The sequence below is a fragment of the Embleya sp. NPDC050154 genome, assembly GCF_044460165.1.
GTDB lineage: Bacteria > Actinomycetota > Actinomycetes > Streptomycetales > Streptomycetaceae > Embleya.
Map to the genome: position 1 here is coordinate 167,845 of NZ_JBITJP010000010.1, position 112,579 is coordinate 280,423.

A 112,579-nucleotide genomic window follows, 5' to 3' on the forward strand; every position below is an offset into this window, starting at 1 on the left:
AGACGGTAAGGTGGCCCTACCGAAGACATGTCGTACGTCGGCCTGCGCGCCGACGCCGTCCTCGGTGGGCGAGGACGTCGGCCATTGCGGCCGGATCCGCAGGACTGGTGAACCGGGTTTCCGGCGACCGCGGTTCGCCCGCCGACCGAGCGCACAGCGCCATCGCGACTCTCGCGTCGCCATCCACCGCAGGCGGTCACGCCCGCGTCGAGCCCCGGCACGCCGGTATTTCCCGGCCCGTTCCCGGCAGGTTCGACGTCGCGCGCCGGCCGCGTCCACGGGTGGCTTCAGCGCCGAACTTCCGCCGCCCCGCCGGGGCGTGTCGTCCGAAGACGGTGCGCGCACGGTCCGACCCGCGACCGGTCCCCACCGGCCGCGGTCCCCCATGACCCGAACCACCGGCGACCCGGGTGCGAACCCCGGATCCGGACGACTGGAAACCAGGTGCCCACGATGACCGCCATACCCCACCATCGCCCCGTCGGTCCGCTCACCGTCGCGCAGGCCATGCGGCCGGCCGAGCTGCGGATCGACGTGAACACCATGGTCGACAAGGCCGTCGACATCATCCGGGTGGCCGACGCCGACCACGTGATCCTGCACGCCGAGGACGGCCGCTGCCTCGGCGTCGTGCGCCGGGCGCAGCTCGCGCCGTACCAGAACCGCTCGTGGTACACCGCGCGCACGCCGATCGGGAACATCACGCACGACGGCGGCCCGTTCGCCCGGCCGGAGATGCCCGCCGGCGAGGCGCTGGCCACCATGCGTGCCCGGGGCATGCGGGTGTGGGCGGTGACCGACGAGGCTGGTCGCGCCGTCGGCCTGCTCACCCCGGACGTGCTGCGCACCGTGCTCACCGGCGAGCGCGGCCCGCTCGACGCTGCTGCCTGAAGCCCGGACGCCTAACCGGCCGCGCCCGAGGCCGCCGGGTAGTCCACGTAGCCGCGCGCGCCCCCGCCGTACACGTCCGCCACCGGCGGCGGGGCCAACGGCAGCCCCTCGGCGATCCGCGCGGGCAGGTCCGGATTGCTGATGAACAGCCGGCCGAAGGCCACCACGTCGGCCAGTTCGGCGGCCAGCAACCGCTCGGCCGTCGCCGGGTCGACCGGCGTCGGGCCGTTGTGGTTCGCGATCAGCGTGCCGGTCCAGCGCGGGCGCAGATCCGCGAGGGCGGCGTAGTCGCCACGCTCCAGCACGTGCAGGTAGGCCAGGCCGAGCGGGTCGAGCGCGTCGACCAGGGCCCGGTAGGTCCCGCGCGCGTCCGCCTCGCGGATCTGGTTCTCCGGGTTGTCCGGCGAGATGCGCAGGCCCACCCGGTCCGCGCCGATCTCGGCGGTGACCGCGGCCACCACCTCCAGTACGAAGCGCAGCCGGTTCTCCCGCGACCCGCCGTAGCGGTCGGTGCGCAGGTTGGTGTTCTCGGCCAGGAATTGCTGGAACAGATAGCCGTTGGCGCCGTGGATCTCGATGCCGTCGAACCCGGCCTCGATCGCCCGCCGCGCACCGCGCGCGAACGCCGCGATCACCTCCTCGATCTCGGCAAGGGTCAGTGCGCGCGGGGTCACGTGCGGCAGCAGGCCGTCCCGAGTGAAGATCGGCGCCTCGGTGATCGGCACCGCCGAGGGCGCGGTCGGCGTCGTGCCGTCCAGGGTCACCGGGTGCGTCATCCGGCCCACGTGCCACAGCTGGGCGAAGATCCGGCCGCCCGCGTCGTGCACGGCGGTGGTGATCTCGCGCCAGCGCGCGACCTGTTCGTCGGTGCGCAGTCCCGGGATGCCGGGGCCGGACTTGCCGAGCGGGTGGATCGAGATGCCCTCGGTGATCAGCAGCCCGGCGCCGGCGCGCTGGGTGTAGTAGGCGGCGGCGTGCTCGCTCGGCACACCGGTGGTGTCGTCGGCGCGGCCCCGGGTCATCGGGGCCATCGCGATCCGGTTGGGCAGGTCCAGGAGGCCGCGCCGGTGCGGGGTCAGCAGCGGGTTCGCGGTGGCGGTGGGAGAGGTCAACGCGTCATCCGTTTCATCGGGTCGATCGGTTTCGGTGGGATCGGGGCCGGCGGTCGAGCACGGTGACCTCGATCTGCGTACATCAGGAAGGTGTATGCTCATACATTGTTTGCTTGTGCATGCATAATCTGGCACTGCATGTAACCTGCTGTCAACAGCGGTCGTACGCTCCGCCGGACCGGCCGCCGGGACTCCACCGAACCGGCGACCCGCCCGCACGGGCGACTCGCCCACACGGCGAAAGGGGACGGGCCATGGACGCGAAACTCTGGGAACAGGTCGTCGTACTGCACGCGCGCGTCGAGTACGACCTCGGCAGGACGCTGCAACGGCGGCACGGAATCGGCCTGTCCGAGTACCGCGCGCTCTCCCGGCTCTCGGTCGCGCCCGACGGCGAGCTGCGCATGCAGGAACTCGCCGATTCGATCGGTCTGAACCAGAGTTCGGTCAGCCGCCTCGCGGTCCGCCTGGAAACCGACGGACTCACCCGACGCGACCTGTGTCCCAAGGACCGCCGAGGCGTATACACGGTGATCACCGACGACGGGCGCACCCGGCTGGCCCAGGCCGACGCCACCTACGCGGAGGCGCTGACCGCCGCACTGGCCAAGGCCGCCGCCGATCCGCACCTGGCGGAGGTGACGACGGCCCTGGGCGCGATCCCGGTCGCCCTCTGACCCGGAGCGGTGCTCAGCGCCCGGCCAGGAAGCGTCGCTGGTCGCCGAGGTACCCGGCGGCGAACAGGTCACGCGGCGCGAAGACCGCCGTGAACCAGGTGTCGACCCGCGAGTCCTCGATGTCCTTCTCCACCATCGAGTGCGCCGCGCCCGGGTAGTGCCGGACCGTCAACTCGGCCCGCCCGCCCAGCAGTCGGCGATACTCCGCCTCGGTCTCCGCGACGTCCACGTTCACGTCGTGCCCGGCGAGCATCAACAACACCGGCACCCGCACCCCGGCCAGGTCCGCGCTCGCGTCGGCGGCGAAGTTCCTGCGCGCGAACGCCCACCGGTCGGCCGGCATGTCCGCGGCGTCCCCCAGGGCCGCGCGGTACCGCTCGTGGCTCGCCCCCTCCTGGAGCAGCCGTCGGGTCTCGTCGCTGCGCCGCACCTCGGTCTCGATCCGCTCCGCCGAGGCGTGCTCGGCGCGCAGTTCGGCGAGCAGGTTGTAGCGGCCCTGACGCAACCAGTTGATCGCGGGCGAGACGGCGATCAGGAACCGTACGTCCGGCGTGCGCGCGGCCACCTTCGGCAACACCCAACCCGCCTGACTGGCACCCCACAGGCCCACCCGCGCGTGGTCCACGTCCGGCCGGGAGCGACTCCACGCGATCGCCGCCTCGGTCTCCCGGGCGCGGTCCTCCATGCTCTGGTCGAGCCAGTTCCCCGGCGCGCCGTCCACTCCGGGCTTGGTCCAGGACAACGTCGCGTAGCCCGCCCGCGCGTACGCCTCCATCTGCGGCCGGTAGAACCCGTCGTTGGTGGCGTTCTTCGGCCCGTCGCCGTGCACCAACACGACCAGCCCGTACGGACCGCGCCCGCGCGTGGGCTTGGCCAGCACACCGTCCAGCCGTTGCGCGCCGTCCCGGAAGGAGATCCGCTCCTCGTCGAGGTCGTAGGTGTTCGCACGGTCCGCGTACACCACCGCGCCCAGGCCGACCAACAGGAGCAGCGCGACGATCGCGGCGCCGATCGTGAGCCCGCGATGGCGTCGAACAACCGATCCGAGCTTCATGCCTTCGTCTCCTTCATCCGGCTGCGTATCGCACCCTCATCCGCAATAACTATCGAATTGCAAACGCTCGTCTGTCAAACGAACGTTTCAAGTATGCTGTCTCCGGATGCCCGGCATGATCGACCACGACGCCGAGGACGACCCACCACCCGGAGGCAGCGATGGACCAGGCGAGCGAGCCGAACGATCGACGCGGTTCGGATCACCGGCACCCGGGCGCGCTGCTGATCCGCCGCGGCCTGCCGCCCGACGCGCGCCGGCGGGCGGCCGAGCTGTACTGGGAGGCGTTCGGGCGCAAGCTGGGCACCGCGCTGGGCCCGGCCGAGGCCGGGACGGCGTTCATCGCCGAGCACCTGCACGCGGACCGCGCGATCGCCGCGACCCGGGACGGCGTACTGGTCGGCCTGGCCGGCTACACGCACGGTGGCCATGGCCTCACCGGCGGCACGGCGCGCGATGTGCTGCGCGCGTACGGCCGACTCGGCGGCCTGCACCGCGTCGCCATCCTGGCCCTGCTCGAACGCAGGCCCGGGTCGTCGGAGTTGGTGATGGACGGGATCGCCGTCGACCCGTCGCAGCGCGGCACGGGCATCGGCAGCCTGCTGCTGGACGAGGTGGCCGTGCTCGCCCGCGAACTCGGCTGCCGACGGATCCGGCTCGACGTGATCGACGTGAACCCGCGTGCCCGCGCGCTCTACGAACGACACGGCTTCGTCGCGACCAGGACCGAGCACACGCCCTACCTGCGCCCATTGCTGGGCTTCGGGGCCGTGACCACCATGATCCGCAGGATCGGGCCCGCCTCGACGCCCGCGCGCGGGTGAGCGGGATGGGCCGCCCCGCGCGCTCGTATGCTCGGGCCATGCCAGGAACGCCAGGAGTCGACCCGGTCGAGATCCCGACCCGCACCCTCGTGTACGCGCTGGTGCGGCCGGACGGCAGCGTGGACGCGGGCGAGCTGTACACCGTCGCGGGCGAGCTCGGGATGACCGACCAGCAGGTGCGGCTGTGCGTCAAACGCCTGATCGCCGAGGGGCGGTTCACCCATCACGGTCGTGGTCGCAAGGCGGTGCTGAGCGCGTCCGAGGACACCCTGCGCACCATCGAACCCAACGTCGAGTTCGTCCGCTACGCGTTCCGCCAGGATCGCGGCCTGGAACCGTGGGACGGCACGTGGCGACTGGTCGCGTTCGCGATCCCGGAGTCCGCGCGATCCGCGCGCGACGCGCTGCGCGACGCGATCCTGCGACTGGGCGGCGCGGCGCTGCACGGCGGCCTGTACGTGTCCGCGAACGAGTGGACCGACCTGGTCTCGGCCGAGGCGGGCCGCCTGGGCGTATCGGACGCGGTAACCCTGCTCACCAGCCGGGACCTGCGCATCGGCCCGCTCGATCGCCCGACGGAACTGGCCGCCCACCTGTGGCCGCTCACCGAATTGGCCGAGCGCTACGAGCGCCTGATCGAGACCACCCGCCCCAGACTGGCCCGCCTGGAATCGAACGCCGACATCGACGACGTCGAACTACTCACCATCGGCGTCGAGTTGACCGTCGAATTCAGCCGAGCAATGGAACCCGACCCCCTGCTCCCCCCGGAACTCCTCCCCACCCCCTGGCCCGGCCACCAGGCCCGCAACCTCCTCTCCCGAGCCTGGAACGCGGTAACGGCCCGAGACCACACCCACACAACCCGCCGCCTATACCGCCTATACGAACCCGACCCCCACCCCCTCTGACCAACCCGAAACTCGCCCCCACCCCCGCTCGAAGTCACCCCAAAACCCCAGCACACGCCCCAAGCCGACCCAAACTCAACCCGCCCGGCACTTGAGGGCACCCGAAAACCGCAGCGCATCCATGAAGCTCACCCAACCCCTCCGGCCCGTCCGGCGCTTGAGGACACCCAGGACACCCCAAAAGTCCAGCAAACTCACCAAGCCCATCCACAATCAGCCCGTCCGGCGTTTGAGGACAAAAGGAACCCACGCGCCGCGAAGCTAGGTCGACAACACCGCGATCACCTACGACACCTGGCAGCGCGCGACCGACGCGGACCTGGACGTGGTGGCCGAGGCCGGCGAGACCAACCTGTACGGGCCCTGGCGCACGGTGCAGGCGTTCCTGCCGCTGCCGCGCCGCTCGGCCCATCCCAGGGTGGTTCAACGTGAGCAGCGAGGCCGCGTCGCTGACCAACATGGGCGGCGGCACGCCCACGTACACGATCTCCAAGGTCGGTCTCAACGCGCCCACCCGGATGCTCGCGGCCGAACCGCGCCCGGACCGCGTCCTGGTCAACGCGATCTGCCCGGGCTGGGTGGCCACCGAGATGGGCGGCCCGGGCGGGCGCCCGGTCGCGGCGGGCGCCCGGTCGCGGCGGGCATCGTCTGGGCGGCGACCCTTCCCGACAACGGCCCCACCGGCGGCTTCTTCCGGGACACCCACCCGCTGCCGTGGTAGCGGGCGGCGTGCCGAGCCCGCGCGACCCCATATCGTCGAGCCATCCGAGGGAACGTGGGTCGAGGGAGTGGTCGTGGAGGTCGAGCAGTTCGCGGTCGTGGTCGCCGAGCGCATGGGGCGCCCCCGGCGCAACGAGCGCCGCTCGCGCGGCGAGCGGCTGTTCGACGCGCTGCGCGAGTTGGTGGAGGGCGGCGACCTGCTCGCCGAGACCCGGCTGCCGTCCGAGCGCGCGCTCGCCGAGGCGCTCGGGCTCAGTCGCGGCACGGTCGCCTCGGCCTACCTCTCGCTGAACCGGATCGGCCTGGTCGAACGGCGCCACGGCAGCGGCTCGTACGTGCGTCCCGGCGGTCGGCCGACCTTCTCCCGCTGGCTGCGCGAGGGCGCCATCGTGGTCGACCTGGCCAAGGCGGTCGTACCCGACGCCTCGCTGCTGCCGGACACCGCGCTGCGCGTGGAGGACCTGCTCGACGCCCGACCACAGGACGGGTACGCGCCGGCCGGCGACCCGCGACTGCGCGCGCTGGTCGCGGCGCACGCGTTGCCCGCGGGGTTCGGCGCGGAGGACATCGTGGTGACCTCGGGCGCGCAGCAGGCGATCCACCTGGTCGCCGACGCGCTGCTCGCGCCCGGCGACCGGATCCTGGTCGAGCCGACCACCTATCCCGGGATGCTCGCCGCGGCGTACCGCTTCGGCGCCGAGGCGATCCCGGTGCCGGGCGATCGGCACGGCTTCGATCCGGACGAGTTGCGGGCGGCGATCCGCCGGCATCGACCCGCGTACGCGTTCTCGCTGCCCGTGCACAACCCGACCGGAGCCATGGTCTCGGCCCGGCGGGCGAAGGCGGTCGCCCGGGTGGCCGCCGAGGAGGGCGCGCTGCTGGTGGAGGACCGCACCCTCGCCGAGCTCGCCGACGGGCCGGTCGCCTCGGCGGCCGAACACCTGCCCGAGCGCACGGTGTGCCTGGGTTCGCTGTCCAAGACCACGTGGGGCGGTCTGCGGCTGGGTTGGGTGGCTGCGCCGACCTCCGTGCGGACCCTGCTGATCGAGGCCAAGCAGCGTACCGACCTGGCCTGTTCCACGCTGGACCAGCAACTCGCGATCCACCTGCTGCGCGACCCCGACCGGCCGAGGCGGGTCCGCGCTTGGGCCGACACGCTCGCCGCCCGCCGGGACCACTTCGCCGCCGAACTCACCCGGCACCTGCCCGAGTGGGAGTGGACCCTGCCAAGCGGCGGCCTGTCCCTGTGGGCCCGGTTGCCCGGCGTGGACGGCGAGGACTTCGTCGCCGGCGCCCTTCGCCACGGCGTCGCGGTCTCCCCCGGCGCCGTCTTCGCGCCGGACCCGGACAGCGCCGCCGAGCACATCCGCCTGAGCTTCGCGTGGCCCGAACCGGTGCTGTCCCAGGCCGTCGAACTCCTGTCCGCGGCCTGGCGCGAGGCCCGTCGGGTCCGCTAGTGCCGCACCAGGGCGGGCCCGGGTCCGTTCCGGGCGGTGATGAACTCCCTTGTCCGGTAAGCCGCCCGCCCGCACCCCGGCCCGCACCCCCGGCCCGCGCCGAGGGGCGGCTCGGGCGTGTCCGGATGGCGGATCGGCACTAGTGGACCAATAGCGATCGGGCTAATGTGCCACTCATCAAGTGGCCCATCGAAGTGTCTCTCGGTGATCCACTTGTCGAGCACGCCCGACGGCGGCGCCGCACGGCGCCCGCGGCCGAAGGCGACCACGCACGAGCGCACGAGGGCGGGAGCAGCAATGGCACTGACCGAAGCGGACCGGATCTGGATGGGCGGCACGCTCGTGCCGTGGGCGGACGCGAAGGTGCACGTCCTCAGTCACGGACTGCACTACGGCACCGGCGTACTGGAGGGCACCCGGGCCCACCTCACCCCGCGCGGCCCCGCGGTGTTCCGGCTCGACGACCACCTGCGGCGGTTCCGCGAGAGCGCCCACATCGTGGGCTTCGAACTGCCCTACGACCTGCCCACACTGCGCGCCGCGACGCTGGAACTGATCGCGGCCAACGGGCACTCCGAGTGCTACCTGCGCCATCTCGCGCACATCGGCTACGGCGAGATGGGTCCGGCCCTGCGGCCCGAGATGGCGGTCGAGGTGAGCATCGCCGGGTGGGAGTGGCACGCCTACCTCGGCGACGCGCCGGCCGAGCGCGGCATCCGCCTGGCCACCAGTTCGTGGCGGCGCAACGACCCCAACGCGCTGCCGCCCGCGGCCAAGGCCACCGCGGGCTACCTCAACGCGGCGCTGGCCAAGACCGCGGCGCTGCGGGCGGGCTACGACGAGGCGCTGCTGCTCAACGCGGACGGCTACGTCAGCGAGTGCAGCGCGGCCAACGTCTTCGCGGTGCGCGACGGCGTGCTGTTCACCCCGCCGCCGAGCGCCGGCGCGCTGCGCGGGATCACCCAGGACACCGTGCTCACCCTGGCCGCGGATCTGGGTCTGGCGGTCCGTACCGAGAACCTGCTCCGCTCGGATCTGTACACCGCCGAGGAGATCATGGTCTGCGGCACGGCCGCGGGCGTGGTCGCGGTGGCCTCGCTGGACGACCGCGAGGTGGCCACCGGGCCGATCACCCGGAAGATCCAGGACGCCTACACCGCGGCGATCACCGGCACGGACGAGCGGTACGCGCACTGGCTCACCCTCGTGCACCAGTGACGACGGGCCGAACGGGTCGTAACGAGCGCACGACACGCCCCTAATGGGCGAACTTACCCATATTGCTGTGATTTTGTGGATATCAGGATTTACGTCCCGCTCACCCACATTTCATGGGAGATGACAATGCGCCTCCGTACCTCGCTGATCGCCGTTGCCGGCGCCGCGCTCTTCGCCTTCGCCGGTGCCGGCACCGCTCAGGCGGGCGGCCACGACGACGGCCTCGTGGTCGGTCACCACACCAGCTCCGGCGTGAAGTTCTCGGACGGCTGCGGCCACCACGGCGGCGACTTCGCCGTGTGGCACTCCACGAACTCGTTCGTCGCGATCGACTGACGTTTCGCGACTCGCACCGAAACGGCCCGTCCACCCCTCGGGGTGGACGGGCCGTTTCGCTGTGTACGGTTCCGAAGGGTCGTCGACGGCCCGAGGGCATCGACACGTCCGGATCGTCGACCTTGACCTCAAGTCAACTTGAAATTCTAGGGTGTTCTTACGCCGCCCGAACCACCGCCGACGGGCCGTGTTCGCCACCTTGGATCGCACTCGGGGAGAACCACCATGCACACCTCTTCGATCGCAGCCGCCGACTCGGCGCGGCATCGACCGACCGGTCGGCACAATCCGATCGACCACCCCATCGATGGGCACTACGGTCGAGGACGGAATCCGCCTCGGCGCCGCGCCCTCGACCCGCACCCGGGTCCGGTGCCCCGCACGGGGCCCACCCCGCGCCCGTGTACGGCTCGTGCCCCAGGTCGGCTGTACTCCTCCGACCCGAAGAGGACCTCGTGCTGATCCGCCTGCTGCGCGCGCACCTGCGCCCGTACGCCAAACCGATCGCCCTGGTGGTGCTGCTGCAACTCGTGCAGACGCTCGCCACCCTGTATCTGCCCACCCTCAACGCCGACGTCATCAACAACGGCGTGGTCAAGGGCGACACCGGCTACATCCTGCGGGTCGGCGCCGCGATGATCGGGGTGACCCTGGTCCAGATCGTCTGCGCGGCGATCGCGGTGTACTTCGGCGCGCGGATCGCGATGGGCGTGGGGCGCGACATCCGCGCGGCGGTGTTCAACCGGGTGCAGACCTTCTCCGCGCGCGAGGTCGGCGAGTTCGGCGCGCCATCCTTGATCACCCGCACCACCAACGACGTGCAGCAGGTCCAGATGTTGGCCCTGCTCGCGCTGACCCTGATGGTGTCCGCGCCGATCATGTGCTTCGGCGGCATCCTGATGGCGGTCAACCAGGACGTCCCGATGTCCTTGTTGTTCCTGATCATCGTGCCCGCGCTGGTCCTGGCCGTGGGCTGGATCGTGCGTGCGATGCCGCCGCTGTTCCGCGTCCTGCAGGGCCGGATCGACAACGTGAACCGGATCATGCGCGAGCAGATCACCGGGATCCGGGTGATCCGCGCGTTCGGCCGGGACGGCCACGAACAGGCCAGGTACGCGGACGCCAACGCCGAGATCCGCGACGTGTCGCTCTCGCTCGGCCGGCTGATGGCCTTCATGTACCCGTCGGTCCTGCTGGTGTGGGAGACCTCGGCGATCGTGATCGTGTGGATCGGCGGCCACCGGATCGGCGCCGACTCGATGGACATCGGCGCGCTGGTCGCCTTCCTCAGCTACCTCGCGCAAATCCTGATGTCGGTGATGATGGCCACCTTCATGACCATGATGATCCCGCGCGCGTCGGTCTGCGCGGACCGGATCGCCGAGGTGCTGGACACCGAGACCAGCCTGACCGTGGCCGAGGCGCCGGTGACCGCGCTGCACGCGCACGGCCGGCTCGAACTGCGCGACGTGAGCTTTTGCTACCCCGGCGCCGAGGAGCCGGTACTGCGTGGCATCGACCTGATCGCCCGTCCCGGTGAGACCACCGCGGTGATCGGCAGCACCGGAGCCGGCAAGACCACGCTGCTGAGCCTGATCCCGCGCCTGCTCGACGTGACCGGCGGCGCGGTCCTGGTCGGCGGCGTGGACACCCGCGAGTTGGACCCCGCGCTGTTGTCCCGCACGGTGGGGCTGGTGCCGCAGAAGCCGTACCTGTTCTCCGGCACCATCGCCTCCAACCTGCGCTACGGGAACCCGGACGCCACCGACGAGGACCTGTGGCGGGCCCTGGAGATCGCACAGGCCCGCGCGTTCGTCGAGGCACTGCCCGAGCAACTGGACGCGCCGATCGCCCAGGGCGGCGGCAACGTCTCCGGCGGCCAGCGACAACGCCTGGCCATCGCCCGGCTGTTGGTGGTCAAGCCGGAGATCTACCTGTTCGACGACTCGTTCTCCGCACTCGACTACTCCACCGACGCGGCGTTGCGCGCGGCGTTGGTCGAGGAGACCGCCGAGGCCACCGTGGTGATCGTCGCGCAGCGCGTGGCCACCATCCGGCACGCGGACCGGATCGTGGTACTCGACGAGGGCCGCGTGGTCGGCACCGGCACGCACCGCGAGTTGATGGCCGGCAACGACACCTACCGCGAGATCGTGCTGTCCCAGCTCACCGAGGAGGAGGCGGCGTGACCACCACCGAGGAGACCACCGAATCCGGCGACTCGACCGAGGCCGCCGTCCCGCAACGCCGCCCCGGTCCGCCGCCCGGCGGCGGACCGGCCGCGCGGATGATGGGCGGCGCGCCGACCGAGAAGTCGATGCACTTCAAGGCGTCCGGTCGCCGCCTGCTGGGCATGATGGCCCCCGAGCGCGCCCGGCTGTACGCCCTGCTCATGTGCGGCATAGCGGGCGTCGGCCTCGCCGTGCTCACCCCGCGGCTGCTCGGCAAGGCCACCGACGCGATCTTCACCGGCGTCGCCGGCGACGGCATCGACTTCGGGCACGTGCGGACCATCCTGCTGGCCACCTTCGCGGTCGTGGTCGGCTCGGTGCTGTTCGCCTTCGTGCAGGGCCGGCTGACCGCGACGATCGTCCAGCGCACCACCTACCGGCTGCGCGAGGAAGCCGAGACCAAACTGTCCCGGCTGCCGCTGAACTACTTCGACAAGCAGCCGCGCGGCGAGGTGCTCTCGCGCACCACCAACGACATCGACAACATCGCGCAGACCCTCCAGCAGGCGATGGGCCAGATCGTGCGCTCGGTGCTGACCATCGTCGGTGTGCTGGTGATGATGTTCTGGATCTCGCCGCTGCTCGCGCTCGTCGCGCTGATCAGCGTGCCCACCTCGATCCTGGTCACGATGCTGATCGGCAAGCGCGCACAGCCGCAGTTCGTCAAGCAGTGGTCCAGTACCGGCAAGCTCAACGCGCACATCGAGGAGATGTACACCGGACACGCGCTGGTGAAGGTGTTCGGTCGGCAGAAGGAGTCCGCCGAGGTCTTCGACAAGCACAACGAGGCGCTGTACGCGGCCGGTTTCAAGGCGCAGTTCATCTCCGGCCTGATCCAGCCCGCGATGGCCTTCGTCGGCAACCTCAACTACGTGCTGATCGCGGTGATCGGCGGCCTGCGAGTGTCCTCCGGCGCGATGACGCTCGGCGACATCCAGGCGTTCATCCAGTACTCGTACGAGTTCAACGGTCCGGTCACGCAGGTCGCCTCGATGGCCAACCTGCTCCAGTCCGGCGTCGCCTCGGCCGAGCGGGTGTTCGCGCTGCTCGACGCCAAGGAGCAGTCCCCCGACCCGGAGCCGCCCGCCCGGATCGAGAAGGTGACCGGGCACGTCGCCTTCGAGGGCGTCTCGTTCCGGTACGACCCGGCCAAGCCGCTGATCGAGGACCTGGACCTGGAGGTGCACCCGGGCCAGACAGTGGCCATCGTCGGTCCCACCGGCGCGGGCAAGACCACCCTGGTCAACCTGCTGATGCGGTTCTACGAGGTGACCGGCGGTCGGATCACCGTGGACGGCGTGGACATCGCCACGATGGCCCGCGAGGATCTGCGCGCCCCGATCGGCATGGTGCTCCAGGACACCTGGCTGATCGGCGGCACGATCGCGGACAACATCGCGTACGGCGTCGGCGACGTCTCGCGCGAGCAGGTGGTCGCGGCGGCCCGGGCCACCCACGCCGACCGCTTCGTGCGCACCCTGCCGGACGGGTACGACACCGTGCTCGACGACGAGGCCGGCAACCTCAGCGCGGGCGAGAAGCAACTGCTCACCATCGCACGGGCGTTCCTGACCGAACCGCAGATCCTGGTGCTGGACGAGGCGACCAGTTCGGTGGACACCCGCACCGAGGTGCTGATCCAGAAGGCGATGAACTCGCTGCGCCGGGGCCGGACCAGCTTCGTGATCGCCCACCGGTTGTCCACGATCCGGGACGCGGACGTGATCCTGGTGATGGAGTCCGGCTCGATCGTCGAACAGGGCACGCACGAGACGCTGTTGGCGGCCGAGGGGGCGTACGCGCGGCTGTACGCCTCGCAGTTCGCCCAGCCGGCGGCGGAGATCCTCTAGATCGGCCGAACCCGCCACGCGGGTGCCCGAGGTCGCGTACCTCGGGCATCCGCGCGCTTCCTGCGGTTCCGCGGTCAGCCGGCGGATCGGGCGGATCGTGGCGCCGGTTCGGGCGCGGCGTGCGCGCCGCGGTTGCCGGACAGGACCAGGCCGACCAGGAGTTGGCCGACGGCGGTGACCACGAGTGCGGCCATCGGCACCGTCCAGCCGCCGGTGGCGCCGTGCATCAGGCCCAGTGCGAACGGGCCGGTCGCGGCGACCGCGTAGCCCAGGGACTGGGCCAGCGTGGACAGCGCGGTCGTCTCGGCGGCGCCGGTGCCGCTGCCGCCGATCACGGAAAGCACCAGCGGGAACGAGCAAAAGCCCAGGCCGACCGCCGCCGCCCAGACCGCGGGCAGCGCGACGGGGGCCACGAGCAGGCCGACGAAGCCGATCAGCATGCTCACCGACACCACCACGAACGCGGGCCGCAGCCGCCCGGTGGCCCGCACGAACGCGAGCAGCGCGAAGGTCGCCGGGATGCCCGCCCCCTGGGTGATCGCGAGCATCGCGCCCGCCTTGCCGCTGCTCATCCCCTCGTCCGAGAGCAGCGTCGGCAACCAGCCGACCAGGGCATAGCAGTTCAGCGCCTGGAGCGCGAAGTAGGCCGTGACCAGTCGGCCCAGCCGGGTGCGCGCCATCGTCCACGGCGACACGTACGCTGCGGGGCCGGCCTTGGCAGTGAGCGCGTGCGGCGCCCGGACCAGCGACCACACCAGCAGCGCGGCCACGGCCGGCAGCGCCCACACCGCGAGCCCCAGCGACGGCGAGTCCAGGCCGTCCGCCACCGGCACCGCGATCGCGGCGGCCAGCGTCGCGCCCAGCGCCATCACCGTGGTGTACACCCCGGTCAGCACCGACACGCGGTGCGGGTAGTGCGCGCGCAGCAACGCGGGCAGCAACACGTTGCCCACGGCCAGGCCGGACATGCCCAGTACGGTTCCGGTCAGCAGCGCCCAGGTGGTCGGCACGACCCGGATGCCCAGCCCGGCGGCCAGCGCGAACAGCGCCACCAGGACCGCTCGTTCGGTGCCGAACCGGCGGGCCAGCGGTGCCGCGGTCAGCCCGGCGGCGGCGAAGCACAATGTCGGCAGGGTCGGCAGCAGCGACGCGGTCACCGAGCCGAAGCCGAGCGTGTCGCGCAGCGCCTCCAGGAGCGCGGCGGCGCTGCTGATGCCCAGCCGCAGGTTGAACGCGATCAGCACGATGCCCACGCCGGCCAGCCACGCGGCACGGGTACGACCGGCCGGATCGGTGGTCGAAGCCAGGGGTGCGCCGGCGGCTACGGAGGCTGCGGAAGTCATGGATCAAAGGTAAGACGTCTGATGAATCCTGTCCAGGCGACGGAGAGTTGACATCGAGTGACGTCCGATCATCGGATGTATCCTGGTCCTGTTTCGGTTCGACGTCGCAGGTCGCGTCGACGTCCCAGGTCAGGAGCCCGCCCGATGAGCAGCCTCGAATCGGTGCGCCGACCGGCGCTGTCCGCCGAGGTGATCGCCCGGCTGCGGGAGCGCATCACCTCCGGCGACTGGCCGGTGGGCAGCCGCATCCCGCCCGAGCCGGAGTTGATGACCCAACTCCAGGTGGCCCGGGGCACGGTCCGCGAGGCGGTCCGCGCACTCGCGCACGCGGGCCTGCTCGACGTGCGCCAGGGCGACGGCACCTACGTGCGCGCGGTCAGCGAGCTTTCCGGCGCCGTCGAGCGGCTGTACGGCGGCAGCGACATCGGGCAGGTCCTGGAGGTGCGCCAGGCGCTCGACCTCCAGGCCGCCCGACTCGCCGCGATCCGCGCCGAGGAGGCCGACCTGACCGTGCTCGAGGGCGCGCTGCGCCGGCGCCGGGCCGCGTGGGACGAGCGCGACTTCGAGGCGTGGCTGGCCGCCGACTGGGAGTTCCATCTCGGTGTTGCCGACGCGGCGCACAATCCCCTGCTGGCCGAGCTGTACCGGAACCTGTCCGGGCCGGTGCGCGAGTCGGTGGCCGGTTCCTGGACCGACCCCGACTACCAGGGCGCGAATCCGGGCGGCCACGAGGACCTGTTGCGGGCGCTGCGCGAGCGCGACCCGGTCGAGGCCGCCCGGCAGGCGGACGCCAACCTGACCGACACCCACGACTGGCACGCGGTGCGGTCACCGAAGGGAACCGGCTCGTAGGCTCGATGGGCACCTGCCGATCCGCGCGGGGTGGGTCGCGCGTGCGGGGCGACCCGGTGGGGCCTGGGACGTGGATGCCCCGCACGCGCTCGGGGTCGGAATCGGGATCGGGATCGGGATCGGGATCGGGATCGGGATCGGGATCAGGCCACCGCGGCAACGGCGTTGGCGGCGGCGGTGATCCGTCGCAGGTCGGCGTCCGAGGTGATGTACGGCGGCATCGTGTAGACGAGATCGCGGAACGGCCGGAGCCAGACGCCGTGTTCGACCGCCACCCGGGTAGCCGTCGCCATGTCGACCTCATGGTCGAGCTGGACGACGCCGATGGCACCCAGGACCCGCACGTCCGCGACCCTCGGGAGCGCGCGGGCCGGGGCCAGGCCCTCGGCGAGGCCGGCTTCGATGCGGCCGACGTTCGCCCGCCAGTCCTGGTCGAGCAGCAGGCCCAGCGCGGCGTTCGCGGCCGCGGCGGCCAGCGGGTTGCCCATGAAGGTGGGCCCGTGGGCCAGGACCGGGGACTCGCCGGCGGCGATGCCGGCCGCCACCTCCTCCGTACACAACGTCGCGGCCATGCTCAGGTAGCCGCCGGTCAACGCCTTGCCGAGGCACATCACATCGGGGCTGACGCCGGCGTGGTCGGCGGCGAACAGCTCGCCCGTGCGGCCGAATCCGGTGGCGATCTCGTCGAAGATCAGCAGCACGTCGTGGGCGGTGCACAGGTCGCGCAGCGCGCGCGGGTACTCCGGGGGATGGAAGCGCATGCCACCCGCGTTCTGCACGATCGGCTCGACGATCACCGCCGCGACCTCGTCCCGGTGACGGGTCAGCAGCGCGTCCAGGTGCTCGACGTAGGCCGGGTCGAACCCGCTCGGCGGGGCGTCGGCGAACACCTGCTCGGCCAACCTCCCCTGCCACAACCGGTGCATCCCGCCCTCCGGGTCGCACACCGACATCGGATGCCACGTGTCGCCGTGGTACCCGCCGCGCCACGTGAGCAGGCGCCGCTTGTCGCCGCGACCTCGGGCCCGCCAGTACTGGAGGCACATCTTCATCGCGACCTCCACCGAGATGGATCCGGAGTCGGCCAGGAAGACATGCCGCAGCGGCTCCGGGGTGATCTCGACCAGGGTGCGTGCCAGTCGAATCGCGGGCTCGTGGGTGAGTCCGCCGAACATGACGTGACTCATGCGCCCCATCTGCTCGCGGATCGCCGCGTCGATCACCGGATGCGCGTAGCCGTGCACGGCCGCCCACCACGACGACATGCCGTCCACCAACTCGCCGACGCCACCCACCGGTTCGGCCAACCGCAGGCGAACTCCCGCAGCCGACTCGACGAGCAGCGGGCGTCCGGTGCCGGGCATCGGCGCGTACGGATGCCACACGTGTTCACGGTCGAGGTCGAGCAGTTCGCCGGGGGTCAGGTCCGCCCGCCCGGCTCGGTTCGGCGCCGGGTCCGGGTACTCGGTCCCCGATACGGCCTGCCCACCGACGCCCGCCATCGCGTCCGGGCCGCCCCCGCTGTCGGCCCTCACGCGTTCGGCGGAAGGTCGCTGCCCGCGCCCCGGCGGCGGATCGCCACCAGGTCGTGCCGGGCGTCCGGCAGGGTCTGCTCGTCGGCACCTTCGATCACGAAGCCCGCGTCGGCGATCATCTGCCGGTCGTCCGCGCCCGGTTGGCCCTCGCTGGTCAGGTAGTCGCCCAGGAACATCGAGTTGGCCAGATGCAGCGCGAGCGGCTGCATGCTCCGCAGATGGATCTCCCGTCCACCCGCCAACCGCACCTCGACATCGGGGAAGAAGAAGCGGAACAACGCCAGGATGCGCAGGCAACGCTCGGGGGTCAGCTCCCAGTTCTCCGCCAGCGGCGTGCCCTTGAACGGGATGAGGAAGTTCACCGGAACCGAGTCCGGATCCAACTCGCGCAGCGCGAAGGCCAGATCGACGATGTCGGAATCCGACTCACCCATCCCGAAGATGGCCCCGGAACACGGCGACAGACCCGCCGTACCGGCGCGTCGGAGGGTGTCCGTGCGATCGGTGAAGGTGTGCGTGGAGCAGATGTCGGAGTACCGCGCCTCACTCGTGTTGAGGTTGTGGCTGTACGCGTGCGCCCCGGCCGCAGCGAGGCGTTCGGCCTGGCCGTCGGCGAGCAGACCCAGGCAGACGCAGATCTCCACGTCCGGGCTGCCCTCCTTGACCGCGGCGATGGTGTCCTCGATCCGGGTGATGTCCCGGTTGCCGGGCCCTCGCCCGCTGGCCACCAGGCACACTCGCTTCGCCCCCGCCTGAACCGCCTGATCGGCCGTCCTGGCGGCCTCCTCCGGGGTGATCCACGAGTACTTGAGGATCTCCGCCGCCGACCCGAGCCGTTGTGAGCAGTATGAGCAATCCTCCGGGCACAGCCCGCTCTTCATGTTGATGATCGTGTTCAGCTTCACCCGCCGGCCGAAGAAGTGCCGGCGCACGCGTGCCCCTGCGGCCACCACGTCCAGTACCTCGTGCGCTCCGCCCAGAACGGCCAACGCCTCGTCCCGGGAGGGTACTTCCCGCCGCAATGCCTTCGCCGTCAACTCATCGAGATCCAAGTCCATACGCCCCACCCTCGCCCGCCCCCGGCACCCACCCCAATCCCCCGACCCCACAAGATCACCCCCAAGCATTTGTCCCGACTCCCCCAAACCCCACCCACCCATACCTGGTATGCACGGAGACCGCGGACGCGGCGGACGCGGCGGACGCGGCGAACACGGCGAACACGGCGAACACGGGGAACACGGCGGACGCGGCGAACGCGGCGAACACGGGGAACACGGCGGACGCGGGGAGCGGGCACGGGTCGGGTCCGGTCGGCCGAGCACACGGGTCGCGGCCGGGGTCGATCAATCGGGGACGCGCGGCCGGGGTCGGGCTGGGTGGGTCGCGCAGAGCGAGGACGCGCACCCGACCACGCGCGAGCCCGGGCCGGGCAAAAAACGGGGACGAGCGGTTGGAGGCGCGGAAGTCGAAACCGGGCGGGCCGCTGGGCGGGAGGGGCGGTCGAGGTCAGACGGCCCGGGGCGCACGGACCGGGGAAGAGCGAACCGGGACAAGGGATCGGGGATGGCCGGGCGGCCACGCGCGGGCCGGAACCAGTGCTCGGGAACGGGCGGCCCGAGACGACCGAATCGAGGTCGGACGGGCCGGACGCGCGAGTCGAGGCCAAGCGAGCGAGGACGCACGGGCCGGGGACACGCGGGGCGGGAACGGGCCGCCGGGGACGGGCGCGGCGGCAGGAGCGGCAAGGTACGCACGCACGGGTCGCGGCCCGGTGGCCGACTACGCACGAGTCGCGGGGCGCGGCTGGGCACGCGCGGGGCCGGCCCGGAGGCAGACCACGCGTGGGTCGCCGGAACGCGCGAGTCGCCCGAGCGCGGCTGGGTGCCCGCAAGGCGAGCGCGGCACGACGGCCGACTACGCGCGGGGCGCGGGAGCGTGGCCGACCGCGCTCGGGGCGCGGGGGCCGTCAGGTGGTGGTCAGGGGTTCGGCTGCGGTGAGGACGGTGAAGATGTGGTCGACCGTGGTCTGTTTTTCGCCGACGGGCGCCACGTAGTCGATTGCGGCGCGGGCGTGGGACTCGCCCAGGGTGCGGGTGATGGCCCAGGCGCCCAGGTATTGGGAGGCCAGGCAGCCGCCGGCCGTGGCGATGTTGCCGGACGCGTGGAACGGGGCGTCCAGGACCTCGACTCCGGCCGCCTCGACCCAGGGGCGGGAGGTCGCGTCCGTACAGGCGGGCAGGTCGGTCAGCAGGCCGAGGCGGGCCAGGACCAGGGCGCCCGAGCACTGGGAGCCGATGAGCTGACGGGTCGGGTCCAGGGGCAGCGCCGCGAGGAGCGCGTCGTCGGCGACCACGTCACGCGTCCTGATGCCACTGCCGATCAGCACGACGTCGGCTTCGGGGATGAAGTCGAGCGGGCGTTGCCCGGTGATCTCGACGCCGTTCATCGAGGTGACGGTCGGGGCGGGCGTGGTGATGTACGCCGTCAGGCCGTCCTTGCGGCAGCGGTTGACGATGGCCGCCGCCACGAAGCTGTCCAGTTCGTTGAAGCCGTCGAAGGTGACCACGGCAACCTGAATCATCGGTGCATCCCCGTTCGGATCGGTACGTCCGCACTCCATCGGTACGTCCGCACTCCCCGGCAGGCTACGCCCCGACGGCCGGGCGCCCCGATGCGTGTGCGAGCTACACCGTCCCCATCCGCCTCGTCACCACGATCTCGATCACCACACGATTCGGATTCACCCGCGGCTCCCGATAGCGCTCGGTGTACCGCCGGACCGCCTCGGCGACGGCCTCGGCGTCACCGGCGATCCTCGCGCCGCCCTCGAGCGTGGACCAGCGCCTCCCGTCCACCTGGGAGATCGCGACCCGGGCACCCGGACCCGCCGCCAGCACGTTGCGGACCTTCCTGCTCGCGCCGTCCGAGATGACCCGCGCGATCCCGGACACGTGGTCGTACGTGGCGCCGACCGGCACCAGGTGCGGCGTGCCGTCGGGACGGTGGGTGACCAGCAGGCACAGGTGTCGTTCCTGCCAAAAGGCCTGGAAATCCGGGGTGGTGGACGGCGGAACGTGCAGCGTCATCGAGATCAGGTCTTTCACGATCGGGCCTGCCGGGTCGAGCCGGGCCGCTCCCGGCCCGCCGACCAGCAGTATGACGTCCACCGCCCGCGACCCACGCACTCCGCGATCGGCCGGCCCGCCCCGGCCGAGCGCTCAGTCGGCCCGATAGACCTCCGACATCGCCTGCGCCTGCGCGTACGTCGGCGCACCGGCGGGTGCCGCCTCCTCGTCGTGCGCGACCGCCCAGGCCAGATCCACCGCGCTTTGCACCGCGACCCGGAACAGCAGCGAACCCGTGCTGATCCGCCGCACCCCCAGCTTCGCGAGCCGGGCCCGGGACAGGCCGGTCGGGCTGTACAGGATGTTCAGCGGCGCGTCGGTGGCCCCCACCAGGGTCTCGATCGCGGCCTCGTCCTGGAGCCCGGGTACGAACACGCCGTCCGCGCCCGCCGCCCGGTACGCCCGGATCCGCCGCGTCGTCTCGTCGAGCGAAGCGCCCGGACCGCCTGCCCAGTACGTGTCGGTGCGCGCGTTGACGAACAGCGTCGGTGCGGCCTCCTTGAGTGCGGCGATCACCGCGACCTGGTGGTCCGCGTCGGTCAGCGAGCCGTCGGCCCGCCCGTCCTCGATATTGACGCCGGCCACCCCGGCCCGCACCAGCTCGACGCCCAACGCCGCGACGTGCTCCGGGCGCTCGGCGAAGCCGCCCTCGATGTCGACGCTGACCGGCACCGGCAGCCGCGCGATGCCCACCCCGAGGCGTACCGTCTCCTCCCGCGTCCCGCCGACGCCGTCCGGCTTGCCGGCCGCGATCGCCACCCCCAGGCTCGTCGTCCCGATCGCCGCGAACCCGCGCTCGACCAGCGCGGCCGCGGTGGCGTGGTCCCACGCGTTGGGCAACAGCAGCGGTGCCTCGGCCTGGTGCAGGGCCCGGAACTCCGCGAAGCGATCGGCGTTGGCGGCCTGGTGCGTAGTGCTCATCGAGCGTGCCCCTCCGAGTCGACGGCGACCGCGCCGAACGCGGCCGAACCCCACCGATCCTGCCGCATTCGCGACGTCCGGGCGGGCGACATGCCCGATCGGCACGCCCATCGCCCGGTCACCCGTTCGAGTTCCGGCTCCGCGCCTGCGATAGCGTCCCCGCGAGAACGAGGGAGGCCCGATGCTGCTGCACGAGATCCTGGTCGACGCGGCTCGGGAGGTGCCCGATCGCATCGCCCTGATCGTCCCCGCGCACACCCCCCGCACGCCCGGCGCATCCGGCGCGCCCACCTCCCACGCGCCCGCCGGCGCGCACACCGTGTGGACCTTCGCCGAGCTGGCCGACCGCTCCCACGCGCTCGCCGCCCGCGTCGCGCGGCGGACCTCACCCGGTGCCCGGGTCGGGATCCTCGCGCACAATCGGGCCGAGTATGTGGCCGCCTACTACGGCGTCCCATGGGCCGGCCGGGTGCTGGTCCCGCTCAATCCCCGGCTGCACCCGCGCGAGTGGGCCGACCAGTTGGCCCGCTCGGGCGCGGAACTGCTGCTCGGCGACGCCGACCTGACCGCCCGGCTCGACCGGCCCGAGGGCTCGACCCTGGAACTGGGCGAAGCCGTCGCGGACACCGCCACGGACGGGGCCGAGTTCACCGCCGCCGGCGACGAGACCGCACTGACGTGGCTGCTGTTCACCTCGGGCACCACCGGCCGGCCCAAGGGTGTGCGGCTGACCCACCGCAGCCTGATCGCGGCGATGCGCGGCTCGCTCGCATGCCGACCGGTCGAGTCCGACACCGTCGTGCTGACCCCCTTCCCGCTCGCCCACGTGGCCGGCTACCAGGTACCCGCCCACCACATCGCGCGCCGCCCGGTGGTTGTCCTGCACCGCTGGGACCCGGCCGAACTGGCTTCGGTGGTCCGCGAGTTCGACGTCACCAACCTGTCGCTGGCGCCGACCATGATCGACGCCCTGCTGGATCACGTCCGCACCGGCGACGGGCTGCGCGAGCGGATCCGCGCGATCAGCTACGGCGCCTCGCCGATCACCCCCGAGCTGATCCGCCGGGTGGACCGCCTGCTCGGCTGCGCTCTGGGCCAGGGATACGGCATGACCGAACTCTCCGGCAACGCGGTGTTCCTGAGCGCCGCCGACCACCGGCCCGAGCTGTTCGCCGCCGCCGGTCGACCCGGCCCGGGCGTGGAGATCCGGATCGTCGACGACGCCGGCCGGCCGCTGCCGACCGGCGCCACCGGCGAGATCTCGGTCCGGTCCGAGCAGGTCGCGGACGGTTACTGGCAGGCGGACACCGGCGAATTCGCGAACGGCTGGTTCCGCACCGGCGACCTGGGCCGGCTCGACACCGAGGGCTACCTGTACGTCCTGGACCGTAAGAAGGACGTGATCATCACCGGCGGGGAGAACGTCAGCGCACGCGAGGTGGAGGCGGTGCTGCGCGCGCACCCGGACGTCCGCGACGTCGCGGTGGTCGGCGAACCGGACACCCGGTGGGGCGAGCGCGTGGTCGCGGTCGTCGTCCCGGTGTCGGGACGCTCGATCGATCCCGACACCCTCGTCGACCTGTGCCGCGCACACCTGGCGGGCTTCAAGATCCCGCGTCGCGTCGTGTTCACCGACGCCCTCCCGGTCACCGGCACCGGCAAGGTCAGCAAGCCCACCCTGCGCGCACGACTCGCCGAGGACACCCCGACGGGCCGCTGACCCGACCTCGGCACGCGGATCAGTCGGCCACCGTCAGCACGATCTTCCCGACTGTGCGCCCTCGCTCGCCGAGTTCGTGCGCCTTCGCCGCGTCGGCCAGCGGCAATGTCGCGGCGACCTCGACCCGCAGCCGACCCGCGGCCACCAGCGCGGCGATCTCGCGCAGCCCCGCGAGGTCCGGTTCGACCAGCATGAACACCGCCCGCACGCCTGCTTCCCGGGCCCGCACGACCGGGAACGTGTCGTCCGGCGGCACGATCGAGACCAGCGTGCCGCCCGTGCGCAGGGTCGCCAACGAACGCGCCGCGTACGCGCCGCCGATCGGATCCAGCACCACGTCCACGTCCCGCACCGTCTCGGCGAAGTCCACCCGGGTGTAGTCGATCGGCTCGTCCACACCCAGCCCGCGCAGGAACTCGTGCTTGGCCGCGCTCGCGGTGCCCAGCACGTACGCGCCGCGCGCCTTGGCGATCTGGGCGGCCAGGTGCCCGACGCCGCCGGCCGCCGCGTGGATCAGCACCCGCTGCCCGGACCGCAGATGCGCGGTGTCCACCAGCGCCTGCCACGCGGTCAGCGCCGCGAGCGGCAGCGCCGCGGCCCGTACCGGGTCCAGACCGGCCGGACGGAGCGCGAAGTGCCGGGCGGGCGCGGTGACGTACTCGGCGTACGCGCCGGCCGGGTGCGGGAAACGCGGCATGCCGAACACCTCGTCGCCCGGGGCGAGTACGGTCACCCCCGCGCCGACCGCCTCGACCACCCCGGCGACGTCGAAGCCGAGGGTGAACGGCGGCTCGGTGCCGTCTCGGAACACACCCCGCTCGCGGGTCTTCCAGTCGGCCGGATTCACGCTCGTGGCCTGTACCCGCACGAGCACCTCGGTCGCCCCCGGCTCCGGCCGAGCCACCTCGACCAGCCGCAACACATCCGGCCCGCCGGCGACGTCCTGGCTGATCGCCCGCATCCGCGGCGCGTCGGTGGTCTCGGTCATGGCCGTGCTCCTCACCCTCTCGACGGGTCGGCCCCGCCTCGGCCGCCGGCGATCGGCGACGCGCTCCCAGCGTGCCGATCCGCCGACCGCCCACCTACCGGCCGGACAGCCAATCACCGCAAGGATCGGGCCAACCGAGGGGAGCACCCGAAGGCGCCCGAGAGCTGCGATCGAGGGCCGGCCGAGGGACAACCGGGAGCGGCGACCGAGAACCGACCGAAAGCCGCAACCGAAGGGCGTCGAGAGCCCACCGTGCCCCGATCGACCGAACTCGCCCGCTACTCGACCGGACGGATCTCGTACGCGCAATGCGGCGCGCCCGCCACCATGTGGCTGACCCGCCGCACCTCGGTGTCCGGCAACGCCTCCCGCAGGAAGGCCAGTTCCGAGGAGCACGCGGTGCCGCACCGCACCGCCACGTCGAAGATCGCGCAGTTCTGCTCGACGATCAGCCATCCGCCGCCGTCCGGCAACGGCTCCGCGGCGGCCAGGTAGCCGTCCTCGTCCAGGATCGCGGCTATCGCGGCCACCCGGTCGGCCAGCTCCGGCGCGGTCGTCCGGGCCCGGGCCCGGTCCAGGCGCCGCTCGCGTCGGCGGTCGAACAGCCGGTCCACGAAACCCGGTTCCTCGGCCTGCGCGGTCTCCAGGAGGTCTCCCACCAGGTCGCCGTAGCGCCGGGGGAACAGATTCTCACCGGCCGCGGTCAGCCGGTACACGTGCTTGGGCCGGCCCGGTCCGAGTCGGACCTGCCGGTGCGTCACGTAGCCCTCGGCGACCAGTCCGGCCAGTTGCTGGCGCATGCCGCTCGCGGTCATCCCGACCGCGTCGGCCAATTCCTCCGCGCGCAGTTCGCCCGCGCCCTTGAGGCGCCGCAATATCTCGCGCCGGGTCTCGGGCAACAGTGCGAACGCGTCCTGCTCGGTCACCGCTCGCCCCTCTCGTCCACCCCGAGTCCCCGAGTGCGTACTCCCACGCGTGCCGGCGGCGCCGGCACGCTCGCCGACGTCGGACAGGGCCGCACGGGGAACACCCGCGCGACCCTGGACCGAACGCCGTTCCTCAGGCGCCCTTGGCGGCGGCGAGGCGGGTCGCGACGTCGTCCCAGTTGAAGACGTTCCACACGGCCTTGAAGAAGTCCGCCTTCACGTTCTTGTACTGGAGGTAGAAGGCGTGCTCCCACGCGTCGATCGCCAGCAGCGGCACGGTGCCCTGCGGGATGTTGCCCTGGTGGTCGTAGACCTGGGTGACCACGATGCGCTGCGAGAGCGGCTCCCACGCGGCGACGGACCAGCCCGAGCCCTGCACGGTCATCGCGGTCTGCGTCATGTGCGCGCGGAACTGCTCGAAGCCGCCGAAGTCGACACCGATCTGCTCGGCGAGGTCACCGGTGGGCTCGCCGTTGCCGGTCGGGCCGAGGTTGGTCCAGAACAGGCTGTGCAGCACGTGGCCCGAGACGTGGAACGCCAGGTCCTTCTCCAGCTTGGAGATGGTGCCGTAGGCCTCCTTGTCACGCGCCTCGGCGATCTGCTCGAGGGCGGTGTTGGCGCCGGTCACATACGCAGCGTGGTGCTTGTCGTGGTGCAGCTCCATGATGGCGCCGCTGATGTGCGGCTCCAGGGCGGCGTAGTCGTAGGTGAGGTCGGGGAGCGTGTAGACCGTGTCGGCCACGGGAGTTCCTCCTGCGCAGTGGTTGCGGTGACGTACTCGACCCTATGCTTCTCGCCGGAGGTCGGGCAAGTTAGGCAAGACTTAACTGTCCTAACCGGAGCCCCCCGGTCCACTCGAAACACACCGAAGGAGTCGACGATGCATCAGCAGGCCGCCGAAACCTTGGACGAAGCGTTCGAACGTCTGCATCGCACCGGTTCCGAGTTCGACGACAAGTTGTCCAATCACGGACCGATGGCCGTCGAGGCGCTCGTGCACTCGGGCCAGTGGGAAGCCGTGCCCGCTTGGCTGGACGTTTACACCCGTCGGCTGGAACCGCCGACCCGCCCGACCGAGCGGATCGCCAAGGACGCGTGGCGTGAGGCGCTGGGCGACCACGCCCGCGACGGGGACTGGATCGCGCTGTTCGTCGACGAGATCGCCGAACGGCCGTGGCGCGAGGTGCTCGCGCTGTGGTGGCCGCGACTGCTCCCGGGGCTGCCCGGCGGCGCCACGCACGGTGTGATCCGGGTCGGACACGCGGTCCGCGCGCTGCTGGACGCGGGCGAGAGCCCGGTCCGGCTCGCCGAGTTCGCGCATGCGATGGCGTACTTCGCCTCGAGCAACCTGGCCCTGCCCGAACTGCCGCGGCTCGCGGGGGGCCGCACGCCGTTCGAGGCGCTGGACGCGGTGCCGCCGCTGCCGGTGGGCGAGAAGGACCACATCAGCCGGCGGCTGACCTTCCTGGCCGGCTGGGACGAGTGGCTGACCGCGACCCTGTCGGTGCGCCCGGCCGGCACCCCCGAGGAGGCCCGCGCGCTGCTCGCCGACACGGTGCACGCGGCCACCCTGCGCTACCTGCGTCGAGGACACGGCAACGCGGTGATGAACGTGCACGGCGTGACCGCCCCCAGTGCGGTGCTGCGCGTGTTGCCCGCGCTGCCGCCCGAGTTGTGGATCCCCTCGTACCAGGCCGCGTGGGCCACCGCCGGCGCGGTCTTCGCGGTGTACATGGCCCGCGAGGACGCGCCCGGCACGCCCGCGCCGGCCGGCGATCCGGTCGACGCGATGGACCTCGCGCACGCGCACGGCGACGAACACGTGATCAAGCTCGTGGACACCGCGGTGGACGTGTACGCGCGCTCCGGCGACTCGCGCGCGTTGTCCGCCGGCGTGCTCGCGGCCGGCCTGGTGACGCCGCCGCGCGGGTGACCGGGCGGGCCACGGCCCGCGACACGCCCTCGTTCGAGTGAGGTTCCCCCACCTGGAGCATCGGGTTCCGTTCGCTGGTGCCCGTACGCACACCGCGTACGGGCACCGACCAACGGAGATCCCATGGGCGTCACCACACTCCTCGCCACCGCCGCGACCGCCGGCCTGCTCGCGCTCGCGGCTGCCGCGCCCGCGCTCGCGGACGGCCGCGCGGACACCCTGACCAGCGAGACCAGCCGGTTCGGGCAGGTCGACGAGGACTTCGTCCTGGGCGAACTGCGACCCGCCGTGGTCGGCGTGCACCAGGGCATCTCCGGCGGCTTCGTCGAGGTCCCGCCGCCGAACGTGCAGATGCCCGACGTACCGGCGCCGCGGATGCCGGCGCTGCCCGTCGGGTAGCCCCTTTCGTACTGACGGACCGTCAGATATCTCTGGATCTCGATCACGACCCGCACTACCGTCCGCCCATGACCGAGAAACAGCACGACCTGGAAGCCCGCAGGCGCACCGTCGAGAACTTCTGGCAGGGCGTGGACACGCACGACTGGGACCTGGTGGCGTCCACGCTCGCCGACGACTTCGTACGTGTGGGGATGCGCGACAACGCCGAGGACACCTGTGAGGGCAAGGAGGCCTACCTGCGCTTCGTCTCCACCGTCACCGGCCGCATGGCGCAGCACGAACTGCGCTCCCGGTTCACCTTCCTCAGCGAGGACGGCCGGTACGCGTTCAACGAGGCGGTCGAGTCGATCCGCCCGGCCCCCGAGGACGACCTGCTGGTGATGCGGTTCGCGAACTACCTCGAACTGAACGACGAGGGCCTGATCGTCCGACTGGACATCTTCTGGAAGACGCCCCCGTACATGCCGCCGGACTGGATCACCGTCGACGCGACGCTCGAGCGCGAGCCGCGGGGCGACTGAGGGCGCGCACCCGGGTCGGCCGAGAATGTGACCATGATCGAACCGAACGGGCCGCGGCGGGTCCGCCGATGGTGAGCGCGCGACCGGTCACTCCGGCCGGCCTGGTGGACGAACTCGTCGACGCGATCACCCGTCGCGCGGGCGACCGCCCGTGGACACGGGTCGCCGTCGACGGCGCGGACGCGGCCGAACCCGGCGTCCTGGCCGACGCGCTGGTCGACCCGCTGCGGCTGCTCGGCCGGCCGGTGTTGCGGGTGCGGGCCCGCGACTTCCTGCGCCCCGCGTCGGTGCGCCTGGAGTACGGGCACACCGACGCGGAGTCCTACCTGTGGGGCTGGCTGGACGACGCCGGGTTACGCCGGGAGGTGTTGGACCCGCTGGGTGCGGGCGGTACCGGTCGGGTCCTGCCGAGCCTGTGGGACGCGGCCCGGGACCGGGCCACCCGGGCCGCGTACACCACGCTGCCCGAGGGCGGGGTGTTGCTCCTGGACGGGCCGCTGCTGCTGGGCAAGGGGCTGCCGTTGGACCTGAGCGTGCACCTGTGGTTGTCCCCGGGCGCGCTGCGCCGGCGCACTCCCGACGAGCAGGCGTGGACACTGCCGGCGCTGGCCCGCTACGCCGAGGAGATCGCGCCCGCGACCGAGGCCGACCTGCTGGTGCGTTACGACCATCCCGCGCACCCGGCACTGGTGGAGCCGGAACGCCGCTGAGCCGCGGCTCAGTTGAGGGTGTCCGGGTCCGGTCCCATCCGCCCGCCCCGGTCCAGGGCGTTGATCGCGGTCAGCTCGTCCGCGGTCAGCTCGAAGTCGAACACCTCGAAGTTCTCCCGGATCCGCGAGGGCGTGACCGACTTGGGGATCACGATGTTCCCCAGTTGCAGGTGCCAGCGCAGCACCACCTGGGCGGCCGACTTGCCGTGCGCGCCGGCGACCTCGGCGATCACCGGGTCCTCGAGCAGGTCGCCGCCCTGGCCCAGCGGGCTCCACGCCTCGGTCGCGATCCCGTGCGCCCGGTCGTAGCCGCGCACCTTGCCCTGCTGGAGGTAGGGGTGCAGCTCGACCTGGTTGACCGCGGGCAACAGGGCGGTGTGTTCGAGCAGTCGGGTCAGGTGGTCGGGCTGGAAGTTGGACACGCCGATCGCGCGCACCCGGCCGTCGGAGAGCAGCTTCTCGAACGCCCGCCACGTGTCCAGGTAGCGGTCCCGGTTCGGGGTCGGCCAGTGGATCAGGTACAGGTCCACGTAGTCCAGGCCGAGCTTGCCCACGCTCTCGTCGAACGCGACCAGGGTCGAGTCGTATCCCTGGGCGGTGTTCCACAATTTCGTCGTCACGAACACCTCCTCGCGCGGCACCGAGGAGGCGGCCAGGGCCCGCCCGACGCCCGCCTCGTTGCCGTAGACCGCGGCGGTGTCGATGCTCCGGTAGCCCACCTCCAGGGCGGTCGCCACGGCCTCGCCGGCCTCGTCGTTCTCGACCTGGAAGACCCCGAAGCCGAGCTGCGGGATGGTGACGCCGTTGTTCAGGGTGATGTCGGGCACGGGGGTGGCGCTCATGGTTCGAATCGTCCTTCGTCAGGGGGCGGGGTGTGGGGGTGGGGGTGGGGGCGGGGGTGCGCGGTGCGCGTCAACCGGGGAGTCGAGCGGGTCGCTCGGCCGCTCGATCCGCGACGACGGAGTCACCCTGCCCGCTCTGCCCGCTGAGCGCGGTCCGCACACCGGGGACGTGCGCGGCCGGCACGCGCGAGCGGGTCGGCGCACGCCGTTCCAGGCCATGTGCCACCACCGCCAGGGCCAGTGCGCCCAGCGCCAGACCGGCACCGACCCAGTTCGCCGACTCGTAGCCGTGGCCCGCGTCGATCATCAGGCCGCCCAGCCACGCGGCGATCGCGTTGCCGAGGTTGAACGCGCCGATGTTGACCGCGGCGGCCAGCGTCGGCGCGCCGGCGGCGTTGTCCATCACCCGCTTCTGCAGCGGCGGCACGGTGGCGAAGCCGAGCGCGCCGATCAGGAACAGCGTGATCACCGACGCTGCCTTGTCGTGCGCGGTCACGGTGAACAGCGCCAGCACGCCCGCGAGCGCGAGCAGCGAGCCGTACAGCAACGGCATCAGGTGTCGGTCGGCCAGCCGGCCGCCGACCCAGTTGCCGACCAGCATGCCCAGGCCGACCACCGCGAGCAGCCAGGTGACCGCGCCCTCGGAGAACCCCGCGACGTCGGTCATCATCGGCTTGACGTAGGTCAGCGCGGCGAACACGCCGCCGAAGCCGAGCACCGTCATGCCCATCGCGAGCAGCACCTGCGCGTTGCGGAACACCGCGAGTTCGTGCCGCAGGTGCACACCTTCGGGCTTGGGCTGCTCGGGGACCAGCCGGGCGATGCCCACCGCGCCCAGTACGCCGAGCGCGGCGACCAGCAGGAAGGTCAGCCGCCAGCTCACCGACTGGCCGATCAGCGTGCCCAGCGGCACACCGAGCACGTTGGCCAGGGTCAGGCCGGCGAACATGGTGGAGATCGCGGCGGCCTTCTTCTCCGGTGCGACCAGGTCGGCGGCCACCACCGAGCCGATCCCGAAGAACGCGCCGTGGGTGAAGGAGGCGACCACGCGTCCGAGCATGATCACCCCGAACGCGGGGGCCAGCGCGGTCAGCGCGTTGCCCAGCACGAACAGCGCCATCAGCAGGATCAGCATGCGCTTGCGCGAGACCCGGGTGCCCAGGACGGTCATCAGCGGGGCGCCCACGAGCACACCGACCGCGTAGCCGCTGACCAGGAGCCCGGCGGTGGTGATCGAGACGTCGAAGGTGCCCGCGACCTCGGGCAACAGGCCGAGGATGACGAATTCGGTGGTCCCGATGCCGAAGGCCCCGATGGCGAGGGCCAGCAGTGCGAGAGGCACGGAGTATCCCTTTCGAGGAGTGTTGCGAGGGGTGGGAACGAGCCGGTGCGGAGCCGGCGCGGACGGCAGGCGCGAACGCCGCGTTCCCGATGACTACAAGCGTCGACAATATTTGCAGACGCCGATCAATGCAAACGCGGGCTATTTCGCTTCGGGGGTATCCTGAGCGCATGGGACAACAAAGGCAGGCCGTCGAACCGCCGCTCGCGCAGGGCTGGTGCGCGCTCGCGGCGCTGCACAATCGGATCGAGGCGCACATCGAGCGCGCGCTCCAGGCCGAACACGACCTGAGCGTGCGCGAGTTCTCGGTCCTGGACGTGTTGAACCGGCAGGACGGCTACCACCTGCGGATGAACGAACTCTCGGACGCGGTGGTGCTGAGCCAGAGCGCCACCACGCGCCTGGTCACCCGCCTGGAGGAGCGCGGCCTGCTCTCGCGCTACCTGTGCGACACCGACCGTCGGGGCATCTACACCGAGGTCACCACGACCGGCTGCGATCTACTCGGCGCCGCGCGCCCCACCCACGACAAGGCGCTGCGCGAATCCCTCGCGGACGCCGAACAGCGCTCCGACCTGGCCCCCCTGGTCGCGGCGGTCAAGTCCCTGGGCCTGTAGTCGGGTCCGCGCGCCGGACGGGCCGAGAGCTCGGTCCGTCCGGCGCACGGGATCGTCTCGTGAGCGGCTAGGCCAGCACGCTCGTCGGGCTCCCGGTCCCGAGCGCGACACCCAGCGCCGTGAGCCGTCCCGACTCCGGGTCGCGGCGGAACCCGGTGACCGTGTCGCCGCGCTGGTTCGCCACGTAGAGCACGTCGCCCACCAGCGCCAGGTCCCGCGGCCAGGCACCGCCCGTCGGCACCTCTTCGACCAGGGTCGACTCCGCTCCGTCCACGGCGAGCACCGACACGGTGTCCGGCCCCCGGTTCGCCACGTACACGAAGCGCCCGTCCGCCGCCGCGACGATCCCGGACGGCGCGCCCTCGCCCGCGGAGAGCTCGAACGGCTTGCCCGCGACGGTGAGCGCGCCCGTGCGCGGGTCGCTGCGCAGCGGCGTGACCGTCGCGTTCAACTCCCCCGCCAGCCACGCGAGATCGTTGGGCCCGTAGGCGATGTTCCGGGGCCCGGTGCCGGGCGGCAGGGTCACCTTCGGACCCTCGGCGATGGTGCCCGCCTCGGCGTCGAAGCGCAGGTGGTACACGGTGTCCGAGCCCAGGTCGCAGACCACGAGCCACTCGCCGCCGGCCGCGAAGGTCACCTGGTGCGCGTGCGAGGACGCCTGCCGGTCGCGCACCGGCCCGGATCCGGTCAGCCGTACGTGCGTCGCCGCCTCGCCCAGCGTGCCGTCGTCGGCGATCGGGTGCACGGTGACGCTGCCGCCGCCGTAGTTGGCCACCACCATGAACCGCCCGGTGGGATCGGCCGCGAGGTGACACGGCCCCGCGCCGAGCGTGGACACCTCGCCCAACGGCACCAGCCGTTCGTCCTGCACCGAGTACGCGCCGACCGCGCCCTCGCCGCCGCGCTCGCTCACCGCGTACAGGAAGCGACCCGAGGGGTGCCGGGCCAGATACGACGGCGAGATCGCGGGGATCACCGCGGACGGCGTGCCGAGCAGCCCGGTCGCCGGGTCCTGTCGGCACACCGTGATGCCGGTGCCGCGACCCTCCATGTCGGGGGTGTACGCACCCACGTACACGAGCGGTCCGCGTCGGTCGGAAGCATTTGGTGAGGTCACACGGTTCTCCTGTTGTCTGGCCTGTGACGGCCGAGCATCCGTCGGCCGAGCCCGGCGGCGCCGACCACGCAGATCATCGCGGATCGATCGCCCCGTCGCCGCCGATGTCATGCTCCTCCCCGACGCCGCCGCCGGCACACCCCGTCGCCGGGACCGGCCCGGCCGAATCCCGCGCGCGGACCGCGTAGCCCAACACCTGGGCCCCGAGCAGCGATTCGACCGCGTCCAGTTGCGCCAGCGCGTACTCCACCGCCGGCTCCGGGCCGCCCCCGGCGGCGATCCGTCGACCGATGTCGCGGAAGACCGCCTGCTGGATCCCGGCCAGTTGGCCCGCGATCAGCGCTGGCACCGGGTCGCCCGGCGCGGCGCCCGCCTCCTCGGCCAGGGTCAGCGCGAGCGCGTCCGCGCCCAGTTGCTGCATCCGCCACAGCCGGGCCATCAGCGCCGGCGACTCGTGCATGACCCGGGCGAACCGCTCGTAGCCCTCGACCAGGCCCGCGTACGGGGAGTGTGTCTCGATGTCGCGGCGCAGCGCGCCGAGCACCGCGCGCGTGGCCGATTCGCCCGGTTCGCGCTCGCGCACGATGCGGGCCAGTCGGTCCACCGCCTCGGCCTCGCGGTCGAAGAACAGGTCCTCCTTGGCCGGGAAGTAGTTGTAGACGGTGTTCACCGACACCTCGGCCAGTTCGGCGATCTGGGCGATGGTCACCGCGTCGAACCCGCGCTCCAGGAACAGGCCCGTCGCGACGTCCGAGATGTGCGTGCGGGTCCGGCGCTTCTTGCGTTCACGCAGGCCCTCGGCGGGTTCCGACTCCGTCATACCGCCATCCTAGCCTTCATGGTGGCACTCAAATTTTGGGGTCATTGCAAAATTGAATCGACTGTGTTTCGGTAGGGCCATGACACCGGTCATCCACACCACCGGGCTCACCCGGACCTTCAGCACCAAGCGCGGCACCGTCGAGGCGGTCCGCGGCATCGATCTGACCGTCCCGGCGGGCGAGATCCTCGGCTTCCTCGGCCCCAACGGCGCCGGCAAGACCACCACCCTGCGGATGCTGACCACGCTGCTCGCGCCCACCGGCGGCAGCGCCGTCGTGGCCGGCCACGACCTCCTGCGCGACCCGGCGGGCGTACGCCGACGGATCGGCTACGTCGCCCAGTCCGGCGGCGTCGACCCGGCCGTGTCGGTGCGCGAGGAGCTGACCACCCAGGCCCGGCTGTACCGCCTGGACAAGGCGGACGCCCGGGCCCGGGCCGCCGAACTGGCCGCCGACCTGGACCTGCTCGACCTGCTCGACCGTCCGTGCGCGGCGCTCTCCGGCGGCCAGCGACGCCGGCTCGACCTGGCGATGGGCCTGCTGCACCGCCCCGATGTGCTCTTCCTGGACGAGCCGACCACCGGTCTGGACCCGGGCAGCCGGGTCGACCTGTGGAACCTGGTCCGGCGCATCCGCGACGAGTGGGGCACCACGATCTTCCTGACCACGCACTACCTCGACGAGGCCGACGCGCTCGCGGACCGGCTCGTGGTGGTCGACCGGGGCCGGATCGTCGCCCAGGGCAGCGCGCACGCGCTCAAGACCGAGTACGCGGGTTCCCCGGACGCCTCGCTCCAGGACGCGTTCATCGCCATCACCGGTCGGCGCACCCCCGCGCCGAGCGAGACTCCGATCGCCGTCTGATCCGGCCGAGGTAGCCATGACCACACCGTCCGCACCGTCGACCTCCTCGGCGCCCGCCGACCCGACCACACCGACCGGCCGGGTCGCGCCGGCCGCGCCGTCCGCCGGTTCCGCCCTCGCGGCCGACACGCTCCTGATCTTCGGCCGCTACCTGCGGCAGACCGTCGCGAGCAGAATCGGCCTGATCTTCGGGCTCGTGCAACCGCTGCTGTTCCTGATCCTGTTCGGCCCGCTGCTGCGCGACGTCCCGCTCGGCGGCGACGGCGACTCGTGGCAGACCCTGGTCCCGGGCCTGCTGGTGCAACTCGGGCTGTTCAGCGCCGCGTTCGCGGGCTTCGCAATCCTGATCGAGAAGCAGCACGGCGTGGTGGAGCGCATGCGGGTGACTCCGGTGAGCCGACTCGCGCTGCTGCTCGGGCGCGTGCTCAAGGACATCGTGCAGTTGCTCGCCCAATCCGTGCTGCTGGTCCTGGTCGGCGTGGCGTTCGGGCTGCGCGCGCCGCTGGTCGGCGTGCTGATCGGGTTCGGCTTCGTCGCGCTGATGACCGCCTCGATCGCGTCCCTGTCCTATGCCCTGGCGATGCGGGTGGACAGTCCGCAGGAGTTCGCGCCGGTGGTGAACTCGGTGAACCTGCCGGTGATGTTGTTGTCCGGCATCCTGCTGCCGATGTCGCTCGCCCCGGGCTGGCTGGACGGGCTGTCCCGGGCCAATCCGCTGCGCTACCAGGTGCAGGCGGTCCGGTCCGCGTTCGTGGGCGACTACGGCGGCACGGTCGGGACGGGCGTGCTGACCGCACTCGCGCTGGCCACCGTCTCGGTCGCCCTGGCCGTACGTCTGTTCCGCCGGAACGGGGCGTAACCCCCCGGTCGGGGCATGGACCTCGACCCACCGCGCCGACGGCGGCGCGGGCGCTCACGCGTACCGCGCCGCCGTCGCGCGTGCTTCGGCGGCCACTCTCGCGCGCAGCTCCGGAGGTCCCAGGATCTCGATCTGCGGCCCCAGGCGCAGCAACTCGGGCACGGCCACCTCGATCGTCTCGATCGGGAAGTCGGCCCGGACCCGGCCGTCCGGCAGCGGCTCGCCCGCGCTCGCCTCCACGGTGTCCGCGACATGCGCGCCGAACAGGTGCCGCACCATCGCCCGCGCGTCCTCGGTCACCAGCACGTCCGCGAGGATCGGGCGCAACTGTTCGACGAAGTCCTGCGACCAGGCCCGCCAGTAGGCCGGCAGGTCGAAGCTCGGATCTCGCTCGAACATCTCGTCGAGCACGTCCAGCTCCTCGATCCGCACCACGCGGTAGGTGCGGTCGCGGTGCTCGCCCTCGCGCACGGTGCGCGCCACCAGATACCACGCGCCCGCCTTGAGCACGAGGCCGTACGGCTCCAGATCGCGGGTGACCTCGCCCGCCCAGCGCCGGTAGCGCACCCGGATCCGCCGGTCGGTCCACACCGCGCCCGCGATCCGGGCCAGCTCCGGCGAGCGGTCCGCCTCGCGATGCCAGCCGGGCGCGTCCAGGTGGAAACGCAGTTGCGCCCGCCCGACCCGATCGCGCAACTCGGCCGGCAGTCCCGCCTGCACCTTGAGCTGCGCGGACGCGACCACCGCGCCCAGCCCCAGCTCGGCCGCGGGCCCGGGCAGTCCGGCCAGGAAGAGCGCGTCGGCCTCGTCCTGGGTGAGCCCGTTGATCCGGGTCCGGAAACCCTCCAGGAGACGGTAGCCACCGGCCGGACCGCGTTCGGCGTAGACCGGCACCCCCGCCGCGCCCAGCGCCTCGACGTCGCGGTAGACGGTGCGGACCGACACCTCCAACTGCTCGGCCAACTCGGTCGCGGTGACCAGGCCCCGGGTCTGCAGGGTCAGCAGGATGGTCAGCAGTCGGCTCGCGCGCATGATCGCCAGTGTCGCGCATACCTGACGGGAATCGGCAGGTACCCGAAGGGGCGTGGGAGGGCACCGCCGTCAGTGCCGAACGAGTGAAATGCCCGGCCGAATCGGTGTACTTCCGTTCGGGATCTTCGCATCCGTGCCATTCGTTGATCGATCATCGAATGATCTCGGCGGGACTACGCCGCGTTGCGGACGGTGATCCCGGTACGGCAGCGACCTCGGGGCGGCAGCGATGTCCGTCCCGAACGGGAACGGAGAACGGCGCGATGAGCGGCTTCCTCGACAAGGCCAGGAAGATGGCCGAAGACACGATGAACACCGGCAAGCACAAGGTCGAGGAGGTCCAGGTGGGCCGGGACGCGTCCGCACTGCTCAAGCAGCTCGGCTCCGCGTACTGGAAGGAGCAGCGCGCCGGCGGCTCGCACGAGGAGGTCACCCGGGCTCTCGCCGCGCTGGACGAACACGTGTCCAAGCACGGCGACACGGCACTGCGCGGCTGACCGCCGGCGGCGCCCGGATCAGGCGGCGCTGTCCTCGCGGACCGCCGCCGTCGCACCGGCGAAATCACGCCGCGAACCCCCCGGCCCTTTGGCCGCGGGGTCCCCGAACGCCGAGGAACGGTTCTCCTCGGCCTTGCGACGCCGACGCCGGCGCACGTAGGTGACGATGCCGGCGACGATACCGATCGCGACGATCGCGGCCCCTATCCAACCGGGAACGCTCGCCGCCGACGGGTACGCGCTGCCCGCGAGGCGGCCCAGCATGATCGAGCCCGGCACCCACACCAGGATCCCGACCGCGTTCCACGGCGCGAACCGCCGATAGGGCATGCCCGCCGCGCCGGCGAGTCGCGGCAGCAGGGTTCGCGCGAACGCGACCCAGCGACCCAGCATCACGGTCACACCGCCGGCGCCGCGACCGCGGGTGAACATCTCCTCGGCCCGTTCCCAGCGGTGCTCGCCCACCCGGCGACCCAGCCGTCCGGTCCTTATGCGTTCGCTGCGATGTCTGCCGGAGAGGTAACCGAGGGTGTCCCCGACGAGCGCGGCGGCGGTCGCGATGATCAACACCGGGACCAGCGCCAAGTGGCCGGTGGAGGTGAGCAGCCCAGCCAGCAGCAGCACCGGTTCGGCGGGCGCGAAGACGCCCAGCAGCAGACCGGTCTCGACGACGGCGACCAGCGCGATCACGACATAGGCGTACGAGGGTGGTAGATCACCCAACCGCTCCACCCACTCGTGCACGGCATCCACGTGGAACCTCCCCGTTAGGCCGCTTGCCATGTGGCCTGACAAGCATCCGCCCTCAATGGTGTCAACGGATCCTGCGCGCGGCCGAATTCCCGCCTACTCCCCTGGCCGTACGCGGGTGACCTTAGTCATCCGTCACCGACCGCCCCCGACGCCGCGCCCGGGACCGGACGGATGGCCGGCGGAGGCTCCCTCTACGTTGGGCGTCATGAACGACATCGAAATCCGGCCGGCGGGCCGGGACGACATCTCGGCCATCGTGGGTCTGCTCGTCGACGACGCCCTCGGCTCGGGGCGGGACTCGCAGGAGGACCTGACGCCGTACCTGGCGGCCTTCGAGCGGGTGACGGCCGATCCGAACCAGGAACTGGTCGTGATGACCCGACCGGACCCGGCGACGGGTGAGCGGACGGTGATCGGCACGATCCAGTTGACCATCATTCCGGGCCTGTCCCAGCGCGGGACCACGCGGGCCCTGGTGGAGGCGGTACGCATCGCCGGCAGCGAGCGCGGCGGCGGCCTGGGCACGATCCTGATGCACTGGACCATCGACCGTGCCCGCGAACGCGGTGCGACGCTGGTCCAGCTCACCTCCAACGGCACCCGCGAGAACGCCCACCGCTTCTACCGCAACCTCGGCTTCACCGACTCGCACGTGGGCTTCAAGCTCACCCTTCGACCGTAGAACCGCCCACCGCGCGACCGTCGACCCGCAACACCTCGGCGGGCACCGCCCGGCGACGGCCCGATCGGTGCTCCCGGGGCGGGACCCCGGTCCTACTCCCGCTCGCCCAACTCGATCCGGACGCCGATCGTCCCGGCCGCCCCGCGCCGCAGTCGGCTGCCGAACAGGGTCAACCGCCCGATCACCCCGAACCTGCGCCGAATCAGTCCCCGATACCGCTCGGTCCCGGCGGCGTCCAGCAGCGAGGCGTGTCCCGGCACGGCCGCGCCCCGCGGGTTCCCGCGCGCGTCGCACGCCGCGACGGTGACCTTCCCGTCGTTGCGGATGCGCTTGACCTTGCCGGAGTCCCGCGCCGTCCACACCCCGAGCGCGGCGCCGTCGCGGACCACCCACACGGGCGTGGCCACCGCGCGCCCGTCCCGGCGGAACGTGGTCAACAGGACGTACTTGCCGGCCGCGAGACGATCGAGGTCCTCGGGCACCCGGGGCGAAGTCATGCGCGCGAGTCCAGGGCGCGTACGCGGCGCGGACGCGGCGCACACGAAGCGGTCGTCAAGATCGTCCGCGACCCGATCTGCCCGGCGCCCGGCCCCGGGTGGGACGATGATCGGATGTCGCGCACATCGGAGGAAACCCGCGTCCAGGTCCGCCCCGCGACCGAGGCCGACGGTACGAGTCTTGCCGAGATCGACCACCTCACGTGGTCCCCCGACGTCACCCCCGCGCCGCGCTGGGCGGCGGACAAGGTCTTCTTCCGCAGCGCCGAGCACGTGCGCGACACCCTGGTCGCCCACGAGGGCGACCTCGTCGTGGGCTACGTGCTGCTGGAGCGCTCCACACTGTGCCCGGCCTCCGGCCACGTGCAGATCGTCAACGGGCTCGCGGTGCATCCCGACCATCAGGGCCGCCGGGTCGGCCGACTGCTGCTCGCGGCCGCCGAGGCCCGGGCGCGCCGACGCGGGGCCCGGCGGATCACCCTGCGGGTGCTCGGTGGCAACGCCTCCGCGCGGGCGCTGTACCTGGCCTGCGGCTACCGGATCGAGGGCGTGCTGGAGGGCGAGTTCCTGCTCGGCGGACGTTATGTCGACGACGTGCTGATGGCGCTGGACCTCACGGGCGAGGCTTCGCCGCCGCGTACTTGACCGCCTCGGCGACCGGCACGTCGCCGCCGACCACCTCCAGGGTCTTGCCGATCGTGCCGGGCTCGTCGAGCAGTTCGGCCACGATGGCCGCCACGTCGTCGCGGCGGATCGCTCCCCGACCTTCGCGTTCGGACAGCGCGATCAGCCCGGTGCCGGGGTCGTCGGTGAGCCGCCCCGGGCGCAGCACGGTCAGATCGAGCGCGCCGCGCGAGCGCAGGTCCTCGTCGGCCTCGCCCTTGGCCTTGAGGTAGAGGGCGAAGTCCGGGTCGGTGTCGGCGGGCGGGCGGGTCGAGGCGCCCATCGAGGACACCATCACGTAGCGCCGTACGCCCGCGTCCTCGGCCGCGTCGGCCAGCAGCACCGCGCCGCCGTAGTCGACCGTCATCGTGCGCTCCCGGGTGCCGGCCGCCCCGGCGCCCGCCGCGAACACCACCGCGTCCGCGCCGACCAGGTGCTCGACCACCTCCTCGACCGGCGCCCGTTCCAGGTCGCACACCACCGGCTCGGCCCCGGCCGCGACCAGGTCGTTCGCGTGGTCGGGGTTGCGAATGAACCCGACCACCGTGTGTCCGCGATCGGCGAGCAGCCGCTCCAGCCGAAGTGCGATCTTTCCGTGTCCACCCGCGATGACAATACGCATGTATCCGACCGTAAGGTCACGAACCAGGACATGCGCCGGCCTGGCCACGCGACACGATCAGGTTCCACTGTTCGGCTGCGCACCACCGATCGACACGATCGAAGGCGCCCGCCACCGACGCTCGCGTCGGCCGCCGCCGGCCCGAGGCGCCCGGCTTGCGACACTCCGCCGGCGCACTCCCGACGAACCCGCCCACCGTCCCCCATTTGCCGTAACCTGCCCTATCGCTTCCCCGCACGATCGGGCGGATTTCGCCCTTTGCCCTCCCTCGCGACCCGCAGCCGTTCTATCGTCGCCCCGTTCGGTGTCACCCGTACGGAAGGGGCCGGTCGTGACCCGAGGAGGCATCGGTGCGGCGCGCGTCGGCAAGGCGCTGGGGCTCGTCCCCCGTCAGGTCCGCCTCGCCGCCCGTACCGGACTGCTCGCACAACACCAGGACGGCACCTTCGACGCCGACGCGGTCGCCCGCGCCGCAGCCGACCCCGTCCCCTTCCTCACCGCGCTGCGCCGCGAAGAGCCGCTGACCGCCACCGAGGCCGCGCACCGCCTCGGCATCAGCCGGGAGTGCTTCCGCCGGATCGCACCGGCCGCCGGGCTGCCCGTCGTCGACCGGGTGCGGGTCCTGCGCTACGGCCGCGAGTCGGAGGTGCGCTACTACCGCACCGCCGACGTGGACACCCTGCCCCCGCACATCGCCGCCGACCGCGAACTGCGCGAGGCGGCCCGCCGGGTGGCCCGTTCGCTGGCCGCGAGCAAGGCCGCCGCCACCCGGGCGCACAACCGCGAGCGCGCCCACAACGCGCGCCGGTATCTCGCGACCCTGGCCCCCGACCGGCAGACCGACCCGGCCGACGTGATCGCCTTCGCGTGCGCGCTGGCCCGGCTGCACGGCACCGCGCCCGCCCGGCTGCGCAGGTTCATGGGCGACCCGCGTGTGCGCGACATCGCCGAGATCGGCGCCCAGTGCCGTTACAAGCCGGGCGAGATCGCCGACCTGCTCGCCGCCGCCACCCCGCGCGCGATCACCGCGCTGCGTTCGCTCGCCCGGCCGCATCGGGTGTGGGCGACGCTGGGCGTGCCGGCCGAGGACATCGCGCACCGCGTCCCGTCCATCGACCAGCACGTCAGCGCCGACCTGCTGCACGTACTGGCCACCGACCCACCGAACTGGCTGCTGGAACTGCACGCGGACCGCGAACTCGAACACGCCTGCGCCGCGGTCACCCGCTGGCTGGATCGCGAGTGGCATGCCCAGCAGCGGCGCGCCGAGGCGGTCTGCCGCGCCGCCGAGGCGGTGATCGACCACCTCACCGACGATGCCGTCGCCGAACTCTTCGGGCTGCCCGTGGAGTTGGTCCTGGACCTGCGTCCGCGCAGCAACAAGTGGACCACCGCCTACGTCGAGGAGCTCCTGCACACGCGCCCGCTGTGGCTGCGCAGCCAGGCGCTGGCCCGCGCCGAGATCGCCCGCCGCGCCACCGCGCGCGCCCGTCGGGAGGCCGCCCGCACCCAGCGCCGCCTCGGCTGGCGGCGCACCTGGGCCCGGGCCCTGTCCATCCCGCTGGAGGCCGTCCCCGACACGGTCGAGCGACCCACCGCCTCCGCCCTGGAGACCGCCCGGACCCACCCGCCGCACTGGGCCCGCCCGAACTGACACCCCCCGGCGTACGGGGACCCGAGCGGCCGTCACTCGGGGCGGGCCCGAGGGCGGTACCCGCCTCTCCCGCCGGCCGGCGCGAGCCCCGGACCACCACGAGCCCGCCCGGACCCGCGTCAGTTCGCGTCCATCAGTTCCGCCGCCACCACAGCGCCCAGTTCGGTGCACGCGGCCAGCGCGTCGCGCGTGACCGGCCCGGCCAGTTCCACCGGCGGGCGGACCCGCTTCCACTGCAATCCGCCGGCCGCCGACTCGACCGAGCGCACCGCGCCGGTGGTGTCGCTGCCGCCGTGCACGTACAGCCCGTACGGTCGGCGCACCGTCTCGTGCAGGCACGGGTAATAGGCGCCGTCGAAGAAGTGTTTCAAAGCGCCGGACATGTAGCCCAGGTTCGCGGGGGTGCCGAGCAGGTAGCCGTCCGCCTCCAGCACCTCGACCGGCGAGCAGGTCAGCGCGGCCCGGACCCGGACCTCGACGCCCTCGATCTCGGGGTCGCGGGCGCCGGCGAGGGTCGCCTCCAGCATCTCGGCGAGCGTCGGCGAGGGCGTGTGGTGCACCACGAGCAGGATGGCCATGGCCTCACGCTGCCAGAACCGGGCCGGAGCCGAAACGACCCGCCCACCGACCGCCACTCCGATGGGTGAGTTCGTCGGGAAATCGACATCACGTCGATCGTGCCGCGACGCCGCCCCGTCGGCCGCCGGCGGGTCGCGACCCGCGATCCCACCTGGGCAAACAGGTTCATCACGTCACCCATGCGAGTGGACCCTCGGGAAAATCGTGGCGATTCCACCCGTTTGATGCTTTGACAGATGTGCACCATTTGTAACGATAAGAGCACTTTGAGTACTGCACCGATAGGCCGACCGGCCGGCACCTCGGGGAGAAGCACCCACATGCGCCTGATCCACAAGCGACTGCTGCCCGACCCCCGCGGCACGTCCCCCACCGACCCGAATCCCGAAGCCGGCCCCACCCCCGTCCCCGACCAAGCCCCCGCCCCGGCCGCCCCCGCGGCGCCCACCCTCGTCTCGGTCGTCCGCCGCACCCTGGCCCCCGCCACCCGCGCCGGCACCCCGCAATCGCGCACCTTCCACACCGTGTACGCGATCGCCACCCTCCCCCTGGTGATCGCCCTCCATGCCGCCCTCTGGGCGTTGTCCACCCCCGGGCGCCTCGGCGCCACCGTCCTGATCCTGTACGGCCTCGGCCGCACCGGGATCCTCACCCCGCACCTCACACACTGAGTGCACCGCCCGAAGGAGCACCCATGGTTCTGTCCATCTCCGGCGTCCTGTTGCTCGGCGTCATCGCCTACGTCTTCTTCCGCAAGGACGGGCTGAGAATCCCGCACGCCCTCGTCTGCGCCCTCTTCGGCTTCTACCTGGCCGGCAGTTCGATCGCCCCACACATCACCGCGAGCGGCAACAGCATCGCCAACCTGCTCAGCGGCCTCAATTTCTGACCGCGCCCGTCCCCCACCGCAGCAAGGCCCCAGGCCCCGGCTCGTCCCCCCGAACCGGGGCCTCCCGCCTACCCGTACCAACCCCTCACGGAGACCGCATGTCCCCCGGCCCCAAGTCCCTCGTCACCATCGCCCAGCGCGCCAAGGAGGGCATCGGCAACACCCGCACGCGCGCCCAGCGCATCCACCACCACACCCGCGACACGTTCTCGCCCGTGTTCACCCTCAGCCGAGGGCTGAACCGACAACTCGCGTGGGCGCGCGCGTGGTGGAAGAGCGCTTCGGCGGACAAGCGCAAGGCCGGTGTCGCCGGTGTCGCCGGTGTGTTGCTCGCTCTCTACTTCCTGCCCTACGCCCCGCTGATCGCACTGCTGCTGATCCTGGCCGGCGCCGCCTGGCTCGGCCGCGCGGAGAAACCGCCCGCCGAGCCCGCCCCCGACCCCACCGACGTCAAACTCCAGGCCGTCTACAACGGCCTCGTGCCCTATCTCGCCGACGACCACGACCCGGCCCGCCTCTTCCACCCCGGCGGCCCGTACCAGAACGCCTTCCGGCACTGGGAACTCGACGGTGACCGGATCACCCGCCTCGAACTGACCTACAGCCCGTACTTCACCGACGACGACCCCACCGCCCGGGCCCGAATCGAACGTGTGCTCCAGGCCAAGACCGGCCGCGGCCGCGAGTACCTCTACGACTGGGACACCGAGAACAACCACCTCACCGTCGCCGCGCTGCCCCCGCTGCCCTCGGCCGTGCCCGCGCAACACTTCATCACCGCGCCGAGCGAGATCCTGCTCGGCGTCACCGACGCCGGCAGCACCAACCGCCGCGTCCCGATCCGCGTGGACGACACCATCCGGCAACTCCCGCCGGTCATCTGGCGCACCGGCCACCGCAGCACCGACCCGCACCTGCTCGCCGTCGCCGCCCCCGGCGCGGGCAAGTCCAACCTGCTGCGCACCATCGCCCTCCAGGCCGCCCGCGACGGCGACATCGTGATCATCGACGGCAGCGGCTCCGGCGACTACGCCTGCCTGGCCGGTCGCCGCAACATCCTGCGGATCGAGACCGGCTACCACGGCGCGCTGGAGATGCTGACCTGGCTGCGGCACGAGACCGAACGCCGGATCGCCGCCGTCACCCACGCCAAGCAATACGGCACCGCGGTACCGGACAACGCGCGCCGACCGCTGTGGCTGATCCTCGACGAGATCACCGAACTCAGCGATCTCGCCGCCGGACAGGGCAGCACCGACCCGCAGGAACTGCTCGACCTCCCGCTGCGCCTGGGCCGCGCCGCACACGTCGGGGTGATCACCAGCGCCCGGCCCACCCACCTGGACCGACTGCGCCCCGCGCTGATCGCCGACACGCACACCCGCGTCGTGCTGGGCCCGCTGGACCCGGAGACCACGTACACCGTCCTGGGCGCCGCCCCCGGCGTCTCCGGCGGCGAGAGCATGCCCCCCGGCCGCGGCTACATCCGGATCGGCAACGGCCCCGTGGTGCGCATCCAGATCCCGCACACCCCCGACCCGCTGGAGGAGGACACCCCCGAGGCCGAGCGCGAGCGCCTGCTCGCCCTGCTCCCCCGGCACACCGACACCCTGCCCGTCGACGCGCCCGCGATCTCGCTCGCCAAGGCCCCCGAACGCGAGCCCGAGCCCACCGGCTGACCCCGGGCGCGGCACCGCGCCGGCCCGCGCCGACTCGCGCCGACCCGGCGTCCATCCTCGCGAAGGCCCCCCGAGCAGCCGCGCTCGGGGGGCCTCGACGCATGGTCACGTCACCACCAAATACCCAAAACGCACCACTCCGCCCGCACCCTCGCGCCATGATGGGGGCCCGCACCCCCACGGAGGACGTGGACGCCCAGTGTTCGACCTCGCCAACTTCACCGTCAGCGACATGGTCGTGTGCAGCTCCGAACTGCGCCAGGTCACCGCCGATTCGGCCACCACCGAGGACGCGGCCCGCGCGATCGTGCGACACCTGCGCACCACCTTCCGCGACCCGCTCACCGGGCAACCCCAACTCGTCCTCGCCCGCCTGTTCCAGACCATGCCCTGGCGCAACCTCACCCCCGACCTGGAACAGTGCGCGCTGCGCCGGCAGCCCGGCCTCACGCCGCACCCCGACCTGCGCTGCCTGACCCTGCTGGCCACCACCGGCGACCACCCGGACTGGCGTGACCGCACCCGCTCGCGGCACCACCAAGTGGTCGCCTTCCCCAGCGCCGAGGCGGTCCGCCGGGCGCCGATGATCAGCGCCATGCTCGAGCAACTCGGGGTCACCGCCGAGGAGATCGTGGCCGGGCCGCTGCCCACCGACAACGAGTGGGACCGGCACGACATCCACCACATCCCGGACGCGCTCACCAGCAGCGCCGTCCCGGACAAGGAGTTCATCCGGGCGAGCGGGATAAAATCCGTGGTCGGCTACGCCGGCAAGCTCCCCGACGGCGAACTGTTCACCGTGCTGATGTTCACCCGCGTCCACGTTCCGGCCCGGATCGCCGAACTCTTCCGCACCGTCGCGGTGTCCACCCGCCTGGCCCTGCTCCCGCTCAACACCGCGCCCCTGTTCGCCGGCGGCCCCGGCCGGCCCACCCCCACCACGCACGTCGCCGCCGCCCGCCTGGACGCCCTGGAACAACTCCTGGCCGCCCACGAGGGCACCACCGCGCAACAGGCCCTGGTCGCCGAGGACGCCCGCGACCGGGTCCGCTCGCAGCAGGAGCAACTCGCCCACAAACAGCGTCGACTCGACCAGGAGACCCGGATCGTCGAGACGCTCTACCGCGTCGGCCAGAAACTCACCCGCGAGCTCAATCTCGAACGCCTCGTGCAAGCCGCCACCGACGCCGCCACCTCGGTGATCGCCGCCGAGCACGGCATCTTCCGCTACATCGACTACGACACCGGCGGCGTCGCGGACACCCGCTACGCCGTCACCAGCCCCGACCCCACGCTGATCGACCGCCTGCCCCGACCGCGACCCTCCCTCGCCGCGCGCAGCCGACCGCAGACCACCGCCGCCCCGCCGGCCACCGTGCGCCGCGGCGACCTCACCGAAGACCCCGCCGCCACACACCTGTTGCCCTACCGGGTGAGCCCCGACGGACAGCCCCCCGTACGCAGCCTGCTGACCATCCCGGTCACCACCGCGACCGGCGAGGACCTGGGCGCCTTCTCCTTCTGCCATACCCGGGCCGACGTGTTCACCGAACGCGACGAACAACTCGCCCTGGGCATCGCCGCGCAGGCGGCCACCGCGATCGAGAACGCCCGGCTGTTCCGCAGCGTGCGCGACACCGCCGTCGAACTCCAGCGCAGCCTGCTCCCGCAGGTCCCGCCCGACCTGGACGAACTCAACATCGCCTTCCGCTACCTGCCCGGCGCCAAGGGCCAACAGGTGGGCGGCGACTGGTTCGACGTGATCCCGCTGTCCGCCGGCCGAATCGCCCTGGTGGTCGGCGACGTGATGGGTCGAGGTCTGCAGGCCGCCGCCGTGATGGGCCAACTCCGGGCCGCGGTACGGGCGTACTCGGTGATGGACCTGCCGCCCGCGCAGGTCATGCGGCATCTCAACCGGCTGGTGACCGGGCTCGGCGGCGAGGACCAGATCATCACGTGCGTGTACGCCGTCTACGACCCCGGCGACGCCACCATCCACTGGTCCAACGCCGGCCACCTGCCACCGGCCCTGATCGGCGCCGACGGCAAGGTCGAACTCCTGGAGGACGACCTGGGCGTACCGCTCGGCCTGGACGGCACCGCGTTCGAGGACGCGGTGGTCGGCTTCGACACCGGCGACCAACTGCTCCTGTACACCGACGGCCTGGTCGAATCGCACGACGCCTCGCTCACCGACCGCCTGCAGGAACTCACCAAGCACATCGACAGCACCACCGGCGGCGCCTACAACGTCGCCGACGTCGCCGACCTGCTCGCCAAGACCATGCTCACCGGCCAGGAACCCGACGACGTCGCGCTGCTGCTGGTCCGTGCCCGACACAGCGTCGAGCGCACCGCCGGCCTCGACCTGCCGCCCACGCCGCGCTCCGCGCGCGAGGCCCGCGACTTCGTCCGCGCCACGCTGGGCCGCTGGGAGCTGGCCGAGCACAGCGACACCACCTGCTCGGTGGTCACCGAACTCGTCTCCAACGCCGCCGAGCACGCCCGCACCCCGATGGAGCTCAGGCTCCGGCACCACCCGGGCCGGCTGATCGTCGAGGTGGTCGACCACGACGGCCGACTGCCCAAGGAGATCGCCTCTCCCGGCCACGACGAGCGGCACCGGGGGTTGTGCATCGTGGCCGGCCTGACCACCGACTGGGGCGTGCGTCCCACCGACACCGGGAAGATCGTCTGGGCCGAGATCCGCGATCGTTGAGGCCCACCACGACCCCGGTCGGCGAAACCACCCGCCACACCCCTACCACCCGCACCGGGCGCGGTCGCCCCACACCGGGCCGCTCGGGTCGGCGCGCATTCGCTGTGCGTGGCGGCGCGCGTTCCGGGCAGGCGTACCCTCGGCGACCCCGGGCCGTTCAGGCGAGTTTTATGTCACTTTCCACCGTCGATGTGGTGAATCATCCGTTTTCGGGTAGCTACTCACCGTCACGGCCCCCGATCGCCCCCTCCGCCCCCTCGGTCGGGAATCTTCGGGGCCCGTCACGCGTTCTGCAATCGGACGAGACAGCAAGACCTGTCGATGTGGGTTGACAAGCCAGGAGGCACGATTCATGAGTGAGCGAGCTCTCCGCGGCACACGCCTTGGCGCCACCAGCTACGAGACCGATCGCGGTATCGATCTGGCGCCGCGTCGCACCGTGGAATACGACTGCCCCCGGGGGCACCGCTTCGAGATGCCGTTCTCCGTCGAGGCGGAGATCCCTTCGACGTGGGAGTGCCGCAGCTGCGGTGCCATCGCGCAGTTGGTGGATGGCGCGCCGCCGGAGGAGAAGAAGAACAAGGCCACGCGTACGCACTGGGACATGCTCATGGAGCGGCGTACCCGGGAAGAGCTGGAAGAGGTCCTCGCCGAGCGCCTCGCCGTACTGCGGTCGGGTGGGATCAATCTCCACCACGATCCGCGCAACAACCGCAAGAGCGCCTGAGCGAGCACCGCGCGAGCCCGCTCCGGGCGCGTGCGGATCCCGTCGACAGGTGGCACCGACGCCCGGGGCGCCGACGATCTCACGATCGTGGCGCCCCGGGCGTCGTGCTGTCTGCGAACGCCGCCCTCGAGGTCGCGGGGCCCCGAAGCCTCAGGGCAGTTCGCGCGGCGGCGCCGGCGGGTCGTCGTCGCGGCGCTCGTCCGGATCGATCACCTCGCCGCGCACGATCTTGCCGTCCGGGCGGTGGATCCGGGCGTCCCGCACCGCGCCCGAGAACCTCGGACTGTTGGCCACCTTCGCGGCCACCACTGTGCCGATCAGGCGCCGGATCAGCGGCCGGGTGAACGGCAGCACACACAGCAGGCCCAGTGCGTCGGTGATGAACCCGGGGATGATCAGCAGGATGCCGCCGAGGATGACCACGCCCGCGTCGGCGGCGGCCTTGGTCGCCTCCTTGCCCTGGGCCGCGAGCACGGTCGGGTCGCTCTGGCTCTGGCGCTGGGCCTGTTCACCGAGCTCGCGCAGCCGGGTCAGCACCCGGCGGCCCTCGTAGCGGATCACCAGTGAGCCCAGCGCGACGCCGGCCAGGATCAGCAGGAACGTCCGGCCCGCGCCGATCTCGCTGCCGACCAGACTGATCACGTAGATCTCGGCCAGTGGCAGGGCGACGATCGGCAGGAGCGTGGCCGCTCGGCGCAGCGGGGTGCTCACGCGATCACTTCCTCGGCGAGGTGGTACCGGTGGTGCCGGTAGTGCTCGAGGTGTCGGCGGCCTCGGCGGTGTCGGGAGATCCGGCGGATTCGGCGGTATCGACCGCTCCGGTGGCTCCCGCGGTGTCGGTGGCTCCGGTGCCCGGCGCGTCGTGGCCCTCGCGCGCGCTGTCGACCCTGCTCGCGCCCTCGGCGCCGCCCTCGATGCCTGCCGCCGCCTCCGGGGTGGCTTCGTCGGGGTACTTGCCGACCCGACGGCCGACGCCCCACGCGGTGACCCGCCACAGCGCCTCGGCGACGATCGAGTTGCTCATCTTGCTGTTGCCGCGCTCGCGTTCGATGAACGTGATCGGCACCTCCAGGACGCGGTAGCCCTTGCGGATCGCCCGCCAGGCCAGGTCCACCTGGAAGCAGTAGCCCTGGGAGGCGACCTCGTCCAGACCGATGCCGAGCAGGGTGTCCTTGCGGAACGCCCGGAAGCCGCCGGTGACGTCGTGGATGTCGACGCCGAGCATCAGGCGCGAGTAGGTGCTGCCGCCCCTGGAGATGAGCTTGCGGTGTCCGGGCCAGTTGACCGCGCCGCCGCCGGGGACCCAGCGCGAACCGAGCACCAGGTCCGCGTCCCGTACCGCTTCGAGCAGGCGCGGGAGTTGTTCGGGCTGGTGCGAACCGTCGGCGTCCATCTCCACCAGGATGTCGTAACCGCGGTCGATGCCCCAGCGGAAGCCCGCGATATAGGCGGCGCCCAGACCCTCCTTGCCGGCCCGGTGCATGACCTGGACGTGCGGGTCGTGCTCGGCGAGGGTGTCCGCGATGTCGCCGGTGCCGTCGGGGCTGTTGTCGTCGGCGATCAGCACGTCGACGTCGGGCACGGCGGCCCGCAGGCGGGAGACGATCGGCTCGATGTTCTCCGATTCGTTGTAGGTGGGGATGATGACGAGCACCTTGCCGAGGTCGGCGAAGCTGGTCTGCTCGCTGTCGGTCACATCATCTCCTTGATGGCGTTGGCGTCGGCGAGGGTGTCGACGCCGGCGTCGGCTGTGGTCGGCTGGATGCCGGGGGTGTTGACTGTCCGGGCCTGGCGCCGACGGCGGAGGATGCCGTACGCGCAGGCGAGAAGACCGACGATAGCCAGGATCCACTCGGGAGCCGAACCGAGTCGGGTGGCCGGCGTGCGGTCGTCGCGCAGCGGCACGTCCATGACCAGCGTGTCGGCGGTGAATTCGCGGGTGCGTTCGACCACTTTTCCATCCGGCATGACGATCGCGCTGATCCCGGAGGTGGCCGCGATGAGCACCGCGCGGCCGTGCTCGATCGCGCGCAGCCTGGACATCGCGAGTTGCTGCTCGGGCTGGCCGCTGCGGCCGTAGGTGGCGTTGTTGGTCTGCACGACCAGCACCCGGCCACCGTGCGTGACCGCCTCGCGGGTGACGTTGTCGTAGGCGATCTCGAAGCAGATCACGTCGCCGATCCGGGCCGGGCCCAGTTGCATGACGCCGACGGTCTTGCCGGGGTAGAAGTCGCGCGGGACGCGTTCGAGCCGGCTGATGAACTTGGTGAGCAGTTCGCGCATCGGGATGTACTCGCCGAACGGCACCGGGTGGCGCTTGGTGTAGGAGGCGCCGGGTCCGGTGACCGGGTCCCACACGATGCCCTGGTTCTGGATGTGTGTGGCGTCGGGGCCGGCGACCAGGACGCCGGTGAGCACGGGGACGCCGATGTCCTTGACCGCACCGTCGATCGCCACGTACGCGTCGCGCTCCTCGAACGGGTTCAGGTCCGAGGAGTTCTCCGGCCAGATCACCAGTTCGGGCTTCCTGACCTTGCCCGCGCGCACGTCGGCGGCGAGCTTGTGGGTCTCGCGGACGTGGTTGTCCAGGACCGCGCGCCGCTGGCCGAGGAAGTCCAGGCCGGTGCGCGGGACGTTGCCCTGGATCACCGCGATGGTCGCGCTGTCCGGGCCCGCGGCGTCGCCCTCGGTGGGGATGGGCACCGCGTAGGCGCTCGCGGGGATGGCGATCGCCAGGCCGATGGCGCCCAGGGCAAGCGGCACGGCGGCACGCGGCGTACGCGCGACCTCGGGGCCCGACTCGGCGATCTCGTCCGCGGACGCGGTGTATCGGGCGTACAGGCGCAGCCCGGCCCAGCCGAGCAGGGCGCCGGTGAGCGCGACGGCGAAGGTCACCCCGGGTGCGCCGGCGAGCGCGGCGATCGGGGTGAACGGCGTCGCGGTGTTGGCGAAGGCCAGTCGACCCCAGGGGAAGCCGCCGAACGGGACGCGGTCGCGCACCAGTTCCTCCGCGACCCACAGGCACGCGGTCCACAGCGGCCACAACCGCAGTCGGCCGATCAGGGTGAGCGCGGCGGCCAACGCGGCGATGTACAGCGCCTGCACCACCGACAGCACGATCCACGCGTCCGGCCCGACCACGCGCAGCCACTTGAGCAGCCACAACATGAACGGCAGGCCGAACAGCAGGCCGTAGCCGAAGCCGGTGCGGGTGCGTTGCCCGTGCACCGCGACGGTGAGCACGGCGACCGCGAGCACGCTCAGCGGCCAGATGTCGTACGGCGGGAACGCGAGCGCCAGCAGCAGGCCGCTGATCAGCGCGTAGGCCGGGCGGGCGGGCTTGCGGTAGATGCTCACGGCGGTGGCCCGGGTGCGTCGGAAACGCCGCCTGCGGGCGGGCGCCGAGACCGGGGGCGGGGCGCCCTCGGGCACTGTGGCGCTGTCGAGCTGCGGCACCGTGGGGCCCCCTCGCTGGGTCGTCGCTGATCACTGTTGCCGGCTTCGGCACGGAGTTGCGCCGGTCGGGTGATGCAGTGACGTTACAACGTTCGAGGTGGGTGAGCGGTTTCGGATCGTTCTCGACAGTGCGGTGGGGGCAGCGGGAGCTCGGTCGCCCTTCGGGCCGGCCCCGGACCGGCTGGCTGTCGGTCGCGGTGGTCGTTGTCTACTGGGCGACCGGGCTCTGCCGCGGTCTCACCTTCCGGCGCGGGGTGTGCTCGCGTCCGGCGGGGCGGCTGCACGGGTGCCGCTCTGCCGTTCGTGGCCGCGTGGGGCGGCCTCCCGGGCACGTGTCACGTCGGTTCCGGACCTGGCGCCCGGTGGCTGTGCCACCTGTGGCCCGGAGGCGTGCGCGTGCTCGGGGAGGGTGTTCTCCTGCCGGTCGTCCTGCGGTGGACCGGGTCGAACGTACTGGGCGATGCGGGCGCGGTGTCAACATCGCACTGACCTGCACGGATGCGGTATCGGTGCAGGTCAGGACCCGGGGTGGTGCGCCACTGGTGTGGGTGGTGTGCGCCCACCAGGTGGCGCAATCGTTCCCCTAATGGGTCTCCTCGCGGCTTCCGCACCCCTTGCGCACGTGCGTCGCGCCCCCGATCGCGATCCGGACCCGACCCGATCGTGAGCCGGTGCCGGCCCGTTCCCGGCCGGTGTCGGGGCGGCGGGGACGTCGGCGTGTCGCGCGTTGCGGGCTTCCCGGGTTGTTGTACACGGGTCGGGGCCCGACGCGCGAGCGAGACCCCGGCTTACGTTCACCCACATCGGTGCATCCGGTCACCGCCGGCACCTCGGTTCAGGCCACGCAGGGTGCTCCGGAGAAGCCCGCGTAGGCGCCGGGTCGGCTGCGCTCGGTCTCCCCCACCGCCGTGGCAAGCCGGCGGATCGCCTCGGTCAGCGTCGCCGGATCGTGCGCGTACGGCAGTCGCACGTGGTGCTCGAAGGTGCCGTCGGTGCCGAAGTGGGTGCCCGCCGCGATCCGCACGCCGTGGCGCGCCGCCGCCTCGGTCAGGGACAGGCTGGACGTCCCCTCGGTGCGCACCCACAACGACAGCCCGCCCACCGGCATCGCGAAGGTCCAGTTCGGCAGGCGGTCGGTGAGCGCGTCGGCGAGGGCGCCTCGGGCGGTGCGCAGCGCGGGCAGCCGGCTCTCCAGGATGGTGTCCTCGTGGTCGGTGATCAGGTGGTGGGTGACCAGTTGGTCCAGCACCGGCGCGCCGACGTCGAAGGACGCGCGGGTGGCCGCGATCCGCCGGACCAGGTCCGGGGTGGCCCGGATCCAGCCGATCCGCAACCCGCCCCAGAAGGTCTTCGACGTCGAGCCGATGGTGACCACGTTGTTGGTCCGGTCGAACGCGGCCATCGGCAGCGGCCGGTCGCTCGGGTCGATGTCCAGGGCCAGGTCGAAGCACGTCTCGTCGACGATCAGCGTGGTCCCGGTGTTGCGCGCCAGGTCCACCAGGGTGCGTCGGATGCCCGCGTCGGCGAGGTGGCCGGTCGGGTTCTGGTAGTCCGGGATCAGGTAGGCCAGTCGGGGCGCGGCGGTGCGCAGCGTGTCGCGCCAGGTCTCCGGGTCCCACCCGGTGTCCGTCATCGGCACCGGGACCAGCCGGTTCCCGGCCTGCCGGATGGCGTCCAGCACGTTGGCGTACGTGGGCGATTCCACCGCGACCCGGTCGCCGGGGCCGGCCAGCGTGCGCAGGACCAGGGTGACCGCGGCGAGCGCGCCGGGGGTGACCAGGATCTGGTCGGGCGTGGTGGGTACGCCGCGCCGGGTGTAGCGCTGGGCCAGCGTGTCGCGCAGGACCGGCAGGCCGCCGGGCAGGTAGCCGTGGCCGGTGGTGTAGGTGGGCAGCGAGTCGGTGGCGTCGGCGACCGCCTGGTGCAGGGCCCGGCCGGGGCCGGGCAGGGCGGCGACGCCGAGGTCGATCACGCCGGTGGTGGTGCTCGGGCTCAATCCCTTGGTGGGGATCTCGGTGTGCGTGCCGGGCAGGGTGGTCCAACTGCCGGAGCCGCGCCGGCTGGTCAGGTAGCCGTCGGTGCGCAGGAGTTCGTACGCGGCGGCGACCGTGGTGCGGCTGATGCCGAGTCGGTCGGCGAGGCCGCGCTCGGCGGGCAGGCGCGCGGTCAGCGGGATCCGACCGTCCAGGAGCAGCGCGCGGATGCGATCGGCCAGCGTGCGGTACGCCGGCCCGGTGCGCGCCGCGGACTGGGTCGTGGTGGTCCAGGGGTGCAGGAGGTCGGCGAGGCGGGTGCTGCTGACGGTCAGGTGAGGCGCGCTCATCAGTCCACTCCTGTGGAATTGGCTATGGATCTGTGATCCGGTGTCGACGATTCTTCCACCGTTGGCTCTTTTTCGGCAGTCCGGTAAAGAACGAGGTGCACGGTGGCTTGGTCGTGGGTCCGGCGCTTGGTCCAGTTGTATGCGGGGCTCACGCTCTACGGGTTCAGCATGGCGTTGATGATCCGGGCCGAGTTGGGCCTGGATCCGTGGGACGTGTTCCATCAGGGCCTCGCGGAGCGCACCGGATGGAGTTTCGGCGTGGTGACGATCGTGGTCGGCGCCGCGGTACTGCTGCTGTGGTGGCCGATGCGGCAGCGCCCGGGCCTGGGCACGGTGAGCAACGTGTTCGTGATCGGCATCGCGGTGGACGCGTCGCTGCGGTGGCTGCCCACGCCGGAAGCGTTGGGTTGGCGAGCGGCCTTCCTGGTCTTCGGGGTGGTCCTGAACGCGGTGGCCGGCGGCGCCTACATCGGCGCGCGACTGGGCCCGGGGCCCCGGGACGGCCTGATGACCGGGCTGGTGCGGCGGACCGGCCGCTCGGTGCGGCTGGTCCGGACCGGCATCGAGGTCACGGTGCTGGCGGTGGGCTTCGTACTGGGCGGGTCGATCGGCCTGGGCACCGTGGTGTACGCGCTGGCGATCGGGCCGCTGGTGCAGGTCTTCCTGCCCCTGCTGACCGTCCCGGAGCGACCGCGGGCGGCCGAGGCCGGGCCCGGCGCGGCGGGGGCGGCGGGATCGGCCGGGCCGGGCCGGCACGGGACGCCGGAGCCGGCCCCGGCCGGTTAGGGCGGGTCCCGGGACGGACCCCGGGGCCGCTCCGGGGTCGGCGTCCGCGATCGTGCTCACGCCTGGTCGAGAGCTCCCTCGGCCGTGTACACCGCGGTGCCTCGCACCGCCGTCCGCAGGCAGCGCGGCAACGGCAGGTCGGGGGCCAGGTCGGGCAGCCCCGGGGTGCCCGAGCGCGGGTCGGTGGACCAGCCGGAGAGCCGGCTGTCCGGTGCCTGCACGACCAGTTCGGTGGTGTCCCACACCGCGTAGGTGGCGGGTGCGCCGGGCACCAGGACGCCGGCGTCGTCCCGGCCGACCGCGCGGTGGCCGCCTCGGGTGTGCGCGGCGAACGCGGCGCGCACGCTGATGCGTTGCTCCGGGGTGCGGTGGAAGGCGGCGGCGCGCACCGTGCCCCACGGGTCGAGCGGGGTCACCGGCGCGTCCGACCCGAACGCGAGCGGTACACCGGCGGCGCTCAGTGCGGCCAACGGGTTCATCAGCGCGGCGCGTTCGGCGCCCAGGCGGCGGACGTACATGCCGTCCGGGCCGCCCCACGCGGCGTCGAAGGCGGGCTGTACGGAGGCGGTCAGGCCCAGTTCGGCGAAGGCCGCGACGGCTTCGGCGTCGAGCAGTTCGGCGTGTTCGACGCGGTGTCGCAGCGCGCGGAAGGCCGCGCCGTGCGGGCCCTGGATCAGCGCGCGGGCGGCGGCGGTGACCGCGCCGATCGCGGCGTCGCCGATCGCGTGGAAGCCGGCCTGGATGCCCGCTTGGGTGCACGCGGCGAGGTGCTCGGCGACCTGCTCGGCCGCCAGGTGGGTCAGGCCGGTGCCGGCGCCGGGGTCGTCGGAGTAGGGCGCGTGCAGGCACGCGGTGTGCGAGCCGAGCGAGCCGTCGATGAACAGGTCGCCGCCCAGTCCGTGCGCGCCCAGGTCGGCGCGCAGCGTGCGGGCGTGCTCGGCGTCGGCGGCGAGCGCGCCCCAGTAGCCGACCACGTCCGGGCCGGCCTCGTCCCGGGCCAGGGCCAGCAGCGCCCGGAAGTCGGCCTCGCCGGCGATCTCCGGCCCGCCGCACTCGTGCAGCGTGCCGATGCCCAGCGCCGCAGCCCGGGCCCGCGCGACCCGCTGCGCGGCGACTCGATCGGCCGCGGTCAGCGCGGCGTTCGCGGCGGCCCGCGCGACGTGGTGCACGGTGCCCGCCAGGGGCGCGTCGCCGTGCTCGCCCGGGACCAGCGCGAGCAACGCGGGCGAGCACGCCGCGGAGTGCACGTCGATCCGGGAGAGGTAGACGGTGGCGCCGCCGGTGGCCCGGTCCAACTCGGCCGGGGTGGGCGGCCGTCCCTCGGGCCACGCGCTGTCGTCCCAGCCGTGCCCGAGCAGCACGTGGCCGGCTCCGTACAGGCCGCGCCGCTTGGCGTGGTCCTCCAGCGCCGAGAGCGCGTACGTCAACGAGGGCGCGCCGGTCAGGTCCAGGCCGGTCAACACGAGGCCGGTCGCGGTGGCGTGCACGTGCGCGTCCACGAACGCGGGGGTGACCAGGGCGCCCGCGAGATCGAGCACCGCGTCGACGGCGTCGACATGGGCCGCGGCGGCCCCCTCGGCGCCGATCCAGGCGATGGTGTCGTTCTCGACGACCATGGCGGTCGCGAAGGGATCGGCCGGACTGTGCACGGCGCCGTTGCGCAGGAGGAGCGTGGTCATGGGCACCAGTGTGGCCCGCCCGGATCGAACCCCGAGCCGGAGGTCACCCCTTCGGGCGTGTGACCCGCGCCGCGCACACCCGCTCGGGTCCGGGCTGCTTCGTCGACGGCCGCCCCCGCGCGCTCCCCCGGATCGGCGCGGGCGGTCCGCCGGCGATCGCTCGGGCGGTTGATTCGGGTTCGGCGCGGGCGGATCCGCTCAGAATCGGGGCGCGCGGGCCTCGTAGGGCGTCGACAACACCACCGTCGTACGGGTGGACACGCCCGCCTGGAGCCGGATCCGGGCCAGCAGCGTCTCCAGGTCGCCGGGGGTGGCGACGCGGACCTTGAGGATGTAGCTCTCGTCGCCCGCCACGCTGTGGCACGCCTCCAGCTCCTCGAGGTCCGCCAGGCGCTCGGGAGCGTCGTCCGGGGCGCTGGGGTCGATCGGCTTGACCGAGATGAACGCGGTCAACGGCAGCCCGATGGCCTCGGTGTCGACCACGGCGGCGTAGCCGCGGATGACCCCGCGTTGTTCGAGTCGGCGCACACGCTGGTGTGCGGCCGAGGTGGACAGGCCGGTGGCCTTGCCCAGGTCGGTGTAGCTCATCCGCCCGTCGAGCAGGAGCAGTTTGACGATCTGTCGGTCGAGGTCCTCCACACGATGAACCTATGGCATGGCGACCGCGCGTGGCGCCGTGCGGGCGGTTCGGGGACCTTCGGCGGCCCGGCGGGCGGCGGGGCGCGGCGCGGGCACCGGTGCGGTTGGCGATCGGGGTTGATCGTCGGTGGCCGTGGTTACAGTGCCCCCATGGCCGACCAGGACCGTGCTCCCGCGCTCGATCAGCTCGACCGTGCCCTGCTTCGGGTCACCGCGCGGGCCGACACCTCCGCCGCCCGGGCTCGGCAACTGCGGTGGGTGGTGGGCGAGTTGCGTCGGGCGCTGGTCCAGGAGGGTTTCCCGCCCGAGGCGCGCGCCTCGCTCGCGGCACTGCTGTCCGCCGATCCGATGCGGCGCTATCTGGAGTTGGCGGGCAGCGGCCGGTTGCGCACCCGCACGGTGGCCGGCGACGGCGTCTCGACGACGGCGAGCATTCGGGTGCGGATGGACTGTCTGGAGATCCTGGCCCGGGCCGGATCGGTGCCGATCGCCTTGCCCGAACGCCCCGCGATGCCCGACCTCAAGCCGCCGGTGGGCGCCCGGCAGCGCTCGTTGCTGCTGGACTGGCTGACCGCGCACGCCGATCGCTCCGGCGCCGACGCGGGCCGGGTCCGGCTGTTCGCGCTGATCGGCGTCGTTCTGGACACCGGCGCCCGGGCGGGCGAGTTGTGCGCGCTGCGGTTGACCGACCTGGCGCCCGACGAGCGCACGGTGCGCATCGTGCGGCGCCCGCAGGCGCGCTCGGTCAACCCGGCGGTGACCGAGGTGTTGCCGCTCTCCGGCCCCACCCGCGCGGCGTTGGCACGCTGGTTGGACGTACGCGAGGAACTGGTGCGGCACGTACAGGGGTCGGTGGCCGCGGTGTGGGTGTCGGTACGGGGCAACCACGCCGGGGTGCCGGATCGGGACGGGAACTCCCGGCGCCGACCGGTCGGGATGCCGCTGATGCCGCGCGGGCTCGCCCGCGCCTATACGCGCACGGTGGTGCAGTTGAACGTGGACATGGCCGGGCGGCCGGGATGGGAGCCGATTCCCTATCGGCTGGAGCAGTTGCGCCGGGCGGTCGAGTTCGAGCCCGTGGCGGGGGCGGAGGCCGCGGACGGCACGCGGGTGTGAGCGTGTTCGGCGCGAGCCGACCGGGGCGCGGGCGCGGTACGGCGCGCCGACTCGGCCGGTGGCGATGCCATCCGTTTCGCGCGTCGCGCGAATTGGGCTCGGATGAGTACTGCAACGTTCCGGTCGGGCGCACTATCGTCGGCGGAGCGCGCCGTCACCGCGGCGCTGTGGCGACAGGGGGAGCCCCATGAGTATCGCCGTAGACGTGCCCGCGGGTAAGGGGGCGCGCGGTCCGATCACGGACTTCGACGACGCGTTCGAGTTCGAGCCGGACGGGGACCCGTCCGGCGCCGCGACCGCGCGTCGGGCATGCCCGGAGTGTGCGGTCGTGCTGGTCGTGGACGTGGCCGCCGACGGGGCGACGGTGCCGGATCACGCGGTGTGCCCCAGTGCGCGGGATCCGTTCGGGATACGTTCGTGCCCGGGCTCGGGCGCGGTGTTCGGGGACTCGCTCGACCGGGCCGGCTCCGCGACGCCCGAGCCGCTGCCGCGGCCCGCGGTCACGGTGTTGCCGGCGGGCCTGGACTGGCGGGCCCAGCCGTTCTCGCACACGTTGTGAGCCACCGGGTCCGCTCCGGGCCCGGGCATCGATCCGACCGCCTTCGAAGCCGACCGCATGCGCACGTGGGCCGCCTGCCCTCCCGCGCCGCGTGGGAAGCCGGTCGACCGCACCGCTCACTCCCCGTCGCCGACGGCCCCGCCCTCGTAGGCGCCCATCGTCCGCACGAACATCGCCCGATCCTCGGGTGAGAGCGGGTCGAACGCGCGACGCCAGGCGTCGGCGCCGTTCGCCAGCCAGCTCTCGATCGCGGTCCGGGTCTGCGGGTCCTCGGTGATCGCCACGATCGACCGGCGCCGGTCGTTCGGGTCGGTGTGCCGCTCCAGGACGCCCTGTCGGCCGAGGTCGCTGACCATCAGGCTGACCGTGGTCGGGGCCACCTCGAGCCGCGCGGCCAGGTGGTTGACCGACATCGGGCCGTCGAAGAGCAGGTAGGCCAGCAGCGACAGGTGTCGCGGGGCCAGGTTCATCGACTGCAACCGCTCGGGGATCCGGGTGCGCTTGAGCCGGGCCGCCACCCTCGGCATCAGCAGCAACATGGCCCGAATCGCCTCGTCCGTGCTCAGGCCGTCCTCGGCCGAGGCCCCCGGGGTACGCTCCGTCGTCACGCCCGCCGCCTCCTCGTCCTCGACTCGCGCGGCTTCGGATGCGAAGCGCGATCCCCCGGATCACGCAACCGTACCCGACCCCCGCCGCCCGATCCGAAAGGCCACAATCCGCCCCGCGCCGAGCAGCCCGCTCCCCGGCGCCGACCCACCCCGGCCCCGGGCCGCCCGCCGGCCGGCGCCCCCGGATCATCCGTTCAGCAGCAAGTCCCGGGCGATGACCATGCGTTGGATCTGATTCGTGCCCTCGACGATCTGCAGGCACTTGGCCTCGCGCAGGTATCGCTCCGCCGGGAAGTCGGTGGTGTACCCGTAGCCGCCCAGGACCTGCACCGCGTCGACCGTCACCCGCATCGCGGCGTCCGTGCAGAAGAGTTTGGCCATCGCCGCCTGGCGGCCGAACGGCAGGCCCGCGTCGCGCAGTCGCGCGGCGGACAGGTACAGCGCGCGGCCCGCCTCGATCGCGGTGGCCATGTCGGCGAGCATGAAGCGGATGCCCTGCTTGTCGGCGATCGGACCGCCGAACTGCGAGCGGTTCTTGGCGTAGTCGCTCGCCAGGTCCAACGCGGCCTGGGCAACGCCGGTGGCACACGCGGCGATGCCCAATCGGCCGCAGTCGAGCGCGGCCAGCGCGATCGGGAAACCCTGGCCCTCGGCGCCGATCCGCCGTTCCGCCGCGACCCGGGCGCCGTCGAGGTGGATCTGCGCGGTGGGCGAGGACCGCATTCCCATCTTGTGCTCGGGCGCGGCGGCGGACAGGCCCGGTGTGTCGGCGTCGACCAGGAACGCGCTGATCCCGCGCGAGCCGTCGGGCGAGGTACGGGCGAGCACGGTATAGAAGTCGGCCACCCCGCCGTGCGTGATCCACGCCTTGGTCCCGGTGAGCACGTACCCGTCGGTCGCGGCCAGTGCCTTGGTGTTCAGCGCCGCGGCGTCCGAGCCCGAGTGCGGCTCGGACAGGCAGTACGCGCCGAGCAGGTCGCCGGACAACATCGCGGGCAGGTGCGTGGCCCGTTGCTCCGGCGTACCGAAGGTCGCGAGCGGGTGACACGCCAGCGTGTGCACCGACACCCCGAGGCCGACCGCCAGCCAGCCGGCGGCGAGTTCCTCGAGCACTTGGAGATAGACCTCGTACGGCTGGTCGCCGCCGCCGTATTCCTCGGCGTACGGCAGCGACAACAACCCGGCGGCGCCCAGGGTCGCGAACACCTCGCGCGGGAAGCGTCCGGCGGCCTCGTCGGCGGCGGCCCGAGGGGCGATCTCGCGGGCGGTGATCTCCCGGGTGAGGTCGAGCAGGGCACGGGACTCGTCGGTGGGCAGAGTGCGCGTCAGGGCCATGGGACGTCCTTCCGTGCGGTCCGGATGTGGCCGGATCCGGCGGTGGCCGGCGGCGGACCGGGTGGGGTTCGCCCCCCCGGCCGTTGCGCACGATCGTACGGCGCCACCCCCGCCCGCGTCCGACACCGACGCGGCCCGCGCCCCGAACGCCGGCCGGCCGCGGCCGGATCCGGGTTCGCGCGCGGCGGGCCGCGGCCGGTGCCACCACGAACAGCCCTACAGCACGGCCAACCCGTGCGGACGCACGTTCATCGGGTCGGCGCCGCTCTCGCCGCAGACCACGATGTCCTCGATGCGTGCGCCGTGCGCACCGGGCAGGTAGATGCCGGGCTCGATCGAAAAGGCCATGCCCGGCTCCAGGGGCAACGTGTTGCCCTGGACGATGTACGGGTCCTCGTGGCTCTCCATGCCGATGCCGTGACCGGTGCGGTGGATGAAGTACTCGCCGTAGCCCGCCTCGGTGATGATGTCGCGACCGACCGCGTCGAGTTGCTCGCAGGTCAACCCGGGCCGGACCGCCGCGAGTTGGGCGGCCTGGGCGCGCTCGAGCACGTCGTAGTAGCGGCGGAACTCGGCGGGCGGTTCGCCGACGCTGTAGGTACGCGTCTCGTCCGAGCAGTAGCCGTCGGCGGTGGTGCCGCCGATGTCGACGACGACCACGTCGCCGGTCTCGATCACCCGGTCGGAGAGTTCGTGGTGCGGGCTCGCGGCGTTGGGGCCGGAGCCGACGATCACGAAGTCCACCCGCACGTGGCCCTCGGCGATGATCGCTTCGGCGATGTCCGCGCCGACCTCGCGCTCGGTGCGGCCCGCCCGGAGCCAGTCGCCCACGCGCGCGTGCACCCGGTCGATCGCCGCGCCGGCCCGGCGCAGCGCCTCCACCTCGGCGGCCGACTTGCGCATCCGCAGTTCGCGCAACACGTCGCCGGCGAGCGACTGTTCGGCGGCGGGCAGAGCGGCGCGGAAGGCGAGCACCTTCTCCGCCCACATGTGGTTGTCCAGGCCGACCCGGGCCACGCCGCGCGGCAGTCGGCCCGCGATCAGCGCGTACGGGTCCTCGGTCTCGCCCCAGCCGGCCACGTCGATGCCCAGCTCTCCCGCGGGCGACGCGAGGGCGGCGGGCTTCTCCAGGCCGGGTACGACGAGGAAGGGTTCGGCGCCGACGGGCACCACCAGGCAGGTCAGGCGCTCCAGCGGAAGCGCCTCGTAGCCGGTGAGATAGCGCAGGTCGGCGCCGGGCGAGATGAGCAGGGCGTCCAGTCCCGCGTCGGCGGCGGCCTTTTGGGCGCGGCCGAGGCGGTCTGTGGGGTGCGGGGCTGCGTCGTGGGTCACGCGCCCAACATATGACACGTCACACGGCCCCGGGCAAGGCCGCGTTTCATCCGGCTGCGGTACGGGCCGCGTCGATCGCGGCGCGCACCGCGTCCCACAGGTCGGCGCGGGCGCGCAGCGAGACGGTGACGGTGCCCGCGCTCTCGCGCCACGCGCGGGCCGGGTCCGGGGTGGCGGCGCACAGCCGGCCGAGCAGGCGCAGCGCCATCGGGCCGTGGTCGTCGCCGTCCACCTCGATGTGCCGGGCCAGGTATTCGCCGAACACCGCGAGCCGGCCCGCGTGCACGTCGTCGAGCGCGGTGAGGTGGTCGAACATGCGCGGGATGAGTTCCTCGCGACCGAGCGCGAAGGACGCGGCGACGCAGTGCAGCGGCGCGTGCTCGACCACCTGCCAGGTGCGCGTGACGAACGCGGCGGCCCCGGCGGGCGCCCCGCACGCGGCGACCGCCTCGGGCACCGGGACCTTGTCCGCGAGCAGGCCCAGGAAGCGGCGGGCCGGTCGGGTGTCGGCGCCGGCCCCGTCCATCGCGGCGAGGTAGAGCTCGAAGTGGCTGAGCGGGCCCAGGGAGGTGGTGTCGCTCTCCTCGCCGAGCACGATCTCGTTGACCATCCGCCGGATCTCCGCGTCGCCGCGCGGCACCCACGGGATCTCCACGCAGGTCAGGTGCCGTTGCAGGCTCTTGAGCAGGGACATGAAGTCCCAGACGGCGAACACGTGGTGCGCCATGAACACCCGGATGGCGGTGAGGTCGGTGAGGTCGCGGTAGACGGTGTGCCGGAGCACGCGTTGTCGCACCGGGGCGGTCTCGCCGAGCAGCCGCGCGATGGGGTCGGCGTTTGTCGCGCGCGCCTGCGGAACGGTGGTGTCGATCGTGCCGATGTTGCCGGTGAGCGTGGTGGGGTCCATGGTTCCTCGCGTGTGGTCGGCGGCTGCGGCTACCGATCGTAGAGAGAGCGCTACGCGTCGAAACATTTGTCGCGCAATACCCGGCGCGCGTGACACGGGCGTGCCATGATGCGCGCCGCGCGCGCGAGGACGGCCGAACGACCACGGTTTCAAGTGGAGTTCGGGGGGCTTCCGGTGGGCTTCGGGTCCTGCGCCCCTCAGCCCTCGGGGGCAAGCTTCGCGGCCTCGTCCGGGGTCAGCCCCCAGGTTTGAAGCAGGGCCGCGTCCAGACGGCCGGAGGCGTCGCCGACGAGCGAGGGCGTGCCCGAGAACCGGGGAGCCGGCGCGGGCTGGAGGGTGCCGTCGGGGCGCACGAAGGTGTCCCGGGCCCGGTTGTGCGGGTGCTCGGCGGCCTCGTCCCAGGTGAGCACCGGGGTCACGCACGCGTCCGTCGACTCGAAGACCGCGGTCCACTCGTCCCGGGTACGGCCGGCGATCACGGCGGCGAAGCGCTCGCGCAGGAGCGGCCAGCCGGCCCGGTCGTTCTGCCCGGGCAGGTCCTCGTCGGCGAGTCCGAGACCGGCCAACAGCAGGGCGTAGAACTGCGGTTCGATCGCGCCGACGGCGAGGTGGCGACCGTCGGCGGTGGTGTACACGTCGTAGAACGGAGCGCCGGTGTCGAGCAGGTTGCCGCCGGGGTCTTGCGCCCAGCCGCCGAGTCCGCGCATCCCGTGGATGAACGCGCTCAGCGTCGCCGAGCCGTCCGTCATGGCCGCGTCGACGACCTGCCCCTGCCCGGTCGTACGCGCCGCCAGCAGCGCGGCCAGGATGCCGAAGGCGCAGAACATCGCGCCGCCGCCGTAGTCGCCGACCAGGTTCAGCGGCGGCACCGGGCGCTCGCCGGCGCGGGCGAAGGAGTGCAACACCCCGGAGATCGAGATGTAGTTGATGTCGTGCCCGGCCCGCGGCGCGAGCGGCCCGTGCTGGCCCCAGCCGGTCATCCGGGCATAGACCAGCGCGGGGTTGCGCTCCAGGCAGGTGTCCGGGCCCAGTCCCAGCCGCTCGGTGACGCCGGGGCGAAAGCCCTCGATCAGCACGTCGGCGCCCTCGATCAGCCGCAACACCGAGTCCCGCGCGGCGACATCCTTGAGATCGACCTCCAGCGTGCCCAACCGGCCGCGCCCGACCACCATCGAGGGCATCGTCGCGCCACCGGGCCGATCCACCCGGATGACACCGGCCCCGGCATCCGCCAACATCATGCCGACGAACGGCCCGGGCCCGATCCCGGCCAACTCGACCACCTTGACGCCATCCAGCGCACCCATGCCCACTCCCCACGCCACGCCCAATTGCCTGGCACAGTCAAGCAGAACGCCCGCGCCGTGTCGCCCGCTCGGGCCGGCCCGTTGCGCCGGGCCCGCGCCGGGATCGGCGCGCCGGGCGCACCCGCCCGCCCACCGGGGTCAGCGTCCCTGCATGCGCACGATCTGGAGCGCGATCATCAGATTCAGCCGCAGGTGCGGGTCCTGGGTGAACGGCCCGAGCAGGCGCTCGAGTTTGGTGATGCGATAGCGCAGCGTGTTGTAGTGCACGTAGAGCCTGCGGGCGGTCTCGGCCACGTTCAGGTTCGTGTCCAGCAGCGCCTGCAACGTGTTGCGCAGGTCCGCCGCCTCGGGATCGCGTGGATGCGCGAGCGAGCGCAACGCCTCACGCGCGAAGCGGTCCAGCTCGCTCGGGTCCGGGATCAGGCTCAGCAGGCGAAAGACGCCGAGTTGATCGAAGTCCGCCACCGCGCCCGGTCCGTGGATGCGCCGCCCCGCCGTCACCGCGCGCCGCGCCTGCTCGTACGCCGCCGGGAGCGCGTCCAGGGAGTCCGCCGGGCGGCTGATGCCGGTGGTGAACGAACGGATCACCGTGCCGCAGTCGGCGTGCACCACGGCGGCGAGTTCGGCGACCACACGCGCGGACTGGCCGTCGTCGGGCGCGCCGAGCAGGACCACCACCTCGCGCGGGTACGCCGCGACGGCCGCCTCGGGGGCACGGGCGCCCAGGGCCGTGGACCACGCCAGGGCGAGCGCCTCCTGACCGGCCCGGATCGCCCGCGGGTCGCCGCTCGCCGCGGGCGGATCGGGCTCGGCGACCACGACCAGGAGCGGGCCGCTGGGCAGCGCGGTCCAGCCGGTGAGGTCGGTGCTGCGCCCGGTCAGCAGATCGCGCATCAGGTCGCTGCGGTACTTGACGTCCGAGGCGGCCTGCGCAAGCCGGCCCGCCAGGCCGATCGCGGTCTCCACGAGCGGACGCCCGGCCTGACGCCCGACCTTCGCGGGAGCGGCGGCTGCGGCGGAAGCGGCGGCGGGGGCGGCGGTCGGCGCGGCGGGTCCTGCCTGCGCGGGCACCGGCCGCGGGTCGCCGTCCGCGTCCCACGCCGTCGACGCCCCCGCGACCCGAGCCCTCGGCATCAGTCCCGGCTCCGGTGCGCTGGTCCCGCCGCCGACCGCCTTGCGGCGCCGCGGCGGCAGCCGTCGCGGCGCGGCGCCCGCCACCGCCGCGCGGCCGCTCCCGCCACCGCTCTTGTCACCGGGACGAAGCGATGGCTCGCCCCCGGCTGCCGTTCCGCCCGCGTCCCCGAGGTTGCCCATATACCGACCGTAGCGTTACGAACACGAGCGCGTCAGCACCATGGAGAGCGCGCGGGCAGTGCACACCCGGAGTGCGCGGGGCGCACGATCCCCGATCGGGACCGTTTCACGAAGATCACGTTCCGTCCGGAGATTTACCGGCGTGGCTTCCTTGACCGTTGTGTCCGGATCGCCATAGCTTGCGGTCCAGCGGCAGCGCCGGAACCCCCGCCGGCCCCGCGCGAGACGAAGCCTCCGGTCGTTCCCCCGCGGCCGGAGGCTTCCTCGTACCGCGCCGGGTCGATCGGCACCCGCCCCGCGGATCCGCAGGCCCCGCCTCACCACCGGCACACGCCCGACGGCGGCACTCACCACCCCAAATACCGTTCGCCCCTCGGATTGCAGGGCCCCGCTCGGTACGATGCGCGGGGACGAACGCGTGGCGAAGCGGACACCATCCGTGACCGCCTCGCACGAGACGGCGTGACGGGCAGCGGAACGGGAGAGGCTCTAAGGGGCGTCGCCGATCGGGCGGAATGGACGCACCGGGATTCATCGGCAGCGGGCCGACATCCTCTCGAAGTCCCCTCGGGGACACGGGCACGCGGAGAGGACCGGCCGGGGGAAGGGGGGTCCACCGTGGGACAGACCGATCGTGGCGCACGCACCGGAAGCCCGGCCGAACTGGCCTGGTTGCGCGGCATGGACGCCTACGTCGCCGGCGAATACGGCCAGGCGGAGGTGCAGTTCCGGGCCGCGGTCGAAACCGACCCGGGCATGGCCGACGCGTGGCTGGGGCTGCACGCGCTCAAGGTGGAGGTGGCCGCCGCGGTGGTGGCCATGCACACCCATCGAGAACGCTTCGGCGAGCAACGCGCGAAATACGGCCGGCCGCTCAACTCCTGGTACTGGCTGGGCTGGTGGGTGCAACTGGTCCTGGAGACCCCGCGCGACCTGGCCCTCGCGCACGCCTCGCACTGGTTGGACGGGCGCCATCTGCCAGAACTGGACGCGGCGTTGGCCCTGTGCCCGCCCGCCGAACAGGACGCGGCCACCCGGTTCCTCCTGGCCTGCCGGGCCTATCTGGGCAAGGACTGGCAACAACTGCTCCGACACACCGCAGGGCTGGACGACGACGCGCTGCTCGGGGTCGAGGCGGGCCTGTTCGCGGGCATGGCCCGGGTGCGACTGGGTCTGTACGCCAAGGCCGAACAGGTGCTCGCCACCGCCCTGGTGCGCTGCCGCTCGGAGCACCCGCAGCGCAAGGAGCTGCGCTATTGGCTGGCGCGCGCGTACGAGGAGACCGGCCGCACCCCGGCCGCGCTGCCGCTGTACCGCGCCGTGCACCAGGCGGATCCCTCGTTCATGGACACCGCCGCACGGCTGTCCTCGCTGGCGGCCGGCGAACCACTGGACGAGTACGGCGGGATGACCGCGCGCCTGGCCGGTCCCGTGGTCGGCCGGGGACCGCTGCCGGACGTGTTGCCACCGATACCCGCGACCGCTCCCCCGCCGGCCGGGCCACCGCCCGCCGCCGAGGTCGAGCGCGAGCCGGACCCGGTCCCGGACGGTGCCGACGCCGAATCGCAGCCGGACGCGGACGTCCGGGCGGCCGGCCGATCCGCGCCGATGCGCCCGGCCGCCGCCCCCGAGGAACTCGCGCTGGTGCTGGCCGAACTGGAGTCGATGGTCGGCCTGGAGCCGGTCAAACGCCAGGTGCGCGCGTTGTCCGCGCAGATGCGGATGGCCCGGCTGCGCGAGGCGCAGGGCCTGCCCGCGCAGGCCCCCAAGCGGCACTTCGTCTTCTCCGGCCCCTCCGGCACCGGCAAGACCACCGTGGCCCGGCTGCTCGGCCGGGTCTTCGCCGCGCTGGGTCTGCTGGAGAGCGACCGCCTGGTCGAGGCCCAGCGCTCCGACCTGGTCGGCGAGTACCTGGGCCAGACCGCGGTCAAGACCGGCGAGTTGATCGACTCGGCGCTGGGCGGCGTGCTGTTCGTGGACGAGGCGTACGGCCTGACCAACGTGGGCTATTCCAAGGGCGACGCGTACGGCGACGAGGCACTCCAGGTGCTGCTCAAGCGGGCCGAGGACGACCGGGACCGGCTGGTGATCATCCTGGCCGGCTATCCGGAGGGCATGGACCGGCTGCTCACCTCGAACCCGGGCCTGATGTCACGGTTCACCACCCGGGTCGAGTTCCCCTCCTACGGCGCCGAGGATCTGGCCCGGATCGCCGAGGTGATGGCGGCCGTCGGCGGCGACACGTGGGACGAGGACGCGGCGGCCGAGCTGCGCAGCATCACCGGCCACGTGCGCGAACAGGGCTGGATCGACGAGCTGGGCAACGCCCGCTTCGTCCGCACCCTGTACGAGAAGTGCTGCATGTACCGGGACGTGCGGCTGGTGGAGCTGGCGGAGGGTCCGGACCTGGCCGAGCTGACCACGCTGCGCCTGTCCGACCTCTTCCAGGCATACGGGGATCTGGCCGACGGCCGGGGATAGCCGGGCGAGGCACGGGTAGGGCTAACCGATCATCGCTTTTCGACCGTCGGGCGGGCGCGGCAGCGCGCGCCGGGCCGCCGGACGAGCCGGACGGAAGGGTCTCCCGTGGCCAAGCAGAGCGTCGCCGAGCAATTCGTGGACATCCTCGCCCAGGCGGGGGTGCGCCGGTTGTACGGCGTGGTGGGCGACAGCCTCAATCCGATCGTGGACGCGGTGCGGCGCAACGCCGCGATCGACTGGGTGCACGTACGGCACGAGGAGGTGGCCGCGTTCGCGGCCGGCGCGGAGGCGCAACTGACCGGCACGCTGGCCGCGTGCGCGGGCAGTTGCGGCCCGGGCAACCTGCACCTGATCAACGGCCTGTTCGACGCGCATCGCTCGCACGCCCCGGTGCTGGCGCTCGCGTCGCACATTCCCAGCGGCGAGATCGGCACCGCGTTCTTCCAGGAGACGCATCCCGAACGACTGTTCGTCGAGTGCAGCCACTACAGCGAGATGATCGGCACCCCCGAGCAGATGCCGCGGGTGCTGCAGTCGGCGATCCGGCACGCGGTGGGCCTGGGCGGGGTGTCGGTGGTCACCCTCCCGGGCGATGTCGCGGACAAGCCCGCGCCGGAGAAGGCCCATCAGGTTGCGCTGCCCACGTCGCTCCCGACGGTGCGCCCGGCGGACGCGGACCTGGCCACGCTGACCCGGATGATCGACGAGGCCGAGCGGGTCACCCTGTTCTGCGGCGCGGGCACGGCGGGCGCGCACGAGGAGGTGATGGCCTTCGCCGACCGGATCAACGCGCCGGTGGGACACGCGCTGCGCGGCAAGGAGCACATCCAGTACGACAATCCCTTCGATGTGGGCATGTCCGGACTGCTGGGCTACGGCGCCGCGTACGAGGCGATGCACGAGGCGGACCTGCTGATCCTGCTGGGCACCGACTTCCCGTACAACGCCTTCCTGCCGCAGGACGTGGCCACCGTGCAGGTGGACGTACGACCCGCGCACCTGGGCCGGCGTACGAAGCTGGACCTGGCGGTGTGGGGCGACGTACGCGAGACGCTGCGCGCGCTGACCCCGATGGTGCGGGCCAAGACCGACCGCAGGTTCCTGGACCGGATGTTGCGCAAGCACGCGGACGCGCTCGAGGGCGTGGTGAAGGCGTACACCCGCAAGGTGGAGAAGCACGTGCCCATCCACCCCGAGTACGTCGCCTCGATCCTGGACGAGGAGGCCGCCGACGACGCGATCTTCACCGTCGACACCGGCATGTGCAACGTGTGGGCGGCGCGCTACCTGACGCCGAACGGGCGGCGCCGGGTCATCGGTTCGTTCTCGCACGGCTCGATGGCCAACGCGCTGCCCCAGGCGATCGGCGCGCAGTTCCTGGACGTGGACCGGCAGGTGGTGTCGATGTCCGGGGACGGCGGCTTCTCGATGCTGATGGGCGACCTGTTGACCCTGGTGCAGTCCGCGTTGCCGGTGAAGATCGTGCTGTTCAACAATTCGTCACTCGGCATGGTCGAGTTGGAGATGATGGTCGCCGGGCTCGAGCCGTTCGGGACCACCAACAAGAACCCGGACTTCGCCGCGATCGCGCGTGCGGCGGGCGCGTTCGGGGTGCGGGTGGAAAAGCCCAAGCAGGTCCGTGGCGCGCTGCGCGACGCGTTCGCGCACAAGGGTCCGGCACTGGTGGACATCGTCACCGACCCCAACGCGCTGTCCATCCCGCCGAAGATCACCGCCGAGCAGATCCAGGGCTTCGCCCTGAGCGCCGGGCGCACGGTGCTGGCCGGCGGCGTCGGCCGGATGGTCCAGATGGCCAGGTCGAACCTGCGCAACGTGCCGAGGCCGTGATCGGGCGGGCCGGGCGGCGTCGAAGGCGGGGCGCGCCTAGCGCGCCTCGGCGGCCGTCCCGTACTTGTCCACCAGGGCCCGGAGCTCGCGCGTCGCGGTGATCGCGTCGGCCTTGCCGTTGGAGGTCTGGATGCCCATCACCGCCAGCGTGTCGCCGTTGGACATGTCGATCTGCGCCCACGGGTCGCCCTGGCGCAGGTAGACCCGGACGATCTGGGCCCACTCCAGGTGCGTGGTGCGCAGCAGGTTGACCACGGTCACCCCGCTCGATGCCGCGACCACCTTCGGCCGGCCGAGCATCAGCATCGCGGCCAGGCCGAGCACGCCGGTGAGCGCGACCCCCATCCGCGAGCCGAACCCCCAGCCGCCCTTCTCCGGCAACATCAGCGCCAGCACGCACAACCCGACCAGGATGACCACGCCGAGCACGGCGGTGATGAGACGACTGCGCTTCGCGTACCAGGTACGCGGAAGGTCGGCGGCGGGGGTGCTGGCGCTCATGGCGGGACGGTTCTCCGGGGGTGAGGGTGGTCGGTCCGCCCGCGCGGCGGGGACGGACCGACCGGGTGTCAAAGACGGCAGGCGTGGATGCCGGTGACCAGGATCGCGCGGGCGCCGATCTCCCACAGGTCGTCCATGATCTGCTGGGCGTTCTTGCGCGGGACCATCGCGCGCACCGCGACCCAGCCCTCGTTGTGCAGCGGGCTGACCGTGGGCGACTCCAGGCCCGGGGTCAGCGTGACCGCCGCCTCCACCCGCTCGACCCGGATGTCGTAGTCCATCATCACGTAGCTGCGCGCGACCAGGACGCCTTGGAGCCGGCGGACCAGTTGCTCCAGCGCGGTCGAGGTCTCCGCGCCGGCCCGGCGGATCAGCACCGCCTCCGAGCGCAGGATCGGCTCGCCGAATACCTCCAGGCCCGCCTGCGCGAGCGTGGTGCCGGTCTCCACGACATCGGCGATCACGTCCGCGACGCCCAGTTGGATCGCGGTCTCCACCGCGCCGTCCAGCTTGACCAGCGCGGCGGCCTCGATGCCGTTGTCGGCGAAGTCGCGCTCGACGATCCCGATGTAGGAGGACGCCACCCGCAGCCCGGCCAGGCCCTTCTTGCCCTGCCCGTCCAGCTCCCGGGCCAGCGCGGCGGGCGCGGCGTAGCGGAAGGTGGCCGGGGCCAGCCCCAGTTGCAGGATCTCCTCGGCCTCGGCGCCCGAGTCCATCAGCAGGTCGCGCCCGGTGATGCCGGCGTCGAGCCGGCCGGAGCCGACGTAGATGGCGATGTCGCGCGGGCGCAGGAAGAAGAACTCGACGTTGTTGTCGGGGTCGGTCAGCACCAGTTCCTTGGAGTGCTTGCGCTGGCGGTAGCCCGCCTCATGCAGCATCGCCGACGCAGGCTCGGAGAGGGAACCCTTGTTGGGGACGGCGATGCGCAGCATGGAATGACCCTTCGGGAGGTGCCGAACGAGGTTGCGGTACGGCTGCGTCCCCGGCCCGGACGACGGGCCGGGGACGGCGGATGTCACAGGTGAGCGTATACGTCCTGCAGCGAGATGCCGCGAGCGACCATCATCACCTGCAGGTGGTACAGGAGCTGGGAGATCTCCTCGGCGGTGCGGTCGGCGCCCTCGTGCTCGGCGGCCATCCACACTTCGGCGGCCTCCTCGACGACCTTCTTGCCGATCGTGTGCACACCGGCGGTGACGAGCTCGACCGTGCGCGAGCCCTCCTGGCCGGAGGCCGCCTTGGCCCGCAGCTCGTCGAAAAGCTGTTCAAACGTCTTCATGGTGCCCATCGCGTGGTTGTGGGTGGCGTGGCGCGAACGACTCGTCGGTTGCCTCGATCAGGCCGAACGCCACGGTTCGGAGAGCGTACGCAACGCCATCGCGGTCGCGACGGCCGCCTCCACCGCTTCGCGGCCCTTGTCCTCGCGCGAGCCGGGCACGCCGGCCCGGTCCAGGGCCTGCTCCTCGGTGTCGCAGGTGAGCAGCCCGAAGCCGACGGGAACGCCGGTGTCCAGCGCGACCCGGGTCAGGCCGTCGGTGGCGGCCGAGCACACGTACTCGAAATGCGGGGTTCCGCCGCGGATCACCACGCCCAGCGCGACCACCGCGTCGTGGCCGCTCCCGGCCAGCGCCTTGGCGAGCACGGGCAGCTCGAACGCGCCGGGGGCGCGGATCAGCGTGGGTTCGGTGATGCCCAGCTCGCTCAGGGCCTTGAGGGCCCCGTCCACGAGTCCGTCCATCACGGCGGTGTGCCACTGCGCGGCGACCACGCCCACGCGCAGGTCACGGCAGCCCTCGACGGTCAGTTTCGGGGCTCCTGCGCCACTCATGTCTGTCGGTGTCCTTCGGCTGGAACGGCTGGAAGCCTGATTGCGGTGGTGGAGTACGGCGAGTCGTGCGCCGGTGTGGTGCATCGGGTTCGCCGGTGGAGCGGGTCGAACGGGTTCGCGCGGGTCGAACCTATCGGCGCGGCGGGGACGGTGCCGCGCGCGTGTCACCGATACGGGTGAGGCCGCGGTCGGTCAGGCGGTGCTGACCGCGTGGCCCTTCGCGTCGACGACCTCGGCGACCTCGCCGACCGAGGGCGCGGTCGCGGCCTCGTCGGAGGGGTCCAGCCAGGGCAGGTCGTGCCCCATCCGGTCGCGCTTGGTGAGCAGGTAGCGCAGGTTGTCCGCGGTGGCGTGCACGGGCAGCGCGACCCGGCCGGTGATCTCCAGGCCGTAGCCCTCCAGGCCCGCGCGCTTGGCCGGGTTGTTGGTGAGCAGGCGCATCGAGCGCACGCCCAGGTCGACCAGGATCTGCGCGCCGGTGCCGTAGTCGCGGGCGTCGGCGGGCAGGCCCAGTTCCAGGTTGGCGTCCACCGTGTCGTGGCCGGCGTCCTGGAGTTGGTAGGCCTGGAGCTTGTGGATCAGCCCGATGCCGCGACCCTCGTGGCCGCGCATGTACAACACCACGCCGCGGCCCTCGGCGGTGACCCGCTCCAGCGCGGCCTCCAGTTGCGGGCCGCAGTCGCAGCGCAGCGAGCCGAACACGTCGCCGGTCAGGCACTCGGAGTGCACCCGCACCAGCACGTCCTCGCCGTCGCCGATGTCGCCGGCCACCAGCGCGATGTGCTCGACGCCGTCGGCGGTGCTGCGGTAGCCGATCGCCTGGAAGGTGCCGTGCGCGGTGGGCAGCCGGGTCTCCGCGGCCCGCTCGATGGTGCGCTCGGTGCGCCGCCGGTAGGCGATCAGGTCGGCGATGGTGACGATCTTGAGGCCGTGCTCGCGGGCGAAGGGGACCAGCTGCGGCAGCCGGGCCATCGTGCCGTCGTCGTTGACCACCTCGCAGATCACGCCCACGGGCGCCAGGCCGGCCAGTTCGGCCAGGTCCACGGCCGCCTCGGTGTGCCCGGGGCGCACCAGCACGCCGCCCTCGACCGCGCGCAGCGGGAAGATGTGGCCGGGCCGGGTCAGCTCGCCGGCCACCGTGTCCGGGTCGGCCAACAGGCGCACGGTGTGCGTGCGGTCGGCCGCCGAGATGCCGGTGTCCACGCCGTCCTTGGCGTCCACCGAGACCGAGTACGCGGTGCCCTTGCGGTCCTCGTTGACGGCGGTCATCGGCGGCAGCTTGAGCCGGTCCAGGTCGGCGCCGCGCATCGGCACGCAGACCACGCCCGAGGAGTAGCGGATCATGAACGCCATCAGCGCCTGGGTGGCCAGTTCGCCGGCGAAGATCAGGTCGCCCTCGTTCTCGCGGTCCTCGTCGTCCACCACCACGATCGCCTCGCCGGCGGCCATCGCCTTGATCGCGTCCTCGATCGAGTCGAGCACCAGTTCCTCCGCTGCGGCCTCGGGCGCCGCCTTCTGCGCCGGCACCTCGATGTCGGTGGTTTCGCTGCTGGTCTTCACGCCGTTGCCCCTTCCAGGTGCCGATCTGCCACACGGGCAGCCCCGTTGTCCCGGTACCGCCGGGAGCGGTTCCACCAGTCGACGAGTCCGGCGACGCACATCACGAAGAAGACGCCGTAGACCAGTCCGCTGAACACCAGGCCGTGCTGCACGGCGAGCGGCACGCCCACCATGTCCACGGCGATCCACACCAGCCAGAACTCGAACAGGCCGCGGGCCTGGGCGAGCATCGCCACCAGCGAGCCGACGAAGATGTACGCGTCCGGCCACGGCGCCCACGAGATGCCGGTGCGCTCGAGCAGCAGCGCGAAGCCGACGGTGCCGGCCGCCATCACCGCGAGAAGCGCGATGCGCTCGTGGGCGGTCCCGAAGCGGATCTGCACCTCGCCGGTGTCGCGCCGGCCGCGGGCCCAGCGCCACCAGCCGTAGCCGGCCGCGATGATGATGACGACGTTGCGCATCGCGCTGCCGCCCAGGTGCACCGAGGTGTTGGCGGCGATCAGCAGTGCCGCGCCGAGGATCTGCACCGGCCACGCCCACAGGTTGCGGCGCAGCGCGAGCCCGACGGTGGCCAGCGACGCGATCTGGCCGAGCAGGTCGGACCACGGCACCGGCTTGTCGGCGACGGTGAACGCGGCGTCGTTGAGCCAGCCGATCACGATGCCCTCACCTGTGTACCGAGCCCGTGTGTGCCCAGCCGTTCGACGTACTTGGCGATGATGTCGACCTCGAGGTTGACCGGGTCGCCGACGGTCTTGACGCCCAGCGTGGTCAGCGCGAGCGTGGTCGGGATCAGGCTGACGGTGAAGCTCGCGTCGTGCGCGCGCACGACGGTGAGGCTGATGCCGTCCACGGTGATCGAGCCCTTGTCCACCACGTAGCGGGCCAGGTGCGCGGGCAGCGCGATCTCCACGACCTCCCACTCCTCGCCGGGCGTGCGGGCGAGGATCTCGCCGGTGCCGTCGACGTGGCCCTGCACGAGGTGGCCGCCGAGCCGTCCGCCGAGCACCATCGGGCGCTCCAGGTTCACCCGCGCGCCGGTGGTGAGCGCGCCCAGGCTCGACTTGTCCAGCGTCTCCTGCATCACGTCCGCGGTGAAGGTGGCCTCGACCGGGTCGACCTTGTCGTCCACGACGGTCAGACACACCCCGTTGACGGCGATCGAGTCGCCGTGCCGGGCGCCGGTGGTGACGACGGGGCCGCGGATGGTGATCCGGGCCGAGTCGGTCAGCCGCTCGATGGCCACGATCTCGCCGAGTTCCTCAACGATTCCGGTGAACATGCGTCAGGACTCCTTCGTTCGGCCGGCGGATTCCGGCCGGGGGCGGGCGGTGATGCGGATGTCGGTGCCAAGGCGCGCGACGTCGTCGACGTCCAGTCGCAACACCTCGGAGATGGTGCCGATTCCGGCCGGTCCCAGGGCGGCGGGCCCGGCGCCGAGCAAAGCGGGGGCGAGGTAGCCCACGACGGTGTCGATCAGGCCGGCCGCGGCGAACGCGCCGGCCAGGGTCGGACCGCCTTCGAGCAGCACGGCGCGTACGTCGCGCGCGTACAGCTCCTTCAACAACGCGGGCAGGTCCAGGCCGGCGTCGGCGCGCGGCACGCGCAGTACGGCGGCCTCGGGCAGGTGGGCGGCGTCCGCGTCGGGTCCGACCGCGATCAGGGTGGGCGCAGCGTCGTCCAGGACCCGGGCGTTCGCCGGGGTGCGGGCGTGCGTGTCCACGATCACCCGCAGCGGCTGCCGGACGTCGGGGACCTCGCGGACGGCCAGGTGCGGGTCGTCGGCGAGCAGGGTGCCGGAGCCGGCCAGCACCGCGTCCACGCTCGCGCGCAGGGTGTGCACGTCCGCGCGGGCGGCGGCGCCGGTGATCCAGCGGCTGCTGCCGTCGGCGGCGGCGCTGCGGCCGTCCAGGGTTGCGGCGTACTTCCAGGTGACGTGCGGGCGGCCCAGTCGGGTCGCGGTCAGCCAGGCCCGGTTGCCCGCCTCGGCCTCGGCGGCCAACAGGCCGCCCTCGGCGTCGACGCCCGCCGCGCGCAGCACCGCGCCGCCGCCGGACGCGGCCGGGTTGGGGTCGGCGACCGCGTAGCGCACCCGGCGGATGCCGGCGTCGATCAGGGCCTGGGTGCACGGGCCGGTGCGGCCGGTGTGCGAGCAGGGTTCGAGGGTGACCAGGGCGGTGCCGCCGCGGGCCGCGGATCCCGCCGCGCGCAGTGCCTCGACCTCGGCGTGCGGGGCGCCGGCGCGGGTGTGGAAGCCTTCGCCGACCACGGTGCCGTCCACGCCGAGCACGACGCAGCCGACCACGGGATTGGGGCTGGTGTGTCCGAGGGCGCGGCTCGCCAGCGAGATGGCGCGGCGCATCGCGGCGGTCTCGTCGACCGGCGGGGTGGTGTTGCCCTGCACCTCGTGCCTCCTCGCGATTCGACGCGGGGCACCGGGGTGTTTTCGGGCAGGACGGCACGACGAAGTGACGTGCGGGGATGAGGGCGCACCGAGGGTACGCGAACACGCCGCAGTCGCTCGCCGCGCGCTGCCTCCCATCCGGACTTTGACCGTCGGTACCGGAATTCCACCGGTTCAGCCGGCCGTCGCTCCACGGGTGCGGGGCGTCGACCGGGTCGCGGACTGTAACCGCCGGTTCGGATTTTCACCGACCCCGGAGCGCGCGTACGTGACTTTCGTACACCTCGAAGTGTGCCACGACGGCCGACAACGTTGACCTTGGGCAACCTGTGCCGTCCGTCACGGTGCGTTCGTATACCGGAACACGACTGCGGCGTGGATGATCTGACGTGTCGTCAGCTCGGGGGCCGAAGGCGGTGCCGAAGGACTGTGGCGGCGATGAGATTCTGTGCGCATGACCGTGCAGATCAATCCGAGCATCCTGTCCGCCGACTTCGCCCGCCTCGCCGACGAGGTCGCGCAGGTGCGCAACGCCGACTGGCTCCACGTGGATGTCATGGACAACCACTTCGTCCCGAACCTGACCATCGGCCTGCCCGTGGTCGAGAGCCTGATCAAGGCCACCGACACGCCCATCGACATGCACCTGATGATCGAGGACCCGGACCGCTGGGCGCCCGCCTACGCGGAGGCCGGCGCGGGCAGCGTGACCTTCCACGTGGAGGCCGCGACCGCCCCGGTCAAGCTCGCCCGGGACCTGCGGGCCAAGGGCGCGCGGGCGTCGATGGCGCTGCGCCCGGCCACGCCGATCGAGCCGTACGAGGACCTGCTGCCGGAGTTGGACATGCTCCTGGTGATGACGGTCGAGCCGGGTTTCGGCGGGCAGAGCTTCCTGGACATCATGCTGCCGAAGATCCGCCGGACCCGGCAGTTGATCGCCAAGCACGGCCTGCAGATGTGGCTGCAGGTGGACGGCGGGGTGTCCGCGAAGACGATCGAGATGTGCGCGGAGGCCGGCGCGGACGTGTTCGTGGCGGGGTCGGCGGTGTTCGACGGGCGTGATCCGGGGGCGGCGGTGGACCGGCTGCGGGCGCTGGCCGCCGGGGCCGCGGAGCGCTGCGCTCACTAGGGCGGATGTGGTGTCGCTTCCGCCGGCCCGTTGCGCTGCGTGAACAGGGCTGCGGGATTCGGCCTCGGCGTGGAGCACCCGGGGCCTCGCGGGCTTCGTCACAAAGAGTGAAGGTTGGGCCTCTCGTCGTCCTCGCCGGGGCGGGAGGCCCTATCCGCGCGCCGGCGTCAGGCGGGTGCGCTGCGGCGTTGCCAGGCCAGGTAGGCGCAGGTGCACACGGCGACGCCGGCCATCGCGGCGATATGTTCGCGGCCGGCCAGGTTCGGCTTGACCACGACCTCGACGATCATCAGGATCCACACGCCGGCGAGCAGGATCGGCGCGCGGCGCACCATCGCGATGCACACCACCAGGCCCACCACCGCGGCCGAGGGGCCGGTGTCCAGGACGTCGCCGTGTCGGGCGTCGATGCCCAGCGGGTGGTCCGGGCCGAGCGCGATCATCACCCGCGCGGTCAGCGTGCCGCACAGGGTGGCCAGGTACGCGATCACCAGGGTTCGCCGTGCGCCCAGGTCGAGTTCGGCCAGACCGAACAGGATCAGCACCTGGATCAGGGCGCCCCACACCGGCAGGTCCGGCGCCGGGACGAACAGCGACACGGGGGTGCGCAGCAGCGCGAGCGGCAGCGGGATGCCCGCGCTCACGCCGCCCAGGACGCGCACCACGTCGCCGCCCCACGCGGTGCGCCAGGCGAGCCAGAAGCCGAGGGTCAGCAGCACCGTGCAGCAGGTGAGCGGGATCGCCCACACGCCGTGCGCGCGCAACTCGCGTATCGGAACCGAGGTGAGCCTGCCCCACTCGCCGCGGACCGCTCCCCCGGTGCGGGCGAGCAGGCCGGGGCGCGGGGTGCTGGGGGCGAGCGTGGACATGGGTGCGGCGGCTCCTGCGGTGGCGGCTGCCGGTCGCCCTCGGATTTCCTGGGACCCGAGGGAGACCGGTGCGGCCGAGCCGAAAGTGATGACCGCCCTCGCCGTTATGCCCCGCTTGTACCGAATTCAGCCACGGGTCACCCGTCCGTACGGGTGATCGCGCGACGCGTGTGGGTGAACAGGCGCCCGCGTGGGTGGCGGCCCGGGCCTCGCGCCGGCCCGAGCCGCGCGTGGCGAAGCGCCGGCCGGCCCGGGCTCTCGGGTGCGAAGCGCCGGCCGGCCGGCCCTCGGGTGCTCAGCCCGTGCGGCGCAGCAGCGCCAGGTACATCGCGTCGGTGCCGTGCAGGTGCGGCCACAGTTGTACGTCCGGGCCGGTGCCCAGGTGCGGCACACCCGGGAACAGCGGCCGGGCGTCGACCAGCTCGGCCTCGCCCGCGCGCAGGATGTCGTCCACCACCACGCGCGTCTCCGCCGGATGCGGTGAGCAGGTGACGTACGCGATCGCCCCGCCGGGTCGCGCCGCGGCCACCGCGCTGCGCAGCAACGCGCGCTGGAGTTCGCCCAGTTCGGGGATGTCCTCGGGCTTGCGGCGCCAGCGCGACTCGGGCCGGCGGCGCAGCGCGCCCAGGCCGCTGCACGGCACGTCGGCGATCACCCGGTCGAAGCTGCCGGGCTGCCAGGCCGGCCGGGTGCCGTCGGCGGTGATCACCTGATGGTGGGTCAGGTGGCCGATCGCGTTGCGCACCAGCCGGGCGCGGTGGTGTCGGCGCTCGACCGCCAGCAGCGAGACCTCGCGCCCGGTGGCGATCGCCGCGAGCAGGCCGGCCTTGCCGCCGGGGCCCGCGCACAGGTCCAGCCAGCGGCTCTCGGCACCCTCGACCTCGGCGTTGGCCAGCGCGACGGCGACCAATTGGCTGCCCTCGTCCTGGACCGCGGCCCGGCCGTCCCGGATCGCCTTGATCCCGGCCGGGTCGCCCTCGGGGAGGGTGGCCGCGTACGGGGACCAGCGGCCGGGGGTGGCGCCGGCCTCGTGGAGTTCGGCGAGTTCGACCCGGCCCGGGCGGGCGACCAACGAGATCACCGGGGCGATGTTGTCGGCGGCGAGCAGCGCCTCCATCGCGGCGCGGTCGTGCGGGTTGCCGCGCGCGCCCAGCGCGTCCCACAGCGCCTGCACGATCCAGCGCGGGTGCGAGTGCAGGACCGCGAGGTGGCCCTCGGGGTCCTCGTCGTAGGGCGGCGCGATCTGCCGCAGCCAGGTCTCCAGGTCCTGCTTGGACACCCGGCGCAGGATCGCGTTGACGAACTTGGCGCGGCCGTCGCCCAGGACCGCGCGGGCCAGCTCCACGGTCGCCGAGACGGCGGCGTGCACGGGGGTGCGCATGCTCAGCAGTTGGTGCACGCCGAGCGCGAGCACGTCCAGCACCGGCGGGTCGATCTCCTTGATCGGCCGGTCCGTGCAGGCCGCCACGATCTGGTCGTAGGTGCCCTGGCGGCGCAGCGTGCCGTGCACGAGTTCGGTCGCGAAGGCGGCGTCGCGCGGGATGATCCTGCGTTCGCGCAGCAGCGCGGGCAGCACCAGGTTGGCGTACGCGTCGCGTTCGCCGACCGCGTGCAGGACGTCGTAGGCGGCCAGGCGCGCGGCGTCGGGACGCGGGCGGCGATAGGGGCGTGCGGCGGGGGCGTTGGTCACGGTGCTCAGTTCGTGCCGAGGGTTTCACCGGGCTCGGGGTGTGCGCCCCGGGCCCAGTCGGTGGCGGCCATCATGCGTTTGCCCTGGGGCTGGACCTGGGTGAGTTCGATCGCGTGGCTGCCGGTACCCACCCGGACCACCTTCTTCTCCACCGCGATCTCACCGGGCGCCAGCGCGTTGTCGCCGCCGCGCAGACGCACCGGGGCGAGCTTGAGGCGCTCGCCGCGGAAGGTGGTCCAGGCGCCGGGGGCGGGCGTACAGCCGCGCACCACGCGGTCCACCCGCAGGGCGGGCGCGGTGAAGTCGACGCGCGCGTCCTCGACGGTCAGCTTGGGCGCGAGGGTGACGCCGTGCGGCGGCTGGGGGCGCGCCTCCAGGCTGCCGTCGGCGATGCCGTCCATGGTCGCCACCAGCAGCCGCGCGCCGGAGCGGGACAGCCGCTCCAGCAGGTCGCCGCTGGTGTCGGTGGGACGGATCTCGTCGGTGACGGTGCCGTAGACGGGGCCCGAGTCCAGGCCCTGCTCGATGTCGAAGGTGCACGCGCCGGTGATGTCGTCACCCGCGAGCACCGCGTGCTGCACGGGCGCCGCGCCGCGCCACGCGGGCAGCAGCGAGAAGTGCAGGTTGACCCAGCCCCGCGCGGGAATCTCCAACGCGGCCTTGGGCAGCAGCGCGCCGTAGGCGACCACGGGGCAGCAGTCGGGGGCGATCTCGGCGAGCCGGGCCAGGAACTCCGGGTCGCGCGGCTTGGTCGGGCGCAGGATCTCGATCCCGGCCCGGGCGGCACGCTCGGCCACCGGACTGGCGACGAGCTTGCGGCCCCGGCCGGCGGGGGCGTCGGGTCGGGTGACGACGGCGACCACCTCGTGCCGGGATTCCAGCAGGGCTTCGAGTGCGGGTACGGCGACCTCGGGGGTGCCGGCGAAGACTAGGCGCATGGGGGTTTAGAGGGCCTTCCCGAAGGTGCCGTGGGGGGAGAACTTGACCTGCGGCGGCGCCTGCCCGGCCCACTGGGCCTCGCGCAGCGCGCGGAGCGCGGCCTTGCGCTGCTCGCGGTCGAGCCGGTCGATGAACAGGATGCCGTCGAGGTGGTCGGTCTCGTGCTGGATGCACCGCGACAGCAGTTGGGTGCCTTCGATGGTGACGGGGTCGCCGTGCATGTTGAAGCCCTTGGCGACCACGCCGTACGCGCGCTTGGTGTCGTAGCGCAGGCCCGGCAGCGACAGGCAGCCCTCGGGGCCGTCCTGTTCGTCGTCGGACAGGTCCAAGTCCGGGTTGATCAGGTGACCCACCTCGCCGTCCACCTGGTAGGTGAACACCCGCAGGGCGACGCCGATCTGGGGTGCGGCCAGGCCGGTGCCGGGCGCGTCGCGCATCGTGTCGGTGAGGTCGGCGACCAGGCGCCGCAGTTCCTTGTCGAACACGGTGACCGGGTCGGCCTTGCTCCGCAGGACGGGGTCGCCGAACAGACGAATCGGCTGGACTGCCACGGGTGTGCTCCCCCATCGGTGGTCGGTCGTGGTGACGAACGTCGCCGGCGCGCGGCGGCGTTCCGGCGCGGTGCGGCCGCGCGGTGGCGCCGGTCGATCGAAACCGGAGAGCGGCAAGTCTACTGAGCGCCCGAGCCGCGGCCGGCGCACACACCGCGGCATGGGTCGGGGGCGCGGGGGTGGGGCCCGGCGGGCGCGGGTCGGGAGGGGGTGGGCGGGGTTCGGCAGCCGGATGCGGGGGGATTTCGCGGCGGCAGGCGGGGCGAATCCGGAGCGGGATCCGGAGTGGGCCTCGGGAGCTGAGGCAACCTCGGTGTGTGGGGCGGACACTCTCGGGGTGTGACGACGGATCAGGTGCAGGAGGACGGGGACCACGTGTTGTGGTCTCGGGTCCGGACGGGGGATCGCGATGCGTTCGCGGTGGTGTTCGACCGGCACGCGGGGGCGGTGTATGGGCATGTGCTGCGGCGGATCGGGGACGGTGGCGAGGCCGAGGACCTGACGTCGGCGGTGTTCCTGACCGCCTGGCGCCGCCGCATGGAAGTGAGCTTCGACCGGGACAGCGCGCTGCCGTGGCTGCTGGGTACGGCCAATCGCACGCTCGCGAACCGGCGGCGCGCGCTCAAGCGCTATCGCACGCTGGCCGCGCGCGTACCGCTGCCGCCGGACGTCCCCGACCACGCGGACGAGGTCGCCCGGCGGATCGACGAGGAACACGCGGCGCAGGCGCTGCGGCGCTCGGTGGCACGACTGCCCCGGCACGAGCGCGACGTCGTGGAGTTGTGCGTCTGGGGCGGCCTGGACCAGCAGGCAGCCGCGACCGCGCTCGGCGTCGCGCTGGGCACGGTCAAGGCGCGGATGCACCGGGCGCGGAAACGATTGGGCGGCCTGTTGGCCGAAGAGGGCGTGCACGCGGGCACGTACCGAGGCATCGAGGAGGCACGATGAGCCCGTACAGCCAGGACCGACTGCCGGGGCACGAGCGACGCAGGCGCGAACTGCTCGCGATTCTCGACACCGGGGAAACGTCCCGGGGCCGGGCCCTGATGCCGGGCGTCGCCGCGGGCGCGGTGCTCGCGGTGTGCGCGGCCGGGATCCTGGCCGCGCAACCGTGGCAGGGCCCGCAGGATCTGTCGCCGGCCGGCCCGGTGGCCGGGCAGGACCCGATCCGGGGGGTGCCCCAGGACGCGGCGAAGCCGGGCGATCCGGTGCCGTGGGACGTGGCGACCCGCGCGCTGAACTCGTGTCTGGAACTCGGCCGTCGAGCCGCCGTTCCGCCTCCGCCGCCGACCGGATTCGACCCGGGCGGTCCGACGATGCCGCCGCCGGGAGCGCGCGCGCCCGGGTCCGCCCCGCCGAGTATCGGCCACACCCTGCCACCCGGCACTCCCTTGGGTGCCGATGCCGGTGACCTGCCCGCGCACACGCCGGGAAACGCGGCGGGCCCGTACGGTCCGCCGCCGCAGTCGCCCCCCACGGCCGTGTCGTGGACCCCGACCGGGTGGAACGTGCCGCCCACCTCGACTCCGCGCCCGACCGACACCGCCACCGCGCCCGACCGGCAGGTGTGGAAGGTGCGCGAGCCGGACGCGGCGTTCCGGCCGTACTTCACCGCGTGGGAGCACGACGCGGCCAGCGGGCTGCGCCCGTTCGTGCTCGGCAAGGCCGACAAGCCGGACCTGGTGGTGTGCCACGGCGAGAAGTCCCCGCCGGAACTGCCGGCGCCGACGGCCGCCGACGGCATCCTCGCGGGGGCGTTCGAGGTGCGGCGGACCCAGGTCATGCTGCTGCCCGGGGCACAACCTCTCCCTCTGGACCCGGCCGCGGCCGAGCCGCTCCCGATGGTCGCGCCGACCCCGACGACGTGGTGGGGCCGTACGACCGGCGCGGTGGCGCGGGTCGTGGTCGAGTTGCCCGACGGGAAGACGGTGGGCGCGGTGGTACGCAACGGCGTGTGGCTCGCGACCGTGCCGGGCAACGACACCGCGCCGGCCCGAATCCGGGCCTACGACGCGGCCGGCGCGCTGCTCCACGAGCGCGTGGCCGACGCGGAATCCCTGCGCTGCGCACAGGCACCGATGACGAAGTCCTGCGGGAGCCGAACCCGCTGGGGGTGAGGGTCGGGGGGGGGGGGGGGGGGGGGGGGGGGGGGGGGGGGCGGGGGGGGGCCGCGGGGGGGGGGGGGCGGGGGGGGGGGGGGGGGGCGTGCCCGCGCTCGCCCCCGGGGGGGGTGGGCGGGCGGGGTGCCGCGCGCGGTTCACGGCCGAGCGAGCGAGGCCGAGCGGGGAAGCCGGGCCGGCGGGCGAGGCCGGGCGGTGTCCCGGCACGACGGGCCCAGCGCACCTGACCCGGGGGCGCGATTCCCCGCGTGTGCGGCGTCCGACACGCGCCACCTGCCGCAGGCGCGCGCCGCGACGGTGGCTTCACCCGGCCCGGCACGCGTGCGGGCCTGCTGCGCATCACCCACCGCACGCGGCACGCCGGTCGAGTCCCCACCCGCCGGTCGCGCGGGCGACCGGCCGGCACGAGCCGCCGCACACGCATGCCCCGACAAGCACCTCACCCGCCCGGCGGGCGCAAGGATTCCCGAACGCTTGGTGCGCCACCCGCGCGCCCGACGGTCTCGCCGCCGGCCCGGCGAGCGGCGCATACGGCCCGCCGCGTACCGCTCGACTCGGCACGGCGCATCACCCACCGCACACCGCACGCGGCACGCCGGTCGAGTCCCCACCCGCCGGTCGCGCGGGCGACCGGCCGGCACGAGCCGCCGCACACGCATGCCCCGACGAGCACCTCACCCGCCCGGCGGGCGCAAGGCTTCCCGAACGCTTGGTGCGCCACCCGCGCGCCCGACGGTCTCGCCGCCGGCCCGGCGTGCATGACGCGGCGCATACGGCCCGCGGCTCTCAGCCGATGTCGGGTGGGTCGATTCTGATGTGTACCGGGTCGGGGGCGGCTCGGGCCAGGCGCAGGGTCTGGGCCGCCTTGAGGGCGTGGGCCAGCTCCGCGCCTCGCCCCGGTTCGATGCGCAGCAGTACCCGTTCGTGCCGGGGCGGCGGGGCGGGGGCCGCGGTCGGGCGGCGGTCGGGCGGTGGGGTGTCGCCGAACAGGGCGCGGGTGAGTTCGGCGCGGGTGCGCGCGGCGCGCGGGTCGGGCTTGGCGGGCGCCGTCGGCGGCGGGGTGCGCGGCGCGGTCGGGGCGACCGGGACCGGGCCCAGCACGTCCACCGCGTCCGGTAGCCGAAGCACCGCCAGGAAGTCGGCGATGCCGGCCGGCGGCCCGGTGACCGACGCCATCCGCGACACCGGCGGCAGGTTCAACTCGGCGCGCTCGACCAGTTCGGCCAGCGCGTACCCCTGCGGGTCCCAGCGCACCAGCGCCTGCACCGGGCGCAGCGTGGACTCGGCGACCACCACCAGCGTGCCGCCCTCCCCCGCCGGCCGGACCAGGCTTGCCGCGTCCAGCCAGCGGCGCAGCGCCTCCTCACCGGCCCGCAGGTCGGGCCGGGTGAGCAGGGCCCAGCCGTCCAGGAGCAACGCCGCCGCGTAGCCGCTCGGCGCGACCGGTTCGGCGCCGGGCGTGGCGATGATCAGCGCGGGCAGGTCCGGCACGGTGGTCAGGATCGCGTCCCGGCCCGAGGTACGCACCGGCACGGCGGGAAACGCGCGGCCCAACTCCTCGGCGGTCCGGCGCGCGCCGATCACCCCGGCCCGGATGCGATCGCCGCCGCACACCCGGCAGTGCCAGGCCGGCGCCGGACGGGTACACCAGCCGCAGGTCAACACGCCGTCCCCGGACGGCAGTTCGAGCGGCCCCGAGCAGTGTGCACAACGCGCGGGTTCGCGGCACCGTTGGCACGAGGTGCGGACCAGGTAGCCCCGGCGCGGGACCTGGACCAGGACCGGTCCGGTCCGCAACGCGTTGCGCGCCACCTCCCACGCCAGACTCGGCAGCCGCGCGGCCCGCGCGGCCTCGTCCCGGGCCAGGTCCAGATCGCTGCCGACGGTGCGCACGAGCGGGGCCGCGGCGCGCACCGCCGCCCGGTCCGCGTCCAGCGGCCGGGCCCACCCGGAGCGCACCAGTTGCGCGGCCTCGACCGTGGTGGCGTGCCCGCCGACGGTGAACGCCGCGTGCTCGCGCGCGGCACGCATCGCCAGCACCTCGCGCACGTGCGGGTAGGGCGCGTTGAGGTCGGCATGCGAGTCGTCGCCGTCGTTCCAGACCAGGGCCAGGCCCAGTTCCACCACCGGCGCGAACATCGCCGCCCGGGTGCCGACCACCGCGCGCACCGTCCCGCGGTTGACCGCCAGCCAGCGCCGGTAGCGCTCCTGCGGCCCCAGGCCCGCGGTGAGCGCGACGTGCCGGCCCGGTCCCAGCAGCGCGGTCAGCGCCGCGTCCACCCGGTCCACCGACTTGGCGTCCGGGACCACCGCGAGCGCGCCTCGGCCGCCGGCCAGGGTCGCCGCCATCGCGCGGGCGATCTCGTCGGGCCAGTACGGGCCGGGCAGCGCGGTCCACACCGTGCGCGGCGATGCGCCCGCCGCGAGCTCGGCCAGGTGCGCGGCGCCCGAGGGGTAGCGCGTCCACGGCCCGGGGGGCGGCGGGGCGGGGCGGACCAGGGGCTCCCCGGACGGCTCCGCCTCGGCGCGCGCGTGCCGGGCGGGCAGCGCGATCTGGACCACGTCGGCGAGGGTGCCCGCGTACCGGTCCGCGACCGCGCGGGCCAGCTCGATCATCGGCGGCGCGAGCACGATCTCGGGCGAGGTGACACCGGCCAGCGGCGCCAGCGGCCCGCCGTACGTGCTGCGCTCGACCCGCTCGACGATCACGCCGTCGATCAGCCCGCCGCCCTGCCGCCGGCCGTCCACGACCTTGGCCCCGAACCGCACCCGCACCCGCACTCCGGGCTGGGCCACCTCGGCCAGCTTGGCCGGCACCGAGTAGTCGAACAGGCGGTCCAGATGTACGAGGCCCTTGTCCACCAGGACCCGCGCCACCGGCAGGCGCTCGGCGGACGCCTTGGGCTTGGGTTTGCGCGCCCGCGCGGCCCGGACCGCCCGCCGCGCCTGCTCGACCCCGAGCGTGAGCTGCTCGTCCTCCTCGTTGCCGCCCGCCTCCGGATCGTTGCTCGCCACACCAGGAATCTTGACAGACGGGTACGACGAACCCGCGCAGGTACCGGGCCGGCGCCGAGCAGGTGGGCGAACCGCCGGCGGGACGCTGCCGCGCGCCCGTGCCGCGGGCCGCGAGGGCCGGGCGCCTGCCTCGTCGTCGGCTCGGGGCGTCCGGCCCTACTCCACCTCGACGCCGTGGGATTCGGCCACGCCCAGCAGGCCGTTGCGGAAGCCGTTGGTGGTCGGGGAGAAGGTCCAGGTGTCGTCGGTGCGCACGAACGCGCCCAGGACCATGGCGGTCTCCCCCGGGCGGCGGGTGGGTACGGAGGTCTCGCCGATGCGGTGGCCGTCGGCCTGGTCCAGGCGGGTCAGCCTGGCTCCGCGCAGGCCGGCCAGGTCGCCGCCGGGGGCCTGTTCCTCGTCGACGGCGGCGGCCAGCACCAGCCGGTCGGCCCGGGCGGGCAGCAGGGCCAGGTCCACCAGGAAGGCCACGCCGTCGCCGATCCGGACCGCGCCGTCGGGGCTGGCCGGGTTGTTGAAGAAGACGAAGTGCTCGTCGCTGAGCACCCGCCCGCGCTGACACACGAAGGCGCACGGGTCCAGCGGCGGTGCGTTGCCCGGCTGCCACGCGAGCTGGACCAGGATCCGGCTGCCGGGCGCGGCGGTCGGACCACCGCCCGCGCCGGGACCCAGACGGCCCCGCAGCCCGTGTTGCGCGAGCAGGCCCACCAGTTCCGGTCCGGTGACCAGGCCCAGTGGCTTGTTCCGGATGAACTCGTGGCTGCCGGGCCCGAATCCGGACGTGGTGACCAGCAGGCCCTTGTTCGCGCCGTGGTGTTGCACCGTGCCGGCCAGGTCGCGCACGGCGGTCGGCGGGACGGTGTTGCGGTAGCGCTTGACCTGCACCACGATCTTGCCGCCGCGAATCGGGTCCGGGTCCACCGCGACCACGTCGACCCCCTGGTCGCCGCTGCGCGCGGTGGTCTCGACCTGCATGCCCATGCGCTGGAACAACTCGGCGATCAGGTTCTCGAACTCGATCGGGTCCATCACGAACAGGTCCGGCTCGTCGTCGCCGGAGCCGGACCGCACGGGGGTGGGGGCGGGCGCCGGCGCGGACGCGACGCTGTCCGCGAGCCGGCTCGGCTGTACCGGGGTGGGCCGGTCCGGGCGCGCGGACAACGTGCCGCGCATCGCCTCCAGGCACGCGAGCGCGTCCACCCGATCCAGGCTCACCTCCCGGAATTCCCGGGCCTGCGCGGTCACGGTGAGCAGGTACGTGCGCCCGTGTCGGCCGGTGGCCGGATTGACCGCCTGGACGAAGCCGTTGAGCACCACCGAATCGAGGATGCCCTCGTGGTCGGCGAAGAACAGCTCGGCCAGTATCCGGATCGCGCTCTGCGCGAGCACGTCGCGGTGGATCGCGCGCCGGTCGGTCGCGGTGCGCGCGACCTCCTTCTCCTGGTCGTCGGTCTTCACATAGCGCACCCGCGCGATGCCCGGCACCACATCGGTGGTGGGCAGTTCGTGGTCGACCACCAGTTGGCGCGCGGCGGCGTCGAAGGCCACCGTCGCATGGTCGGAGAAGCCCTCGGGCCAGTCCGGCGACGCCAGCAGCACGCCCTCGAAGTAGTCCTCGATCGCCTCGGGATCACGCGCCGCGAGTCGCCGCACCAGGTCGTCGACCTGCTCGTTGCGCTGCGCGGCGAGCGCGCGCTGCCCGTTCGCCCAGTCCTGGAACTGCCGGTGATAGTCGTTGTATCGCTGCTGCCGCTGGTACTCGGCCGCCTGCGCGGCGCGCAGGTCGTACTCGTACCGCGCCTGCGCCTGCGCGCGGTCCTGCTCGTAGCGCGACTGCGCGCCCGGCGCGAAACTGCCCAGGCCGGACGGCGCGGCCGGCTGGTAGCGCGCCGGGTCGGGCATCGGGATCGGTCGGGCGAGCTCACCGGGCTGGAACGGTGGAATCTCCACGGCGGCCCGCAGCCGGTCGATGCGGAAGCCGGGTTGGCTCAGGCGAGCCCGGAGTACTCCCTGCAACTCGGCGACCCGGTCCTCGATCTCGGCAGTCCGCCGGGCCACTTCGGCTTCGCGTGACTGCTGATACGCGCGCTGCGCCTCGCGGTCGGCCCGTGCGGCGGCCTTCTGCGCCTCGCGCCGATTGCGTTCATCGGCCCGCAGTTGTTGCTGTTGCGCGCGCAACTCGGCCTCGCGTTGCCGCTGTTGTTGCCGCTGCAACTCGGCCCAGGTCCCCAGCACGCCGGTGCTCCGCCGACTCGCCACGCTATCGCCCTTCCACCCTCACCCGTTCGCCCCCCGCGCTCGAAGACATCCTGCCGTGTCGGACCGACCGACGCGAAGGCGGTCGGTGGGTTCGAGCCGGTCGGGACGGCTGTCGGGACGCGGGCCTGCAGGCCGGCCCGGACGCCGCTCGGGCGCGGGCGGCCGGGTCATTCGCAGGCGACTCCGTCCCCGTCGCGGTCCAGGTGGGGGCCGTAGCCGGGATCGCCGCGGCGGATCGGCGCGGCACCCGCGGCCCGGACCACCGTGCAGTTCTTGTAGTAGACCGCTCCGCCGCCGCCGGTGCTGCTGCCGTCGCTCGTGCTGCCGTTCGCACCGGAGCCGCCGGTCGAGCGGGTTCCGGTCGAGCCGGTGCCGGAGGAACCCGTGCCGGAGGAGCCGCCGACCGTGGAACCGCCCGACGCGGAACCCCCGTTGGAACCGCTTCCGCTCGCTCCGCCGCCCGAGGCGGTTGCGTTCGAGCCGCCGGGCACCGGCGCCGGAGCAGTGCTGAGCGGTGCCGTGGCCTTCGGCGACGTCGTACCGGGCGCCTTGCTGCTCGGCGGCGCCGAACTCGGCGGCGCGGACGTGGCCGGCGGCGTGCTCGCCGGCGCGGTGCCGCTCGGCGACGACTTCGGCCGATCGGACTTCCCGCCGCCGTCCCCGTCGCATCCGGTCAGGGTCAACATCAGGGTCAAGGTCAACGCGACGGTCCCCGGAAGCAGGACGGAAGCGGTTTTCGGCAGACGAACGCCCGATATGCGCATGTGCGAGTTCCCCCCTCGATACGTGCCGTCCGGACTCTAGTCCCCTGCGGGCCGGCCGCTCCGGCGATCCCCGAATCGCGCACGGCCCGTGACGTTTCGGCAGAAATCTGGACCCCGCCTCGGGGCTCGACCTAACGTGCCTGGATGGACCGATTGAGCGCGATGGATGCCGGGTTCTACTTCGTCGAGGACGAGAACGTGCCCATGCACGTCGGATGCGTCCTGGTCTTCGAGGGGCCGGCTCCGGCCTACGGCGACGTGATCCGCCTGTTCGTCTCGAAGCTGCCGGACGTACCGCGCTACCGCCAGCGGGTACGCACGTTGCCCCTGCACCTCGGGCGGCCGGTGTGGGTGGACGACGACCACTTCCAGATCCTCTACCACGTGCGACACACCGCTGTTCCCGCGCCGGGCGGCGCGGATCAGGTGCGCAACCTCGCCGGTCGGCTGTTCGCGCAGCGGCTGGACCTGAGCAAGCCGCTGTGGGAGGTCTGGCTCGTGGAGGGCCTGGCCGAGGGCCGCTGGGCGATCATCTCCAAGGTGCACCACTGCCTGATCGACGGCGTGGCCGGCACCGACCTGCTCCAGATCCTGCTCGATTGGCGCGAACACCCCGAACCGGCCGAGCCGGTCGACCCGGATCCATGGCTTCCCGAGCCCGCGCCGAGCACGTTCGACCTGATCACGGACGGTCTGCGGGACGCCGTCGCGGCCCCGGTCAAACACCTCGCCGCGGTGCCGGCACTGGCCCGGGAGATGCGCAGCGGATCGGAATTGGCGGACATCGTGCGAGCCCTGGCCGGCAGCCTGCCCGGTACCGCCCATCGGCTCCTGGAGACATCGGCGGGCTCGCTCAACGGCTCGATCGGCCCACATCGGCGGTGGGTCTGGGCCGCCTCCGACATCGCCGAGATCAAGCGCGTACGCAAGGAGTTCGGCGGCACCGTCAACGACGTGATCCTCACCGCGATCACCCGAGGATTCCGCGATCTACTGGCGGCACGAGGGGAGTTGACGACGGATCAGGTGGTCCGTTCGCTGGTCCCGGTGTCGGTGCGCTCACCGCGCGAGCGCAACACGTTGAACAACCGACTCAGCGCGATCCTGGTGAACCTGCCGGTCGGCGAGGACGATCCGGTGGCCCGACTGGCATCCGTGCGGGCACAGATGGACGACCTCAAGCGCAGTCGACAGGCGGCCGGCGCGGACGTGCTGACCGGTCTGGGCAACTTCGCCGCACCGACCCTGCTCGCTCTGGGCTCGCGCACCGCGCTGCGCTTCCCGCAGCGCTTCCTCCAGACACTCACCACGAACGTGCCGGGGCCGCGGGTGCCGCTGTACATGCTGGGCCGACCGCTCGCGGAGATGTACCCCTACGTGCCGATCGCCAGCACGATGCGGATCAGCGTCGGAATCTTCTCCTACCTGGACCGGGTGACCTTCGGCATCAACGCGGACTTCGACGCGGTCCCCGACGTCCAGGTGCTCGCGGACGGAATCCGGGCGGGTTTCGAGGAGTTGGTGGCGGCGGCGGACGGGACGGGCTGAGCGCGTCACGGGGTGTGGGCGCTCGCGGTCCGGGGGCGAGGATCGCCGATCCGCAACGGCCGGGCGGCCCTCGTGATGTGCTGGGTCACGTCGATATGCGTTCGTGTGGTCCACCCGAAGACCACACCACCGAGCCGGGGGGATCCCCATGCGCACGATGTATCCGGCCGTCGAACCCTACGACCAGGGCATGTTGGACGTCGGAGACGGCCAGTCGATCTCTTGGCGCCGGCACGGGACACCCGGCGCCAAGCCGGCCGTCTTCCTACACGGCGGGCCCGGCGGCGGCTGTCTGCCCGACCACGTCCGGTCGTTCGATCCGACGCGCTACGACGTCCTGCTCTTCGATCAGCGCGGTTGCGGCCGAAGCACACCACATGTGAGCAGGTTCGACACGGACCTGAGCACGAACACCACCTGGCACCTGGTCGCCGACATCGAGAAGCTACGCGAACTCATCGGCGTGGAGCGATGGTTGGTCTTCGGCGGCTCGTGGGGCAGCACGCTGGCGCCGGCCTACGCGCAGATCCACCCGCAACGGTGCACCGAGCTCGTCCTGCGCGGCATCTTCACGATGCGGCGTGCGGAGTTGGCATGGTTCTACCAGGGTGGTGCGGGGATGTTGTTCCCCGAGGCTTGGCAGGAGTTCCTCGCGCCCATCCCGGAAGACGAACGCGGCGACCTGGTAGGCGCGTTCCACCGACGTCTGAACGACCCGGACCCCAAGGTCCGCGAGGAGGCGGCCCTCGCGTGGAGCACGTGGGAGGGCTCGTTGCTCGCGCTGCTGCCCCGGCCGGATCTGGTCGATGCGCACCGGCAAAGGGAGTTCGCTCTTGCCTTCGCCCGAATCGAGAGCCACTACATCGCCAACGCCGGCTTCCTGGAGGAGGGTCGACTGATCCGCGACGCCGACCGACTGCGGCACATCCCGGGCGTGATCGTGCAGGGCCGCTACGACATGTGCACGCCTCCGGCCACCGCGTACGACCTGCATCGCGCCTGGCCCGAGGCCGAACTGGTGATCGTCCCGGACGCGGGCCACGCCTCCTTCGAACCGGGCATCACGCACCACTTGATCGAGGCCACGGACCGCTTCGCGGGTCGGGATGTGGGCTGACGTGCGCGCTGCGGTGTGAGCTGCCAGGTGAGCCGAGACGTGAGCCCGGGGCGCGCGGGATCGGGGTGAGGTCAGGTGCGGCGTGGGCCCGGGTTCGGGTCGGGCGGAGTAGGGCCCTGCCGACTCACACTCCCGGCCGGGTCGTGAGGCGTGCGTGCTGCCCGGGAGAATGTGCGGATGAGCGCTTCTCGTGACATCCTCACGCGCCCGGCCGCCGGGCCCGACCGCACGCTGCGGTACGGCCCGGCGGAGGACCACGTCATCGACCTTTGGCAACCCGCGGCCCAGCCGCGCGCGCTCGTGGTGGTGGTGCACGGTGGGTATTGGCGGGCCGAGTACGACCGCAAGTACACGTACCCGATGTGCGTCGCGCTGGCGGCCGAGGGCTACGCGGTCGCGAGCGTGGAATACCGGCGCGCCGGGCAGCCGGGCGGCGGACGGCCCGGGACGTTCGAGGACGTCGCGGCCGCACTCGACCTGCTGTGTACGAAGTCCGAGCAGCCCGTGGTCCTGCTGGGGCACTCGGCGGGCGGGCACCTGGCGGTCTGGGCGGCGCTACGCGACCGGGTACCGGCGGGCGGTGTCGGATGGCTGCCCGCGGCTCCCCCGATCGCGGGCGCGGTCTCGTTGGCGGGCGTCCTCGACTTGGACGCGGCCCTGGCCCTGGACCTGGACGACGGCGCGGCGGCGGAGTTCCTCGGCGCGGACCGCTCCGAGGCGACGCTCGCGCAGGTGGACCCGGTGCGGTTGGCCGCGGGCGGCCTGGGCGACCGTCGGCTGATCCTGCTGCACGGCGACGCCGACGAACAGGTACCGATCGCGCTGGGCCACACCTTCGCCGCGGCATCTGACCTACCCCTGCGGGAGTTGCCCGGCATCGGCCACTTCGAACCGATCGACCCGCTTTCGGCGATCTGGCCCGAGGTCACCCGGGCGGTCGGGGAACTCGCCGTCTGACAGGCCCGGTTGAGCCGATCGCGGCAGGCGGTGTGGGTGCGCGGGCGTGGGTCGGGTCGGGACCGGGGGCGGGATCGGGGCGGTGGGTGCCGCGTTCGGCGCGCGGCCGTACCGTGCCCGCCACCGCCGCACCATCGGCAATTCGCCGGCGGTACCCCGGCTCGCGCGACACCGAACCGCTTCGCGGCCGGCGCCGGTGGCGGTCGCGCTGTCCGCCGACGCCGGGCCGGGTAGGCCGTATCGCTGAACTTGCCGCCGTCCTGGCCACGATCGCGCGCTCCGCGGTCACCCTGCTCGGCGGCTCGGATGCCGCCCGGGTCAGGGAGTGCGAGGCGCCGACCTGTACCCGGCTCTACGTGGACGCGTCCCGGCACGGCAGCCACCGCCGGCGCGCGACACGCACGGCGGCGGCAACCGCGCCAAGGCCGCCACCTTCCGCGCCCGGGTCCGCGACGACCAGCCCACCACGGCCGAGCCTTGGCCTTGGGCCCCGGGCCTCGGGCTTCAAGCGGCCGAGCGCTCGGGCCCGCCCGGGCACCCGTCCGTACCTGTCTAGCCCTGCGCGCCCAGCGTCGAGGCGAGGATCCGCAGCGCCTTGTCGACCACGTCCCGATCCGCACCCGCGATCGGCTTCAGCAGCCCGTCGAGCGCTTCGATCCGCGCCCGCATCGCCGCCCGAGCGCACACGCGCCCGCGCTCGGTGAGACAGACCAGGACCGAGCGGCCGTCGTCGGGATTGGGCCGGCGTTCGACCAGTTCCTTGCGCGCGAGCCGGTCCACGCAATGCGTCATCCCGCCCGACGAGTACATCACCAACGGTTGCAGCTCACGCAGGGTCAACCCCGGCCGATCCCGCCGGGTCGCCAACACCGCCAGCACCATGTACTCCGGCGCGGTCAGATCCAGCGCACCGATGCTGCGCCGGTCGAACTCCTCCATCGCGATCATCGCCTGATGCAGGCGCACCACGAACCCGACCGAGGACGCCTCGACGTCCGGCAGTACCGCCGACCACGCCGCCACCACGGAATCGGCGTAGTCGGACTGTGCATCACTCACGTCGTACTCCCTGGCAGCGTGCCGGGCCCCGCCCGGGGGACGGAACCGGGTCCCGGCGGCCACCGTAGTATCGGCGACCCGCTCTCGGGCGCGGCATCCGGAAGTCCCCGCTCACAACATCCGAAAGTCCTCGAACGAGAACGCGGGCGAGACCACGCACGACACCAGCACCTCGCGCTCCGACACCGGCCGCGCCGCCTGCCACACCCCGGGCGGGATCAGCACCTGCGGCTGCTCGCCCGCCGCCACGTCCGGGCCCAGCAGAATCCGGGTCGGCTCGACGTCCGGCGTCTCACCGTCCCCACCCAGGCGCAGTTCGAGCGGCCCGCCGCGATGCCAGAACCACAACTCGGCCGACCTGACCACATGCCACGCCGATTCCTCCCCCGGGCAGAGCAGAAAGTAGATACCGCTCGCCGTTTCGCGCGGCCCCGAGTAGCCGGGCGGGGTCAGACTCACACCGCTGCGCCACGTTTCCCGGAACCAACCACCCTCGGGATGCGGCGTGAGATCCATGACCCGGGCCAGATCCGGCGGATCGAGTCGCGGACGGACGGAGGGGGTTCGGTGGGGGGTGGCGTCGGGCTCGGTGCCCTTGGCGGGCTCGGTGCCTTTGGCGATCCTGGCGGCTTCCGTTCCGGCCCCGGTCCCGGCGTCGGCGTCGGCTTTGGCCCTGGCTTCGGCTTCGGCTTCGGCCCTCGAAGCCGAGTCGGCTACCGATTCGGATACGTCGTCGGATTCGGGGCCCGATTCGGGGTCCCATTCGGACGCGACGGACATGTGCGCTCCCTCGGCTTGCGTGGGTTCCGGCGCCGGACACGGCCGGAACCCACACCCTCACACGAGTGAGTGCTATCCCGCAGGCGCCGTGCACGGCGCGCCGCCGCACACGTCCACGACCCGCCCCGTGGCCAGGAACTCCGCCTTCTGCCGCCGGGCCACCGGCGAGTTGCGCGGGTCCGAGTGCGGGTCGCGCCCGTACTCCGGCCCGATGGGCGGCGTGTTGGTCACCGGCGGCGCGGGCGACCCGCTGTCCCACACCACCAGCGCGGACCCCCGGTACGGCTCGCGCGGCAGCGGCCGGATCCCCCAGTAGGGATCCCGGTCCGGGTTGCGACCCGGCGCGATGGCCGGCTCGTGGATGCGCGCACCGATCGTCCGCGCCTCGATCTCGGCGGTCACCGTGGACACCTGATGATCACCGAAGGCGATCTGCATGAGCACCTGATGACGCGGCGTACGCGGCAGCGGACTGTGGTCCAGGCCGCTCGCGTAGCCGTTCGTCTCGCCTCGGTCCCACAACATCTGGAACAGCGACAACACCACCTGCTGGTCCAGCTTGTCCGGATGCGTGGCGTCCAGGATCTGCCCGTACGGCCCGAAGTCCGAACTGCGGTTGAGCAGGACGCTGTAGTTCATCCCGGTCACCCCCAGCACCCCGCGCTTGGCGTCCTGGGACACCGCGATCAGCGATCCGCCGAGGATGCCGCCCTGGCTGTTGCCGTCGTAGACCAGGCCCTTCGCGATGTCGATCAGCGGCCGGCCGTCGTCGGTACGAAAGGCCGGGTTCGCCGTGAAGCCACGCTCGTGGATCATGTCGCGGCCCAGGAACAGCGCGTTCAAAAAGCCCTGTTGGGTACGGTCGGGCACCGCCCCGAAGCTGCCGAGGTCGGCGAGGGCGCGGGCCACCGTGGGCAGATCCTCGTCCGCCATGCCGATCCACTTGGTCGCGCAGAACGTGATGCCGTGCTCGGCGGCCATCGCCTTGACGTTCCCGCCGCCCACCTCGTTGTTGCTGCCGAGCAGACCGTGCCCGTACAGGGATGCCTGCGACGGCGCCTCGAACGCACCGCGCGGAATCTCACAACGAAACTGCGCCTGCTGGGTGTTGCCCGGCAACTGGCGAGGCAGGCCGTCCCGGCCGAGGTTGAGCGTGGAACCGGTGGGGCCGCCGGGGCGGTTCAGATAGCTGGGTACCGTGACCGTCCCGGTCACCTCGCGAGCAATCCGCGAATCCTGTTCCCGGGTCAGGTTCTTCACCCCGGTCACCGCGAACTCCGGTGCCCGATCACCGAGTCGTCCGAACGCGTCGTCCCGCATCCGCAGCATGCCGGCGGTCAGGTTGCGTTCGCCGGCGACGGTGAAGTCCCAGGCCAGGTACAGTCCGCGACGATCCACACCCGCTCGGTCGAGGCGATCCAGCACGGGACGCAACTGCGCCTGGCGCGCCGCCAGCGGATCGCGGCGCGGCAGAGTACGGCCGGCGATCCTGGCGAATGCGTCGGGCGCGGGGATCATCCGGTTGTCGGCGCCGCGCAGATTGCGCAGGCCGACGACGTAGCGATGGCCGGGGACGAAGTTCTTGGCCGGGTGTACCAGCAGGGCCTGGCGAGCCGGATCGGTGGCGTTGGCGTCCAGTTCCGCCCAGTAGGGCCACCGTTCACCGGTCTGGGTGTCGAGGATGACGATCGGGGCGTTGCGCGCGAGCGACGCGCCGACGTCGGTAACCGGGGCCGCGCCGCTCTTGCCGAGGTCGACACCGGGAATCCGGGTGATCAGCGTCGAGCCGGGCGAGAAGCCGTCGTTGCGGTTCCAGGCGTCGGGCGTCGCGCCCTTCGGCATCATCTCCGCCTTGAACGCGACCCGACGCCCGGTGTCGGCACGCCAATCAGCCTGGGTGAACCAGTTGTTCGGGAACGGCAGCAAACACGCGGCCGGATCGATCGGATCGCAACCGGGTTCACCGGCGGGAGGGTTCGGGTGTGCTTGCGCAACGGGTGACACCAGGAACGACATCAGCAGGGCGGCCACGGCGACGACGGCCGCAGCCGGCAGCCGACGTCGAGGACGGTGCGCGGTTCGGCTCACTATTCCTCCAACTCCTACGGCGAGGGCTGTGCAGGAATATCCACCGACATCTTGCAGTGTGGACGGCACGAGGGGAACGGGAACCGGGGGTGGCTCGTGGGGATGGCGGTGGGGGTGGGGGTGCCGATGAGCCGTGGCGGGTGGGGATGCGCTGTGGCGGGTGGGGTGTGCCCATGGACGCGAGCGTGCGCGTTCCCCGCCGCGAAGGTCGTGACGGGGAACGCGTGGATTCGGTTCGGATCGGCTGTTTTATCAAGTGCCGGTCGGTCAGACCTTGACGAGCTTGCCCGGCTCGACCGATACCTCGACCGTACGGAAGCCGCCGGCCAGACCGCGCAGTGTGAAGCACACGTCCGCACGGCCCATCGTGGTACGCACGACCACTCCCGGTGCGCCTGCCGGGACGGTCTGCCTGGTGAAGCCGCCGATTTCCAACTTGGCCTGGACCTTGTCGCCTACATTCACATTCATCGTTCCGTTCTCCCCGTTGCGTACATGGCATGGGTCGCCCACACGCCTCGCGGCTCGTTGGGGTCGCCGAAGTCGCGCGGCGGCGGGGTGGCACGGAGTACGGCTCGCCTGGGACCGGGCCATCGGCTTGCTTGCCGGGCGGGGTCGTTCGGGCGGCCGTGACCAGAATACGGGGGCCGTCCGCACGTTGGCGCGTGTATTTCGGGGCCGCGGTCCCCTCTCTTTCACTGCCGGTGCCCGTTTGTCGCCGCGTGTGGACTACGGGTACACGGTGCGTACTCGGACGGCGGTGCTTCGCACCAGAGGTGAATCTGCCGCCGCCGGGCGGGCGGAAGGGTGAGGCGGACGGGGTACGGGTGGGGCGGACGGAGTGGGGAACGGACGGGCGGGCGATCGGCCGGGTGGACAGGCAGCCGGGTAGGCGGCCGGATGGGACGGGGGCGGGGCAACGAGCCGGCCCCGTCAACTCGGCTCGACGCAACCCGACTTACCTGACTCCGGCAGGCGTGTGCGCGGCGTGGACGACCTATGCGTGCCACTCGGACGGCGCAATCACGGACGCGTACGGGCCTCCACTCAACGACGATTGACCGATGACGCCGACGCGGGTGAAGCCTCCGAATCCTGGTTGGGCGCCTGGGCAGGCGCGGCCATGACCGCCGTACTGATCGCCGCCGGCGCCTTCCTGATGACCCTGCTCGGCGGCTGGGTGGCGCAACGCATCGGCGACCGCCGGCACCTCGTACTGGGCCTGGCCGCCGGGCTGATGCTCGGCGTGGTCGCGTTCGACCTGCTGCCGGAGGCGCTTTCGGCGGCGGGCGATCGGATCGGCGGCGTACCCCAGGCGTTGCTGATGTTCGTACTCGGCTTCCTCGTCCTACACGTGATCGAGCGCTCGGTGGCCATCCACCGGGCCCACGAGGGCGAGTACGCCCCGCACGCCCACCACCACGGCTCGACCGCGAATCCGGACGGGCCCGCCAAGGGCATCGGCCTGACCGCCGCCGCCGCGTTGGTGGGGCACAGCGTGATGGACGGCTTTGCGATCGGCGCGGCCTTCCAGGCCGGTACGACCGTCGGCACCACGGTGGCCATCGCGGTCGTGGCCCACGACTTCGCGGACGGCTTCAACACGTACACCGTCACCCGCATGTACGGCAACGACCGCCGCCGAGCCCTGACCCTGCTCGGCGCGGACGCCGTCGCCCCGGTCGCCGGCGCGGCGATCACCCTCGCCTTCACGATCCCCGAACACCTCCTCGGCCTCTACCTGGGCTTCTTCGCCGGCTTCCTGCTCTACCTCGCCACGGCCGACATCCTCCCCGAGGCCCACAGCCCCCACCCATCGGGCTCGACCCTGCTCTGCACGATCGCGGGGGTGGCCTTCCTGTGGCTGGTCATCGCGCTGGCGCAGCACTGATCACCTGAGTGCGTTGGTCGGCCCTTGCCCCGCTCGGCCGGTGTCGGCTCGGGGCGAACCGGGCCCACCAGGCCCGGCGCAGTCGTCGCTGGTGTTGTTGCAGCTGTTGCCGTTGCCGTGGTCGTGGTCGTGGTCGTTGGCATCGTCGTTGCCGTCGTCACGTCGGCAGCTCGGCGGTAACGTTCCACGGCCCGCGACCCATCAGTCCAGCGGTGAGGTGGACGGCGAATCGGTGAATGAGTGCGGTCTTGTCGAAGGCCGGTGGCCGGTCGACCTTCCCGTCCGGGCATCGGCGGTCGGCGATCCAGTCGGCGGGCTGCGGGAGCTCGGCGCGAATCCCGCGTCTGCGCAGGTGCGCGAATCGGGCGCGGGACGAGCACGCCCTGTCGGGCAGCACGATCGCGCGCCGGGCCACCGAGGGCACGGCCATCGCGTGTGGGAAGGCCGGCGCGTCGCCGACCCGGCCGAGCGTGAGGACAAATCCCGGAGCCTGAATCGGCCATCGAGCGCGAAACGAATCTTCGCGGTCGACTCGGAGCGCCTTCGGCGTCGGCTTGAGCGAGCAGGGCGGCGGAGGCGCGTTTCCGGGTGTCGTCGATCGCCCACATCCGCGGCCTGCTTTGGGCTCCGTTCCACGACCGATGTACTCCGGGAGTTCCGCCCGTGGCTCCGGTCCGGTACGCGAACGCGTCGATCACCCGCCGGTGATCGCTCTGGCACTCACTCCGCCGAAAGCGCCGGTCCGGCAACATCGCTCCAATCGACCAACGGTTGGATGATCGATGAGAAACGGCCTGGGTCCGGCCCGGAGCCGGATCGGGGTGAAATCGAGTCGCTCCGAGGCCGCCACGTACGTCGCACCTCTGACAAGGCGGCGACCGCTACACCCCGAGCCCGTCCTCGCGTGCGGTCGGTCTCCGCCTGGCTGCGGGCGGTGCCGGCGACGCGGCGGTACGGGCCACCGAACCACGTACGCGGAGCCAGGCTCGCCGCGACCGCCCATCCATCCACCCACCCACCCGTCCGGTCAGCGCACAGCACCGCACGGGGCGTCGTTCATCGTGTCGGACCGGTGCGCTCGATCAGGTCCCAGCGGTTGCCGTACAGGTCCCGGAAGACCGCGACGACGCCGTACTTCTCCCGTCGCGGCGGCTCCTCGAAGACCACGCCGGCGGCAAGCATCCGAGCGTGTTCCCGGGTGAAGTCGTCGGTGTACAGGAACAGCCCGACCCGCCCGCCGGTCTGATCCCCCACCCGGGACCGCTGCTCGTCGTCCACCGCACGCGCCAACAGCACCGCGGCCTCGTTCGGCCCCGTACCGGGTGGCGCGACCACGACCCATCGCTTGCCGTCCTCCATCGGACTGTCCTCGCGCAGGTCGAACCCGAGCGCACGCGTATAGAACGCGATGGCCTCGTCGTAATCCCGCACCACCACCGCGACCAGCCCGAGCCGATTCATCGGCCACTCCCGCCGGCCGAGACCGCCGAGCCGACCGCAAGAGCGAGGCACAGCGGCGAGTACGCCATGCGATCGAGACGGCGAAAGCGATCCGACGACGATCCCGGCGACAGCAGATCGGTCCGTCCGACCAGGCCGACCACACCGCGCAACCCCAGTACGCCGGCCACCCCGAACGCCCCGAGCCGAACCGCCGCCGGCTTCCTCCTCGGCCGCCCGGCCACCAACAGCGCCGCAGTACCCAGCGCCCCCGCGGCAGCGAAGCAAGCCGCCGGTCCGGGCACACCCGGCTGCCCGACCACCGCATCCGCCAGCGACACCCGATCGGGCAGCGGCCACGACGACCCCAGCCCCCACGCAACATGCAACCCCGCGATCGCGGTCAAAGTCCCGACCGACATCCGCACGGCAATGCCCTCGATGGTCATGCGCCCCAAGCTACCTGCCCCCACCCTCACGCCCCCCGCCCCGGGTCGCCAACGAACCCGACACCACCCCTGCGACACGACCGGTCCGCCATGCACCAACTCTGCGCGCGGACACGAACGCCCGAATCGGGCCGAGCCGGCGCCGAGCCGCGCGCCGAGAACCACCCCACGCCCACGAATATCGGCGAAGCCCCACGCGAAGCCGGCCTCACCACATCCACCCGAACCCACCCGCCGACCTGCGCGGAGCCCACCTCGGCGCCCCCTCGAACAGCCTTCGGAGCCGGTATGGCCCACCCGGGGCCGACGTCGACAGTCCACCCAGTCGGCTGCCGGTTGGGGCGGCCGGCCGACGTATCGGGACAACGCCCACCTCAGCGCTTCGGCCCACCCGAACGGATCGAACCGCACCCGCATCGACCCGGCAGGACGCGCGAAATCGGCATGTCCCCTGAACTGGACCCAGCCCACTTTGCGTCGGCCCCCGCGGAGCAGGCGTGTCGGCAGTCCACCCGGCCAACCGCCCATCGGCCGGCCGGTCAGGACAACGCCCACCGCGACACTCCGACCCACCCGAACGCAGCGCGGTCCAATCCCGCGCCCGCATCAACCCGACCGGACCCCACACAAGAGGCCCACCCTCTCGAGACGCCCTTCAGGGTCGACATATCCCACCCTGCGTCGCCGATTCCCCATCGACCGAATGCCGGCTGCACCGACCAGGCATCAGCCCGCGGATCCCCGAAGTCCCCGGCCCAGTCCTCGCCGAGTCCGACCGGCCCGGCCCGACTCGGCCCGACCCCGGCCTCGGCCCCACTCAGCCCGCCGATCCGGCCGACCCCGCCCGCCCATCGCCCGCCTTCAGGCCGGACATCGCCCTCCCGAGCGTCGTCGGGTGACCGAAGAACCCGGGCAAGCCACCCGTATGCATGAAGATCGTGCGCCGGCCGGGGCGGACCTCGCCATCCTTGACCGCCGCGATCAGCCCGGCCATCGCCCGCCCGGTGTAGATCGGGTCGAGCACGATGCCCTCCGTACGCGCCGCCAGAGTCAGCGCCGCCATGGACGCCTCAGTCAACGTCGCGTACCCATCACCGACTTGATCCAGCCGCACCCGCAACGAAGCCCGCGCGCAACGTGCTTCGTCCCGAGTCGAGAGCAACCCGTGTACGGTCCCGGCCGGATCGTCGACGGCACCACAGTGCACACCGAGCACACGTTCGGGACCCAACTCGTCGACCAGCCCCGCCATCGTGCCGCCGGAACCCAGCGCCACCACGACAACATCCAACTCGGGCGCCTGACCGATGAGTTCCCGCCCGCACTCCACGTACCCTCGCGCACCGAGCACACTCGACCCACCAAACGGAAGCACCATCGGAACGCCCCCACGCTCGCGCAACCGCGCGGCCACCTCCCCGGCGACCGCATCGAGCTCCGCCCGCCCGACGTCGCCCGCCCATACGACCGTGGCGCCGAACAACCCGTCGAGCGCGATGTTCCCGGACGCCGAGGCCCCGCCCGTACCCGCCAACACGAGCACGACATCAAGCCCCAGCCGAGCACCTGCCGCCGCCGTCAACCGCGCGTGATTGCTCTGCGGTGCCCCCGTGGTCACCAACGTCGTGGCCCCGGCGGCAACCGCCGCACCACACGTCCACTCGAGCTTCCGCACCTTGTTACCGCCACCACCCAGACCGGTGAGGTCGTCCCGCTTGACCCACAAATCATCCGCACCGAGCCCAAGCGCCTTCGCCAACCTCGGCGCGGGTTCGAGCGGCGTCGGCCAAGTCCCGAGCAGCACCCGCCGAGCCATCCGACCCTCCGAACCCATCACCATCACCCCTCACCACGGCGTCACCACGGCGTCACCGCAGCCAGCCGCGGCCGTAGCCATAGCCATAGCCATAGCCATAGCCATGGCCATCGATCGTGCCACGACAACATCCCTCGGCACCCCCGGCACGCTGCCGACCGTCCCTCCCCGCTCCGAACTCCCCATCCCCACACCGCCGTCCACATCCTCGTCCCGCTGCCAAATTTCCGCTGTGGGCGGACCTCCTTGCCATCAGCCAACATTGGCGTAAGTTAAATTACATGATTACAACCAAGCAAGAAGCCGTGCGAGGTTGGTTCACCGGCCGCCTCCCCGAAGGACTGTTCACCGCCCTCGTCGATGTGACCGTCGACCGCGAGGAAATCACCGTCATCGGCCGCATCCCCGAACCGGAACTCGCCGACGACGTCTCCACGGACGAACGCGACGCCGCCCTCGACGGCCGAATCGCCGAATTCCGCGAACGCACCCGCGACGACCGCATCGCCGTAGCCCGCGAAGCCGAGCGCCGCTTCGGCCGCAAGGTCTCCTGGGGCGTCGAATGCGGCGGCACCCGTGCCCTCTTCACCACGGTCTCCGTACCGGTCATGACCCGCCTCCGCCAACCCGAACGCCAGGTCCTCGACACCCTCGTCGCCGCCGGCGTCGCCCGCAGCCGCAGCGACGCCCTGGCCTGGTGCGTACGCCTCGTCCAAGGCAACACCGACACCTGGCTCAACAACCTCCGCGACTCCCTCGAAAACGTCGAACGCGTCCGCGCCCAAGGCCCCGACACCCCCACCCCCTAACCCACCCGCACCCCGCCCCCGCCCCCGCCCCCGCCCCCGCGAGCCACACCCCACCCACCCCGGCACGGACCAAACCACACAACCCCCGCAGAGCCATCCAAGGCACGCGCCCAACCGAGATCGACGCCGGAGCCCCCACCCGAGCCGGGGCGGGAGCCGAGTTGGGGCGGGAGCCGAACCGGGGCGGGAGCCGAACCGGGCCGAGGCAGGGTCGAGGCCCGGGCCGGGACCGGGGTTGCAGTCGAGGTCGGGGTCGGGGCGACGGCCTGAGCCGGAGTCGTCGCCGGCGCCAGGGTCGGGCCCGAAGCGGAGGCCGATGTCGGAGCCCGAGCCGGGGTCGGGTAGATGCCGGGGTCGTGGCCGGTGCCGACGTTGGAGTCTTGGCCGGGCGCCAGAGCCGGAGTCGGGGCTCGGAGCCAGAGCCGGAGCTGGGGTCGGACCCGGAGTTGGGGCCAGAGTCGGGGCCGGTCCCGGGCCAGAGAACGGGACCGGGGTCAACTCCATGGGCACGCCTTGCGAGCAACCGAATTCCGGAACGCGATGCGGTGTCGATGCGTCCCAAGATCGTGGGCTCCGCTGGGAGCCGACCCGCCCGACCCATCCCGTCTCGTCCCGTCTCGTCCCAACGCCGCACAAGACCGGAGAACCTCCGTGCCCCTCTTCCGTCGACGATCGAACGAACTCGGCCCCAGGAGCGGTGGCCGGGCGATCGCCCGGCAGGCCCGGGAACGAGCCGACGCGGGCAGAGAGCGTCCCGCGATGGTCAACGCCCACACCGCGTACGACCTGCTCACCGAAGACTTCCCGACGCCCGATCCCTTCGCCACCGCAGACGCCTTCGTCGACTGCGCCTCGGCGTTCACCACCTTCGGCAACCACGGCATGGCCTTCCGCTGCGTGGTCGGCGCCATGGCGGAGGTGGGCCGAGTACGCGACGACGAGCCCGAAAACGGTCTCGCGCAGGCCCGATTCGGCATGCTCGGCTACGCGGCCTACACATCGGGCGTGGCCGGCGGCGTGGCCGCGTCCGAACTCGTGGACCTCCTCGAGGTCACCGTCCGGGCCCTGACAACCGGCTCGGACCTGGGTTTCGCCGACCCCGACACCCTCATCGAAGCCGCGAAGGCACTCGCGGACCGCTACGAGGAGAACGGCCGCCCCGACGACGCCGCAGCCATCCGACGAGTAGCCGAAGGCATGGCCGAACTGGACTGACCCACCACACCAGCCACGGGGCCAATACCAAGAAGCGAATTCGATTACGGCGGCGTGCTCTTCCTGGATCCCACGTACCACTGGGGCATCCGGCTCCAAGGCGCAGGGGCCTACGAGCGCTGGCTGACCTGGCAAAGGCAGGACACGCACGCACGCGCCGCCTTCGGCCCGCTCGTAGACCACACCTGGACCCCCGACAACCAGGTGCGACCGGTCTGATTGCGTGTCGCACGCAGCCTTCGGCTCGGCAGATGGTCCAACTCCGCACAGGTCTTGGTCCGCCCAGGTCAGGTGACGTGTCTACGACCAAGTGGGATGGCAAAGGACAGTCGCCGGCCGGCCGGCACCGCAATCCCACCACCAACGCGGCCAGTTCACCCCAAGCCCGTCCTTGACCCCTATCGCTCGTGGCAGCCTGGAGCCGGCGGCCCATGTGTCAAGTAGCACGTGCGTGACGAGTGTCGTCAAGGCCTGTTATTGCCGGCGATCATGGCCTAGCCCCGTGCGCGGCGGGCGGCGGGAACCAGTCTGGCCAGCAAGTCCGCGAACAACGCGGGGCGGCTCAAGAACGGGTGATGGTCCGTCGGGATCTCGATCACCTGATCGGCTCGGGCAGCCCGCTCCCGCTGCCAGGCAGCCGACGAACCACGATCCTCCGTACAGACCACGTACGTGGAGGGCACGTCCTTCCACGCGGCGACGCTCGGACTCTGGCCGAATGCGGCCAACGACTGCGGCACGAGCCGACGCACCGCCTCGGCGACGATCACCTCGTCGTCGCATCCCTGAAGGAAGACCTCGGCGGCGGTCCCGGGCCGGGCGGAGATCGTGCCGTCGCTCCCGACCTCCATCCAAGGCGCGGGCTCCGGCCCGGCGAAGTGCGCCAGGGTCTCGCCCGGTTCGGGCATCACCGAGGTCACGTACACAAGGTGCCGCACCGAGCCCAGACCGGCCGCAGCCTCCGACACGACCATGCCGCCGTACGAGTGGGCAACCACGATGGTCGGCTCATCGCTCCCCTCGAGCACAGCCCGCGTCGCCGCGATGTCGTCGTGCAGGTCTCCCAGCCCGGCCACATCCCTGCCGGCACTGGTCAGTTCGACCGCCTGCGTATCCAGCCAATGCGCCGCAAGCGGCTCCACCATGCGATGCCACCACCACGCACCATCCACCACGCACGCGCCGTGTACGTAGACCACCCTCACCTGAGAACCTCCCCGTCGGCCCCAACCCGCCGCTCATGCGGCTTCCCTCAAGATCAGCACACTGATGGGTCTCTCAGGATCGGATTCCGCCACCGGCGGATTCCGCCATCGGCACAAGCCTTCCAAGGCCCCAAGCCACCACACCCTCCAACCAAACACCCCGCGAGCACCCACGCCCCCCAGCTGTCCAAGACCACCGCTCCACATCAAGACCACCGCCCACAAACGAGAACACCGCTCTCTCACCTCAAGCCCGCACCCACCCACCCACCCACCCACCCCGCCACGCGTACCGATCACCACCCTCCCCAGGACTCCCGAACACCGCTCGCCATCGCGATCACCGCTCACAACTCAGAGCACTGATCTCCTTTCGGAGCACGCGACCGAATCGACGCCACCAGCCGCACCCCAAATCCACCCAAGCGAAATCCGCACGCACGCTCAGCAGCAAGTCCAGCCCAACTCAGTCCGGCCGCGAGCGAAAACCCATCTTCAATGAGAGCGCCGGCCGCATACGAGAGCACTGATCTCGCTTCGGAGCACCTCTCCGGACCCAAGCTGTACCGACAAGCCAACCGCCCACCCCGCGAACCGACCGCTCTCAACCCATCCGCACCTTCACCCCGGGCAGCAGGGTTGGCCGTCGGGCCGACATCGACAAAGGCCGCCCCGGCAAGCCGAACGGAGCAACGAAGCAGGCCGAGGCGAGCCGCACCGCCTGGGCCTCGTTGTCCGAACCGCGCCTCGAAGTGGGCGAGCCCAAGCGCCAGAGACGCCAGGACGAGCGAGGCAGAACCAAGGCCGGTGCGGCCGGTGGGGTGGACCGGACGGGTGGGTGCCCGGCGCCGACAGACCTCGGCGCCGCAGAGGCTCGGCGCGTTGTGATGGGCGATTCGTTCATGCGGGCATTGGGCGAGAGCAGTGAACTCAAACGAGAGCAGTGCTCTTGACTTGGAGCAGTGGACGCAGAATGATGCTCTCAGACGAGAGCGGTGCTCTCGTTTTAGACGGGGAGGCTCGCGTGATCGTGCTCTACTGGACCGCCATGGTGGCGCTGTTCTTGGCCGAACTGGCTGTCGTGGGGGCCACTGCCTACTGGGGATTCACCCTCGGTGCCGGCTGGCCGGTCCGGGTTCTGGTCGGGTTGGCGGCGCCCTCGGTGATGATGTTTCTGTGGGGGCGGTTCGCGGCCGCCAACAATGCGGACGCGTTGACGGGCCTTCCGCGCATCCTGTTCGAGATCGCGTGGTGGGGGACCGGAATTGTGGCGTTCATCGCCGCCGGGCTTCTCCCGGGCGCGATCGGCGTCGCCGTCGCCCGCCTCACCGGCCTTGCCGCCCAACGCAGCAAGGCCCATACGCAGCGCGGTGCGGGAATGTCCGCCTGACTCTCGACCCACGTCCTCACCGTCCTCACCCCGCCCGGGGCCCCCGCCCGGGGACCCGACACCATCACGCCACGCACCAGCAGGCCCGCCCCACGAGGGCTCTTGGGCCGTTCGGCGAGGGAGACGTTGCCGGTTGCCCGCAGCTTCGCCTTGGCGCGACCACCACACCACCGAAGGCCGACCACCCCGCCGAAGGCCGGCGGCCCGGCGGCGATCGGCGCCGACCCGGTGACGATCCACCGGGCGTGCGGCAGGCCCTGCGGTCGATGCCGGCCACCGGGTTCCGTTCTCGTGCGACGAAGCCGGGATGGTGGCCCCATTGCGTCGGCCGGGCCAGGGATCACGTTTGACCCAGGTGATCGGCCCCGGCGTGACATCGAGGTACGACCGGGCGGTCTGCGGGGCGGCTCGGGAAGGCGGTCCTGTTGTCCAAGCCGCCGGCGAGGTTCCGGCGGTACTCGTCACGGAGGAACTGCTGCTCGCACATCGCAGGAGTACGCCCGCCAAGAGGAGCGGTCCGAACAAGCCGGGCGGCCGGCTTGCGGCATTGACGCCACGTCGACGTGATCCCGAGCAACGAACGCCGCCCGGCGCAGGAAGCTCGGGATCGCCAGAGCCGGCCCCTCGCCCCACCACCCCGGCCGGACCGGCCCGCTCCTACCGTGCCGGTCGCAACCGCACCGTCGTCGCCCACCCTCTCCGTCGAGCGGATTGCACCAAGTCGCAGAACCGGTCGGGTGCCCGGCGATGTCAGCCGGCGAGAAGTCGACGTGGAGCCCGCCCCGGCCTCACAGCCGCCCCACCCACCCCACCCGGCCCACCCCACCCCCACCCGGCCCGCCCCGCCTCGGCCGGCCAGGGCCACCCCGCCCCTACCGTGCCAGGCGCACCCGTACCGTCGTCCCCGCGCTCTCCGTCGAGCGGATCTGTACCAAGTCGCAGATCTGGTTGGCCATCCAAAGGCCCCGGCCGCCGTCTTGGTCGGGGGTGGGGCGGTGGCGGCCGGCGAGGGGGTCGGTGATGTGGCCGGTGTCGTGGATTTCGCAGACGAAGGAGGCGTCCTCGATCCAGACGGCGAGCGTGCCGTGGCCGCCGCCGTGCACGATGCTGTTGCCCGCGATCTCGCTCACGGCCAGGATCGCGTGGTTCACGTGGGCGCGCGGCGCGTCGGCCAGGGTGCGGCGGACCAGCGCTCGGACGCCGGCCAGTTCGCCGGAGCGGAACGTCAATCGGTCGGCGTGCGCGGGTGCGTCCGGCAGGGCGGGGCCGAGCAGGGTCGCGGCGTAGTCCTCGGTGGCGGGGTTCATCCCGTCGCACTCGGCCGTGGCGGTCAGCACGCGCGGGTGCGAGTGCCCCACCCCGTCGATCACTTCCGCATCCAGCGCGGACATGTCGTACGGACACAGCAGTTGCCATGCCACGCCGTCGAACGCGAGGTTGAGCAGGGCCTCGTGGTGTCGGCACTCGACGATCTCCTGGGCGCTGCGTCCGGCCCAGATCGGCTCGCCGATGCCGCGGAACACGCGTGCGCCGTGGTGTTCGGCCCAGTCCTGCCAGACCGGGATGATCCGGGCCGGGTTGCGACCCACCCGCTCCATGTCGATCCAGGCCACCCGGTCGGCGTCGGCGCCGAGTTCGTCGCGCAGCGCGCCGGCCCGCGGTTCGATCACCGCGACGCCGACCGCCTCGTCGTCGGCCAGCCCGGCCCGGACGAAGCCAGCGGTACGCTCGACGAACTCGTCGATGCCCGCGTAGAGCAAGGCGTCGTGCCGGAACATCGTGGCCGTCGTCATCGGGTCGTCACCTTCTCCAATACCAGGCCGGGGACCCGGTCCCATCCGGCGAGCCGGACGAGCACGCACAGTTCCTCGGAGGCGCGATGCAGGACCAGGCGCCTCCCCGGCTGAATCCGCAGGGCGGTCTCGACCAACGTACGGATGCCGGCGACGTCGATGAAGCGTAGCGATGACACGTCCACGTAGAGGTCACCGGTACCGCCCGCGCTCTGCGTGACCAGGGCCGAGCGTACGTGCGCGCAGTTGTCGAGGTCGACCTCTCCGAACAGGCGCACGCCGAGCGGTGGTGAGGTTCGCTCCACTCGGAGCACCCCATCCGCGTAGTCGACGCTCATGCGCCCCTCCCGTCCGACCGTCCTCGGCGACTACCCGACATCAGCCGTCCGACACCGCTCACCCCATGCGTCGCCGCAGCCACGTCAGTGCGCCGTGCGCCTGTGCCCGCTGGAACGGCCGCAGTGTCGGCAGTCCGGGCGGAGCCGGGCGCAGACTGCTCTCGGCGAAGAATCCCGCGGCGGCGGCCAGCACGGTGGTGATTCGGTCCGGATCCACCCGCCGCGCCGCCAGGTGCGCCTCGATCAGATCGATGGCCGGATCGCCGTTGTGCATGATCACACTCGGTGCCATCACGACCACGTCGAACCACGCGGCGCCGATCACCGCCCACGGCCAGTCGACGAACACGACCCGGTCCGGGGTGAGCAGGATGTTGTCCGCGCGCAGGTCGCAGTGTACGAGGGCGGTGCCCTCGGCGGCGCTCTTCCAGTCGGCCGCTCGGGCGGCGAGCCGGTCGACGTTGGCGCGGGTCCACGGCCCGAATGGTTCGGAATCGAAGCCCCGCCGCCAGGCGCCGAACGTCTTGGCGAACGCCTCCGCGATCGTGGGCACCTCGATCGGGGACGGGTCCATGCCGGCGGTGAACTCGGAGTAGGCGGTCAGGACCCGTGCGAGGTCCTCGAGGCGCCACGGTTGGACCGGCGTGTGGCCGTCGATGTCCTCGAACACCAGCGCCACCCAGTCGTCGAGGTCGATCACGGCAAGCAGGTTCGGTACGGGGGCGGCGGCCGGGAGCGCGGCGGTGATGCGGGCCTCGGTGCGGTGCAGATCGGGCGTGTCCGGGTTGGCCTCGGTGCCGACGGCCTTGACGAACGCCCGCCGCCCGTCCGCGAGTTCGATGCGGGCGGCGACGCCCGGCGAGAATCCGCCGAGCTGGGTGACGGCGCGGGTGACCGGTGCGCCGAGCCGGGCCTCGACGGCGGCACGCAGCGCGGCCGGCGCGGCCTCCCACGACATGCGGACGCCGGCGGCTACGGGAGGGAGAGGAACGCTCGGGGTCGCCGCGCCCACCCGATCCGGTTCCGACACCCCGGTCTCCCGGCCTGCCCTACTCCCGCTGCCGGCCCCACTCCCGCCGCCGGCCCGACCCACCCGACCCACCCGACCCACTCCCCCCGTCCCCTCGGCCGCCGCCGTCGTACCGACCGACTCGCCCACGCTCTCATCGCTCATGCCCATCAGGATTTCGACCCCACTCGCCCCGGGCAACCACATATCCACCCGCACCGCCGAAACAACGCGCCCACACCGGGCGGGCCCAGGGGCGTGTCTTCACCCCCGCCCGGCGGCGTGTCCTCACTCCCCCGCCTCGCGGGGCCCGACGCCCCCTACTTCTGCTCCGCCAAAAACGCCGCCACCGCCCGGGCCATCGCCACCGGCTCGTCGTCGTGGATCCAGTGCCCCGCGTCGGGGAACTCGACCAGTCGCGCGCCCGGCCGCCGGGCGACCATGTCGCGCGCGAGGCCGGCCGGGAGCAGCGTGCTGTGGCCGCCGCGCAGCACCAGGGCCGGGACGGACGAGCCCAGCCAGTCGGACCACCAGTCGCCGATGGCGCCCTCCTGTACAGCCATCATCTGCTCCCAGTCGAACAGCAGCCGGTAGCCGTCGCCGTCCCGCTCCGCGCTCTGCATGAAGTAGTCCGCGTCCGGTACGCCCCGTGCCCGGATCGCCTCGGACAGCTCGGCGCGCGTCGGCGCCGCGCGCGGCCAACCGCGGACGTCCAGGATCGGCTGCTCGATCTCGGGCCGGCGCATCACGGGACCGACGTCCTCGACGATCAGCGCGCGGACCAGGTTCGGGTACTGGGCGGCGAGCCGGTACGCGGTGATGCCGCCGAGCGAGTGGCCGAACAGGACGACCGGGCCGGCGTCGAGGTCACGGATGAAGTCGGCCGCGTCCGCGATGAAGTCCTCGTGTCGGAACGGGCCGGGGTGTGGGTGTCGGCCGTGGCCACGCTGGTCCGGTGCGACGACTCGGGCCGCGCCCGCGAGTTCGACGGCCATGCGGGTGAAGATCGCGCCACGACCGAACGAGCCGTGCAGGGCGACGAGCGTGGGGCCCCGGCCGCCGAAGTCGAGATATCGCATCGACCCACCCTCTCAAACGTCCCCACACACCGACCGAAGCCATCCGGGACGACGCCCCCGACCGACCGCGCCCGCCCTCAATCGACCCCGACCGCCCCGACTTTCCGACCGCCCACCACCCGCACCCCAGGCCACCTCGGTCGATTCGCCCGCCGATGCGTATCGGCGGCGCGGCCGTTACCGTTCCGTCCAATTTCGGCCATGTGACGTCCACCTGACGCACCGTGGGCCGCCGCTACCGTTGCCGGCATGATCCGCATCCCTCTCACGTCCCTCGGAGTCGTCCGGTGATCGGTTGGTTCGAGGCCGTTGTACTCGGCTTGGTCCAGGGGCTCACCGAGTTCCTGCCGATCTCCTCCAGCGCACACCTGCGCATCGTGTCGGCGTTCGCCGGCTGGGAGGACCCGGGTTCGGCGTTCACCGCCGTGACCCAGATCGGGACGGAGACCGCCGTCCTGATCTACTTCCGCAAGGACATCGGCAACATCGTCGGGACCTGGGTGAAATCGCTGTACACCCCGTCCCTGCGCGGCGAACTCGACGCGCGCATGGGCTGGTACATCATCGTCGGCACGTTGCCGATCGCGGTTCTGGGCCTGGTGTTCCAGGACACCATCGAGACCACGTTCCGCGACCTGCGGCTGATCGGCACGACGCTGATCGTGTTCGGTCTGATCCTGCTGTTCGCGGACCGGATGGCGTTGAACAACCGAGGGATGGACAAGCTCAACGGCAAGGAGTCGTTGATCTACGGCTTCGCGCAGTCGCTCGCGCTGATCCCCGGCGTCTCGCGCTCGGGCGGTACGGTCACGGCGGGTCTGCTGATGGGATACCGGCGCGAGGTCGCGGCGCGGTACTCGTTCCTGCTGGCCATCCCGGCGGTGCTGGCCTCCGGTGGGCTGGAGTTGTTCAAGATCGGCGAGGGGCCGGCACCGGCGTGGGGGCCGACGATCCTGGCCACGGTGGTCGCGTTCGTGGTCGGCTACGCGGCGATCGCGTGGTTCCTGAAGTACATCAGCACGCACAGCTTCACGGTCTTCGTCGCCTACCGCGTGCTGCTGGGCCTGGTCGTCCTGGGCCTGGTCGCCTTCGGCGGATTGGAGCCGACGGCAGGATCCTCGGAGTAGCACGCGCCACTCCTGCCCGGAGCGGCCTCATCTGCCTCCCACCCGCTCCGACCACCCGCTCCGACCACCCGTTCCAACCCACCTGGTCCAACCCACCTGGTCCGACCCACCTGCTCCAACCCGGCCGCCCGGGCCCGTCGCGCGAACCACTGCGCACGACAGGCCCGGGCGTCTCGCGTCATCCGACCGACCGTACGAGGAGCGCCGCGTCGCGCAATCGCCCCCTCGTCCCGGTGACCCGCCCGCCCCGCTCACCCGCACGCCCGTCCCGTTGCTCACTCGTCGCCGAGCATGGCGAAGGTGAAGGCCAGTCGGCGGTCGATCCAGGGGGCCAGGACGCGGACCGGCTGGTGGCGGCCGTTCGTTGTCATGACGAGGTCGCCCGCGGCCTTCCAGGCGAGGACGCGTGGGCGGACCGGGCCGATGGAGCCGTCG

The 112,579-nt window shown here is 72.5% G+C and carries 104 protein-coding genes, 3 pseudogenes and 1 riboswitch (1 of these 108 cut by a window edge); of the genes and pseudogenes, 46 read left to right on the forward strand and 61 right to left on the reverse strand.

The window, feature by feature from the left end; genetic code table 11:
* Nucleotides 1–453: 453 nt before the first annotated feature.
* On the forward strand, nt 454–891 hold the full coding sequence (locus ACIBSV_RS22270; protein ID WP_395865595.1) for a CBS domain-containing protein: 438 nt from the start codon (nt 454–456) through the stop codon (nt 889–891).
* 11 nt (nt 892–902) lie between these two features.
* Here ACIBSV_RS22270 and ACIBSV_RS22275 read toward each other — a convergent pair whose 3' ends face one another.
* Entirely contained in the window at nt 903–2,003 is a 1,101-nt protein-coding gene (locus tag ACIBSV_RS22275) for an alkene reductase (protein WP_395865597.1), read from the reverse strand.
* A 254-nt stretch (nt 2,004–2,257) separates the two neighbouring features.
* Here ACIBSV_RS22275 and ACIBSV_RS22280 point away from each other — a divergent pair, with 254 nt between their 5' ends.
* Nucleotides 2,258–2,680, forward strand: coding sequence for a MarR family winged helix-turn-helix transcriptional regulator (locus ACIBSV_RS22280; protein WP_395865599.1), 423 nt, complete (start codon nt 2,258–2,260; stop codon nt 2,678–2,680).
* A 13-nt stretch (nt 2,681–2,693) separates the two neighbouring features.
* Here the strand turns inward: ACIBSV_RS22280 and ACIBSV_RS22285 are convergent, their stop codons facing one another.
* Nucleotides 2,694–3,734 carry an alpha/beta hydrolase family protein gene (locus ACIBSV_RS22285; protein WP_395865601.1) on the reverse strand — a complete coding sequence of 347 codons (1,041 nt, stop codon included), beginning with the start codon at nt 3,732–3,734 and terminating at the stop codon, nt 2,694–2,696.
* Between the two features lie 161 nt (nt 3,735–3,895).
* Between ACIBSV_RS22285 and ACIBSV_RS22290 the strand changes: the two genes are divergently transcribed.
* The 7 genes from ACIBSV_RS22290 (at nt 3,896) to ACIBSV_RS22320 (ending at nt 13,281) form a co-directional block, all read left to right on the forward strand.
* Nucleotides 3,896–4,558, forward strand: coding sequence for a GNAT family N-acetyltransferase (locus tag ACIBSV_RS22290; protein ID WP_395865603.1), 663 nt, complete (start codon nt 3,896–3,898; stop codon nt 4,556–4,558).
* Nucleotides 4,559–4,596: 38 nt separating this feature from the next.
* Nucleotides 4,597–5,469, forward strand: a complete 873-nt coding sequence (locus ACIBSV_RS22295) for a PaaX family transcriptional regulator C-terminal domain-containing protein (protein WP_395865605.1) — start codon at nt 4,597–4,599, stop codon at nt 5,467–5,469.
* A gap of 428 nt (nt 5,470–5,897) precedes the next feature.
* A complete protein-coding gene (locus ACIBSV_RS22300; RefSeq protein ID WP_395865607.1) occupies nt 5,898–7,646 on the forward strand; it encodes an aminotransferase class I/II-fold pyridoxal phosphate-dependent enzyme in 1,749 nt (582 codons plus the stop codon).
* Between the two features lie 297 nt (nt 7,647–7,943).
* Entirely contained in the window at nt 7,944–8,864 is a 921-nt protein-coding gene (locus ACIBSV_RS22305) for a branched-chain amino acid transaminase (RefSeq protein WP_395865609.1), read from the forward strand.
* Between the two features lie 126 nt (nt 8,865–8,990).
* Nucleotides 8,991–9,200 carry a hypothetical protein gene (locus tag ACIBSV_RS22310; RefSeq protein WP_395865611.1) on the forward strand — a complete coding sequence of 70 codons (210 nt, stop codon included), beginning with the start codon at nt 8,991–8,993 and terminating at the stop codon, nt 9,198–9,200.
* A 455-nt stretch (nt 9,201–9,655) separates the two neighbouring features.
* Nucleotides 9,656–11,389 carry an ABC transporter ATP-binding protein gene (locus tag ACIBSV_RS22315; RefSeq protein WP_395865614.1) on the forward strand — a complete coding sequence of 578 codons (1,734 nt, stop codon included), beginning with the start codon at nt 9,656–9,658 and terminating at the stop codon, nt 11,387–11,389.
* Nucleotides 11,386–13,281, forward strand: coding sequence for an ABC transporter ATP-binding protein (locus tag ACIBSV_RS22320; protein WP_395865616.1), 1,896 nt, complete (start codon nt 11,386–11,388; stop codon nt 13,279–13,281). Before ACIBSV_RS22315 ends, ACIBSV_RS22320 begins: the two co-directional genes overlap by 4 nt.
* 74 nt (nt 13,282–13,355) lie before the next feature.
* On the opposite strand, the gene ACIBSV_RS22325 is transcribed toward ACIBSV_RS22320, so the two are convergent.
* Nucleotides 13,356–14,624, reverse strand: coding sequence for an MFS transporter (locus tag ACIBSV_RS22325; protein WP_395865618.1), 1,269 nt, complete (start codon nt 14,622–14,624; stop codon nt 13,356–13,358).
* Nucleotides 14,625–14,768: 144 nt separating this feature from the next.
* On the opposite strand from ACIBSV_RS22325, the gene ACIBSV_RS22330 reads away from it, so the two are divergent.
* The gene (locus tag ACIBSV_RS22330) at nt 14,769–15,476 is read left to right on the forward strand and encodes a FadR/GntR family transcriptional regulator (protein ID WP_395865620.1); all 708 of its coding nucleotides are present in this window, start codon (nt 14,769–14,771) and stop codon (nt 15,474–15,476) included.
* 143 nt (nt 15,477–15,619) lie between these two features.
* Here the strand turns inward: ACIBSV_RS22330 and ACIBSV_RS22335 are convergent, their stop codons facing one another.
* The 5 genes from ACIBSV_RS22335 to ACIBSV_RS22355 form a co-directional block, all read right to left on the reverse strand.
* Entirely contained in the window at nt 15,620–16,840 is a 1,221-nt protein-coding gene (locus ACIBSV_RS22335; protein ID WP_395865913.1) for an adenosylmethionine--8-amino-7-oxononanoate transaminase, read from the reverse strand.
* Between the two features lie 167 nt (nt 16,841–17,007).
* A complete protein-coding gene (bioB, locus tag ACIBSV_RS22340) occupies nt 17,008–18,069 on the reverse strand; it encodes a biotin synthase BioB (RefSeq protein WP_395865622.1) in 1,062 nt (353 codons plus the stop codon).
* Between the two features lie 911 nt (nt 18,070–18,980).
* On the reverse strand, nt 18,981–19,595 hold the full coding sequence (locus tag ACIBSV_RS22345) for a DJ-1/PfpI family protein (protein ID WP_395865624.1): 615 nt from the start codon (nt 19,593–19,595) through the stop codon (nt 18,981–18,983).
* 103 nt (nt 19,596–19,698) lie between these two features.
* Entirely contained in the window at nt 19,699–20,100 is a 402-nt protein-coding gene (locus tag ACIBSV_RS22350) for a pyridoxamine 5'-phosphate oxidase family protein (protein WP_395865915.1), read from the reverse strand.
* Between the two features lie 132 nt (nt 20,101–20,232).
* Nucleotides 20,233–21,060: an isocitrate lyase/phosphoenolpyruvate mutase family protein gene (locus ACIBSV_RS22355; protein ID WP_395865626.1), complete on the reverse strand. Its 828-nt coding sequence runs from the start codon at nt 21,058–21,060 to the stop codon at nt 20,233–20,235.
* A 181-nt stretch (nt 21,061–21,241) separates the two neighbouring features.
* On the opposite strand from ACIBSV_RS22355, the gene ACIBSV_RS22360 reads away from it, so the two are divergent.
* Entirely contained in the window at nt 21,242–22,780 is a 1,539-nt protein-coding gene (locus tag ACIBSV_RS22360) for a class I adenylate-forming enzyme family protein (RefSeq protein ID WP_395865629.1), read from the forward strand.
* Between the two features lie 19 nt (nt 22,781–22,799).
* Here ACIBSV_RS22360 and ACIBSV_RS22365 read toward each other — a convergent pair whose 3' ends face one another.
* From ACIBSV_RS22365 to ACIBSV_RS22375, 3 genes are all read right to left on the reverse strand, one after another.
* Nucleotides 22,800–23,768: an NADP-dependent oxidoreductase gene (locus tag ACIBSV_RS22365; RefSeq protein WP_395865631.1), complete on the reverse strand. Its 969-nt coding sequence runs from the start codon at nt 23,766–23,768 to the stop codon at nt 22,800–22,802.
* A 278-nt stretch (nt 23,769–24,046) separates the two neighbouring features.
* On the reverse strand, nt 24,047–24,694 hold the full coding sequence (locus tag ACIBSV_RS22370; protein ID WP_395865633.1) for a helix-turn-helix transcriptional regulator: 648 nt from the start codon (nt 24,692–24,694) through the stop codon (nt 24,047–24,049).
* Between the two features lie 133 nt (nt 24,695–24,827).
* A complete protein-coding gene (locus ACIBSV_RS22375; protein ID WP_020549884.1) occupies nt 24,828–25,436 on the reverse strand; it encodes a superoxide dismutase in 609 nt (202 codons plus the stop codon).
* Between the two features lie 138 nt (nt 25,437–25,574).
* Between ACIBSV_RS22375 and ACIBSV_RS22380 the strand changes: the two genes are divergently transcribed.
* The 4 genes from ACIBSV_RS22380 (at nt 25,575) to ACIBSV_RS22395 (ending at nt 28,260) form a co-directional block, all read left to right on the forward strand.
* Complete coding sequence (locus ACIBSV_RS22380) at nt 25,575–26,627, forward strand: hypothetical protein (protein ID WP_395865635.1); 1,053 nt, start codon at nt 25,575–25,577, stop codon at nt 26,625–26,627.
* A 123-nt stretch (nt 26,628–26,750) separates the two neighbouring features.
* Nucleotides 26,751–27,026 carry a hypothetical protein gene (locus ACIBSV_RS22385; RefSeq protein ID WP_395865637.1) on the forward strand — a complete coding sequence of 92 codons (276 nt, stop codon included), beginning with the start codon at nt 26,751–26,753 and terminating at the stop codon, nt 27,024–27,026.
* A gap of 68 nt (nt 27,027–27,094) precedes the next feature.
* Nucleotides 27,095–27,550: a nuclear transport factor 2 family protein gene (locus tag ACIBSV_RS22390; RefSeq protein WP_395865639.1), complete on the forward strand. Its 456-nt coding sequence runs from the start codon at nt 27,095–27,097 to the stop codon at nt 27,548–27,550.
* A gap of 68 nt (nt 27,551–27,618) precedes the next feature.
* Entirely contained in the window at nt 27,619–28,260 is a 642-nt protein-coding gene (locus tag ACIBSV_RS22395) for a uridine kinase (protein ID WP_395865640.1), read from the forward strand.
* Between the two features lie 8 nt (nt 28,261–28,268).
* Here ACIBSV_RS22395 and ACIBSV_RS22400 read toward each other — a convergent pair whose 3' ends face one another.
* Together ACIBSV_RS22400 and ACIBSV_RS22405 are read right to left on the reverse strand one after the other, a co-directional pair.
* Nucleotides 28,269–29,102 (reverse strand): aldo/keto reductase, encoded by an 834-nt coding sequence (locus tag ACIBSV_RS22400; protein ID WP_395865642.1) that lies wholly within the window; start codon nt 29,100–29,102, stop codon nt 28,269–28,271.
* Between the two features lie 70 nt (nt 29,103–29,172).
* A complete protein-coding gene (locus ACIBSV_RS22405; RefSeq protein WP_395865644.1) occupies nt 29,173–30,444 on the reverse strand; it encodes an MFS transporter in 1,272 nt (423 codons plus the stop codon).
* A gap of 170 nt (nt 30,445–30,614) precedes the next feature.
* Between ACIBSV_RS22405 and ACIBSV_RS22410 the strand changes: the two genes are divergently transcribed.
* Complete coding sequence (locus ACIBSV_RS22410; RefSeq protein ID WP_395865647.1) at nt 30,615–31,061, forward strand: MarR family winged helix-turn-helix transcriptional regulator; 447 nt, start codon at nt 30,615–30,617, stop codon at nt 31,059–31,061.
* 67 nt (nt 31,062–31,128) lie between these two features.
* On the opposite strand, the gene ACIBSV_RS22415 is transcribed toward ACIBSV_RS22410, so the two are convergent.
* On the reverse strand, nt 31,129–32,178 hold the full coding sequence (locus tag ACIBSV_RS22415; RefSeq protein WP_395865649.1) for a lactonase family protein: 1,050 nt from the start codon (nt 32,176–32,178) through the stop codon (nt 31,129–31,131).
* A 73-nt stretch (nt 32,179–32,251) separates the two neighbouring features.
* Nucleotides 32,252–32,998, reverse strand: coding sequence for a TetR/AcrR family transcriptional regulator (locus ACIBSV_RS22420; protein ID WP_395865651.1), 747 nt, complete (start codon nt 32,996–32,998; stop codon nt 32,252–32,254).
* A gap of 79 nt (nt 32,999–33,077) precedes the next feature.
* On the opposite strand from ACIBSV_RS22420, the gene ACIBSV_RS22425 reads away from it, so the two are divergent.
* A complete protein-coding gene (locus ACIBSV_RS22425) occupies nt 33,078–33,863 on the forward strand; it encodes an ABC transporter ATP-binding protein (protein ID WP_395865653.1) in 786 nt (261 codons plus the stop codon).
* Nucleotides 33,864–33,879: 16 nt separating this feature from the next.
* The gene (locus tag ACIBSV_RS22430) at nt 33,880–34,722 is read left to right on the forward strand and encodes an ABC transporter permease (protein WP_395865654.1); all 843 of its coding nucleotides are present in this window, start codon (nt 33,880–33,882) and stop codon (nt 34,720–34,722) included.
* Between the two features lie 54 nt (nt 34,723–34,776).
* On the opposite strand, the gene ACIBSV_RS22435 is transcribed toward ACIBSV_RS22430, so the two are convergent.
* On the reverse strand, nt 34,777–35,754 hold the full coding sequence (locus tag ACIBSV_RS22435) for a helix-turn-helix transcriptional regulator (RefSeq protein ID WP_395865656.1): 978 nt from the start codon (nt 35,752–35,754) through the stop codon (nt 34,777–34,779).
* A 263-nt stretch (nt 35,755–36,017) separates the two neighbouring features.
* Between ACIBSV_RS22435 and ACIBSV_RS22440 the strand changes: the two genes are divergently transcribed.
* Entirely contained in the window at nt 36,018–36,251 is a 234-nt protein-coding gene (locus ACIBSV_RS22440) for a hypothetical protein (RefSeq protein ID WP_395865658.1), read from the forward strand.
* Nucleotides 36,252–36,269: 18 nt separating this feature from the next.
* Here the strand turns inward: ACIBSV_RS22440 and ACIBSV_RS22445 are convergent, their stop codons facing one another.
* Nucleotides 36,270–37,004, reverse strand: a complete 735-nt coding sequence (locus ACIBSV_RS22445; protein WP_395865660.1) for a DedA family protein — start codon at nt 37,002–37,004, stop codon at nt 36,270–36,272.
* Nucleotides 37,005–37,209: 205 nt separating this feature from the next.
* On the opposite strand from ACIBSV_RS22445, the gene ACIBSV_RS22450 reads away from it, so the two are divergent.
* Nucleotides 37,210–37,686, forward strand: a complete 477-nt coding sequence (locus tag ACIBSV_RS22450; RefSeq protein ID WP_395865664.1) for a GNAT family N-acetyltransferase — start codon at nt 37,210–37,212, stop codon at nt 37,684–37,686.
* Between the two features lie 92 nt (nt 37,687–37,778).
* On the opposite strand, the gene ACIBSV_RS22455 is transcribed toward ACIBSV_RS22450, so the two are convergent.
* Entirely contained in the window at nt 37,779–38,183 is a 405-nt protein-coding gene (locus tag ACIBSV_RS22455; protein WP_395865665.1) for a PPOX class F420-dependent oxidoreductase, read from the reverse strand.
* A 114-nt stretch (nt 38,184–38,297) separates the two neighbouring features.
* Between ACIBSV_RS22455 and ACIBSV_RS22460 the strand changes: the two genes are divergently transcribed.
* On the forward strand, nt 38,298–38,828 hold the full coding sequence (locus ACIBSV_RS22460) for a GNAT family N-acetyltransferase (RefSeq protein WP_395865667.1): 531 nt from the start codon (nt 38,298–38,300) through the stop codon (nt 38,826–38,828).
* Here the strand turns inward: ACIBSV_RS22460 and ACIBSV_RS22465 are convergent.
* A complete protein-coding gene (locus ACIBSV_RS22465; protein ID WP_395865669.1) occupies nt 38,797–39,468 on the reverse strand; it encodes an SDR family oxidoreductase in 672 nt (223 codons plus the stop codon). The two genes, ACIBSV_RS22460 and ACIBSV_RS22465, sit on opposite strands and share 32 nt — an antisense overlap.
* Before the next feature lie 331 nt (nt 39,469–39,799).
* Between ACIBSV_RS22465 and ACIBSV_RS22470 the strand changes: the two genes are divergently transcribed.
* Complete coding sequence (locus tag ACIBSV_RS22470; RefSeq protein WP_395865671.1) at nt 39,800–41,122, forward strand: hypothetical protein; 1,323 nt, start codon at nt 39,800–39,802, stop codon at nt 41,120–41,122.
* A 119-nt stretch (nt 41,123–41,241) separates the two neighbouring features.
* Here the strand turns inward: ACIBSV_RS22470 and ACIBSV_RS22475 are convergent, their stop codons facing one another.
* Entirely contained in the window at nt 41,242–41,700 is a 459-nt protein-coding gene (locus ACIBSV_RS22475) for a flavodoxin family protein (RefSeq protein WP_395865673.1), read from the reverse strand.
* A gap of 321 nt (nt 41,701–42,021) precedes the next feature.
* Between ACIBSV_RS22475 and ACIBSV_RS22480 the strand changes: the two genes are divergently transcribed.
* The 5 genes from ACIBSV_RS22480 to ACIBSV_RS22500 all read left to right on the forward strand — a co-directional run bounded on the left by ACIBSV_RS22480 (nt 42,022) and on the right by ACIBSV_RS22500 (nt 47,715).
* The gene (locus ACIBSV_RS22480; protein WP_395865675.1) at nt 42,022–42,372 is read left to right on the forward strand and encodes a hypothetical protein; all 351 of its coding nucleotides are present in this window, start codon (nt 42,022–42,024) and stop codon (nt 42,370–42,372) included.
* A gap of 23 nt (nt 42,373–42,395) precedes the next feature.
* Nucleotides 42,396–42,590, forward strand: a complete 195-nt coding sequence (locus ACIBSV_RS22485) for a DUF2304 domain-containing protein (protein ID WP_395865676.1) — start codon at nt 42,396–42,398, stop codon at nt 42,588–42,590.
* 98 nt (nt 42,591–42,688) lie between these two features.
* Entirely contained in the window at nt 42,689–44,269 is a 1,581-nt protein-coding gene (locus ACIBSV_RS22490) for a hypothetical protein (protein WP_395865678.1), read from the forward strand.
* A 199-nt stretch (nt 44,270–44,468) separates the two neighbouring features.
* Complete coding sequence (locus ACIBSV_RS22495) at nt 44,469–46,988, forward strand: SpoIIE family protein phosphatase (RefSeq protein WP_395865680.1); 2,520 nt, start codon at nt 44,469–44,471, stop codon at nt 46,986–46,988.
* A 352-nt stretch (nt 46,989–47,340) separates the two neighbouring features.
* Nucleotides 47,341–47,715, forward strand: coding sequence for an RNA polymerase-binding protein RbpA (locus ACIBSV_RS22500; protein WP_395865681.1), 375 nt, complete (start codon nt 47,341–47,343; stop codon nt 47,713–47,715).
* A gap of 150 nt (nt 47,716–47,865) precedes the next feature.
* Here ACIBSV_RS22500 and ACIBSV_RS22505 read toward each other — a convergent pair whose 3' ends face one another.
* The 4 genes and pseudogenes from ACIBSV_RS22505 to ACIBSV_RS22520 form a co-directional block, all read right to left on the reverse strand.
* The gene (locus tag ACIBSV_RS22505; RefSeq protein ID WP_395865683.1) at nt 47,866–48,426 is read right to left on the reverse strand and encodes an FxsA family protein; all 561 of its coding nucleotides are present in this window, start codon (nt 48,424–48,426) and stop codon (nt 47,866–47,868) included.
* 229 nt (nt 48,427–48,655) lie between these two features.
* A pseudogene (locus ACIBSV_RS22510) lies at nt 48,656–49,411 on the reverse strand (polyprenol monophosphomannose synthase); the annotation flags it as partial.
* The gene (lnt, locus tag ACIBSV_RS22515; protein WP_395865685.1) at nt 49,408–51,171 is read right to left on the reverse strand and encodes an apolipoprotein N-acyltransferase; all 1,764 of its coding nucleotides are present in this window, start codon (nt 51,169–51,171) and stop codon (nt 49,408–49,410) included. The pseudogene ACIBSV_RS22510 and the gene lnt, both read right to left, overlap by 4 nt.
* Before the next feature lie 835 nt (nt 51,172–52,006).
* Complete coding sequence (locus ACIBSV_RS22520) at nt 52,007–53,494, reverse strand: PLP-dependent aminotransferase family protein (RefSeq protein WP_395865688.1); 1,488 nt, start codon at nt 53,492–53,494, stop codon at nt 52,007–52,009.
* A 168-nt stretch (nt 53,495–53,662) separates the two neighbouring features.
* On the opposite strand from ACIBSV_RS22520, the gene ACIBSV_RS22525 reads away from it, so the two are divergent.
* Nucleotides 53,663–54,280 (forward strand): YitT family protein, encoded by a 618-nt coding sequence (locus ACIBSV_RS22525; protein WP_395865917.1) that lies wholly within the window; start codon nt 53,663–53,665, stop codon nt 54,278–54,280.
* Between the two features lie 56 nt (nt 54,281–54,336).
* Here the strand turns inward: ACIBSV_RS22525 and ACIBSV_RS22530 are convergent, their stop codons facing one another.
* Nucleotides 54,337–55,959, reverse strand: coding sequence for an amidohydrolase (locus ACIBSV_RS22530; protein ID WP_395865690.1), 1,623 nt, complete (start codon nt 55,957–55,959; stop codon nt 54,337–54,339).
* Nucleotides 55,960–56,157: 198 nt separating this feature from the next.
* Nucleotides 56,158–56,598: an Lrp/AsnC family transcriptional regulator gene (locus ACIBSV_RS22535; protein WP_395865692.1), complete on the reverse strand. Its 441-nt coding sequence runs from the start codon at nt 56,596–56,598 to the stop codon at nt 56,158–56,160.
* A gap of 150 nt (nt 56,599–56,748) precedes the next feature.
* On the opposite strand from ACIBSV_RS22535, the gene ACIBSV_RS22540 reads away from it, so the two are divergent.
* The gene (locus ACIBSV_RS22540; protein ID WP_395865694.1) at nt 56,749–57,714 is read left to right on the forward strand and encodes a hypothetical protein; all 966 of its coding nucleotides are present in this window, start codon (nt 56,749–56,751) and stop codon (nt 57,712–57,714) included.
* A 187-nt stretch (nt 57,715–57,901) separates the two neighbouring features.
* Nucleotides 57,902–58,273: a hypothetical protein gene (locus ACIBSV_RS22545; protein WP_395865696.1), complete on the forward strand. Its 372-nt coding sequence runs from the start codon at nt 57,902–57,904 to the stop codon at nt 58,271–58,273.
* 116 nt (nt 58,274–58,389) lie between these two features.
* On the opposite strand, the gene ACIBSV_RS22550 is transcribed toward ACIBSV_RS22545, so the two are convergent.
* The 6 genes from ACIBSV_RS22550 to ACIBSV_RS22575 form a co-directional block, all read right to left on the reverse strand.
* Complete coding sequence (locus ACIBSV_RS22550; protein ID WP_395865698.1) at nt 58,390–58,881, reverse strand: MarR family winged helix-turn-helix transcriptional regulator; 492 nt, start codon at nt 58,879–58,881, stop codon at nt 58,390–58,392.
* A gap of 186 nt (nt 58,882–59,067) precedes the next feature.
* On the reverse strand, nt 59,068–60,216 hold the full coding sequence (locus ACIBSV_RS22555) for an acyl-CoA dehydrogenase family protein (RefSeq protein WP_395865701.1): 1,149 nt from the start codon (nt 60,214–60,216) through the stop codon (nt 59,068–59,070).
* A 216-nt stretch (nt 60,217–60,432) separates the two neighbouring features.
* Nucleotides 60,433–61,548, reverse strand: coding sequence for a M24 family metallopeptidase (locus tag ACIBSV_RS22560; RefSeq protein WP_395865703.1), 1,116 nt, complete (start codon nt 61,546–61,548; stop codon nt 60,433–60,435).
* A 46-nt stretch (nt 61,549–61,594) separates the two neighbouring features.
* Nucleotides 61,595–62,455: a DUF3050 domain-containing protein gene (locus ACIBSV_RS22565; protein WP_395865705.1), complete on the reverse strand. Its 861-nt coding sequence runs from the start codon at nt 62,453–62,455 to the stop codon at nt 61,595–61,597.
* Nucleotides 62,456–62,652: 197 nt separating this feature from the next.
* Complete coding sequence (locus ACIBSV_RS22570; protein ID WP_395865706.1) at nt 62,653–63,762, reverse strand: CaiB/BaiF CoA transferase family protein; 1,110 nt, start codon at nt 63,760–63,762, stop codon at nt 62,653–62,655.
* 138 nt (nt 63,763–63,900) lie between these two features.
* On the reverse strand, nt 63,901–65,076 hold the full coding sequence (locus ACIBSV_RS22575) for a PucR family transcriptional regulator (protein WP_395865708.1): 1,176 nt from the start codon (nt 65,074–65,076) through the stop codon (nt 63,901–63,903).
* Nucleotides 65,077–65,757: 681 nt separating this feature from the next.
* Between ACIBSV_RS22575 and ACIBSV_RS22580 the strand changes: the two genes are divergently transcribed.
* Both ACIBSV_RS22580 and ACIBSV_RS22585 read left to right on the forward strand, forming a co-directional pair.
* Nucleotides 65,758–67,557 (forward strand): AAA family ATPase, encoded by a 1,800-nt coding sequence (locus tag ACIBSV_RS22580; protein ID WP_395865919.1) that lies wholly within the window; start codon nt 65,758–65,760, stop codon nt 67,555–67,557.
* 105 nt (nt 67,558–67,662) lie between these two features.
* Nucleotides 67,663–69,405, forward strand: a complete 1,743-nt coding sequence (locus ACIBSV_RS22585) for a pyruvate dehydrogenase (RefSeq protein WP_395865710.1) — start codon at nt 67,663–67,665, stop codon at nt 69,403–69,405.
* 36 nt (nt 69,406–69,441) lie between these two features.
* On the opposite strand, the gene ACIBSV_RS22590 is transcribed toward ACIBSV_RS22585, so the two are convergent.
* The 8 genes from ACIBSV_RS22590 to ribD all read right to left on the reverse strand — a co-directional run bounded on the left by ACIBSV_RS22590 (nt 69,442) and on the right by ribD (nt 75,656).
* A complete protein-coding gene (locus ACIBSV_RS22590; protein ID WP_395865712.1) occupies nt 69,442–69,906 on the reverse strand; it encodes a PH domain-containing protein in 465 nt (154 codons plus the stop codon).
* A gap of 68 nt (nt 69,907–69,974) precedes the next feature.
* Nucleotides 69,975–70,838 (reverse strand): ATP phosphoribosyltransferase, encoded by an 864-nt coding sequence (gene hisG, locus ACIBSV_RS22595; protein ID WP_395865714.1) that lies wholly within the window; start codon nt 70,836–70,838, stop codon nt 69,975–69,977.
* Nucleotides 70,839–70,921: 83 nt separating this feature from the next.
* On the reverse strand, nt 70,922–71,185 hold the full coding sequence (locus ACIBSV_RS22600; RefSeq protein ID WP_395865716.1) for a phosphoribosyl-ATP diphosphatase: 264 nt from the start codon (nt 71,183–71,185) through the stop codon (nt 70,922–70,924).
* A 57-nt stretch (nt 71,186–71,242) separates the two neighbouring features.
* Nucleotides 71,243–71,734: a 6,7-dimethyl-8-ribityllumazine synthase gene (gene ribH, locus ACIBSV_RS22605; RefSeq protein WP_395865718.1), complete on the reverse strand. Its 492-nt coding sequence runs from the start codon at nt 71,732–71,734 to the stop codon at nt 71,243–71,245.
* Nucleotides 71,735–71,926: 192 nt separating this feature from the next.
* Nucleotides 71,927–73,294: a bifunctional 3,4-dihydroxy-2-butanone-4-phosphate synthase/GTP cyclohydrolase II gene (locus ACIBSV_RS22610; RefSeq protein WP_395865719.1), complete on the reverse strand. Its 1,368-nt coding sequence runs from the start codon at nt 73,292–73,294 to the stop codon at nt 71,927–71,929.
* Nucleotides 73,291–73,953, reverse strand: a complete 663-nt coding sequence (locus ACIBSV_RS22615; RefSeq protein ID WP_395865721.1) for a nicotinamide riboside transporter PnuC — start codon at nt 73,951–73,953, stop codon at nt 73,291–73,293. The genes ACIBSV_RS22610 and ACIBSV_RS22615 overlap by 4 nt, the downstream gene beginning before the upstream one ends.
* Nucleotides 73,950–74,576 carry a riboflavin synthase gene (locus tag ACIBSV_RS22620; RefSeq protein WP_020549935.1) on the reverse strand — a complete coding sequence of 209 codons (627 nt, stop codon included), beginning with the start codon at nt 74,574–74,576 and terminating at the stop codon, nt 73,950–73,952. Before ACIBSV_RS22620 ends, ACIBSV_RS22615 begins: the two co-directional genes overlap by 4 nt.
* Before the next feature lie 3 nt (nt 74,577–74,579).
* Complete coding sequence (gene ribD / locus ACIBSV_RS22625) at nt 74,580–75,656, reverse strand: bifunctional diaminohydroxyphosphoribosylaminopyrimidine deaminase/5-amino-6-(5-phosphoribosylamino)uracil reductase RibD (RefSeq protein ID WP_395865921.1); 1,077 nt, start codon at nt 75,654–75,656, stop codon at nt 74,580–74,582.
* A gap of 162 nt (nt 75,657–75,818) precedes the next feature.
* Nucleotides 75,819–75,964: riboswitch (FMN riboswitch) on the reverse strand.
* 188 nt (nt 75,965–76,152) lie between these two features.
* Between ribD and rpe the strand changes: the two genes are divergently transcribed.
* The gene (gene rpe / locus ACIBSV_RS22630) at nt 76,153–76,827 is read left to right on the forward strand and encodes a ribulose-phosphate 3-epimerase (RefSeq protein ID WP_395865723.1); all 675 of its coding nucleotides are present in this window, start codon (nt 76,153–76,155) and stop codon (nt 76,825–76,827) included.
* Nucleotides 76,828–76,994: 167 nt separating this feature from the next.
* On the opposite strand, the gene ACIBSV_RS22635 is transcribed toward rpe, so the two are convergent.
* From ACIBSV_RS22635 to def, 4 genes are all read right to left on the reverse strand, one after another.
* A complete protein-coding gene (locus tag ACIBSV_RS22635) occupies nt 76,995–77,696 on the reverse strand; it encodes a hypothetical protein (protein WP_395865724.1) in 702 nt (233 codons plus the stop codon).
* 295 nt (nt 77,697–77,991) lie between these two features.
* Nucleotides 77,992–79,395 carry an RsmB/NOP family class I SAM-dependent RNA methyltransferase gene (locus ACIBSV_RS22640; protein ID WP_395865923.1) on the reverse strand — a complete coding sequence of 468 codons (1,404 nt, stop codon included), beginning with the start codon at nt 79,393–79,395 and terminating at the stop codon, nt 77,992–77,994.
* Nucleotides 79,392–80,324 carry a methionyl-tRNA formyltransferase gene (gene fmt, locus ACIBSV_RS22645; RefSeq protein WP_395865726.1) on the reverse strand — a complete coding sequence of 311 codons (933 nt, stop codon included), beginning with the start codon at nt 80,322–80,324 and terminating at the stop codon, nt 79,392–79,394. Before fmt ends, ACIBSV_RS22640 begins: the two co-directional genes overlap by 4 nt.
* A 6-nt stretch (nt 80,325–80,330) precedes the next feature.
* On the reverse strand, nt 80,331–80,876 hold the full coding sequence (gene def / locus ACIBSV_RS22650; protein ID WP_395865728.1) for a peptide deformylase: 546 nt from the start codon (nt 80,874–80,876) through the stop codon (nt 80,331–80,333).
* Nucleotides 80,877–81,215: 339 nt separating this feature from the next.
* Here def and ACIBSV_RS22655 point away from each other — a divergent pair, with 339 nt between their 5' ends.
* Together ACIBSV_RS22655 and ACIBSV_RS22660 are read left to right on the forward strand one after the other, a co-directional pair.
* Nucleotides 81,216–81,824, forward strand: coding sequence for an RNA polymerase sigma factor (locus ACIBSV_RS22655; protein WP_395865730.1), 609 nt, complete (start codon nt 81,216–81,218; stop codon nt 81,822–81,824).
* The gene (locus tag ACIBSV_RS22660; RefSeq protein WP_395865732.1) at nt 81,821–82,993 is read left to right on the forward strand and encodes a hypothetical protein; all 1,173 of its coding nucleotides are present in this window, start codon (nt 81,821–81,823) and stop codon (nt 82,991–82,993) included. Before ACIBSV_RS22655 ends, ACIBSV_RS22660 begins: the two co-directional genes overlap by 4 nt.
* Nucleotides 82,994–83,782: 789 nt before the next feature.
* On the opposite strand, the gene ACIBSV_RS22665 is transcribed toward ACIBSV_RS22660, so the two are convergent.
* The 3 genes and pseudogenes from ACIBSV_RS22665 to ACIBSV_RS22675 form a co-directional block, all read right to left on the reverse strand.
* A complete protein-coding gene (locus ACIBSV_RS22665) occupies nt 83,783–86,011 on the reverse strand; it encodes a primosomal protein N' (protein WP_395865734.1) in 2,229 nt (742 codons plus the stop codon).
* Nucleotides 86,012–86,167: 156 nt separating this feature from the next.
* Nucleotides 86,168–88,246, reverse strand: coding sequence for a restriction endonuclease (locus ACIBSV_RS22670; protein WP_395865736.1), 2,079 nt, complete (start codon nt 88,244–88,246; stop codon nt 86,168–86,170).
* A gap of 191 nt (nt 88,247–88,437) precedes the next feature.
* Nucleotides 88,438–88,536: pseudogene (locus ACIBSV_RS22675) on the reverse strand (excalibur calcium-binding domain-containing protein); the annotation flags it as partial.
* 34 nt (nt 88,537–88,570) lie between these two features.
* Between ACIBSV_RS22675 and ACIBSV_RS22680 the strand changes: the two are divergent.
* The 5 genes and pseudogenes from ACIBSV_RS22680 to ACIBSV_RS22700 all read left to right on the forward strand — a co-directional run.
* Nucleotides 88,571–89,074, forward strand: coding sequence for a hypothetical protein (locus tag ACIBSV_RS22680; protein ID WP_395865935.1), 504 nt, complete (start codon nt 88,571–88,573; stop codon nt 89,072–89,074).
* Nucleotides 89,075–89,178: 104 nt separating this feature from the next.
* Nucleotides 89,179–90,582 (forward strand): wax ester/triacylglycerol synthase family O-acyltransferase, encoded by a 1,404-nt coding sequence (locus ACIBSV_RS22685; RefSeq protein ID WP_395865738.1) that lies wholly within the window; start codon nt 89,179–89,181, stop codon nt 90,580–90,582.
* A gap of 148 nt (nt 90,583–90,730) precedes the next feature.
* Complete coding sequence (pip, locus tag ACIBSV_RS22690) at nt 90,731–91,699, forward strand: prolyl aminopeptidase (RefSeq protein WP_395865740.1); 969 nt, start codon at nt 90,731–90,733, stop codon at nt 91,697–91,699.
* Nucleotides 91,700–91,876: 177 nt separating this feature from the next.
* Nucleotides 91,877–92,656: an alpha/beta hydrolase gene (locus tag ACIBSV_RS22695; RefSeq protein ID WP_395865741.1), complete on the forward strand. Its 780-nt coding sequence runs from the start codon at nt 91,877–91,879 to the stop codon at nt 92,654–92,656.
* A gap of 113 nt (nt 92,657–92,769) precedes the next feature.
* Nucleotides 92,770–93,009, forward strand: a pseudogene (locus tag ACIBSV_RS22700) (hypothetical protein); the annotation flags it as partial.
* A gap of 199 nt (nt 93,010–93,208) precedes the next feature.
* Here the strand turns inward: ACIBSV_RS22700 and ACIBSV_RS22705 are convergent.
* The 4 genes from ACIBSV_RS22705 to ACIBSV_RS22720 all read right to left on the reverse strand — a co-directional run bounded on the left by ACIBSV_RS22705 (nt 93,209) and on the right by ACIBSV_RS22720 (nt 97,054).
* On the reverse strand, nt 93,209–93,715 hold the full coding sequence (locus ACIBSV_RS22705; protein WP_395865742.1) for a MarR family winged helix-turn-helix transcriptional regulator: 507 nt from the start codon (nt 93,713–93,715) through the stop codon (nt 93,209–93,211).
* A gap of 111 nt (nt 93,716–93,826) precedes the next feature.
* Nucleotides 93,827–94,495, reverse strand: coding sequence for a cupin domain-containing protein (locus tag ACIBSV_RS22710; RefSeq protein ID WP_395865744.1), 669 nt, complete (start codon nt 94,493–94,495; stop codon nt 93,827–93,829).
* A gap of 72 nt (nt 94,496–94,567) precedes the next feature.
* Nucleotides 94,568–96,511, reverse strand: a complete 1,944-nt coding sequence (locus tag ACIBSV_RS22715; protein WP_395865925.1) for a hypothetical protein — start codon at nt 96,509–96,511, stop codon at nt 94,568–94,570.
* Between the two features lie 339 nt (nt 96,512–96,850).
* A complete protein-coding gene (locus tag ACIBSV_RS22720; RefSeq protein WP_395865746.1) occupies nt 96,851–97,054 on the reverse strand; it encodes a hypothetical protein in 204 nt (67 codons plus the stop codon).
* 652 nt (nt 97,055–97,706) lie between these two features.
* Between ACIBSV_RS22720 and ACIBSV_RS22725 the strand changes: the two genes are divergently transcribed.
* Nucleotides 97,707–98,474, forward strand: a complete 768-nt coding sequence (locus ACIBSV_RS22725; RefSeq protein WP_395865927.1) for a ZIP family metal transporter — start codon at nt 97,707–97,709, stop codon at nt 98,472–98,474.
* A gap of 157 nt (nt 98,475–98,631) precedes the next feature.
* Here the strand turns inward: ACIBSV_RS22725 and ACIBSV_RS22730 are convergent, their stop codons facing one another.
* The 4 genes from ACIBSV_RS22730 to ACIBSV_RS22745 all read right to left on the reverse strand — a co-directional run bounded on the left by ACIBSV_RS22730 (nt 98,632) and on the right by ACIBSV_RS22745 (nt 102,197).
* The gene (locus ACIBSV_RS22730; RefSeq protein ID WP_395865748.1) at nt 98,632–98,904 is read right to left on the reverse strand and encodes a hypothetical protein; all 273 of its coding nucleotides are present in this window, start codon (nt 98,902–98,904) and stop codon (nt 98,632–98,634) included.
* 626 nt (nt 98,905–99,530) lie between these two features.
* Nucleotides 99,531–99,935: a VOC family protein gene (locus ACIBSV_RS22735; RefSeq protein WP_395865750.1), complete on the reverse strand. Its 405-nt coding sequence runs from the start codon at nt 99,933–99,935 to the stop codon at nt 99,531–99,533.
* A complete protein-coding gene (locus ACIBSV_RS22740; protein ID WP_395865751.1) occupies nt 99,932–100,363 on the reverse strand; it encodes a DUF3995 domain-containing protein in 432 nt (143 codons plus the stop codon). The genes ACIBSV_RS22735 and ACIBSV_RS22740 overlap by 4 nt, the downstream gene beginning before the upstream one ends.
* 817 nt (nt 100,364–101,180) lie before the next feature.
* Complete coding sequence (locus tag ACIBSV_RS22745; RefSeq protein ID WP_395865753.1) at nt 101,181–102,197, reverse strand: pyridoxal-phosphate dependent enzyme; 1,017 nt, start codon at nt 102,195–102,197, stop codon at nt 101,181–101,183.
* A gap of 263 nt (nt 102,198–102,460) precedes the next feature.
* On the opposite strand from ACIBSV_RS22745, the gene ACIBSV_RS22750 reads away from it, so the two are divergent.
* The 3 genes from ACIBSV_RS22750 (at nt 102,461) to ACIBSV_RS22760 (ending at nt 104,422) form a co-directional block, all read left to right on the forward strand.
* Nucleotides 102,461–102,988, forward strand: coding sequence for a hypothetical protein (locus tag ACIBSV_RS22750; protein ID WP_395865755.1), 528 nt, complete (start codon nt 102,461–102,463; stop codon nt 102,986–102,988).
* Nucleotides 102,989–103,747: 759 nt separating this feature from the next.
* The gene (locus ACIBSV_RS22755; RefSeq protein WP_395865757.1) at nt 103,748–104,203 is read left to right on the forward strand and encodes a hypothetical protein; all 456 of its coding nucleotides are present in this window, start codon (nt 103,748–103,750) and stop codon (nt 104,201–104,203) included.
* A gap of 54 nt (nt 104,204–104,257) precedes the next feature.
* On the forward strand, nt 104,258–104,422 hold the full coding sequence (locus ACIBSV_RS22760) for a hypothetical protein (protein ID WP_395865759.1): 165 nt from the start codon (nt 104,258–104,260) through the stop codon (nt 104,420–104,422).
* Between the two features lie 275 nt (nt 104,423–104,697).
* On the opposite strand, the gene ACIBSV_RS22765 is transcribed toward ACIBSV_RS22760, so the two are convergent.
* Nucleotides 104,698–105,408, reverse strand: coding sequence for an alpha/beta hydrolase (locus tag ACIBSV_RS22765; protein ID WP_395865761.1), 711 nt, complete (start codon nt 105,406–105,408; stop codon nt 104,698–104,700).
* 1,024 nt (nt 105,409–106,432) lie between these two features.
* On the opposite strand from ACIBSV_RS22765, the gene ACIBSV_RS22770 reads away from it, so the two are divergent.
* Nucleotides 106,433–106,798 carry a YrdB family protein gene (locus ACIBSV_RS22770; protein WP_395865763.1) on the forward strand — a complete coding sequence of 122 codons (366 nt, stop codon included), beginning with the start codon at nt 106,433–106,435 and terminating at the stop codon, nt 106,796–106,798.
* A gap of 872 nt (nt 106,799–107,670) precedes the next feature.
* Here the strand turns inward: ACIBSV_RS22770 and ACIBSV_RS22775 are convergent.
* The 4 genes from ACIBSV_RS22775 to ACIBSV_RS22790 form a co-directional block, all read right to left on the reverse strand.
* Nucleotides 107,671–108,591 (reverse strand): anti-sigma factor RsbA family regulatory protein, encoded by a 921-nt coding sequence (locus tag ACIBSV_RS22775; RefSeq protein ID WP_395865765.1) that lies wholly within the window; start codon nt 108,589–108,591, stop codon nt 107,671–107,673.
* Nucleotides 108,588–108,929, reverse strand: a complete 342-nt coding sequence (locus ACIBSV_RS22780; protein ID WP_395865766.1) for an STAS domain-containing protein — start codon at nt 108,927–108,929, stop codon at nt 108,588–108,590. The genes ACIBSV_RS22775 and ACIBSV_RS22780 overlap by 4 nt, the downstream gene beginning before the upstream one ends.
* A 58-nt stretch (nt 108,930–108,987) precedes the next feature.
* Complete coding sequence (locus tag ACIBSV_RS22785; RefSeq protein ID WP_395865768.1) at nt 108,988–110,103, reverse strand: phosphotransferase; 1,116 nt, start codon at nt 110,101–110,103, stop codon at nt 108,988–108,990.
* A 155-nt stretch (nt 110,104–110,258) separates the two neighbouring features.
* Nucleotides 110,259–111,017, reverse strand: a complete 759-nt coding sequence (locus tag ACIBSV_RS22790) for an alpha/beta hydrolase (protein ID WP_395865770.1) — start codon at nt 111,015–111,017, stop codon at nt 110,259–110,261.
* Nucleotides 111,018–111,307: 290 nt separating this feature from the next.
* On the opposite strand from ACIBSV_RS22790, the gene ACIBSV_RS22795 reads away from it, so the two are divergent.
* On the forward strand, nt 111,308–112,144 hold the full coding sequence (locus tag ACIBSV_RS22795; protein ID WP_395865929.1) for an undecaprenyl-diphosphate phosphatase: 837 nt from the start codon (nt 111,308–111,310) through the stop codon (nt 112,142–112,144).
* A gap of 275 nt (nt 112,145–112,419) precedes the next feature.
* Here ACIBSV_RS22795 and ACIBSV_RS22800 read toward each other — a convergent pair whose 3' ends face one another.
* Nucleotides 112,420–112,579, reverse strand: partial view of a hypothetical protein gene (locus tag ACIBSV_RS22800; RefSeq protein ID WP_395865772.1) — the final stretch only. The gene runs 590 nt beyond the window's last position; the window shows 160 of its 750 coding nt (coding positions 591–750); its start codon lies off the right edge, out of view — the gene reads right to left on this strand; the stop codon is at nt 112,420–112,422.

What these genes read in the sequence shown, in the direction of transcription:
- bioB (WP_395865622.1), bottom strand. Translation starts at nt 18,069, where the DNA reads ATGGACTTGGATCTCGATGAGTTGACGGCGAAGGCATTGCGGCGGGAA.
- ACIBSV_RS22555 (WP_395865701.1), bottom strand. Translation starts at nt 60,216, where the DNA reads ATGGCCCTGACGCGCACTCTGCCCACCGACGAGTCCCGTGCCCTGCTC.
- ACIBSV_RS22525 (WP_395865917.1), top strand. Translation starts at nt 53,663, where the DNA reads ATGGCGTTGATGATCCGGGCCGAGTTGGGCCTGGATCCGTGGGACGTG.
- ACIBSV_RS22450 (WP_395865664.1), top strand. Translation starts at nt 37,210, where the DNA reads ATGAACGACATCGAAATCCGGCCGGCGGGCCGGGACGACATCTCGGCC.
- ACIBSV_RS22420 (WP_395865651.1), bottom strand. Translation starts at nt 32,998, where the DNA reads ATGACGGAGTCGGAACCCGCCGAGGGCCTGCGTGAACGCAAGAAGCGC.
- ACIBSV_RS22330 (WP_395865620.1), top strand. Translation starts at nt 14,769, where the DNA reads ATGAGCAGCCTCGAATCGGTGCGCCGACCGGCGCTGTCCGCCGAGGTG.
- ACIBSV_RS22310 (WP_395865611.1), top strand. Translation starts at nt 8,991, where the DNA reads ATGCGCCTCCGTACCTCGCTGATCGCCGTTGCCGGCGCCGCGCTCTTC.
- hisG (WP_395865714.1), bottom strand. Translation starts at nt 70,838, where the DNA reads ATGCTGCGCATCGCCGTCCCCAACAAGGGTTCCCTCTCCGAGCCTGCG.
- ACIBSV_RS22545 (WP_395865696.1), top strand. Translation starts at nt 57,902, where the DNA reads ATGAGTATCGCCGTAGACGTGCCCGCGGGTAAGGGGGCGCGCGGTCCG.
- ACIBSV_RS22460 (WP_395865667.1), top strand. Translation starts at nt 38,298, where the DNA reads ATGTCGCGCACATCGGAGGAAACCCGCGTCCAGGTCCGCCCCGCGACC.
- ACIBSV_RS22725 (WP_395865927.1), top strand. Translation starts at nt 97,707, where the DNA reads ATGACCGCCGTACTGATCGCCGCCGGCGCCTTCCTGATGACCCTGCTC.
- ACIBSV_RS22485 (WP_395865676.1), top strand. Translation starts at nt 42,396, where the DNA reads ATGGTTCTGTCCATCTCCGGCGTCCTGTTGCTCGGCGTCATCGCCTAC.
- ACIBSV_RS22660 (WP_395865732.1), top strand. Translation starts at nt 81,821, where the DNA reads ATGAGCCCGTACAGCCAGGACCGACTGCCGGGGCACGAGCGACGCAGG.
- ACIBSV_RS22695 (WP_395865741.1), top strand. Translation starts at nt 91,877, where the DNA reads ATGAGCGCTTCTCGTGACATCCTCACGCGCCCGGCCGCCGGGCCCGAC.
- ACIBSV_RS22350 (WP_395865915.1), bottom strand. Translation starts at nt 20,100, where the DNA reads ATGACGCTGCACGTTCCGCCGTCCACCACCCCGGATTTCCAGGCCTTT.
- ACIBSV_RS22755 (WP_395865757.1), top strand. Translation starts at nt 103,748, where the DNA reads ATGGTCAACGCCCACACCGCGTACGACCTGCTCACCGAAGACTTCCCG.
- ACIBSV_RS22540 (WP_395865694.1), top strand. Translation starts at nt 56,749, where the DNA reads ATGGCCGACCAGGACCGTGCTCCCGCGCTCGATCAGCTCGACCGTGCC.
- ACIBSV_RS22715 (WP_395865925.1), bottom strand. Translation starts at nt 96,511, where the DNA reads ATGTCGTTCCTGGTGTCACCCGTTGCGCAAGCACACCCGAACCCTCCC.
- ACIBSV_RS22685 (WP_395865738.1), top strand. Translation starts at nt 89,179, where the DNA reads ATGGACCGATTGAGCGCGATGGATGCCGGGTTCTACTTCGTCGAGGAC.
- ACIBSV_RS22730 (WP_395865748.1), bottom strand. Translation starts at nt 98,904, where the DNA reads ATGGCCGTGCCCTCGGTGGCCCGGCGCGCGATCGTGCTGCCCGACAGG.
- ACIBSV_RS22440 (WP_395865658.1), top strand. Translation starts at nt 36,018, where the DNA reads ATGAGCGGCTTCCTCGACAAGGCCAGGAAGATGGCCGAAGACACGATG.
- ACIBSV_RS22270 (WP_395865595.1), top strand. Translation starts at nt 454, where the DNA reads ATGACCGCCATACCCCACCATCGCCCCGTCGGTCCGCTCACCGTCGCG.
- ACIBSV_RS22285 (WP_395865601.1), bottom strand. Translation starts at nt 3,734, where the DNA reads ATGAAGCTCGGATCGGTTGTTCGACGCCATCGCGGGCTCACGATCGGC.
- ACIBSV_RS22590 (WP_395865712.1), bottom strand. Translation starts at nt 69,906, where the DNA reads ATGAGCGCCAGCACCCCCGCCGCCGACCTTCCGCGTACCTGGTACGCG.
- ACIBSV_RS22345 (WP_395865624.1), bottom strand. Translation starts at nt 19,595, where the DNA reads ATGATTCAGGTTGCCGTGGTCACCTTCGACGGCTTCAACGAACTGGAC.
- ACIBSV_RS22745 (WP_395865753.1), bottom strand. Translation starts at nt 102,197, where the DNA reads ATGGGTTCGGAGGGTCGGATGGCTCGGCGGGTGCTGCTCGGGACTTGG.
- ACIBSV_RS22580 (WP_395865919.1), top strand. Translation starts at nt 65,758, where the DNA reads ATGGACGCCTACGTCGCCGGCGAATACGGCCAGGCGGAGGTGCAGTTC.
- ACIBSV_RS22305 (WP_395865609.1), top strand. Translation starts at nt 7,944, where the DNA reads ATGGCACTGACCGAAGCGGACCGGATCTGGATGGGCGGCACGCTCGTG.
- ACIBSV_RS22750 (WP_395865755.1), top strand. Translation starts at nt 102,461, where the DNA reads ATGATTACAACCAAGCAAGAAGCCGTGCGAGGTTGGTTCACCGGCCGC.
- ACIBSV_RS22455 (WP_395865665.1), bottom strand. Translation starts at nt 38,183, where the DNA reads ATGACTTCGCCCCGGGTGCCCGAGGACCTCGATCGTCTCGCGGCCGGC.
- ACIBSV_RS22400 (WP_395865642.1), bottom strand. Translation starts at nt 29,102, where the DNA reads ATGAGCGCCACCCCCGTGCCCGACATCACCCTGAACAACGGCGTCACC.
- ACIBSV_RS22635 (WP_395865724.1), bottom strand. Translation starts at nt 77,696, where the DNA reads ATGTCCACGCTCGCCCCCAGCACCCCGCGCCCCGGCCTGCTCGCCCGC.
- ACIBSV_RS22735 (WP_395865750.1), bottom strand. Translation starts at nt 99,935, where the DNA reads ATGAATCGGCTCGGGCTGGTCGCGGTGGTGGTGCGGGATTACGACGAG.
- pip (WP_395865740.1), top strand. Translation starts at nt 90,731, where the DNA reads ATGCGCACGATGTATCCGGCCGTCGAACCCTACGACCAGGGCATGTTG.
- ACIBSV_RS22565 (WP_395865705.1), bottom strand. Translation starts at nt 62,455, where the DNA reads ATGGACCCCACCACGCTCACCGGCAACATCGGCACGATCGACACCACC.
- fmt (WP_395865726.1), bottom strand. Translation starts at nt 80,324, where the DNA reads ATGCGCCTAGTCTTCGCCGGCACCCCCGAGGTCGCCGTACCCGCACTC.
- ACIBSV_RS22600 (WP_395865716.1), bottom strand. Translation starts at nt 71,185, where the DNA reads ATGAAGACGTTTGAACAGCTTTTCGACGAGCTGCGGGCCAAGGCGGCC.
- ACIBSV_RS22480 (WP_395865675.1), top strand. Translation starts at nt 42,022, where the DNA reads ATGCGCCTGATCCACAAGCGACTGCTGCCCGACCCCCGCGGCACGTCC.
- ACIBSV_RS22720 (WP_395865746.1), bottom strand. Translation starts at nt 97,054, where the DNA reads ATGAATGTGAATGTAGGCGACAAGGTCCAGGCCAAGTTGGAAATCGGC.
- ACIBSV_RS22410 (WP_395865647.1), top strand. Translation starts at nt 30,615, where the DNA reads ATGGGACAACAAAGGCAGGCCGTCGAACCGCCGCTCGCGCAGGGCTGG.
- ACIBSV_RS22360 (WP_395865629.1), top strand. Translation starts at nt 21,242, where the DNA reads ATGCTGCTGCACGAGATCCTGGTCGACGCGGCTCGGGAGGTGCCCGAT.
- ACIBSV_RS22790 (WP_395865770.1), bottom strand. Translation starts at nt 111,017, where the DNA reads ATGCGATATCTCGACTTCGGCGGCCGGGGCCCCACGCTCGTCGCCCTG.
- ACIBSV_RS22365 (WP_395865631.1), bottom strand. Translation starts at nt 23,768, where the DNA reads ATGACCGAGACCACCGACGCGCCGCGGATGCGGGCGATCAGCCAGGAC.
- ACIBSV_RS22325 (WP_395865618.1), bottom strand. Translation starts at nt 14,624, where the DNA reads ATGACTTCCGCAGCCTCCGTAGCCGCCGGCGCACCCCTGGCTTCGACC.
- ACIBSV_RS22530 (WP_395865690.1), bottom strand. Translation starts at nt 55,959, where the DNA reads ATGACCACGCTCCTCCTGCGCAACGGCGCCGTGCACAGTCCGGCCGAT.
- ACIBSV_RS22390 (WP_395865639.1), top strand. Translation starts at nt 27,095, where the DNA reads ATGACCGAGAAACAGCACGACCTGGAAGCCCGCAGGCGCACCGTCGAG.
- ACIBSV_RS22465 (WP_395865669.1), bottom strand. Translation starts at nt 39,468, where the DNA reads ATGCGTATTGTCATCGCGGGTGGACACGGAAAGATCGCACTTCGGCTG.
- ACIBSV_RS22290 (WP_395865603.1), top strand. Translation starts at nt 3,896, where the DNA reads ATGGACCAGGCGAGCGAGCCGAACGATCGACGCGGTTCGGATCACCGG.
- ACIBSV_RS22430 (WP_395865654.1), top strand. Translation starts at nt 33,880, where the DNA reads ATGACCACACCGTCCGCACCGTCGACCTCCTCGGCGCCCGCCGACCCG.
- ACIBSV_RS22575 (WP_395865708.1), bottom strand. Translation starts at nt 65,076, where the DNA reads ATGGGCAACCTCGGGGACGCGGGCGGAACGGCAGCCGGGGGCGAGCCA.
- ACIBSV_RS22475 (WP_395865673.1), bottom strand. Translation starts at nt 41,700, where the DNA reads ATGGCCATCCTGCTCGTGGTGCACCACACGCCCTCGCCGACGCTCGCC.
- ribH (WP_395865718.1), bottom strand. Translation starts at nt 71,734, where the DNA reads ATGAGTGGCGCAGGAGCCCCGAAACTGACCGTCGAGGGCTGCCGTGAC.
- ACIBSV_RS22500 (WP_395865681.1), top strand. Translation starts at nt 47,341, where the DNA reads ATGAGTGAGCGAGCTCTCCGCGGCACACGCCTTGGCGCCACCAGCTAC.
- ribD (WP_395865921.1), bottom strand. Translation starts at nt 75,656, where the DNA reads ATGCGCCGCGCCATCTCGCTGGCGAGCCGCGCCCTCGGACACACCAGC.
- ACIBSV_RS22490 (WP_395865678.1), top strand. Translation starts at nt 42,689, where the DNA reads ATGTCCCCCGGCCCCAAGTCCCTCGTCACCATCGCCCAGCGCGCCAAG.
- ACIBSV_RS22435 (WP_395865656.1), bottom strand. Translation starts at nt 35,754, where the DNA reads ATGCGCGCGAGCCGACTGCTGACCATCCTGCTGACCCTGCAGACCCGG.
- ACIBSV_RS22425 (WP_395865653.1), top strand. Translation starts at nt 33,078, where the DNA reads ATGACACCGGTCATCCACACCACCGGGCTCACCCGGACCTTCAGCACC.
- ACIBSV_RS22710 (WP_395865744.1), bottom strand. Translation starts at nt 94,495, where the DNA reads ATGTCCGTCGCGTCCGAATGGGACCCCGAATCGGGCCCCGAATCCGAC.
- ACIBSV_RS22280 (WP_395865599.1), top strand. Translation starts at nt 2,258, where the DNA reads ATGGACGCGAAACTCTGGGAACAGGTCGTCGTACTGCACGCGCGCGTC.
- ACIBSV_RS22380 (WP_395865635.1), top strand. Translation starts at nt 25,575, where the DNA reads ATGCATCAGCAGGCCGCCGAAACCTTGGACGAAGCGTTCGAACGTCTG.
- ACIBSV_RS22740 (WP_395865751.1), bottom strand. Translation starts at nt 100,363, where the DNA reads ATGACCATCGAGGGCATTGCCGTGCGGATGTCGGTCGGGACTTTGACC.
- ACIBSV_RS22385 (WP_395865637.1), top strand. Translation starts at nt 26,751, where the DNA reads ATGGGCGTCACCACACTCCTCGCCACCGCCGCGACCGCCGGCCTGCTC.
- ACIBSV_RS22355 (WP_395865626.1), bottom strand. Translation starts at nt 21,060, where the DNA reads ATGAGCACTACGCACCAGGCCGCCAACGCCGATCGCTTCGCGGAGTTC.
- ACIBSV_RS22520 (WP_395865688.1), bottom strand. Translation starts at nt 53,494, where the DNA reads ATGAGCGCGCCTCACCTGACCGTCAGCAGCACCCGCCTCGCCGACCTC.
- ACIBSV_RS22780 (WP_395865766.1), bottom strand. Translation starts at nt 108,929, where the DNA reads ATGAGCGTCGACTACGCGGATGGGGTGCTCCGAGTGGAGCGAACCTCA.
- rpe (WP_395865723.1), top strand. Translation starts at nt 76,153, where the DNA reads ATGACCGTGCAGATCAATCCGAGCATCCTGTCCGCCGACTTCGCCCGC.
- ACIBSV_RS22785 (WP_395865768.1), bottom strand. Translation starts at nt 110,103, where the DNA reads ATGAGCGATGAGAGCGTGGGCGAGTCGGTCGGTACGACGGCGGCGGCC.
- ACIBSV_RS22335 (WP_395865913.1), bottom strand. Translation starts at nt 16,840, where the DNA reads ATGCCCGGCACCGGACGCCCGCTGCTCGTCGAGTCGGCTGCGGGAGTT.
- ACIBSV_RS22295 (WP_395865605.1), top strand. Translation starts at nt 4,597, where the DNA reads ATGCCAGGAACGCCAGGAGTCGACCCGGTCGAGATCCCGACCCGCACC.
- ACIBSV_RS22395 (WP_395865640.1), top strand. Translation starts at nt 27,619, where the DNA reads ATGGTGAGCGCGCGACCGGTCACTCCGGCCGGCCTGGTGGACGAACTC.
- ACIBSV_RS22570 (WP_395865706.1), bottom strand. Translation starts at nt 63,762, where the DNA reads ATGGGTGCGCTGGATGGCGTCAAGGTGGTCGAGTTGGCCGGGATCGGG.
- ACIBSV_RS22775 (WP_395865765.1), bottom strand. Translation starts at nt 108,591, where the DNA reads ATGACGACGGCCACGATGTTCCGGCACGACGCCTTGCTCTACGCGGGC.
- ACIBSV_RS22620 (WP_020549935.1), bottom strand. Translation starts at nt 74,576, where the DNA reads ATGTTCACCGGAATCGTTGAGGAACTCGGCGAGATCGTGGCCATCGAG.